Here is a 115,343-nt window from a genome sequence, read left to right on the forward strand (position 1 = left end):
GAAAATGTATATCGTTGGCAGAAGAAATTATTTAGACCAATTATCAAAAGCTTCATTGATGACTTTATTCTCGATAAAAATCATCTGCTACCACAGAGAATCTTTAAATAATAGTGCGTAAGTCCTATTAAGTAAGTTTGATTAAATTCTTAATTAAAAAAATACACTTGAAAAAATACACAACTTTTCAATCTGAAATAACAATCAATGTATTTATTTTTATTTAAAATAACATTTAATACGAAGGGCAAATTCTAACGCTTTTCACGCATTTGAAGCGATAAATTGCGGCTTTGACTGCCGAATTGTTGGGCAAAAACTGTTTATTTGCATAGTAAATGGACGTTTTTGTTTTAAATCTGAGGTCTAATTCACTTAAATGAATAGATCTCTTGCGAAAGTCATTATTGAAAATTTATCCGGTTTACCAGTGCAGCGATTAAGTTAATGCGTAAACCGAATCTTTTCCGTCTATTTCGATAGCGTTCACTTAATATTCTAAATGTCTTCAATTGACTATTGATGTGTTCGATCACAACTCGTATTTTTCCAATCATTTTATTGTACTTTTTCTCAACATCAAATAAGGGTATATTCTTCTTTTTCTTTATTGGCATCAATAATTTAAAGCCATCTTGCTCTAATCCGTAGTACCCTAAATCGGTCATAACATATTCACAATGTTTGAATTTCTTAACCGTTTTTCTTGCCAGTTTAATGTCATGCTGACTGCCATTCGATATATCTAGCCCTATGATTTGTTTGCTCTTCGGATGATAGATCACTTGTGCTTTTAGCGTATGTTTCTTCTTTTTACCACTGTAGAACTTACTCTGATTTTTTTTTCGGGCGTTCTATTGAACATTCTGTCGCATCGATAATGACCCAGTTAAAGTGTTCGTCTGCTGTGGTAATGCTTCGTTTTGGCAGAGTAAAACATCTTGATTTCATCAATGCATCTTCAACCTTTTTAATGGTTCGATTCACATTACTTTCAGCGATATGGTAGTGTGCCGCCAATTCCAGTTGAGTACTGTAATTGCGTAAGTAATTGAGCGTTAATAACAACTGATCCTCTATAGCTAAAGTATGAGGACGACCTGATTTCTTTTTGAGTGATTCTGCTTTTTCTAAAACCTCTACCATTTCGGTAAAAACTGGTCGAGGTACGCCAACCAAGCGTTTAAATTCAGAATCTGAAAAACGGTTTAAGTTCTGATATCTCATGAAACTTAGATTGATGTGGTTTTTACTTTCGCAAGAGATCTAATATCTTAGTGATAAATTTAATATCCTTGTGAAATACTTGGCTTTACATCAGGTTTTATTTGATTCATAATTTGCCAATCGAGTCGTCACACAGTTTAAAAGTGTGACTTTGACCCTGATTCTCCATCATTTGTTTTTTATTCGCCCAGCTTTCCCCAAGGTTGGGCTTTTTTTTTGTCTAAAAATGGAACTTTACCGCAAAGATTATAGATAAAACGGAGATGGAATAAAAATAAATGCCCTTTTATGGTGCATATATTATTGAATTTATCATCGAGTTCAGTAGGTCCAGACAAAAAAAATCCTGATTTTCATGGAAAATCAGGATTTTTTAGCCAAAATTTTCGGGAAACTAAAATATTCTGCTGAGGAAGAAATTTAGTGTGCCCTAATACGGTGCATTCTGCACCAATTTATTGCAATTGTAAATATTTATTTAAGCAAGTTCATAAAAAAATTTATTCCTTTCAAATATGTTGCTGTTTTTTTAGCGAATTATCTCGTTTTAAAATGATAAAAATGTGACAGATTCAACACATTTGTATAGAATTTAGCTGTATAAATGTTCATTTTATAAATTAATAAATTAATAAATTAATAAATTATTGATCATTAATTTAAATATTCCCGCGTTTAGTTGATAAGTGAGTTGGGGTATGCAACAAGTGTGGGGCATAAAATAGATGGAAACATTACGAACAGAGCATATTAGTAAGCGCTTGCAACTTGCGATGCTAGTAATCGTCTTGTCTATCGTATTTATTAGTGTTCCACTGATTGTGAGCAGTTATCAAAACTACCTCAAAAATGCTCAAGCGCTTAAAGAAATTCAGATGCTAAAAATGGTGGCAGATTTAACCAACCAAATTTCTCGTGAACGTGTACCAGCCAACAGCGCAATGTCGAGTCAAGGTGAGCAGCGCGAGCAAAAAATTATTGAGTTGGCTGAATATCGTCAGGGCGTCGATCAGCAATATCAAGACACACTGAAGGTTTTAAAAGAAGAGGGCTTTGCACCGATTGCCCAACAGTTAGAGTCCAATTTATATCCGTATTTGTTGCAGGGTCGCAAAACGGTCGATCAATATATTGCGCTGCCTCTACAACAGCGTGAAGCTAAAAAATTAGATCATGCCATCTTGGCGATGTTCCAAGCTTGGGATCAAAGCTATATTGCCTTGCAGAAATTGGTCAATCATTCACATGGTAAAGATACCCGTGTATCGAATTATTACACGCTGATTTTATTATTGGCAGAATTACGTGATCAGGCAGGACGAGTCGCGTCCAATATTATGGCTGCAGTATCGTTTCAACAGGAAATTCCTGAACAAAATTTAGCGCGCTCTTTACAAACCCAGCGTCAAACACGCTATTTGTGGGAGTTGATTAATGTCGTGCAGTCCGAACATGACAAAACACCCGAGTTTAAACAGTTACATCATGCAGTACGGACGGAATTTTTAGATAAAGGTTTACCGATTATCGACGGTCTGGCGCAAAAAAGTCTTCAACATCAGCGTTATCATATGGATGGCACTCAGCTCACTGATGCGATGGTCGATAAATTTGTCACAGTGGTGGAATTGCAAAGCTATATTTTAGATTACAGTCTCAAAGTGGCTGCGGACGAACGACGTGAAGCGCGAAATAAATTGATCTTTACGCTTTTTGTCTCGCTCGTGTCATTACTGACTGCATTATTAACGATGTTCTATGCCAAGAAATGGGTGTTTGAACCTTTAATTCGTGCTCGTAATCAGTTATTTAAACTGGCTCGGCACCGACAAATGGATCAAGGCGTGATTGAACCTGCCAAAGCAGGTTATCTCAGTTTATTTGATGCCATTTAGCATATTGAAAACATGCTGGAACAGCGTGATGCCTTTGAATTTCAGCTTAAACATATTGCCAATACTGACTCACTCACCAATGTCGCCAATCGTTTTGCCTTAGATGAATATATTAAATTTCGCGACAGCCAAAGTTCAGGTTTTTTACATACAGCACTGATCGTGATTGATATTGATCACTTTAAACAGGTGAATGACCGCTATGGGCATATTGTCGGTGATTTGGTGATTCAACATGTTGCCAATCAATTACGCCAACATATTCGTTCATCCGACTTGGTGGTGCGATATGGTGGAGATGAATTTTTAGTCCTGATCGAGGGGATTGATATGCTCAAAGCTCAGCACATTGCCGAAACCATACGGCATGATATTCAGCATGTGAATTTCAATTTGGTAGAAGACGATACAGATCTCATCGTAACGGTGAGTATTGGTGTTGCAGTGGGTGCCAAAAGCTGGATCGATTTATTAGAGCGCGCAGACCAAGCATTATTTAAAGCCAAAGCTGCGGGGCGTGATCGTGTTTCAGTCTAAACGCAGCTTGATATTCATAAATATCTTGGCAGATTCATAAAGTTAGCTAGAAAAATCAATTAATCTTCATCTTTATATAATTTATTGCAGGCTTGTTGGTTCATTTGACTACCATCTACATTCCAACACTGGGCTTGGGTAATTTTGCCCAAATCGTACTGAAGCACCGCTTCAGGTTGCCCATTGTTATACCAAATTTTATAACTGTTATGACGAACGCCATTACGATAATAACCTTGGCGTTCTAGTTTGCCGTTTTCAAACCACATTTTCAGCTCGCCAATCAATTTATTGTTTTGAAAATTGGCATAGGTCCACGGTTTACCATTACTGTACCAGCGTTGGCGCAGGCCATTTTCGATACCATTTTTATAATTTTGAGAAAAAGCCAGTTGCCCATTCGGATGCCAAATTTTGTAATCCCCCTGCGACTCGCCATTGATGATGCTACTTTCTTGCTCTTTTATCCCATTGGCAAACCAAAACTCAAGTTTGCCCTCGTACTCCCCATTTTTATAAGCAATGCGGCTACGGGGTTTGCCGTTGGGGAAGAAACTTTCAAATACGCCTGAGCCTTGAATACCATCTGGAAAGTGAATTAAATGTTCACATTCACCGTTTTTAATTTTGCTGTTGCTCAGAAAGATGGTGGTTAGGGCATTGCCATTGGCATAGACATATTGATTTTCATAGATCCCTTTGTGTGAAGTCGGGGTACTGAGGGCTTTACACTGCGGCTTATCTTTCCATGGGCTAAGACCGGGGTCTTCTTGTGAGACAAACAGCACCATGTATTCGTTTAGATAGCCATCGGCAAAGCTATATATTGGACATAATAAGAGGCTGAAACTTAAGATAAATTTATTCATTGTTAGTATGCTTTTATATTTTAAAAAGTTAAAAATTATTCGTTGTTGAGTCCACGATAGGCGTCATCATAAGGATGTTTTATTTAAAAATAAATAGTCGATACGTTGAGTTTGCAACAGATACAAGACTGTTGAAAAGTACACAATTCAGGTTTGAACTTCATCTTATACTATGGACTTTAAACACCATAAAAATAGTGCAATGAAAAAAATATATCTATCTTTGATGACTGTCCTCAGTTTGACAGCATGTACAACAAACGAAGGCATGTTGGATTCATCTCAACACTTAAAACAAACCACTCAAGCCAATTTAGAAAATTCACGGGTGAGTGAAATTCCGTGTCTATTTAATCAAGCACAGACACAGGCGGTATTTGTCACATTTGATGGTCAGCGTTTGAGCCATTATGGCAATGACTTACAGCGCGCCCAGACAGCATACATTCCTGCATCTACCTTTAAAATGTTAAATGCTTTAATTGGTTTGCAGCATCAGAAGGCGACAACCACTGAAGTTTTTAAATGGAAAGGTGAAAAACGTGCTTTTCCGTCATGGGAAAAAGACCTGACTTTGGGTGAAGCCATGCAAGCATCTGCAGTTCCTGTATATCAGGAACTGGCAAGGCGAATAGGTTTGGCGTTAATGCAACAAGAAGTCAAACGGGTCGGTTTTGGCAATGCCAATATTGGCAAACAGGTGGATAATTTTTGGTTGGTAGGGCCCTTAAAGATTACGCCTGAACAAGAAGTCAAATTTGCGTATCAGCTTGCGACAGAGAAATTACCGTTTGATGTCGCGGTACAAAAGCAAGTCAAAGACATGCTTTATATTGAAAGCCGTGGGGATGCGAAGTTATATGCCAAGAGTGGTTGGGGTATGGATGTAGAGCCGCAAGTTGGGTGGTATACCGGTTGGGTAGATGATGGTCATGGCAAGATTACAGCGTTTAGTTTGAATATGCAGATGGCAGCAGGGGATGATGTGGCGGAGCGTAAGCAGTTGACGTTGGATGTGTTAGATAAGTTAGGTGTATTTCATTATTTACGTTAATTTTTTGAATTTTGAATTTTGAATTTTGAATTTTGAATTTTGAATTTTGAATTTTGAATTTTGAATTTGCATGTCTTCACTGTAGATTGGGTTTGAGTTTCCATTACGTGGGAGATTCCTATTTTTGAAAGCACAGAAGTAAGCAAAATGCTTTTGTTTGACTGAGGGTACATCCGTGCTGCCCCAGTCAAACAGGCGACATCCATGTCGCCGTCATGTGATTGAATGTAGTGAAGTACAAGAATTTATTTAGAAATGGCTTTGTTTAAGCTCGTATAAAGTGATTTTCTAGCTTCTAAAATTTCAACTCTATATTGAGCAGTTGTTTCAACATTGATAGCTCCATTTTTACAAAGTGTATAAGCGTTAAATTTTCCGAGTAATTCGCCATAAATTCTTAGCTTTTCTTATTGTTCAATATATCCATGTAAAAGAATTAAACCTTCATTTTTGCTAAGCAAATTAAAGTCATTAAAAAGTGCGTGTCTTAGAGGTTTAAGTCTGTCTGAAATCTCATTAAGAGCTAGTTGAGATTGTTTTGTTTCAAATTCAAAAATTGCCCAAATTTTTAAAACGAGATGATTTATTTCCTCGAGATCTTTGGAAATATTGGTCAATAAATTACGATTATATAGAAGGTTATCTTTTGCTACTGATGCTGAAATATTTGCCTTTTGATTTAAGTAGGTAATTACGCCAGTTATCAGTGCTCCCAAACCAATTTTTACGGCTGTATCAATTATCTCTAATAAAGTCATATAAATATAAAACGGTGAATGAATCACCGTTTTATCATGCACTTAAAGGAAAGTGAATCTTATTTCAACATCGGCTTTAAGAACTTCGCTGTATGCGACACTTTATTCTTAGCCACTTGCTCTGGCGTACCTTCGGCAATAATCATACCGCCGCCAGCACCACCTTCAGGACCTAAATCCACAATCCAATCGGCAGTTTTAATCACATCCAAGTTATGCTCAATCACCACGATGGTATTACCCTTATTACGTAGCTCATGCAGGATGTCGAGCAATTTAGCAATATCATGGAAGTGTAGACCTGTTGTCGGTTCATCAAGCACGTACAAGGTTTTACCTGTATCACGTTTTGCCAACTCACGAGCCAATTTCACACGCTGCGCTTCACCACCTGAAAGTGTGGTTGCAGACTGACCCAAACGGATATAGCCCAAGCCCACTTGGTTCAAGGTTTCCAAACGACGGTGGATCACAGGAATGGCATCGAAGAAATGCATCGCATCTTCAACCGTCATTTCTAAGACATCAGAAATGTTACGACCTTTATAGCCAACTTCTAACGTTTCGCGGTTATAGCGCTTGCCGTGGCAGGCATCACAAGGCACATACATATCAGGTAAGAAGTGCATTGCAACCTTAATCATACCGTCGCCTTCACAGGCCTCACAGCGACCGCCTTTCACGTTAAACGAGAATCGACCTGCAGCATAGCCACGTGCTTTGGCTTCAGGGGTTTGCGCAAACAGTTCACGAATAGGGGTAAACAAACCGGTATATGTTGCAGGGTTTGAACGTGGTGTACGACCGATTGGGCTTTGGTCAATATCAACGACTTTATCGAGGAACTGTAAGCCATCAATCGAATCAAATTTCTCAGCCGTTAATGTGGTTGCACCATTCAATTGAGTCGCTGCAAGCGGCAATAATGTCCGGTTAATCAGCGTCGATTTACCTGAACCTGATACACCTGTCACACAGGTCATCACACCTAAAGGAATAGTCAAATCGACATTTTTCAGGTTATGACCCGCAGCGCCCATTAACTTAATTTGCTCTTCAGGTTTTGGCGGTTGTGTGCGTGTTTTCGGCACATCAATACTGAGCTTTCCTGATAGATATTGACCAGTTAATGAATCTGGATTTGCCAAAATTTCATCATACGTCCCTTCGGCGATCACATGACCGCCATGCACACCTGCACCGGGGCCAATATCAATAATATGGTCGGCGGCACGGATCGCATCTTCATCATGTTCTACAACTAATACGGTATTACCTAAGTCACGCAAACGTACTAGGGTTTCCAATAGGCGGTCATTATCACGCTGATGCAAACCAATAGAGGGTTCATCCAGCACGTACATTACGCCCATCAGGCCCGCGCCAATTTGCGAAGCCAAACGAATACGCTGAGCTTCACCACCCGACAGTGTTTCTGCCGAACGCGATAAACTTAAATAGTTCAAACCGACAGAGACTAGGAAGTGCAAACGTTCACGAATCTCTTTGAAAATCTTGTCAGCAATTTCGCCTTTGGCACCGCTTAAGTTGAGGTCTTGATAATAGCTTTCAGCATCGCCAATCGACATCTTGGTGATTTGCGCGATGGTTTTATCTTTAACTCGAACATGACGTGAAATTTCATTGAGACGTGAGCCACCGCAAGCATCACATGCAGCATTGGATAAATACTGTGCCAAATCTTCACGCACGTAGTTTGATTCGGTTTCACGGTAACGACGCTCTAGGTGCGGTAAAATCCCTTCAAAGGCTTGCACGCGCTTGTGCGAACGACCACGTTCATCGATATAACTGAGGTCAACTTTTTCTTTACCTGTCCCATATAGAAATTTCTTTTTGGTGTCGGCATCGAGTTCATTCCACGGTGTGTCTAGAGAATAACCAAAATGATCGGCAACTTTTTGGATCATGCTGTAGTAATACGGACGTTGACGGTCCCAACCACGGATTGCCCCTTGGCTAATCGAAACTTCATTATTGGGAATCAATTTGTCAGCACTAAAATGGCTGCGTGTGCCTAAACCATCACAAACAGGGCATGCACCGAATGGATTGTTGAAGGAAAATAGCCGTGGTTCAAGTTCACCAACGGCACGTTCACATTCAGGGCAAGAGTGTTTCGCAGAAAATACGCGATCTTCTTGTTCGCCTTTCATCCACGACAAAATGGCAATATCGCCACCCATACGTAGTGCAGTTTCAAAGCTTTCTGCAATACGGTTACCGAGGTCATCACGAACTTTAAAACGGTCAACAACGACTTCGATGGTGTGCTTTTTCTTTTTGTCGAGTTCAGGCGGAGTATCAATATCAATGACTTCACCGTCGACACGCGCACGGACAAAACCTTGACCTTGTAATTGTTCAAATAAGTTGGTGTATTCACCCTTACGGTCACGGACCACAGGGGCAAGCAACATAAGCGCCGTGCCTTCTTCTAGACCTTTGACGGTATCGACCATTTCAGACACAGTCTGAGCCACCATCGGGAGGTCATGTTCAGGACAATACGGCGTGCCGACACGGGCATAGAGTAGACGTAAATAGTCGTAAATTTCGGTGATTGTTCCCACTGTTGAGCGTGGGTTGTGGCTCGTTGATTTTTGTTCGATGGCAATCGCAGGACTCAAGCCTTCAATCGAGTCAACTTCGGGCTTTTCCATTTGCGAAAGGAATTGGCGTGCATAGGCAGATAAGGACTCAACATAGCGACGTTGACCTTCAGCATACAAGGTATCAAAAGCCAAAGAGGACTTCCCTGAACCAGAAAGACCCGTAATGACCACAAACTTGTCGCGTGGAATATCGAGTGACACATTTTTTAAGTTATGGGTACGTGCGCCTCGAATACGGATATGGCTTTGGCTCATGCAAGGGGTCCTAAAATATTCATCGAAAAACCTATATATGATAGCGCATGAAAAATGTTCAAGTGTAATTTAAACCTAGATTTATGCGTGACTTTGTGAGAAAAATGGCCGAATCAAAATATAGCTGTCTGTGCCGATGCCCTAAAACATCCGCAAATCAGCAATCTAGGACTTTTAACATGAAATGGCAACTTCATCTCAATCCAACATTAGGTGTGATGGGTTTATTGATGTGTAGTGTGTTTTTGAGTGCATGTACCCCGAACCAAACCCCGAAAGCGCAAAATTATGACAGCTTAGAACAAGCAACTTTGGCGCTGAATACCGAAAGTGAAAAAATTGATCTGTATATTGCAAAATTAGGTCAAGCCAAAACAGAAGCTGAAAAAAAGCATCTGGCTTGCGAAAAAATTCCTCAACAGTTTGATTTGGTTTTGGCAATTGTTGAAAACAATCAACATTTGATGAGTGCTGAAGATTTAAAAGTTCAAGCGCAGTTTAAGCAAATGGCTGAGCAACAAAAAGCGCGCTTTACATCTAGCCTATGGTGTAAAGGTGCATAAAGATCACGGCACTATGACTGTTTTAAGTTCATCGTTTAAATCTCCTGTGCTATGCGCATAAAAATGCATTAGAAAATCTCAGGACTATCGCAGAAAAGGCGTAAAATGCAGTTTTATCGAAACCATAGAATGCCATGTTGTCCTTATTTCTCAAAAGCTTAATGGGTGCCTTTGTTGTGGTATTAATTGCTTTGCTGTCTAAAAGTAAGGTGTTTTATATTGCAGGTTTGGTTCCATTGTTTCCGACTTTTGCGTTGATTGCTCATGTCATTGTGGCAAATGATCAGGGTGCAGCCGCATTACAAAAAACTGCGCTGTTTGGACTCTGGTCTCTCATCCCATATTTCATTTATTTATTGATGGTGTACCTGCTCGCAACACGTTTGAGCTTAACGGCATGTTTGAGTGTAGCAACTTTGAGTTGGGTGCTTGCTGCGGCTGTTTTGATTTATGCATGGCAGAGTTTTCAGTAAGCATCAAAAGCCTATATCGATGCTGTTTCAGATTAACTTTTTATCGGTTCTAGATCATTTATAAAACAATAGATTTGTATTAAATTATGATGAATTTCCAATCACTAAATGTGTGATTTAAAATGTAAGTATTTGAATAATTAATTATAATTCTGCCAGAACAGAAAATAATCATGATAAGAGCAAATAATGTTAAAACAATTTTGGGTGATCATCTGCCTCATGTTTTCAAGTCAAATCCTGTGGGCTGAAGACAGTCAAATCCTCGCGTTTGAACAGTTTATTGACCCGGTAGCCGAGCAGCGTTATAGCGTGAGCGTGCCTGCGGTCGGGCAAAATGAACAGCTATGGTCTGTGGTCTATATGGTACTGCAAACCAACCAAGTCCCTGACAATACTGTTCTGGACTTTAAAGTCGTTCCGCAAGGTTTATTGTTGAAAAATAATCCTGCACAAAAAATACAAGAGTATGCTTTTGATGGTGTACAGTTGGCACAGAAAAAAGACTATGTACTGTCCCAATTCTCAGATTTGAGTGAACAACTGGAAGATCAAACTGGCAAGAAAGTGCTGGATGCATCACTCTTTGATACCAGTCGTGCCCATGTATATGCCCGCGTAGAAGATTGGGTGCCTGACTATAATGCACAAGCTACTCAACTGAATATTGAACTGGGAAAACTGAATGAAATGCAAGTCAAAGGGCTTTATTTCATTTTAGGCAAAGGTGAAAAGCCCAAAGATTTATTGGCTATTGCTCAACTAGATCCGATGGTCAAATCACAATTTCATTCAGAAGAGATGCAGGAACGCAAAGCAGCACGCAGTGAGTTGCGTGAAGCACGTTTTGCGATTTTTTTGGTGATTATCGCGATGGGGATTTTTCTCGGATGGTATCGTTTTAAACGCTAATGCCTGAAATGATCGTGCATGGTCATTCTAAAAACCGAATCTAACCATATTAAAAAAGGATCTAAAAGCAATTTTAGATCCTTAATTTTTTATACAGTTTAAATCAAAGGTTTATTCTACAGGCCATGTCCGCTGTTGATACGCGCTGTCCCAGAACATCCATTCTAATTTTGCGCCGTTCGTGTAAGCCGCATGCATTTTTTCACGTGTATCTGCATCACAGCGAGCCGCCACTCGATCAATAGTTTGAATCACGTTTTGTACAGCGGTATTGAAGTCGTCACCTGAGTAGGTGTCGATCCATGCTTGGTAAGGGTTATTCGGTACAGATTGGCTGACAATGGCTTTGCCGACTTCAGCATAGATCCAAAAGCAAGGCAGGAGTGAGGCAAGGACCACAGGGTAACTTTCTGACCATGCTGTCGCTGTTAGAAACGAAGTGTAATGATGACAGGCAAGGGTCAGTGGAGTATTTTCAAACTGTTCTTTGCTAATGTTGAAACCTTGCATAAAGTCATTGTGCAGACTGCGTTCCACCACGATGGCAATTTTTGCCGCTTCAGAAAACTGAATCACATCGTCGGCATCAAATGCCTTGGCTGCACACACCGCAAGCGCACGACCATAAGCCAATAAATAATGGGCATCCTGAATGACATAGTGGCAAAAGGCATCGCGGCTTAAACTGCCCTGAGCCAATTCCTGATTAAACGGTAGATGGAGAATCTGCTGATATAACGCGGTATTACGTTGCCAAACTTCTTCAGAAAAACGCATTGAACATTCCTGTCGTTAAAAATGAAAGACGGGTCTACACCATGATGCGATGTAATTGAGAGCCTTCATCTTAGAGTGTTTATTCAAAATGTAACGAATAATTTTTGGTTTCAATTCTGAAAAGCGGCATAATTGCGCCATAAACTTAGCTTCAAACTGGGTATTCCCTCATTTTGAAATCTTATTGAATGAATAGGTCGATCTATCATGATGAAACATTTTGGTTTCTCAATCGTCTTTACGATCGTGTGTCTTGCTATTTCTGCATATTGGGGTCTGAATCATGGCCCAAATGCGGGCGTGCAAGCCATGCTGACAGCACTGACCATTACTGCCATTTTAGCTGTGATGGAAGTGTCTTTGTCTTTTGACAATGCCGTCGTCAATGCATCTGTACTCCGTGGTTGGGATCATTTTTGGAAAATGATTTTCTTAACCGTCGGGATCGTGATTGCTGTCTTTGGTATGCGTTTGATTTTCCCAATTGTGATCGTGGCTGTAACTGCAGACATGGGTGCAATGGAAGTGGTTCAAATGGCGTTGAATGATCCAATTCAGTATTCAGCTAAATTGATGGCACATCATGCAGAAATTGCGGCCTTTGGTGGTGCTTTCTTATTATTGGTGTTCCTGAACTTCTTCTTAGATGAAGGGAAAGATACCCATTGGTTCCGTTGGTTAGAGCGCCGTTTGGCCAATCTTGCAAACGTTCCTGCGATGTCCGTGTTTATTGCCCTAATTGCGTTATTGGTAATGGCAGCAAACGTGGCCGAAGTCTCTCGTCTAGCGGTAGTGATGGCGGGTATCTGGGGGATCGTGGTGTATATCGGTGTCCAAGTACTGAGTCATTTATTGGGTGGTGAACCTGAAGTTGATGAAAACGGTAATGCGGTTGGACATGACGCAAATGGCGTACCGACAGGCGTGATCAAAGCAGGTTTTGGTGGTTTCCTTTACCTTGAAGTACTCGATGCCTCATTCAGTTTTGATGGTGTGATTGGTGCATTTGCGATTACCTCTGATGTGGTAATCATTATGCTCGGTCTTGCTATTGGTGCTATGTTCGTGCGTTCGATGACCATATACTTGGTGGATAAAGGCACCTTAGATGCTTATATCTTCCTTGAACATGGTGCGCATTATGCGATTGGTGCTTTGGCCTTCATTATGTTGGCGAGTGGCACAGGTCTGCATGTCCCTGAAGTGGTAACGGGTCTGATTGGTGTGGCATTTATTGTTTGGGCGGTGATTGCCTCAATTCAATATAAAAAGCGCCAAGAAAGTCTAGGCTAATTTAAACTTGCCTCAAATCTCCCAAAAAGCGCAGCATCAGCTGCGCTTTTTATTTGTCCAATCATCAGGATATTTAAAATCAATAAAAATCCTGCTTCGCTTTAAGCTGAATGTCCTATAATCCCATTCCAAGATTAATGAATTTTTAACCAGCTATGATGAATGCTCTTGAACGACGCTCAACTTTTGCTTTGAGTAGTATTTTCGCCTTACGTATGCTGGGGCTGTTCATGATTATTCCTGTTTTCTCTGTGGCAGGTCAGCAATATGCAGGGGCAACACCGGCACTCATTGGTTTGGCGGTTGGTGTCTATGGGTTGACCCAAGCGATATTACAGATCCCGTTTAGTCTGATTGCAGACCGTTATAGCCGTAAACCGTTGGTGGTCATTGGGCTGCTGTTGTTTGCTTTAGGCGGTGCAATTGCAGCAATGTCCGATAGTATCTATGGCGTAATTATCGGGCGTGCGATAGCCGGTGGTGGCGCTGTGTCTGCGGTAGTGATGGCTTTGTTAGCCGATGTCACACGTGAAGAACAGCGCACTAAAGCCATGGCGATGATGGGGATGAGTATCGGTCTGTCCTTTGTGGTGGCATTTAGCCTTGGACCTTGGCTCACAGGTTTAGTCGGTATCTCGGGTTTATTTTGGGTGACCACCATCATGGGACTTGCTGCGATTGCGATGTTGCTGTTGGTGCCGAAAGTGACGCGTCATCACCGAAATTTCCAACAAGGTTATCTGACGCAATTGAAGCAAGTGCTGAAAATGCCTGATCTAAATCGGTTGCACGTTTCAGTCTTTGCATTGCATTTACTACTCACAGCGATGTTTATTTATGTGCCATCTCAGTTGATTGACTTCGCCAATATTCCCTTGCATTCGCATGGTCTGGTATATTTGCCGCTTTTGGTCGTGAGCCTGTTTTTTGCCTTTCCGAGCATTATTCTGGCGGAAAAATATCGCAAAATGCGTGGCATTTTCTTGACCGCCATTGGTGGCATTATTCTAGGATTGGGCATCTTAATTTTTGGTTTCGAATCTAAATATATTCTGCTTACTGGCTTAGGATTATTCTTTATTGCATTTAATGTGATGGAAGCATTATTACCGTCATGGTTATCGAAAGCGGCTCCAATTCAGTCTAAAGCGACAGCCATGGGCGTGAACGCCAGCAGTCAGTTTCTGGGGGCATTTTTTGGTGGTATGATTGGCGGGCAACTTTTGTTGCTAAATGATACGGCAATGGGATGGGGCATCCTGACAGGGCTAGCCATTTTATGGTTGATCATTAGTTTTGGGTTGGCTCAGCCGCGTTATTTATCGTCTATGGTTTTCAGTTTGCCTGAAGATAAAGAAACGGATGAATGGACTTCTCAGCTTTTAGCAATTCGTGGTATTGAAGAAGTTGTGGTGATGTCTGACCAGCAAGTGGCTTATGTAAAAGTGGATAAGCAGCAGATGGATGAATCTGCGCGACAACATTTAACGCACTTGTTAGGGAAAGAGGTAGCCATTTAACCATAACTCTTATAAAGTAAATAATAGAAACAAATAGGAAGAATACGTCTGATGCGTGGTGTAAATAAGGTTATTTTAGTTGGTACTTTGGGTCGTGACCCTGAAACAAAAACTTTCCCAAATGGTGGTTCTCTCACTCAGTTCTCAATTGCAACGAGTGATTCATGGACAGATAAAAATACAGGTGAACGTAAAGAGCAAACAGAATGGCACCGTATTGTGTTACATAACCGCTTAGGTGAAATTGCACAGCAATATTTGCGCAAAGGTTCTAAAGTTTATATTGAAGGTTCATTACGTACTCGTCAGTGGACAGATCAAGGCGGTCAAGAGCGTTACACGACTGAAATTCGTGGTGAACAAATGCAAATGCTTGACAATAATCGCCAACAAGGCGAACAAGGTCAAGGCGGTGATTTTGGTCAGCCTCGTTTTAATAACCAACAAGGTGGTTATAACAATAACCAAAACCAAGGTGGCTACGGTAATAACTCAAACCAAGGCGGTTATGGCAATAACCAACCGGCTCAAGGCAATAGCTATGGCAACAACAACCCAGGTGGTTTTGCGCCAAAACAACAGCCTGCACCGACACCGGCTCCTGCAGCAGCAGATTTAGATGATGACTTACCGTTTTGAGACACACTAGAGATATATTTTTGTAAAGTTTATAAAATTATTCTTTATATATAGTAAGTTAAAAGAAAGTTTACAGATATTAGAAATAATTCTGTAAACTTTTTTATTATTTTACAGTTCAAAAGTTTTATTTGATTATCAGTAACTACATGACAATATTTGTGACTTTTACCAGTGCCCCATTAGTTCCAAGTAGTGCAGCCTGATAATAAAATACAAATTACTGTTAAAAAATAGACCTCTTTCATAAATCATTTTTACTCAATTCCGAGTTATAGATTCCTGCGATTAAACGGAATCTCAAACCCAGCCTTTTACCTCTATTTCGGTAACGTTCAGCAAGAATTTTAAAGGTCTTCAGGCGACCAAATACATGCTCGATCCCGATTCTTCTTTTGTTGATTGCCTGATTATAGATTTTGAGTTCAGGTTCCAGTTTACAGCGTCTTTTGGCTTTTAACGGCAATAGGCTATTAGGGTACACAGCATAAATTCCCTGATAGCCTTTATCTGCAAGGATAAAAGCACCTGAAGGAATCTGCTTTAAATTGCGTTTTAATAGCTCGAAATCGTGCACCATACCGCGATCAGTGCATAAACTCAGAATTTGCTGAGTTTTATAATGAATGATGGCCTGTACTTTAAAGGTATGCGTCTTTTTCTTGCCACTATAGCTTTTCTTCTGTTTTTTTAGGCCTTTGAATTGGAATTTCTGTGGCATCCACGATCACCACATTCCAGTCGATCCCTTCGCCTTCAGGCAAATTCTTCGGTAAATTAAACAGATTGGATTGAATCAGGCAATCTTCAACATGACGTACAATTCTTGAGGCTGTTGACTCTGAAACCCCGTAACTCGTAGCAACGTGAAATAAAGTTCGGTATTCCCGCCAATAGCTCAGACAGAGTAGAACCTGATCCTCCACACTTAACTTGGGTGGTCTGCCTTTAGCTGGAACATGCTTCTGCAATTGCTCAACCATTAAATAAAAGGTTGACCATGAGATGCCGGTATATCGCTTAAACTGTGTTTCAGAAAGCTTCTTCTTTGAATCAATGTATTTCATCCGCAGATTATGCATGAATGCTAAGAAAGTTAGAGTACAAATATCAATCAAAAAGGTGCTCGTTTTTTGATTTATGCAAGATGTCTAATATAAATTATATTTATTCATTACATTCTCTTAGTACTTAATTTTTTATCAATATATCAATTAAATTTTACAAATTTTGATAAATATAATTTAAACGTATAGTTTAGAAATTAATAACACTAACATTATTTAATATTCGAGAGAAATACCAATGAAAACAATTGTTAAACTAGCTTTAATGACTTCAATGTTTATAAGTGCTAGTTACTCCCACGCAAACAATAATTCTAAGGTATTTAGTCCAATGGTTGACTTAAAAAACGCTAAAAGTTTTTGTGCTGGCAGATATACGATCCAATTGCCTAAAAATGTCGAGCAGATCGCTGGTGGTGATATATTCAACTCATTCCAAATCAAGAGTAAAACTGGATCATCCGTTGCTGAATTAAATGCTGAATATGCATCATTAAAAGATTACTTTACTAGTAAAGTATCTAAAATTACTTTGGACACAGAATTAAAAATATTTGGGTCTAAGTCAGCACGTATTTTCTCAGGGAAAGCTGGAACTATTGAAGGTGTTCCTTTACAGCTTCATTTTTGGGTCTTAGATCGGAATACATTGTTCAAGTTTGAGATCCCATACATGCCAGAGAAGAAAGGTCTAGTTTTTGATGAAATGAACAAGATCATTGCGAATATCAGTGCTCGCAACAACGATACAGTTCCTTCTGAGAAAGGTGTTTGTATCTTAAATGGATTTATTAAAGATTCTGATTCACAGTTCCGAAGAAGTACACATACGATTGCATTCAAAATGAGCGATATGCCATCTGTGAGAACAAGTATGCAAGTCGATGCTGTTGCTCATCAATTGCCAGATTTAATTACTCGCACAGAAAGCAATCTAAAACGTGATGGAATTCTTCATTTAACGTACACATCATTCAAAACAATCAGAAAAGGTACAAAAAACCAAACTAGTGGTGATCAACTCACTGGATCGGAATGGGTAAGCAAAGCTCCAATGAAAGGCAGAAATGGGATTATTGCAACTTGGGAACATGCAGGAACAGCTCAGAAGATTAATGATCCAGCGGTAAAGTATGAGTTTGATTCTGGATACGATGGAAGTAATGTTCGGACTTCAGACCTTTCAGAAAAAGAAGCCCTAAAAATATATGAATCAATTCTTGAAACAATAAAAAAATTCTAGGAATAATTATGACGATTGAAAAAACTCCTATTGATAGTACTGGGGGATTGCTTCAAGTCTGTTGTGACTCCAAGCACTAATAAAACTATTTGCAATGCCGTTATTGGGCCTAAATTGGTTGTGCCTATTATTTTTATACCGGGCATCATGGGCTCAAATGTTGAACCAATGGAATCTAAGAAAGTATGGTTCCCTGCAACGGAAAATTATTGTCGGGCATGGTTATCGCATAAAGTCAAAACGCCACCATCACACTATAAACAACAGTTTACACAGGCTGCTTGGCAGGCCCTCTGTATGGATATAAAGGCTTGCACCCATTGAACTTGATTGGTTTGCACGATGGAAAGGCAAAGATTGATTTAAATAACAAATCTAAAAATCCGATAGTTTTTATAAAAAAGTTCGGTTTTACCTATGGTTTGATATTTCGTATTCTAGCTTCAACAGATAAGCAATCCCTGAAATGAGTTAGAGGAATATCAAATGAGTTTAATTAATACTGAAGTAAAACCATTTAACGCTACCGCTTACCAAGACGGTCAATTTATTGAAGTTTCAGAAAAAGACTTCTACGGTAAATGGTCTGTGGTGTTTTTCTATCCTGCTGACTTTACTTTTGTATGTCCAACAGAATTAGGCGATCTTGCAGATCACTATGCTGAATTCAAAAAAATGGGCGTAGAAATTTATTCAGTATCTACTGATACACACTTCACGCATAAAGCTTGGCACGATTCTTCTGAAGAAATTAAGAAAATCGAATACCCAATGGTTGGCGATCCAACTTGGACACTTGCGAAAAACTTTGATGTTTTAATTGAAGCGGATGGTCTTGCTGACCGTGGTACTTTCGTAATTGACCCTGAAGGTAAAATCCAAATCGTTGAAATCAATGCAGGTGGTATTGGTCGTGATGCTTCTGAATTGATGCGTAAAGTAAAAGCTGCTCAATATGTACATGCACACCCAGGTGAAGTATGTCCTGCAAAATGGAAAGAAGGTGAAGCGACGCTTGCACCATCGATCGACCTAGTGGGTAAAATCTAATTTAGTGATCCAACCGTAGATTTAAAAAAGCCAGAACTCAGTTCTGGCTTTTTTTTGTGGTCTAGAACATTAAACTAAATAGCCATCATGCTCCGGAGCATAGTCACGAATTCCAGCGACTAAATAGTCAATTAATCTTTCCATGACTAGGCGCTGACCTTTTCGCGAAGCATATACCAATTGTACCGTACCGACATTTGAGCACCATTCGGGGAAGAGGTGAATTAAACGACCTGCCTCAATATCTGCTTGTACCGTTAAATACGGTAAGTCTGCGATGCCTAAACCATCGAGTACCGCATAATAAGCACCGGCTAAGTCATTGCTTTTAATCCGAGGTTGTAAGGCAATTTCAATCTGCTCTTGCTGTCCCGTATGATGCAAATGCCATTGATAGCGGTTTTTCTGTGTACCCAAAACGATACTCGGAAATTCTGTCAATTCGAAAATATGCTTTAACTCGCGTCCTTGTAAAAGTTCAGGACTAATCACTAAGCAATGCACGGTTTTAATCACGTCACGTACAATAATGCTCGAGTCTTCATTTTTACTAAAATTGGTACGAATCGCTAAATCAATGTCGTCATGCAAGACATCTACACGGCGGCTAGACAGCTCAAGTTCGACCTGAACTTTGGGATGATCTTTTAAAAATTGATTTAACAAGGGGCGAATTTGATGTTCCATCATGACCGGTGGACAACTAATTTTAACCAAGCCTTCAAGTTCACTTTTTTGCTTCAGGAGCACCTGATGCGCACATTCAACTTGTTCGATTACTTTTATGCATTCTTCATACAATTCTTGGCCTAATGTCGTGACCTTAAAGTGTCGGGTAGAACGCTGAATAAGGGTGACATTATATTTGGCTTCAAGATCTAAAATGCGTCGGCTTAATTTTGATTTTGTAATATTCGATGCTTCACTTGCAGCGCTAAAACCGCCATGTTTCACCACCAAGTAAAAGTAGTAATAATCATCAAATGAATGCATGGATCACCTTATGCAGTGAAAATTATTTCAATTCAAATCATCATACGTCAATTTATACATCAGGTATAAAAAAAGCGGCTCGAAGCCGCTTTTTACTACTGAAGGATTATTTCTTTTCAGTATTTTGCGTATAGCTGTTGATTAGGTTGCGGTAGTCCGGTATATGGTTGCCGAAAAGCGCACCTAAACCTTCAATATCATTACGCCAGTCGCGGTGTAATTCACACGCGGTACCAAACCACGTCATAAGCTGCGCACCCGCTTGCGTCATACGTTGCCAAGCTGAGTCACGGGTTAAATGGTTGAATGTACCTGAAGCATCGGTCACCACAAAGACGTCAAAGTCTTCTTCTAAAGCAGACAAGGTTGGAAATGCAACACAAACCTCAGTCACTACACCGGCAATAATTAATTGCTTTTTGCCTGTTGCTTTGACGGCTTTCACAAAGTCTTCATTGTCCCAAGCATTAATTTGACCTGGGCGTGCAATATAAGGTGCGTCAGGGAACATCTCTTTGAGTTCTGGAACCAATGGACCGTTTGGACCTTGTTCAAAACTGGTGGTGAGAATCGTTGGAAGATTAAAATATTTTGCGGCTGCAGCCAGTGCGAGCACATTATTTTTAAATTTATCTGGATCAATGTCGCGAACCAATGAAAGTAGACCTGTTTGATGGTCAACTAAAAGTACCGCGGCATTATCTTTGTCTAAACGAACGTAAGGTTTGCCCCATTTTATTGTCCTCTTTCCTGTTTGCAACTACGCAGGATCAGATGAAATCTGCGTGTTAACTAGATTTAGAATAGTTGTAAAAATGAGACAATGAAATGGGTTTAAATGAGAAGCTCAATCATAAAATTGGGATAATTCATCGTTGTATATGTCTTAAACCTTAGAATTTCGAAATTAATGCTTGGTTTTGAGTGAGGTGCAGATTTTATGTCTGAGTATTGTTCTAATTTTGAGATATAGAATGCTATCTGGAAGATGGTCAGTAAGTATTTCAAAGCTTAAAATAAGCGCTATGTTCATCCTATCGTATGAATATAGGAGCTAAGAAATGAAAAAAGTAATTGGTGTTTATCGTAATCAGCAAATGCACTGGGTGGGCGATGGTTTTCCAGTCAAAAGCTTATTTTCCTATGATCGTCTAGGTCAGGCGATTAGCCCATTTTTGCTTTTGGATTATGCGGCACCTTATCAGTTCGATCCCACCACTGCACGGCATGGTGTAGGTTCACATCCACATCGTGGTTTTGAAACGGTGACTATCGCCTACAGCGGTGAAGTGACTCATAAGGACTCAAGTGGTGGTGGCGGCACAATTCAAACAGGCGATGTGCAATGGATGACCGCAGGGTCGGGTCTGGTGCATGAAGAATTTCATTCGCCTGAATTTGCTCAAGCAGGTGGTCTTTTTGAAATGGTTCAATTGTGGGTGAATTTACCGGCAAAAGACAAAATGACCCAGCCTCGTTATCAAGCGATCACACGCCAAGATATTCCTCGCATAGACATGGATGAAGGTGCAGGGCATATTCGGGTGATTGCTGGTGAAATGGGTGGTCACCTTGGGCCTGCACAAACCTTTAGTCCAGTGAATGTCTGGGATGGTGAATTGAAAGCTCAATATGAAACCACCTTACATGTACCTGAAGGGCATAACACCATTTTGGTGGTCTTGAAGGGTGAGGTTGTGGTGAATGAAAGCCATAAAGTTCAAGACAGTTCGATGGTCATGTTTGCCAAAGATGATATCGCCATTCAGCTACAAGCGTTGCAGGACACACAATTTCTGTTACTTAGCGGTGAGCCACTAAATGAGCCGATTCAAGGTTATGGCCCATTTGTGATGAATAGCAAAGCTGAAATCATTCAAGCCTTTGATGATTTCAATAACGGAAAATTTGGTGAAATTGCGCTGGCGCATGAAGCTTAAGCGAAAATCATGTCGTTGAAATAGCCGAAAAAAAAGCCTCTGAATAGTCAGAGGCTTTTTTATTGAGCGCTGTAGTATTTATAGTTGTCATGATTTAAATATCATTTTACTTTTTATAAATTGTGATGAATTTATCACTTTCTTATGTGGCGCATCTTAGCGAGACTTGGCTTTAAAGTAAACCGAAAGTTATAAAAATGGTTAATTTAATTGTTTGGTTTTATAGAGTAATTAAAATTTTAAAGAAAAATATGTTTAAAAAACAAAGCTTAAATTGTGTGCTTTTTGACTGTAAATATTTGTAAATTTAACTTAAAAACGGCTGTACTGAAATCCATACAAAAAGTGCGAATCTGGTATTTTTTAATAGCTATTTTTAACTTCTGATCAGTCATACTTTTAAACTGTGTTTTATAGATGGAAAAGAAAATTGGAAATTGCAGTCATCGGTAGTGGCATGGCTGGGCTGGCTACCGCAAGAATTCTTAAAGACGCAGGGCATAACATTACAATTTTCGAAGCTCTGCCTGGTCGTGGTATGGATAGCCACAGCACTGAGTTTGAAGGCGGCTTGATCGATGCCCCTTTGCGTGTGATGAATCCACACCTCTGGAAAAATACCTTAAGTTTGGCGACCCATTTAGGGATTAAAACTTTCCCAGTCCGTACCTATATGGCATGCAGTTGGCTATTTGAAGATCGTACAGAAACGTGGTTGACCACCAGTCGTAGCCGTATTGGTAATTTCCCAATTATTAATAACCGTAAAGGCTTACAACAATATGGCTGGCGTTTAGTCAAAGGGATGTTGCAACTCAAAGCGGCGATCACTCGATTTTTTAAATCAAAAAATCAGGACATCACGCTTGCCGAGTTCATTAATAAAAATGAAATTGAAGAAGTATTTTGGCATGGTGCGGTCATGCCTGTGTTGTATACCATTTGCACCTGTAACCCGAAAACGATTGGGGAATGGCCTGCGAAACCGTTGTTGATTTTCTTGCGTCAATTGACCAATGGCGATGCCTTGCTGCGTATCCAAGGTGGTACACCTGCGTTGGTTGATAAACTGATTGAAGGTTTAAATATTCAAAGTGGTACGGCAATTACCAAAGTGCACGAGCAAGACGATAAAGTCTTGGTGGAAACTGAGGCCGGAGCACATCATCTATTCGATCGTGTGGTAGTCGCGACACCAACCACCAAAACGGAAGAATTTTTAGATTCAACCCAGTTTGCTGACGATATTGAGCTTTTAAAGAAATTTAAATTTGAGCAAGGTCAGTTGGTGATTCACACTGATCAAACCGTGATGCCACCGAAGCGTAAAGATTGGTCTGTACTAAGTTATATGATGGACCGTAAATTTACCCGTCAGCAATTTACCGTGTGGCTGAACTCAATCGAGCCGAGCTTGGTGGGTAAAACCCCTGTGTTCCAAACCTGGCAGCCAGTGACACCGATTGATCCTAAAAAAGTGATCTCTTCGGTCAGTTTGACACGTGCAGTGGTGGATTCACATACCGTGGCGCTGAATAAAGAGTTACAGCAACGACATTTATCCCCTGAACGTAAAGTCTTCTTCTGTGGTTCATGGTCTTGTGACGGTCTGCCGATTTTAGAGTCTGCGGTAACGTCTGCTATGCATATTGCAGAAATTTTTGGTGCACCATTGCCGTTTGTGGGTTTAAAACCTAAAGTGGAGGTTGCCCCTCAACTCGGTTACTAACATGAAATGGCTTCAAGCAATTCGTCAGCACATCCCTAGCCATAAATATGCGATTAACAGTCGACTACTCGGAGATGATGCGGAGCTTGCTTGGAGCAATTTGGGCTATTGGAATGATGCAAAATCATCCTATCCTGCAGCCTGTCAAAAACTCGCTTTCCATCTTGCCGAATCCATTCAATTAAAATCTACAGATCGTGTTTTAGACCTTGGTTGTGGGCAGGGCGCGAGCTTGGTTTTTTGGATGGAACATTTTCAAATTCAAAACTTATCCGCAGTCGAATTGCAAACCGAATGTGTGGAAAAAATCCAAAAAAATTTAAATTCAAAAATCAAAATACAACAAGATTCATTTTTGAATTTAAAAAATATTTATTCACAAAACTGTATGGATGCCGTACTGTGTATTGATGCTGCGTATCATAGTGATTTGAATTTATTGCTTTTATCAGTTGTTAATGTTTTGAATTCAAAGGGACGCTTTGCTTTTCACTATTTGATGTTGTCCGATGCGTTTTTGAATTTAAATTCAGTGCAACGATTGAAATATCAAAGTCTGTTGAAAGCAGCAGATGTGAATTTGAAAAATTTAAATTCAAAGCAAAATTTACAACACCAAGTGCAACAGGCAGGTTTCGAAAATATCCAGATTGAAGATATCAGCGAATTCGTATTTCAGGGTTTTGCCGATTATATTCAAGAACAAAAAAGTCAGATGAGCCTGAGTCATGTGGATCAATTCAAAATCAAGATGACGGCAAAATTGTGTGAGAAGTTGTATCGAGACGGGCTGATTCGTTATGTGCAGATTAGCGCGAGGAAGCCATAAAAAAGAGGCTTTAAAAACATCAAAGCCTCACTAAAAAGCGAGGCTAAGAAATGGTGCCGGCACACGGATTCGAACTGTGGACCTACTGATTACAAGTCAGTTGCTCTACCAACTGAGCTATGCCGGCGTTGTGGAATGCATTCTACAGATTTTTTGAAGTGGTGCAAGTTAAAAAAACAGCAAATCGAATGTAATTTATACGTTTGATTTATTCAGCATTCGACCGATGTTTGGCTCTAAAAACCAGAGAAATAAAAATAGGTAATGTTTCGCCCACAAGATGTGGGCGAAAAAATAGGATGGGTGAGCGTTGAGTGCTATTTCATTCTTAAAATTTGGTCTAGATCCTGTGCGCATTCTTCAAGTGTATATGCCATCTCCAGTTGCATTTGGGGGCGGAGTTCATTGGCGAGCTTTCGCCATTCGTCAATCAGACGCTGTGCTTTTTGAATTTTATGTTTATTGATGTCTTTGGCAAGGGTTGGGGTATAGCCACCACGTTTGGCGTTCTTGATCTGCTTAACATAATTCTGGCTGTTATTCATGTTCTCTCCCGAATAGCAGTGATATATGAAATGTGTTTTTTAAGTTTTTCGTTGATCAAGTTAAAAGTACCGCAATCGCGTTTCAGTTCTATGATGTTTAAATTAATGAATAATTTTTTGAATAGTACCTATATTGAGAGGATGATTTATTTTTAGCATAGGCTTAAGTAATTGTCTTTAGAATATAAAATTTGTATTTGTAAATATACGTGTACTTATTGCTGCCAATAAAAAATCCATAAGTCGTGCATTAGGAAAAAAACGTGTGATTGAAATCCGTCAATCAGGACTTAAATACTGTGAAGTTATTGAGCTAAACAAATAGAAGATCAATTAGGGGGATATTTAATATTGAGAACAATAAAATTAAAAAAGGCCTAAATTTTATCAATTTAGACCTTCATTCTGCTTGGCATTGCAGTTTATTCTGGCGGTGAAAGAGGAAGTCTGAATATTGGTGTAAGTTATTGAAAATAATAATTATAAAAATATAAAAAATTAAATATACCGACAAATATACCGACAAGTGAAAAAAGGAAAAATATCAGATCACGTATCGTGAATTCGATTCTTTAAATCTCGATACGTCAAATTTTATATATGGAATAAGTTTGATAGCAGAAAAAGATATAAATAGTTTTACGGCTTCTTTTGATTTTTATTCCAAATATTATCCTTTCAAATTAAATCTTATAGAAGGAGTTAGGAAAAAATTAACTCTTCAATAGAAATAAAGCCCTCATAAGAGGGCTTTATTTATTTCTTGATTTCTGGCGGTGTTGGATAGGAGGGTTTTGTTGGAATTAGCTTGTCACCCTTAATCACTCTTGTTGGTGGTGGCGGTGGTGGCGGTGGAATAGTTTGGCTTTGCGACATTATGTCTCCCTCGATTTTTTGGTATAGAAAAAACATACTAACAATAAAAGTTAGTATCAATAGTAAGTAAGAAGAAACAGCTAATCTGGCTAACCATTTCTGTCTATATACATTATTTTCATAAAAGATTGCTGAGCAGCTTGAATATTGCGATGTGAGATAAATTAAAAATTGATCATCAATATATGTATTAACTGCCTGTTCGGTGGCATCTGGAAAATGGCTAATATAATGTTGCCTTAAAGTATTTCTATAATTTTCCATTTCTGAGTTTGAGTTTACAAGCTCGTCAGATTTTAGATTAGTAATACAAAACAAAGCATATATTACAAAAGCTAGTACTAGTGCAGCGGCCACCCAGAGAATGATAACAATACTTAATTGCATACATCCGAGCTTCATCAATTCTTCTTGCATACTGAAATTTGCAGTAATACAAGCAGTGATAAATACTGAAAACAGAGCCATTCTTGTATAAATTTTTTCTTTAAAATCGATATGAAAAAAATAATCTGATCGATACATCTCTAATCTTTTTTCCAGATCCATAGCTTCCCTTTGCCCCCCATTCAAATTCAATAATCTTAGTTAGTTCATTTTCCTATGTAGATAGAGGAAAACATTTTATTAGTCATGCTAGATCTAACAGATCAAGATATTGTTCAATTTACGCTAGTGTAGTGCCTTCGCTGGATCTTTAATATAAGCATGTGATGGAACTCTTATTTATAGAAAAACCATCTGTGCTTTAAAAAACGCCTATTTCATGAATATGGCGTCTTTTATGCTTTTTGAATCAAAGATAAACTTTTATGCTTTCCGCATAAAAACACAGTTTTGATTGGATAATGATCTACTACACCACAACAAAAACAGATTGCCTTTTAAGCCTAATGCAGTGCGTTTCTAACGGGAGTGCTAAGTTTTGGTTCTCTGATTCTGTGAGCTTTTCAAAGTTTCATACTGTTATCCCAAAGTTGATCTTGGAGTATGGTCTCAATCTGGATGAATCTTTACGCAAGCGAAAATCAGATTATGGGGAACCAGTGTGGAGTTTAGTCATCAATTATGATCCGGCAAGGAATGATGTATTCCAGTTCTGGTTATTTACCACAGGCTATAGAGAAGCACGAAGAAGCAAGCTGACGCTAAAAGAAATACTCGCTAAAAATTCCAGCATGGTGCAAAAGCAAAAGCTCAACAGTATTTTGACTGTCAAAAAAGAGAAGCTGCTTCGCTATGGAGATTATGTACTTGGACAGTACATAGAGTTCAGCGATCTTAAACCTCAATTTGCTAAGACTTATTATCACCCGGAACAATTTGGAGTGATATTTAATACCAAGACAATCCGAACAAAGACAATTGATAGTAATAGGAATTCAACTTACCGAATATTTAAACCGTTCGATAATTTTGAATTAAAACGGCTTGCTGGCATTAATAAAAATTTTGGTTTTGCCTTTCTTGAAAATAAACATACTCGCTGGAATCAAACCTCTGTAAGTCAGTTTTTATTAAAGCAGTTTGGGATTAAGTTTGATACGCATACCGGTTATAACGACCGATTAAAAGAGCTGACTAAGGTATTACGTGGAGTTCGTAAAAAGCACTTGGAGTTTTTCCAGCGTTATTCTCAGAAGAAAATCCGCTACACCTGGTATCTATCAAAAGATTTTATGCAGTCGGCTGAAAGGGAGTTAGATAAGAAGATTGATTTAATCTCTACAGGTAAGGCAGATCGATTAAAAGAAGCTACATATCGATTAAGTGCACATGGTAATTTCCATGGTACCCGGCACCAAATTGGAAAGTTACAGGCCAAGACTAGATCAAAATTAAATAGTAGGGATCCAAACCATAAGAAACTAAATCAAATGTATTTCCCTCAAAATCTTCACTATGTACGGTTTACTGCTAAAAAGGCTCAGAATATGAAAGAGTTTGAATTGGTATGTCGAAATGCAGATAAGATTTATTTGAATAAACAGGGTAGACAGAATTCTAAAGACCAACATTTGAGACGGGATAAAAAGACATACTCATTCATTGCTTCTTAAATTTCTGCTTCAATCGTTAAAAGCGAACAGATAGCTTGAATAGCATCCTGATCTAATCAAGCTATTGGAGTTTTATTTATCTAATACGACATCAGCCAATTGATGAGCAATCTCTTCGATAGTGCTAAAAGAAGTATTCAAGGCAATTTTATCCGCTAGATTTGGACTATAGTTCATCACATCAGTTTTGGTGATCTTATGCCAAATTGGCAATATCATCTTATGACCGTTCATTTCTCTGGCCACTAATGCATCTAATTCATAGTTGGTCCATTCTTTCTTTATGAAATCTGCTGACAGAACTACAGTTCCATATCGTGAATTCCTTAGACCACTATCAATTTTCCGACGCAGACTATCTCCAACTCTCATAGAAAATTCATCATACCAAACCTTTAAACCTAGCCCTTGTAATGTCTCGGCTAGAGGGCGCACAAAGTCATCTTTATCTTCTGAAGCATGGGAGATGAATAAATCATATTCAGGTTCAAGTGTGACATCAAGATAAGGGGACGCCGTGGCACCAGTGATATGCTGGGTGGATGCTTTGATACTTTCAATTTCACGTTTCAGTTTTTTTTGATGTTCGATCTCTTCTTTTTGTTGCTTCTTGGCTAGAGCATCTAATTTTTTGCGTTCTAATGCTTCAGCTTTAGCCAAGTTCTGGTTTTCTTTTAATAACTTGTTTTGGATATCAGTTTTCTTTTTTTGCAGATCTGAAAGTTTTTTCTGGATCTGTGCATTTTCCTGTTCTTTTCTGCTGATTTCAGAAAGCTTAGTTTTTAGTGTGCTAGCTGTAGTGGTCTTTGTAATAGACGTTTGAAGTTGAATAATCTTAGCTGTGACACTACTTGCTTTTGTCTGCTCTAAACTCATCCTATGAGTTATATCGGATAGCTCTTTATTAAGCCTTGAAATAGTTGAGGATATGGATTGAATTGACATTGTAATCTAGTTCGAAAATATAAAGATCCAGATTATTGGCTGATCATATTAAATACAAGTCAGAAGGGTATGCTCATAAAGAAAAATTATCCGTGTGTGACTAGGTTTTATATCAGCTATTTAATCTACCCAATATTGGTATCATTCCGAAAACGGTAATATTCCCAATATTGGGGTTTTGAACGATCCCGTTTTTGGGATTTTGAATGTACCCGTTTTTGGGATGCAGAACCTATCAATGAATCAACCATAGAATCTATCACTCTCTGAGAGCTATCTGGATCTATTTCTTGCCGGCGAATTATCTTGATGATAGGTACAGGTAAAACACAATTTATGAATGGATTTGATTTCTAGCCCAAAGATTGATTATGGATATAGTCAAATTTCTTACTGGTTTAAGCACAGTGAGCTTTTCTTTAGAAAAACAACTAAAGGTACATTAAAAATTATTTCACGCTTAGAACGCAAATCTGAGCGATATGTGGAAGCTCAAAATTATGCAAATGATATACAAGCTGCCAGCTAAAAAAAGATTCAGTTTTAGTGAAATTAGTGGAGTAAAAGAGGTGTTTCGCACTCTCCCTCGCGCGCGCGCGCGTTTTGTTAGAAATACACCCATTTTTTAAGTGCTCAAATTACTTATTAATGGGATCAAACGCATAGGGGGGAATATGGGTATTTTTGTTGAACTTAATAATTTTGAAGCATCAAAAAGATTAATTTTTCTAAAAACAGCAATCCGGTACGGCGCACCAAATTATTTGGAGATGATCAGGGAGTTGAAAGAGCATTATGAAATGACGAATGAAAAAATTGCTTTTTTGCTTCCAGTTTCAGGTCCATCAACGGTAAATGATTGGGAGTTTGGCAGCACGCCAAATTATGAAGCAGGCGAAGCATTTATTGATTTGTGGAAAGCTTTTACTGAAAAAACAGATCAGGACATCCCTCGAATTAATCACTGGAGAATATGATTGATGACTAAGCAGCCAGCGTATAGACCTTTAGATTGTGATGATATGGAGCGATCGATTCAGCTCTGCAATGGAATTGAATATTTAATTGACGAATTCCAAAGAGCAATTAATGGTAAAGAGCCCAACCAGTTATATGAATCTAGCTATCAAATGCAATTACTGAAGATTGCTGATAATTTGGAGGAGTTGATTTATCGGCTAACATATTTGGCGGATAAAAATAATAAGGAATTCTATTTTCAACATTTGTTTTCAATCCTTAAAAGTTTAACTATTGCACCAAATGTATTAATTATCACGGCGTATTACTTAGATCCTAAGAATGAGTATAAGCGCATAGTCAATCGGAATACCTTCAACTTTGAAATAGAGAAAATTGTTAAAAAAATTCAGTTTATCAAACCTGTTTTGCAATCACTTTCTGTTGGGCGAAAGTCCGGAGTTAGAAGCATTGCACACTATGTTTAGCAATCTTTGATCGTACGGGAAAGGAGTAATTTGTGCTCCTTTTTTCATTCTAAATATACCCATTTTTTGAGGATTTACTCTGTTCTACATTAAATCTATTCAATAGTTTTGCGGAACAACGATAATGCGTATACCTGTATCTCAAGGCCGTGCAACATCACAGCCAACTTTACAGCAGCACACACCAATAACTGGACTATCTTCAATTGGTCAAGCTATCGGTAATGTTGTTGATGCACGTAAAGAAGAACAAGATAAAAAAGAGAAGGCTGATTTTGCATTACAGTCATCTAAAATTGGTGCTGATATTAATGTTGTAGATAATGATCTGCTTACTAGAATGCAAAGTGGAGAGTTGACCTACGACAATGCTGTAAAGCAAAGACAGGATAGTCTTGAGTCAATTAAAACGCAGTATAAGTCTGTCGTGCCTAAGCAGTTTGAGCAAAACTTTAATAACTATTTCGAGCAGCATTCATATGGTAGTGCCGCTAAATATTTACCGATCGCACAGAAATCAGAACAACAACAAGCAATTGTTCAGCTTAAGGACATGCGGGAAAATTATTTAAAAAATCCTAATGCTTCCGAGAAAGAGGTTTGGAATGGATTAGCTATATATGCACAGTCCAAAGGCTTGCCCGTAGCGCATGTTCAAGATGCTTTTAATGAATATAAAAATAATCGTGCTGGTAACGATGTAACGACTTTTTATTTAGGCAATAAGTCCGACAATGAAAAGCTGACTGAACTATCAACTCCTGAAGCTGTAATAAAAAAACATCCTAATTTGACTCAGGAACAAGCTGTCTACTGGAGTGGTCGTGCACTTAGCCAGATGGATCAGAATAACCGTGCAGCTGTCTTGCAGCAGAAGCAGTTAGAAGATGATGCTAAAGATGCTGTTAATGAGATGAAGGCAGATATTGAAACTGGATTAATTCCAAGTGAAGCAGTAATTAAGTCTCGTTTGGCACGTGTGCGGGGAACTCAAAAAGAGCCTGAATTTGTTCAGCTCAGTGGTGCTTTGGTGGAAGTCCAACAATTCATGCGTTTAGGTTCAGATGAACGCGAAGCATATCTCAGCAAAAAGCGCTCAGAAGCACAAAATACAGCGCAGGATAATGCTAAAGATGTGAGTTGGAAGTTAGGTCTTCTGTCTAAAACGCACGAGAATATGCTCGGCTATGAGAAAAATAATTCAACTTTGGCGTATTCGATTAAAACCGGTCAGGATCTGACAGTTGTACCTACTAATGCAATATTAAGTGGTAACCCAGATGCTATTTCAGCCATATCTAAAAATATTAAATCTATTCATGCAAACAATGTTCTAAATGGGACAGTGGGTTCATTAATTCCATTTTCTACCCAACAACAAGCTGAATTAAAGCAGTTTTGGGAAAAAGCTAAACCAGGTGACAAACTGAGTTTATTGACCACGCTTTCTAAATCTAGCGCAGGCAATGCTAATGCATCACGTGACATGATTAAAAGTATTGCTGGAGATAGTGGTTCATATCGCTTATCTGCATCATTAGGTCGCCGAGGGTTAAATGATATTGCTGGGCAAATTGTTACTGGCCAAGATTTGCTGGATAAGAACTTAGTCAAAGTTGATGACAATTCGCTAAGAGCTGAAACTGCAAGTTATTTATCCGGCGTAACCACACCAGGTAAACCAGATTTTGAAATCTATTTCGAATCAGTGAAGGCGAATTATGCATATTTGCTTCAGAAGTCAGGGCAAGTAGCTGACTCTAAAGGAAGCATTTTAAATAAGTCTATTGATGAGGATTTATTTAAAAAAGCAGTCATAAATGTGACGGGTGGGAAATTCACAACTGGTGGTTTCTTTGGGTCCAAGTCAGTTGTATTAAGACCTCACACTGTAGGTGAAAAGTCATTTCGTGAACAATTAGAGAGTTTTAACTCCAGAAATTCTAGAGCTTATGGCGGCTCTGATAAAGACTTCTTTTTAGATTTACCTCTGGAGCAGGATCCAAGTAATCCGTACAAATATTATTTTAAGAATGGTACCAAATACGTCATGGACGTAAACGATAAACAGCGCAAAACACGCTTAACTTTTACGGTTCGATGAGGTGATCCATGGATTTTTTAGCAGATGATGAATTAACGTTAAATCAGGATGATCCCCGCTTTAAACCTAAAAGTGAACGCGGTGGATTTAGTGATGGTGCTTTAGGTGTTGTATCTGGCGTTGCTATGGGGACCATTGAGGCCGCTACTGCACCAGATGCTCTAATACGTGGTGACAAAAAAGCAGCATCTTTGAGAGCGCAAAACCTTGAGATCTTTAAGCCTGATGATTTAGGGGGAGCTGGTGAGTTTACTTATGGTCTAACTAAAGATTTCACCCGTATAGGATGGAATGCCCTCACTACTTTAGGTACAGGTGGTGTGCCAGGCCTTGCATTAAATTCTGGGCTATTTGGATTTCAAACTTATGAGGCTGAAAAATCAGATTTAATCAATAAGGGTGCTGATATCCGCACCGCTAAAACGGCTGGTGCAATTAAAGGCGTAACGGATGCATTAGGCTTTGCAATTCCTACGCATGGCGTTGCCAAGTCTGCCGTTGCTGATGCTGTAGCAACAACTGCTATAGCAACTGCTGCCGGTTCAGCTGGTGATTATTTTGAGGGCTCATACCTTGAAGATCATCAAAATAAAAAGGTTGCCCAATACGGCGAAGCATTAAAGGAAAATGCAACCAGTCCAAGCACATTGGCATCAAATGGCGGAATGGCTTTACTTCTTAATCTATGGGCCAATAAGGGGAGATTGCGTCCAGATCAGATCAAAGATCATAGTAATGTAGATACTATGAATGATGCAGCTCATATCCAGGCCAATATAGAGCATGCAGAGGGCACGAATCCATTCAGTCCAACTAATGCAAAAGAAGCTAACTCACATTTTGATGCATTGGATAGTGCCATGGAAAGCGCATTGAATGATGAGCTAGTAAGCTTAAAAGCACCAGTGACCGGAACACCTAAAGCAGTCATGACCAGTACACCAGTGGTACCAATAACAGGAACACCGAAGGCCATTGTAAGACCAAGCACTATAAATACTGATGAGCATAAAGCACCAGTAATAGCGGATGTTTTAAATAATCCTGTACTGGATAAAAAACCGTGGGCAAAAACAATTGCTCAAGAGGCCACTAAGAGAGGTATCAATCCGGTAGATGCTTTAGTCATATCTCATATTGAAACTGGTGGGAGCTTTAGTACTTCGATTCAGCCAAAGAATAAAGATGGCGAGTTGCTTTCATCTGCAACAGGTTTATTCCAAACATTGGATGGTACCTTTGCACGTATGGGGGGCAAGGATAAGTTTGATGGTAATGATCAAATCAAGGCTGGTTTAAACTATTTCGAGCATAATGCTAAGGTTTTCCGCAGTCATTTTAATCGGGATCCGAATGGCCTAGAACTTTACTATTTACATTTCTTTGGTGAAGGTGGTGGACCAGTCTTTTTGAAAGCCAAAGATAATGAGCTTTTTGTAGATGTGGCCACACGTTGGAGTAAAGGTAATCAGAAAAAGACTGCAAGACAGATTGCAGAAGGTATTACCTCAAGCCATCAATTCAATGGCATGACCATTGGGCAGGTAAAGGCTAAATACGAAAAACGCTGGAACGATATAGCCACGCTTTATGATGATGTTCGTCTAAGTACTTCAGCAAGATCGACTGAAGTCCGAGGGAGTGAATCAGAATTCCCACAGTTTGAGTCTGATATAACTGCACCACCTGCTTACAAGTCACAATCTGATGCTGAAATTGAAGCACTGCCTTTTGTACTTAGTGCAGATGAGCATAGTATGAAATCTCTTCAGGAAGAGTTTGAAGCCCTATCTTCTCCATTGACCAAAGAGGATTTGGAATACCTCAAGGCTACAGCGCATTATCAGTATTCGGAAGGTGGAGCCTACCGAACGCCGTATGTTGAGCCTCAAGTCGATTTATCTGGGCCTGGTAATAGTGCCAACCGTAATTTGGATGCATTGGACTCTGATCTTTACCAGTTCGAGCCAGAGCAACAGCGAGTTATTGTTACTGATCCAGAATTGAATACTTTGGATATCAATACCAGAACATCAGGTTCAAATATTCAGCAAAACTCAATTATCGCGGGAGTAGATAATTGGACTCCAACTAGATCGCAAAATTACCTTAAACGAGAGCGGTCAATGGATGATGGAGGGATTATTCAAGAGCTGCACAATAGTACTTCTAATACGACATTCCAGCGCCAAGTTAATCAGGATGGCACCATTAGCCCAGTAAAGGCTACACGTAATGGAGATGATCTATTTGCCCGTCCAACTAATGGTAAGACGGATAGCCCTGAATTAACTTCGGTGCAGCATAAAGCAGCCCAGGCATTAGAGCGGGAGTTCTGGAAGCCTGGCAAATCAAAAGTTGATGGTGCACCAGATTTAACCAAGTCTAGTAAAGGGGAGTACGGCGCATTCACTGACACGGCAGACGGTCGGGAAGCAGTTTCAATTTTGGAAGCAGATCCTGATATGGAAGTGACCTTTACCCGTTTGGATGAAAATGGGGATGAAGAGATTGTAACGATGTCTTCCCGCGATTTGCTGGACTATGTCAAAGAGCAAGAAGAAATCGCAAAAGATGAAATTCAGGCAGTGAAGGCCTTAGCCAGCTGCGCATTAAGATATGGGAGTGAAGCAGCATGAGAGCAGAATGTAGAGAACAGGTCGCAAAGGCTTTAGGTAAAAAAAGACTCAATGCAGCAGACAGCAACCGTATTTCATCACTGTATATTCGGGCTCAAAATACATTGGCACGCACAGATCCTGATTGGATGTTTAAAAGTCCCGCTGAACGTGCTGAAGCAATTGCGCAGAAGACTGCTTCAGATCTCGCTGTGCAGATTGCTAAGAATAATCAGAATATTGCTCGAGATGCTGTTATTAAGGCTCAGCTGCAGACGGAAATTTATAACCACCCTAAACTAAATCCTGTTCAGGCATTAATGCGGAAGATTGCTTATTTTTCGGATCAGAGTGGTATTCAGTCTATAGAGAAGCAATCTCAAGCTTTGCATAGCCGTTGGATGTCTTTAGTCGCTGATGTATTTACTAAAACGCAAGAACGTTTCGGTATGTCCGTAAACAAAGCTATGACAGATGACATTATTCGGGTCATGTTTGGCGGTAAATCTGATAATCCTGAAATAACAGCAATGGCTAAAGAGGTGAGTGCTGCATTAGAAGAAATGCGTTTAGCCTTTAACCGTGCTGGTGGGAATATTAAAAAGTTAGATAACTTTGGCTTTATGACTTCCCATGATCAGAAAAAAGTTGCTTTAACCGACCAGGCCGAATGGGTAAATGATGCATTAGATGGCCTGGATCGAAATCAGTATGTTAAAGATACTGGTGAGCTTATGGATGAGCTAGAGCTTAAATCTATGCTTGAAGATATCTATAAAACTATTTCAACCAACGGTGCGAATAAAGACTTATTGGTATTGAATAAACAGGCTAAAGCAGTAGCATCGCCTGTAGGTGGTCGCTCCAAGATGGCAAACCGTCATCAAGAAGCGCGTGCTTTACATTTTAAAGACGGTGATGCATGGCTGGCGTATCAAAAAAAATATGGAACTTATGACGAAGCGGGGTTTCATGAGATTCTGAAAAACCATACTCAGCGTATGAGTACCGAAGTAGCAATGATGCAAAATCTAGGATCTAACCCGCGCCATACATTTGAATCATTATTAGATGAAGCCAAGATCAAGCTTAAGGCAGATCCTTTGAATGGTCTGAAACATGGTGAAATTGATAAGCAGGCCCATCGTGCTTTATCTATGTATAACACCTTAGATGCCAATACCCGGGCTATCGATTCAACTCTGGGAAATGTAATGGGTGGTCTTCGTGCGTTAATGGTTGCTTCTAAATTAGGTGGTACTACATTAACCACCTTTGGTGACCATGCCAGCATGAAGAAAGTGGCGAATATGCTAGGCCTATCCTATACCAAATCAATCCTCCCTGAATATATGAAGCAGCTAAAACAGGGTTCTACACGGGATGAAGCTTTACGGTTTGGCCTGGGGATTAATGAAATGGCCGGCTCTATGACTCGCTTTGGTGATGCTGATATTGTCAGTAGTGCTACAAAGTCAGGCCGTTTTAATGCCCGTATGCAAGCCTTTGCTGCAATGACAATGAAACTATCAGGATTGAACGCCGTAACCGCAGGAGCGAAACGGGCACTTAATCTAGTGCATATGAATAAGCTTGCTGAAATGACCCGTAAAACGGATTGGAAGGATCTTGGTGCTGATGATCTTAAAATTCTACAGGGGAACGGTATTACCGAACGTGATTGGCAGTTATGGCAGCAGCTGGAGCCGAGTAAGCGTGAAGATGGGACGGCAGTACTAACTCAGAATGACTTCTTTAATGCACCAGATGATGTGTTCATTGGTTTTGCATCACCAGAACTAAAAGCTCTTAAAGATGAGATCGATGGCCAAATATCTGAATTGAATCGCCGTAATGCTGAAGATGATATGCGTATTGCTAACAAAGCACAGCGGATCGAGGACATTAAAAAACAGCTCTCTGCAAAACTTCAAGATTATACCAATCGAAAAGACTCTAAGGCTCAAGCAGAGAAACAGTCGCTTCAAGATCGTATTGATTTAATTGACGCGCAGAAAGAAGCTGCGGCAGTCCAGTCTGACATTAATAAATATTTGCAAGTCGAAAAGCAATCAAATCGCATTCAGGACTTTTTGCAGCAAGTTGAAGAGGGCCGACATTCTGACAATGTATCTGAATCCGCGCGAAGTAATATTGAGAGTAATGCACGGCAATATGGTAATAAGGCAGAATCACTAGGGCACCGCCTTGGTAATGCAGAACGCCGTATAGTTGAATTACGTGCAAAAATGCGCGGTGCTGATAGTGCTGCAAACAAAGCTATTGCTCAAAAATACAAAGAGCTGGATAAGCGCGTAAATGACCTTGATGCCGAATTTTCTGAATATTTAAGCCGTGTTGGTGAGCGTCAGGAAAAGCGTAGCCAAGTCGCTGACCGTCTAAGTAATTCAATCTCACCACGTCAGCAAGAATTATTGGCAGATGCTCGTTATAAAGCAGCCATGAAGTACCAGACTCATATCTTTAATGAAGAGTCGGTGGCTATCATTGAAGCTGGTGTGCGAGAGCGTAGCATTATCAATCTTGGTGAGGCTGGCACCATTCAAGGAGAATTAGGCCGCACCTTATTCCAGTTTAAAGGCTTTCCCTTGGCCTATATGTTCCGCATGGGGCATCGAGCTTTCGCTCAGGGAGATATTAAGAGCCGAGTGACGTTCCTAGCTTCGCTACTTGCTTATCAAACTTTAGCAGGGGCATTGATAGTCCAAACTCAAAACTTGGCTAATGGTAAGAATCCAGAGCCAGTATTCACGGTTGATTTCTTCGGGAAGTCGATTCTTAAAGGTGGTGGGCTTTCCTTCTTGGGTGACATCATGTCTGCGCTTTCAGATCCAACCGGTCGAAGTGCATCAGACTTTATCAGTGGCCCATTATTAGGCCAAAGCATGAAGTTGGGTATGCTGCTAACAGGTATGGGCAACAACATCATTGAGGGGAAAGAATCTACCCGGATGATGGAGGTGGCCAATACCCTGAAGAGTAATATTCCATTGCAGAATCTTTGGTACAGTAAGCTGGTCGTAGATCGAATGCTGTATTCCAAAATGCAGAATATGATTGATCCTGATTATTTACCGAGAACACAGCAGCGGCTTGAGAACTTGGGTAATAGCTATTGGTGGGATTTATCAGAATAAAATTAGGAGCTTCGGCTCCTTTTTTGTATTATCAAAATAGTACTTAAGAAAGCTATATAGTAAGAATGAAAAGAATTATCACGGGTTTCACTTTATTTGTTTTGGGACTAGCTGCGAATGCAGGGCAGACAAATCATGGTATTGAATTACCTGAGGGATACCAAAAGCAATATGTTGATCCAATTAAAAAACAAGCTTATTTCATCGATGAAGATCAAGTAAAAGGCAAGCCCAGCATAATCTTCAGCTTTGTGCCAGATACAACCAAGAAAGAGGACATTTGGTTTACAACTTGTCAGCATACTTTTGACAAAGGGCTTCAGATATTTACTTGCTTTACTCAACAAGGTCAGTTTGGCATAGGTAGTAGTGCTGATGGGCATGATGTTGTTTTTAGATTCGAGAAGCCTAAGGAAATAGCTGTTACCCAAATCAATTATAAGATCGATAATAAAAAAATTATGACTTTGCCTGTAAGTGCAATCCCTCAGGGTATGTCTGCAGAGACTTTTATTAGGCAATTAAAGGAAGCCAGCGTATTGAGTTTTTCTTGGAAAGAAGGTTCTCAGTACAAAGCAGAAAAAATTAATCTGAATGGTTTGGAAGAATCATTGTTATTCGCTAAGAAAATGATCGAATTGAATAATTAGGAGCTGATCCAATGAAACGACTACTTTTGGGGATAATAATATCTATATGCAGCTCATTTATTATGGCTACACCTATCACTCTCCAGCATTCAAAAACCAGCTATGTAAACTCAGGAATTTGTTCCGCCGTAGTGGATGTGACGATCCATGATTTTCTTGGGACCTATGACAAACTGTATTTAGACCTGGTGGCAAAAGATAAATCTGGCAGAGTGCAGGGGACTTCTGAGAATGTAATAACCTACGGCGATATACAAAACCTTCAAGGTAAAGCATTTGGAAATGTTTTTCTTGAATCTGAAACGATGTGCGGAGCAGATCGCACCTGGACAGTTCAGGTTAAGCGCGCCGTCTTGGTCGTAGATGGTAAAAGAGAAGATCTACTGAAGGCCAAGAAAGTCCATATTGATGACTTTCAGCCAATGAAATTTAAAGTAAGTAAATAAGTTAAATTCTAGTTCAAGAAGTCGTTATCCTAGTGCGACTAGTTAGAGATAATTGGGGGTAAGTATTTTTATGAGAGCATTAGGGATAAGGGTTAAACCCAAGAAACTAATTTATAATAATTTATTTATATTTCTTATAAGAAAATGGGAACAATGAGAGCCATTTTTAAATAGAAATACATCATCGCTATAGATAGTAGATCGCCATATAAAATATATCTTGGTGATTCAATATACCGCGCTAAATTCAGAGCTATAAAAAATCCCACTCATAATTAAGTGGGATTTTATTAATAAAATAATTATCCTACAAGTCTCGGACCTGGCTTATAAAGCCCATAGGATTCACGTATTTCACTTGAAAACAAATGGAATACCTGCTCCAATTCTGACTCCGAATAACTCATTCCATCAATAAGGTTTTCAATTAATGCCGTGATAACCGATGGTTTCTCATTAGGAAAATCTAGCTCATAAGGCTCCCTAGTTCTATAACCTAATTTTGACATTCTCCGCCATAAATAATCAGATTTATAGTGATCGATTTTATTCAAAGTTTTGGCTCTATAAATCAAAGCTGCCATCGAAACTTTCCAAACTGGTTTCATATATGCAGCTTTTTCAATAGTTAGATCTGATAAAGAGGCACTAATATCTTCTCTCGGCATAAGTAAAGAAGAAGCAAACTGATCAGCTTCAGCTTCCATTTCAATCGAAGGATATTTATGCATTACCAAATGTCCAATTTCATGAGCTAAAGTAAATCTCATTCGATCTGCAGGTTGATATTTATTGAGAAAAATAACTGGCGGCATTCCAGCAACTCTATAACTTGCACCATCAATTTTAACAGCTTCCATATCTACATGAAAAACAATACAACCAGCCCTTTCAACATATTCAGTAAGGTTTTTTATAGGGCCCTTGGGCGTATACCATGCTCTTCTAACCATTGCTGCAATGTTTTCGGGAGAATATTCATCTGAATCATATTGAGGTAATGGTAACTCAGGTTCCAAATCTGCAAATCGTAAAAGAGTGCGTACCTGAGATAACTTAACATTAAAATCAGCAATTACTTTATCAAGTGAGCGCTGCCCCACACTAGCTTGTTTTCTAAAACTAGGATGTGCACTCATTGGTGGCCCATATTCTCTGTCTGATTGATAGAAAAAAGAAACAGGACACTTTAATGCATTAGCTAATTTACTTAACTGCTCTTCATTGGGCTCTTTAATACCTTGCTCAATTTTAGAAATATGAGCTTGAGAAATATGAGAGGATGCAGATAACTCAGTTTGATTCATCCCTAACATTCTTCTACGTAATGAGATCAAATCACCACGAGGGCTTAAAATGTTATGAACCTGATTTCGGTTCACTTTCCTTACTCCTATCTTTCGCAATTTTACTTTTCACAATAGATTTCGCAGCCGAACTATAGCTAGAGTTCTTCTTAGGATCTTCAGGAATAAACTCAATAAGATTGGAGACATCTTGTTCGCGCTCAATTTCTAAAGACCATAAAATCTCTTGCATATGTCTATTTACTAAAGCTAATCGCTCTAAACCTGTTTCAGCCTTATTTAATACATAGACAAGTTCTAAACGTGCTTCCTCTCCGAAAAGTGAAAGCTGAGAATTATGAAAATCTAAGGTTGCCTGAGTTTTGATATTACTAGACAATAAACTTCTTTTAGATTTCTTAATCCTCAAAAATAATCTGTAATCAAATACAAGACCAATAACATTTCCTGTAGTAGAAGCAGTTACTCCAGGAATTTCATCAAGTAGTTGTTTTAAATGTGCATTGAATTGGTTCCAGACACAATTCGCTCTAACACGTTTATGTTGCAGGTTTGCAGCAAATGGAGAGTTGATCCAATCCTTCCATGCTAAATCCCATGCTTCATAAATTTTACTAAAATAAGGGCTAAATATCTCTTTAGCTTCTTCCCTAGTAACTCCAACCATTTATCACCTCTGGATTAATTTTAATTTTTTAATTCTTTCATAAATTACCAGCAAACAGCGAAAACAACAACATTTTAAGCAACAAATTATTCCAAAAAATATTCCGAGAAATAAAATATCTTTAAAATTTTATAAATTTACCTCTATTTTAGAATTTAAAAAATTAATTATATTATTGATATATAAAATCTTATTAAATATAAACACAATTAATATTCATAGCTACTTACATTTACGCATGAAAATGTTATTTTATGCGTGAAATGGATTAAAAATACGGAGAATACTCAATGGCATTTCGCGCTGATGAAGAAATCAAAGAAGGTCGAGAACACGCAGAGCAGTATTTATTATCTCACCTTACAAATTTGAGCCCTGATGAATTTGAAAAAAGTAAGTCAGTTCTCAGCGATCTTATGGATCAATTGGGGCCAGTAATTTATACATATCCTACCTGGCATCCTCTAGTTAGTGACAAGCGTCAGAATTATGATTGTATAAATCCAAATACAGATTGTGGTTACAGAGGGCTTGACCATACAATATTATTTGCTAATGGTTTCATAACTTGCCCATATGGTAATGGGCAAGAAATATTAGATTCAGTAAATGAACTTAGATACAATCCAGCGGCAGAAATTACAGCTGAGCGTTTAGATGTCAAATTATATTCATCTCAGGCGACCCCAATTTTAGTTCGCTGTAATTGGACGAAACGACTCGCTGCAGATGGCACTGTACCATTATCAATTGCTATTCCCCTGATATTAGAGAATGAATTACCAATGTGGAGAACAGCTGAGGTTGCAGAAACTTGGGATTCTATGCGTTCCAACTTTCTAGGAAAACCTCATGGAAAGCGCTCATCATTATTTGTAAACCAAGAAACTGGTCAAGGAATAAAAAGAATCTGGGAATCTTTGATTAATACAGGTATGTTCGGACCATTATTAATTAGACAATAACTAAAAGGCCCTCAAGTGAGGGCTTTCTCAATTATCTACAAGGCTAAACTCTGGACATTTCCATCAAAGAAGATCCAACTGTCCAATTTTATATTGATAAGTTCCCCATTCTCCTTCACGAGGTTCACGGCTAATACCCGTTTCAGATCGCCATAGTTCAATAAATGCTTCGCCATGTTCGAAGTTTGGAATACCACCACGCGCCCACTCACTTACTGTTGATGCTCCAGATACAGGTAAGACGAATGCAATCTTTTCATGCGTCCATTTTAAGCGGCCTAAGTCTAAGATCATTCTGTTGAAGTCTGGTCGCTTATATCCACGACGCTTAATCAAAAACTCCTTTACCTTCTTTTTTGTTTTTAAGTTAATAAAACGAGCATCTTTTGGTTTTTTAAATACGGTAGAGTCCACGTGATTGCCATCTGTAAACATCATAATTTTACTCCCTGAATTTGATTAAGTGCATCATTGTCTAGATTAGTAAATTGACAGTATTTTAACTGAGCATGCATATAAGCGGTGCCGGCTTCGCCGTGTCGGTTCTTTCCGATAATGGCCTCGGCAATACCCCTGTATTGAGACTCCTTGTTATAAATTTCATCTCGGTACAAGAAAACAATTTGGTCAGCATCTTGCTCAATTGCACCTGATTCACGTAGATCCGACATCATTGGTCTTTTGTTTGGCCGTTTCTCTAATTCACGATTGAGCTGAGATAAAAGAACAATGACGCACTCAAACTCTTTGGCCATAGCCTTAAGTTCACCTGTGAAATAGGCAATCTTTAAGTCTTCCCGGGCGAACTGCTTTGTTGTTTTCATGATCTGAAGGTAATCGACAAGTACGACACCAATAGAACCATATTGATGTTTTACTTTACGGATAGATTCCCTGATATTTGCAATAGATGGTCGGGAAGTATCATTGATCTGCATTGGCACTTCTTTCAGCATCACCACAGCATCTGTATACGCCGTAAATTCATTTTTAGGTAACAGATGAGGGGAATTGCGTACTACCCCAATATCTGCCGGTGCAATCGCGCAACAGAGACGCATGGCGATCTGCTCTTTAGGCATTTCGCCAGACATGATCAGGGCAGGCTTTTTCTGTATGACTGCTACATTGTTTGCAATGAGCTGGAGCATCGTAGTTTTACCCATCGCGGGCCGTGCAGCCACTACCATTAGACATCCAGGTTCGACATCACCTAACTTTTTGTCTAAGTCATATATACCGGTCTGGATTCCTTTAATCATCGAATTGCCAGCAAGTGCGGCTTCAATCTTGCGGTGCATCTCAAGAAATGTATTGGATGCAGCATCATGAATATGAACCAGTGACTCACCCCCCGACTCTGTGTTTAGATCTGCGAAAGCAGCTTGAGCATTTTGGACTAGCTCACCACGGCTAATTGTTAAATGTTTGGCCTGGTGAATTACCTTCATAGCTTCATCTATGACTTGTCGGCAAGTTGTTAAATCCTTCAATTTTTCTGCATACGATTGCAGATTGTAAAAACTGGAAGGGGCGTCACTCATTAACTGCATAAGATATTTTTCACCGCCCGAAGCCTCGCCATGATTATGCGTTTCAAGCCATTGTTTGACGAGTACTGCGTCATATGGTGAGTTCTTTGCATCAAGGTCTACAATTGCGTTAAAAATCAGTTTATGGCGTGTTGCGTGAAAATCTTGTTCAGTCAGTAGGTTTTCAATTTGAGCATAAGAGCCAGAAACCGTCATCAAAGCTGCAAGGACAGCTTGTTCAATTTGTAGGTTATGAATTGGGGTAGTATTGGTATTCACTGCATGCTCCCTAGTAAACTTTTAGGCTTACTATCGGCCAAATTAATAGCTGGTTGCTCAGCTGCTTCAGTAAAGAGTTCAGCTTGATTCACATAATGTGGATTCACTTTTTTATAACGTTCAAATTTATCTATGATCCATGCCGTGAATTTATGCAATTTCTTGGCATCAGACATGACCTGTCCATCGAAATGAGAATTGAATGCACTCAGTTCAAATTCAAAGCTTGGTAACCCCAAAATCAAAGCAGTATTTTTTTCGTGACCTGCAATTTTGAGTTTAATTTCCAGTGATTGTAGATCAGGCATCCAATCGTGCTCGCAAGAGAGATTTATTGATAGATTCCCTGATAGATTCTGCACCCCAATTTTGGGGTCATTCAAAATACCGTTTTGGGGATTGTTCTCAAAATTGGAATAATCCCGATTTTGGGGTTGTTTAATATTCCCGTTATTGGGTTGATTAACCTTAGATTTAATATCTTTCTTGGAGTTTAAATCATCCCGATTTTGGGTGTATTCTTCACGACCTTTAACACCATTGAGTTTTAGAATTTTTACCCGTTTAGTTGGCCCTGTTCGTTCACCGGTATCGATTATTAATTGAAGTTTCATAAGCTCTATAAGAACTTTTTGGACAGTTTTTTTATCCAGCACGGTATCTTTGGCAAGCCGTTCAATGCTTGGCCATGCCGTATGATCTTCGCCGGCTCGGTCTGCTAATGAAAGCAGAACGAGGCGCTGTGAGGAGTTATTTACTGAAACTGCCCAGGCCCACCGAGTTGCATCAATACTCACTTGAGCCCCCTTGCCGGTAATTTTTTTTCACGGCTTTAAAGAGGCGTTCAGATGTCATTCGAACTGACTCAGCATATGCTGATGACAAAGAGGGGGGATTAGGCTCTTTATTGAGTTGAATTATACTTTTCTCAGTAGCAATAGGAGGCTTATGCATTTTTAGTAGCCTCCCATTGAGCTTCATATTTTTCAAATTCAATTTTGAAAGTATTTCTATGACTGTCAGATAAATAGTCTGCAATGTTGATAAGATTTTCTAAGCCTGCAAAAACTGCATCACAAAGCGTTGTAGATGATTTTTTTACAGTAATTAGTTCATCTTTCATTTGATAAATTAAAGTTGAAAGCCATGTGGATACTTCGTAAGCCAAACCATATGGCTCTAGCAAATCTCCAGCATCACATTCAGTTTCAGTAACTGAGTTTTTGTATTCTTCGAGTCCAATATCAAATGTATTACTGAAATCGTCAGAAAGGTGACGTGCAATTGAGAGAAGACTTTCTAATTCTGTAAATGCACTCGCGTGGAGTTCATTTACATGTGCAGATTTTAGAAAAACTATACTTTTACCGATTCGGTCGATAAGTGTTTGAACTTGAGATGTTGTTTCAAGAGCTATAACGTAAGCATCTAAGAGTTTTTTAGAGCTATAAAATGGGACTAATTGTTCTGAAATTTTAACTTTAGCGTTCATGATGAATACGCTCCTTGTGTTTGTTTAGGAGCTTTACCAGTCACGACCAAGTGAGGGTGGCAAAGCTGAAAAGGGTTGGTCGACAGGAACACAAGAGACCTGCACATCCGAAGATGTCCCTCTCCAGCTTCACCATAGAGATGCAGAAGCATAGAGATTTTACGCATAAAAAAAGCCCGTAGCGGACTGTATGCGCTTGTGTATTCATAGCCGACCAAAGCTAATTCGATGATTTTGCACCGAACACGATCAATATAGCCGATCATTTTTGATTTGAGAAGCCTTAAACATAAAATATTTTGAAAATTCATGGCCGCTCTCCAAACCTTTTAGCTAGGATCTGCATGCCTTTTGGCAATATGAAGAATTCAGTCTGTGTATAGCTGTATGATTGACCGGAAGGTTTTACACCTTCTTTGAGTGAATACTTAGTTTCACAGTACCCGCGGTTTTCACTGTAATAAGTTGAAGCTCTGGCATTGTTTAGATACCGATCCCAATTATGTTTCCGAAGCCATTCAGCTAGTTCTTGCTGCTTCACATTCAAAATTTTGCAGGCTTGCTGAAACTTAACGCCGTGCTCTGTATGTGTAATTGTTTCGATGGCTTTTGAGAGTACTTGGTTTTCAGCACTTAACTGGAGATTCTGTTTAGCTTGGACTTCAATCGCCTGCAGGAGATGCTGAGGATTGCTGATATCGAATGCTGGAGTCTGCTGCTCAAGCTCATACCAGCGTTTTACAATTGCTGCGGTAAACTCAGGGCAGAGCTGCGCAACCACAGTAATTGAATCAAGCTTTCCTTGTTCACCAGAAAACACATATTCAGTACTTGTACGGCCATTTGTAGGCTTTTCCACCGTTGGTGGTAAAGTAATAACACGGCGTTCAGCTAAACGTTCGATAGTTCTTTTGACAGAATCTAAGCGGATGTTAGTTAGGCTAGCGATATCTGAACTCAGCATTTGTTGCGATGGAAAAAGTACATTAATAGAAGCATTCATTATTAAGCCTCCAATCCTTTTGAAGCCATCCACGCTTCAATATCTTCTATGCGCCAAGCTGTAATTCGTTCGGTTAGCTTGATTGGTGCAGGGAACTCACCAGCACGCACTTTATCCCAGATGGTTGTTTCACCCATTGGTAGCAGACCTTGACGTTCAGGGCGAGCTTTAATAATTCGAGTTGTTCCATCTTTTGCGGTGTAAGTACGTTCCTTGCGTGGTGCAGTAGTCGCAAGTTGGGACATGCGATAAAAGCCTTTTGGTGCTGTAGTTTGTTGATGAGTAGACATAAAAAACCTCTAACGTTTGTTTCGTACTGCAACGGCGTTAGAGGTAGTATGTTGTTGGTTCTTATGTGTTAATAGATGGAAAGTTCCACTTGATCTATATTAAGTTTCACTTGATATAGGTTTTTCTTTGGTCCTTCCAGGCTCTCTAGCATATTCAGGAGCTACTTCTTTAATCCAATCTTTTATTGATATTGGATGATCTGGTAATTGAGTGTGGTGTTCAGTCTGGTTTAACTCAGCATAGACCATGAAAGTCATTTCTTTAATTTTGATTTTTCTATCCGTATCTTGATTCCATAGATAAGTAGCTAAAGTTTTTGCTGCTAATTGAGCACGCTCTTTGGCGGGGCTTTTTCCTCGGGGCTTTAGATCTATTCTCTTGGCCAAAGTTTCACGAGTTTCAACTGGTGTGTCTTTTTGAATTAAAGAGCCTTCAATAATTCTGGATAGTTGATAGTGAGTTATTAGAATATCTGTTCTAGATAGGGCTTGGGATACAGCTAGTCGTCCTTCCTTTTCAATTGCACTCTCGATCACAGGAATGGGCGTGACAGTATTATGGCTGAACAGAGTATTTTCCTCCCAGAGTTCTATCCAAGCAATATTGATGTTTTCTACAGAAGCCATAACATCTGCAGTAAGGGTGCATTTACCGAGCTCTTGTATCAACTCAGGATGAAGAGGTGGTTTAAAGGCTTCTAAAAAAAGGTTCTTGGGATTTCCTGTAAAGGAATCTTGGATATCTAAAATATTGCTGAAAAAGATACCTAAGCTACCATCGGCAACAGTATTTTTTCTTAAAATTAATTCGTTAATTAGTTCTCGCGTTACCTCAAGCAGACACCCTTCACGTAAAGCTATATTAAGTCTTGCCGTAATAATGGCCTCTAATGTGGCATCCATATCGAAATGTAGCTTTGTATATCCGCCATGTTTATTAACATCGGCATACTCCTCCCATTCTTCTGACATTTCTTCGCCGTAGGCTGCATAACCTTCCCAGCCTCTTACAAAAATATAGAGTTTCAGGTCATATACCAAGGCCATATTTAATAGCTTCTTGGCATCATAGTAATCAATTTCCAAGGCTCGGTTTAACTCTTTCGCTGCATCCTTCAATGTATAGAAAGGAGCTGGATTTTTAATATCTTTAATATTACTCATGACCATTTATCCTTTTAGAAAACGCAGCAGAGTTATGCCATCTTGGTATTAGGTTTAAAGTGAATTAAATTTTCACTGTCATTATTTGGCTTGAATTTCGATACATCACCACCTTGACGAAGTGTGTCGAGGTAATCAGCCCAGAGCTGCATCATTTCACGTCGACGGCGTAAAAACTTGGTTCGGTTATAAGCTGTGCCATTAGGGTCTTTAACCTTATGAGCGAGCTGGTGCTCTACAATATCGGTTCTATATTCGATTTCTTCATCCAGGAGTGTTCGCGCCGTTGCGCGGAATCCATGAGCTGTATGTTTCCCTTTAAAACCCAATCGTTTTAATACCTGGGTAAGGGTGTCTGTGCTCATGCATTCAGATGAAGTTTTGACACTTGGAAAAACGTATTTTGAAGTGGTCCGCAATTCTTCAAGTTCTTTGAGAATGTCATACGCTTGAATTGATAACGGTACGATGTGGTCTTGATTGGTTTTACTTGCTGCAAAGGACAGGCATCTATTTTCAAAGTCTACCGATTCCCAAAGTAGGGTTCTGATTTCCCCAGGGCGCTGGTAGATATATGCTGATAGCTTTATTGCTAACTCAGTTCTAATTCTCGTACGTGGAAAGTCTTTGGTTAAACGCCATGTTTTACGCAACAGATCTGCCAGCTCTTTTTCATCCGTCACAGCGTTATGATTGCCTTTAGTCGGCTGGGGAAGAATGATGTCTGGAGCAGGGTTGTAGGTAATGATTCTTCGCTTCAATGGAAGCTTGAGTACCATGTTTATAATGGACTTAATACGTCTCGCTGATTCAAGTGCACCACGTTCAATAATCGCATCAGTCACATCACGTTCCAGCTGTTCAGTGGTCAGATCTGCAACCGGTAACTTTCCAATAAACGGCAATATATCTTTATTCAGTTTGCGAATTGTTTCGTGGTCTACCTTTCCCTCGTGTCTACGGATCTCTAGCCATTCTGCAGCAAATTTACCGAAAGTATTCTCTAAGGTTTGAAGTCGCTCACGTTTCTTATTATTACGTTGCTCAGCTGGATCGATGCCATCTAACAACATCTTCTTAAATTCATCACGTTTAGATCTTGCTTGCTCAAGGCTAACCATTGGATAGGTGCCGATTGCCAGGGTGTTATATTTTTGAGTTACTGGTCGACGGTAATCCATTCGCCAGTATTTCGCTTCTGTTTCATCAATCAATAAATACAGTCCACCGCCGTCCGGGTGTCTCTGTTTCTTTGCGCCATTCACATCAAAGCTAAGATTTTTAACCTCTTTAGCAGTTAGTTTATTAGACTGTTTTGCCATTCTGATTTCTCCTAGTTGTCGGTATAAAATCAGCGCTTTTGGAGAGTTTTCGGTCAAAACTTAGCTGATTTGGATTTATACCGACAAATATACCGACAAAGTTGTCGGTATACTACCGTTATTCCCCGTAGTGCATCGGGTATAAAAAAAGGCTTAACCCCTTTAGGATCAAGCCTTTTGCACTACGGTAAACTACCGTAAAAGTCGAATTTGGCGGTGAAAGAGGGATTCGAACCCTCGAAACGCTATAAACGTTTACACACTTTCCAGGCGTGCTCCTTCAGCCACTCGGACACTTCACCTTTTGCGCGGTGGATAATAGCGAAAAAAATATATTCTGCCAAGAGAAACAATTGAATTAGACAAAAACATCTTGAGCGGTGCTATGATTCGCAAAAATCCTGTCTAAATTGAAGACAATTATATGCAAAGTACTGCACAAAAAGCCGCATTGCCTGCCATCACCTTGGCAGCTTTGGGCGTAGTATTCGGAGACATTGGGACGAGCCCATTATATGCGCTGCGCCAATGTTTCCTCACAGCACACTTGGCGATTAGCGAAGCGTCTGTGCTGGGTATTCTGTCCCTGATTTTCTGGTGCATCATGCTGACGATTAGTTTTAAATACGTCAGCATCATCATGCGCGCAGATAACAATGGCGAGGGCGGTATTATGTCGCTGTTGGCCTTGAATCTACGAACCACACGAATTGCCGAAAACAAAAAAATCTACCTGATTGCCCTTGGCTTTATTGGGGCATCTTTGTTCTTTGGTGATGGGATCATTACCCCCGCAATCTCTGTGTTATCCGCGATTGAAGGCTTAAGTATTGCGACGCCGATGTTTAACCAATGGCTGCAACCCTTATCGATCGGTATTTTAGCGGGGCTATTTTTAGTGCAACGCCATGGCACAGGCACGATGGGTAAATTCTTTGGGCCTTTAACGCTCATGTGGTTTTTATCCATTGGTGGTTTTGGACTATGGAGTATTTCGCAAACGCCATTTGTATTGACCATGATCAGTCCACATTGGGCCTTCAATTTTGTGGTTCAGCAGCCTTATGTTGCATTTTTGACTATGGGTGCGGTTATCTTGACGATGACGGGTGGTGAGGCAATCTATGCCGATATGGGGCATTTTGGCCGACTCCCAATCCGCTTGGCATGGTTTATTGTGGTGATGCCGTGCTTGCTGTTGAACTATGCGGGTCAAGGTGCTTTGCTACTGCGTAATCCTGAAGCTTTAGCCAATCCATTCTATATGCTGATTCCTGAATGGGCATTGTATCCAATGATTGCTTTGGCAACTGCGGCCGCGGTGATTGCCTCTCAAGCGGTGATCACAGGGGTATTCTCCATGGTCAATCAGGCGATTCAATTGCGTTACTTGCCGCGTTTGACAGTGAAACATACCTCTGAAGTTGAACGTGGTCAGATTTATTTACCATTTATTAACTGGGCATTGTTTATCTCGGTGCTGATCTTGATCTTGCTGTTTGAAAACAGTGCGAATTTGGCCAGTGCGTATGGCGTAGCTGTGACCATGACCATGCTCTGCGGTACGATTTTGATCTCAGTTTTGGCTTATGGTTTATGGCGTTGGCCCGTTTGGAAAGTGGCAATATTTGCAGTGCCATTTTTATTGATTGATTTGATCTTTGTTGCATCGACATCATTAAAAATTGCAGCGGGCGGTTGGGTTCCAATCCTGATTGGTGCTGTATTGTTTACGATTTTAATGACGTGGAAAGATGGTCGGGCATTGGTGCTCAATCGACTCGGTAAAGATGCCTTGCCTATTGACCTGTTTATTCGCAGTGTCAGCATGGGTAGTGAAACCAAGTTTGTTCCAGGTGATGCCGTATTCTTGACAGGAACGCCTGAGATCGTGCCTCATGCCATGTTGCATAATATTAAGCACAACAAAGTTCTGCATGAACGCAATATTATGGTTACGGTCAACACCCGAGATGTGCCATTTGTACCCGAAAATGAGCGGGTGATCACGGAAAAACTAGATGATCGATTCTATCGAATCACAATGTTTTATGGGTTTAAAGATCAGCCGAATATTCCTGCCGCTTTGGAGCATGCGTATCGTGAATTGGGCTTTGAATTTGATCTAATGCAAATCAGTTTCTTTATTTCCAGAGACCGTATTATTCATACATTGGGTGAAGGAATGGCACCTTGGCGAGAAAAGCTGTTTATCTCTATGCAGCGAAATACCAGTCCAGTCAGCGATTTTTATCAAATTCCAACCAACCGTGTGGTTGAGTTGGGCAGCCAGATTGAAATTTAAGACGTAGATTTAACTTTTAGGCATAGATTTAAAAGTTAAACACGAAAAAGCCAGATCAATTCTGGCTTTTTTATTTGGGATAATTGAACTTATTTAGTCCAAAGACATAGAGATCATTCTGTTGCTTTTTCCTGGGAGGAGTATGCGAGCAAAACAACAGAATGAACATGTTGCGTTATTTCATCCTTGAAAATACGCTGATTAGTTGATTGTCGCGTCTACATCTGCAGAGGCTTCAGGCGCAGCTTGGATGGCTTCGTCAGCAACAGGTGCTTCTGGGTTGGCTTGAATTGATGCATCTGCAGGATTTGCACTTTGAGTTTCAGGTGCTGCCATAAAAGCATCCTGTTGTGCTTGAGGGGCTTCAGGTAATGCAGCCGATGCGCTATCGGCATTCACTGGCGCTTCTGCAGAAGAGGCAATGACGGGTGCAGCGTTGTTATCCGCTGATACGGCTTCAGGTACTTGCTGTGCTGTTTCCACAGGTGCTTCAGTTACCGCGGCTTCAGGTGTATTGGCCACTGCCGTTTGTTCAGTTGGCACAGACTGCTCTGTAGGTGCAGCAGCTACACTTTGCTGTTCATTTGCGAGTGCATTTTCCGCTTCAGTCGCTGCTTGTTCAGCATTTGCAGGGACTGCAGGGGCATTCGGATCGATTTGGTTTGCCTGAGCCTGTTCAGGGTTTAAGGGCTGTTCTGTTGCAGCGGGATTGACTTGTCCGGCAGGAGCTTCAACCAATTGAACTTGGCCACTTGAAACTAAGTCCTGAATGGAACCAGGTTGACCATTCAAGGTGGTCACAATTTTGACTTTAGATAAGCTTTCTAATGTATCACCGGGTTGAATCGGCGGCTCTGCAAATGCTGCTGCGCTCATTAAACCTGAAATTAAACCTAAACCTAAAATTTTAGAATGCATAATCACTCCGTATATTTTTATCGCAATTTTTCGTATTTTTACCTTGTCATAATTCTTGAGGCGAATTCAATGAAACATACGCAACTGCTTCATGACCTCCTATAAAGAACTGCACAACTGCGACATAAAGTTACATCAACTGCTGCTTTGTTAAACAATATTTGTGTGATTGTTAAGCAAATTAAAAAAGAAAAGTGTACTAAAATATGCACCCTTGCTAAGCTGCGGAAAAATAGTCCTTTTAGAAGTCATTGTTGTAAGTCATGGTCAAAAAGAAACGCAATTCAGCAAATCCACTTTCACAGTTATTTGGGCAAAATGGCATAAAAGTGCTGTTGGGTCTGGTGGCAACAGGAAGCTTTGCTATTGCTTTCGGGCAAGAAAAAATTCAACAACTTGTTTCTATGAGCAGCACTTCAAATAGCGCCTGTTTGGACCAATTTTATCGTGAAGTGCCACCTTATTTGGTCCGTGAAAGCCTACATAAAAACAGTTTTCCACTGTGTTTTAATGGCTTTAATGTCATGTATTCAGGGATATCCAAGACACCGCTTTGGGTTGCAGAAGCATTAACCCCCGCACGCCTGAGTCAAAAAATTCCGCGTGAAGATAACTTTCATGAAGAGACTCGCGTGCCGTCTGAATATCGGGCTTTGCTGTCAGACTATAAATCTTCAGGCTATGACCGTGGACACATGGCGCCAAATGCCGATATGCCCAATAAAGCTGCGCAGTTAGATAGTTTTTCTTTGGCCAATATGGTGCCGCAAGCTCCAAAAAATAATCAGCAAGTGTGGCGTGAGTTAGAAGAAGCCACACGGGCGATAGTGACCAAACAAAAGCAAGATGTCTATGTGGTAACGGGGCCGGTATATAGTGCGAAAAAATTAAAAACCATCGGGCAAGGGGTCATCGTGCCGACCGCTACTTATAAGGCGATCTATTTGCCGAAAAAAGGTGTTGCAGGCGTGTACTATGCGGACAATACCTTGCGTGATACGGCACCGACAGTCAAAGTCATGAGTATTTGTGCGCTAGAAGAACTGACTGGAATTAATTTCTTTCCAGAATTAACTGAAGACCAAAAGCGTAATACCTACCGTTTGCCACTCAAAGCCACCCAAGTAAAAGCAAATCAAGATATCGCTTATTTGCATTGGGATGCTGAAAGCCAGTGTGCTGCAGATGTCGCAGAAGACAAGATTTTAAGTTTGCAAAAAGAGTTTAAATCGAGTGGTGGTTCTGTGGGAGAGACATCCATGGCAAGCAGTGAAAATGACAACAATCAAGATGCCTTGGTCAAACAATTGATTGAAGAAATTCTGCAATATCTGCTACAGATTTTGAAATAATTGAGTAGATAATAGCGCTGAACTGCGAGCGATGAAGAGGATCATTGCTTGCAGTTGAAATCTTTTTCACGTATTTCTATTGCTGCATCACTACAACAAAAAAGAAGGATATCCATCATGTTCAAAGCATTTGAAAATGACACTGCGTCGCATGCAATTCATGACTTAACACTAGAAAATGGCCAAGATCGAATTAATATTTATGGCAATTTACAGGTGACGAAAGACCAAGCAGGTTTAGCTGCAGCGAAAGCTTTACAGGCATTTTTCAATGATGTGGTGACCACGCTTGAGGCAGAAACCAACTTAGCTGAAAAAATAGCGCAGGGCGGTGAAGAAAACGAAGTAGAAAATCCATTTCTTTAAAGCTGTGTCATCGGCCGTCGAAGGAAGCAAAGCTCAATTCGGGATGAATGAAAAAAAGCTCACAGATTGTGAGCTTTTTTATGGTGTCTTCTTCTATTTATTCGTCTTTTGCCATCAGTTTATAGATGACCGCACCAATCACCGCACCAATGATTGGGGCTACCCAAAATAGCCAAACTTGTGATAGCGCAGCAGTTTCAGCAAAGAATGCCACACCCATACTACGCGCTGGGTTGACCGAAGTATTAGTGACGGGAATGCTGATCAGATGGATCAATGTAAGCGCAAGACCGATCGCAGTTGGGGCAAATCCAGTAGGGGCACGTTTATCCGTTGCTCCCATGATCACAATCAGGAAGCCAGCCGTCAGCACAATTTCAATGACTAACGCTGAGAGCATAGAGTATTTACCTGGAGATAATTCACCATAGCCATTGGTGGCAAAACCGCCGACTCCTGTAAATCCGGCCTGACCTTGTACAATGATGAATAGAATAAATGCGGCGAGGGTTGCACCCAGCAATTGAGAAATAATATAGGGTGCTAGTTCTTTCGCTTCAAAACGACCACCGGCCCACAAGCCGATACTCACGGCAGGGTTAAAATGTCCCCCTGAGATATGACCCAGCGCATAAGCAGCCGTTAACACCGTTAAACCGAAGGCCAGTGCCACGCCTGCGAAGCCAATGCCAAGTTCAGGAAAGGCCGCAGCCAAGACCGCACTACCACAACCACCAAAGACCAGCCAAAACGTACCGATCAGTTCTGCTAAATATTTATTCATTTAAAATTCCATTTGTTTTTGTCATTTGGAATAGATTTTCAATCTTTCACTCAGCATGAGTGCAATATAGTTGTGAAGTGTTGTTTTATTCATTTATTGAATATGCATAGCTTTAATGGATTTTGCTGAAAATCACAATATATAAAATGATAACTGCGTCACATTTTAACTTACTGCTTCAATTTGCGATAAGCGCCATTGCTGTGGGGTTAAATTTCGCCATTGTTTAAACGCACGTTGAAATGCACTCTGTTCTGAATAACCCAGCAGTAGCGCAATTTCTTGCAAACTTAAATGTGGGTCTCTTAAAAATTCTTCAGCCATCATACAGCGGACCTCCTGCATGCGTTGCTGATAGGTGCTGCCTTGTTGTTGTAAATGGCGTTGTAATTGTCGGACGGACAGATTCAGTTGAGTAGCGACATGTTCAATTTGGAACTGATTTTTTTGTAAACCCATTAAGATGGCTTGCTGTAAGCGTTGGTCGATTTGCGTGGTATTCGGCAGCTTTTCCAATAAAGACTGTGCCTGTTGCATTAACAGTTTTTGTAAGGTCTGATCGCCTTGGGAAAAGGGGCGAGACAGTTCTTGAATGGGAATAATAACCTTCGACTTTTCTTGGGAAAATCGAACTTTACAGCGAAAATATTGTTCATACTGAGCGACATTTTTCGGTGCAGGATTATGAAAATGCACTTCGTGTAAATTAATATCTTCAAAACGCATGAATAATTTTAGAAACTGCAGCATTAAGGCAATCGCAATTTCATCGGTCAATTGATTGGCCATATTCATGGGTAAATCATTCCAACCGATCGAGAAAAAATCATTTTGAATATCAATCAGCAATGGACTACCATCGAAGATTAAGCGATGAAAATCATGGTAGCGGAGCAGCGCTTCGCCTAAGTTTTCACAGGACAGGGCAATATACGCAATGATGCCAATATGTTTGGGTTGCACATGTTCTGCAATTTCTAAACCCAGCGCTGGCTTTTGGATCTTTTGATCTAAATCCATCAATAAATCACGCCAAACGGCATAATCAAAACGTTCTAAGTTTTGAACTTTATTCAGTTTTTCAGGAATGGCAATGCCTTGAGCTTGGTGATAAGCATAGAGCAAATGGCCCAGTCCTCCATAGACCGATCCTGTATAGTCCTTGAGTTGTTGCATATTTTTTTAATTCTAAATTTTGTCGTGTTTTGTCAATAATATTAAAAAAAACGGTCAATATCTAGCCCTCTTCATTACCTATAGTGGAGCTAAGAAAAGGAGATATTGGTCATGTTAAAAGGTTTTATTGCAGGGTTGGTCGTCGCCAATGCCTTTGAATGGGTCGCGCATAAATATGTTTTGCATGGGACACATCGGTCAGGCAAGCCACGTTTTAGTCCAGTACCGAAAAGCATGAAATCACATTGGGAACATCATCGTGAAGTTCGAAAAACAGATTTTCATGATCATGGCTATGTTGAAGGTGTACAGAACTGGCGCACGAAAAATGAAATATTGTCTCTGGTGGCAGTTTCAGCTGTATTTGTCCCGCTGTTTTATCCCATTTCCAAAGGAATAAGTTTGTCGGTGCTGTATTGCGCAGGGAATTATTATTATATCCATCGTCGCGCACATCTTGAGCCAGAGTGGGCGATGAAAAAGATTCCATGGCACTATGACCACCATATGAACTCAAATCAGGATGCCAATTGGTGTGTGACTAAGCCGTGGTTTGATTATATTTTAGGGACTCGAGTGATCTCCTCGGCAAAATTACAGGAACAGAACCCATTGGGTGTGTTACTACCGACAGCGATTGCGAAACCATTGTCACACTGGGTCAATCGGGTATTTCCTGCAAAGTGGGTCGCTGAGCGTGAAAAGCCAGTTGCACTTCTTGAAACGGTCTAATGTGAAAGCGTTGTACGTTGTGACAACAAGCTTTTCTACCCAATTGAGTTGTCGCAATTTGTCAACAAATTATGAATCTACTGTCAATCAAATGCAGTGCAAATGCCCTATATTTAAATCATCAAAAGGCTTGTACACGACGAGTTGATTGATGAAGTTGCTATGTATATTTTTTCATTTGTTTTAAGTATCAGACCAAGTGCTGTAGTTTTTCTTGGTTTATAGGAGCCGACAAGGCTCCTTTTTTTATGTCTATAGTGGATGAATTAAATTGACGATTCGCTGCTACAACTCCATGGCGTTGCATCAAAAACACCAAAGCAAAAAAAGAGCGAATCATCGCTCTTTTTCAATCCTCATTGAAAACGAATCAATTAAAGACGCATTTCAATGCCTTGTTCTGCAAGATATTTTTTCGCTTCAGGAATGGTGTGTTGACCAAAGTGGAAAATAGAGGCTGCAAGCACCGCATCTGCGCCACCTTTTAAAATGCCATCGGCCAAATGTTGGAGATTACCGACACCACCAGAAGCAATGGTTGGAATGGTCACACGGTCATTGATGTTACGCATCAGTTCAAGGTCATAACCGGCTTTGGTTCCGTCAGCATCCATCGAGGTGATGAGTAATTCACCTGCACCGAAGTCCGCCATTTTTACTGCCCATTCGATGGCATCGATACCGGTTTCTTTACGACCACCGTGGGTGAAAATTTCCCATTTATTGTCGCCAGTTTTTTTTGCATCAATCGCAACCACAATACACTGTGCGCCAAAACGCTGAGAGGCTTCTTGTACAAATTCAGGGTTATAAATAGCCGCAGAGTTAATCGAAACTTTGTCCGCACCCGCATTTAATAACAGGCGGATATCTTCTACTTTACGCACGCCACCACCGACTGTTAATGGCACAAATACAGACTCAGCCATACGCTCTACCGTACGGTAAGTGGTATCACGACCATTTGAGGTTGCGGTAATGTCTAAGAAGGTAATTTCGTCCGCACCTTGTTCGTTATAACGGCGTGCAACTTCAACTGGATCGCCTGCATCACGAATATCAAGAAATTGAACACCTTTCACTACACGACCGTTGTCCACGTCGAGGCAAGGAATAATACGTTTAGCAAGCATAATTTTTTCCAAAAATAACAGCCGATTATGAAACTTCGCGACTTAGATGCTACACCTTAGTAGTCGGAGCGGTTATTCTATCAAAAATATGTAAGTTTTTTCGCAGGTTTTCTATGTCGGTTTATACCACTTTGACTTTAAAGGAAGTTCAGGATTTTGCAGCACCTTATGGACTGGAGGTGATTGACCTGATTCCGATTCAAGGCGGTATTCAAAATACCAACTATTTTATTGTTTGCGAAAATGGCACGCAGTATGTATTAACTGTTTTTGAAGAGATGGACGAGCAAGGTGCAGGGGAACTGGTCCCTGTACTTGAACATTTGGGGCAGGCTGGTCTAGCTGTGCCTGTACCGCTGAATCATTCGGGTAAAGCGATTCATAGCTTAAAGGATAAACCTGCACAGATTGCGCCACGCATGCAAGGTCAACATCCCATGCCTGCGAGCTTAGCGCAAGCAGAAGCGATTGCTGTAGCCCAAGCGAAAATGCATGTGGCTTTACAAGATTTCCCTTTGGAACGTGCAGAATATCGTGATCATGCTTATTGGTTACAAGTTTCACGTGATATTCGTCCAACATTAAATGAAGCAGATACCACGTTACTTAACAATCTGTTGGGCTTATATGACATCTTAACGGCGATGTATCCAGACCGTCCTACCGGTTTTATTCATTCTGATCTGTTCCGTGACAATACTCTATTTGAAGGCGATCAACTCAACGGCATTTTAGACTTTTATGAGTTAAATAAAGACGAACTCTTGTTTGATATTGCTATTACTTTAAATGACTTTTGTACTGAATATCCGGATGTACATTTGAATGAAGACAAAGCCATTGCCTTTTTAAATGCCTATGAAAGCGTGCGTCCATTAACCGCAGATGAAAAATCATGCCTAGAGTTATATTTGGCGATGGCGGCAGGTCGTTTCTGGATGATGCGTTTACAGGTGGCACAGAAAAATGCGGCAGAAGGCCGTACAGGGGATGATATTTTGCAGAAAAACCCTGCTGAAATGCGTAATATGCTGATTGAACGATTAAAATTCGTCACTGCATAAATTTTAAAAACAACGAGGGGGAAAAGCATGCGTGATCAAGGACGCTTAGTAGAATGGTTTGATGACAAGGGCTACGGCTTCATTCAACCGAACGATAGCACCAAAGATCGCGTATTTTTGCACATTAAAGATTTTTCCCGTCCCGGCCCACGACCAATCGTGGGCTGCGCGTTGGATTATGCTGTGATCTTAGACGAACGCGGACGCTTTCGTGCACAGCAAGTGCATTATTTAAAAGCCTCACAAACCAAAGCTACACAACGCCCTAATAAAAAAAATGTGGTGCAGATGCCGCGTCAGGCAGAGCCGATGCAAATCTTGTGCATCATTTATATCCTCGCCTTGGCGGGTTTGTCTGTGGCGGGTTTACTCAGTGGCATGGTGCTGCTTTTTGTGAGTATTATCAATGTCCTGACCTATTGGTTCTACGCTCAAGATAAAGAAGCTGCGCAAATGGGGAACCGACGCGTGCCAGAAAATACACTGCATCTTTTGTCTTTTTTAGGTGGGTGGCCGGCGGCATGGCTGGCTCAGCAACGTTTGCGGCATAAAACACAAAAACAACCATTTCGAAAAATATATTTCTGTACTATAGCCTTTAACATATTACTGATTTTATGGCTGATTTCACCATTTAATATCCTGCATATCTAGGGTGGAATGATCCGCAAAATCATCATGACGGAGAGCGAAATGAATTATTCCATTGATAAAGATCCAAACCGCCTGCTCACGATTATTTTGTATATTCTTTATATTGTGGCGATTTTTTCTGCCGGCTTGCTTGCGGTCCTCGCGTTGATTATTAATTACGTCAAACGCAGTGATGTGCGCGGCACGATTTTTGAAAGCCATTTCACTTGGCAGATTCGCACGTTTTGGTGGTATCTCATTTGGAACATCATTGCTTTCGTGCCTTTTATTTTTCTGTTCTTTACCGGCAATAATGCCAATGCTTTTGCAGGTGTAGCACTGGGAGCGAGTACCTTCTGCGTCACGGTAATCGGACTGTCTTGGTTATGGATTGTGTACCGCGCGATTAAAGGTTTAATTCGTGTCAATGACAACAGACCGATGTATGACTAATGCGAGTTCAGAACTTTTTGGCATAAAAATCTTGGCATTAAAAAGCGACCGTATGAGTCGCTTTTTTGATCTAATAGAGGATGCAGAAATTAGCGTTTCTTTAACCATTTCGGCCGCCATTCACTCACAATCACACCAAGAACTACACACAGTCCGCCAATGAGAGCGAGCGGTGTTAAGCGTTCACCGGCAAGCCGCCCAATGATCGCGGCCCAAACCGGTTCACCTGCATAGATGATTGCCGCCTGTGCAGGATCAACCATACGCTGCGCCCAGTTCATCACCAATTGAATTACGGCGCTGGCCAGCCCCAATCCGCAGAGTACAGCGATTAATGGCCATTCAAATTTTGGCAAAGTGGTTTCATCCACCAGTGGGGCAAAGCAAAAACAGAACAGAGAGGCAAATGCCAACTGTAGAACCGTCACTCTGCGCAGATTGACGCGGGGTGCAAAATAGCTGATCAAGATAATTTCAAAGGCAATGGCAATCGAACCGAGCAGCGTAATGATTTGTCCAAAATTGAGCTGAATAGCGCCAAAACCATTACCCGTTAAAAAGACCAAACCGACAAAAGCCAAACTTACACCTAGCCATGTCATCACATGTGGTTTATGCCGAAAACAGAGCCACATAAAAATCGGAACCAGCGGTACATACAGCGCAGTTAAAAAAGCCGATTCGCTGCTGCTGATACTTTGCAAGCCGACTGTTTGCGTCGCATAGCCGATCGCAATTACCGCGCCAATACTTGCGCCCGCAATGACATCGTATTGAGAAAAATGTCTAAGATATTTGAGCGATAACAGACTCACAGCCAGTGTAGCTGCGGCAAAACGTAGACCGACAAACAGCACTGGACTGCTAAAATTTAAACCGTATTGCACGGTGATAAAACTGGCGCCCCAAATCATGGTAATCAGGATGAGTGCGAGCTGCGGAAACTTGGCTTTCCAAGCAGATTGGACGGTTGACATGTGTATTTGATTGTTTGAAGAGGAGAAATAAAAAAAGAGGCCCGAAGACCTCTTTTCTGCTCGGGAAAATTACAAGCTTTGTTGATCAAGCAGTAATTGAGCTTCACGAAGGTTCAATGTGCCTTCATAAATTGCACGACCGGTAATCGCACCTAAAATACCCGGTTGGCCTTTTAAGTTACGCACGTCGTCAAGGTTGGTCACGCCACCCGATGCAATAACAGGTAAGCCTGAATACGTTGCAAGGTTAACGGTTTGTTCAACGTTCACACCTTGCATCATGCCATCACGTGCGATGTCGGTGTAGACAATGCTTGATACGCCAGCATCTGCAAAGCGTTTTGCCAAATCAGTAGCTTTCACGTCTGTGACATTTGCCCAACCATCTGTTGCCACCATGCCGTTCATGGCATCGATACCAACAATGATATGGCCTGCAAATTTTTTGCACGCTTCTTCAACAAATTCAGGCTCTTTTACCGCTTTTGTACCAATGATGACAAACGATACGCCTGCATCAAGGTAGTGTTCAATGGTTTCAAGAGAGCGGATACCACCACCAATTTGAATTGGCAATTCAGGCTGTGCTTTAGCAATCGCTTCAACCACAGGCTTATGAATCGGTGTACCAGCGAAAGCACCGTTTAAATCTACCAAATGTAAGCGACGCGCGCCTTCATTTACCCAATGCTGTGCAGTTGCCACTGGATCGTCAGAAAATACGGTATCGTCTTCCATACGACCTTGTTTTAAACGGACACATTTGCCATCTTTCAGGTCAATTGCAGGGATGATCAGCATGCTTTCGCTCCTTGCTCAATCAAATTAAGAATGAATTTGTGCCTAATCTTATCAAATAAACGGCTATTCACTAAATGCTAATATCAGAATTGATGAATTAAAAAAGCCTGACATAGGTCAGGCTAGTGCGAATAAAGGATTGGATTTTATTCTTGGTCTAAAAAAATGCGCTGTGTATTCGCGTTTTTAGTCATTAAACATAAGCGGTTGTTTGTAATAAATCGCTGTTTACGGATTGAAGTAAGGTGCCGACATCGTACAAGCCTTGATTGAGAGCTGTGGTACTTTCACCGACCACTTGAACAAGATCACCGACCACAGGAAGTTCAGTGGCAATCGATGTAATCGGTGCAATGTCATCCAGTAAGGCATCTAAAGTGCCTGAAACATCTTGCACGACACCACCTACACTTGTTAAAGGAGCATTCAGGACAGCTGTTAATAATTCGGTAGGATCAATACTGGCTACATAGCCGCCCGTTTCAGCCAACAAGCCTGTTAAATTGCCTGTAGTTTCGCCTACTGCATCCAATAGACCGCCCAGCAATGGCAGGTCAGAAAGTGCGTCTGTGATTGGTGCAGCCCCCCACTGAGATGATCAACCAAACCTGCAACTTCAGTCACAGTTTGACCGACCACACCAGTTATGCCATTGAGAGCGGTCTGTACACCGCCGAGAAGATCACCTGTCGCGAGTTGATCGGCTACCGCATGTAAGCCATCGCCTAAAGTGCCGATCAACTGATTTTCAACTGCCAGTACTTTTTCGATGGTCCCCCCAATGAGTGGAAGCTCAGTCAGTGCATCCGTTAAGGGGGCTGTTAAGCTACTCACGGTCTCTAAAACGCTGTCTACAGTATCCAAAACAGTATTTAAAACCAGTCCAATCGCTTTACTGATTCCTTGTAAAGTCAGGCTGAGTACACCGCTGATTTTTCCTGTAAATAAGTTCAACATGTCAGGTTCTCCAAGCTTTTAAATTATGATGTGTTATGTATTTTGCAGACTTGTTTTAGCAAAAGGAGATTGATGAAAACAAATTATGAAAGTATAGAAAGAATGAGATAAATCATGTAATTCTGCTAGAAAACCAAGAGAGATCAAAACCTTAGTTGAATAAAAATACAAATGTATATTAATGTAATTAAAATGAGTTAAATCAAAGATATAAATGTACTTAAAAGGTGCAATTTTATTGTTTTTAGGCTGTGCTGTGACTATTTTTAAAGCAATAACGTACTGTTCAAATCTTTAGCGCAAATAAACTGCAAATTCATTGGCACTCTTCAGCCGATCTTTGCACTTGGTCATGCCATAGATTGGGGCAATATCCAGTTACAGAGTGGTTACATCGCTGAATATAAATTAAATCATTAAAATAATTAAGGGTTTATAATTTCATGTGCGGACGAATTCTTAGTTTGAGGGAGGTATTGGGAATGGTTTTAGGTAATAAGCCACGTTGTAATAATTCTTCAAAGACCAAAACAGGGGCATAAGCATCGGCAGCGGCATAACGAATTTGTTCTGGATTTAAGCGCTTTTTGGCCCAATTCGAGGTGCTGACCGATTTAGATTTTGGAAAATTTACAAGAAAAAGCAGTGCCATGGCATTTTTTAAACCGACGGGTTGGGTTAAGCCAAAAGAAGCAAAGCACTTGGAGAGTTCCAAGACACTATTCAGTTCGATGCCTTTTTTACGAAATAAATGCGCATCATTTTTTAAGCCAAAACCTACTTTAATTTGATCCCGATTACTCAAGATTGGTCTTAAAAAATCCCAAGTGCATTCGTTCATTTGAAACAACCACGCCTGTTGCGCCGTCGCAAGTTGGATTAAATGTGGACCGGTAGAGACCTCACCTTTACGAAAAGTCGGCTTAGATTCAGAGTCGAAACCGAATAAGGCAGTCGTCTGCAATTCATCGGCCCAGTGTTGGCATTGTTCTGCATTGTGAATGACATGGATCTGCTCTGGCACTAAATTTTGGAACAATGGAAAATCTTTAATCTGTTCTTTTGTTGGCAAAATAGGTGTCAGTAGAGCATCAGTCATTGTGATTCAATTCAAAGGCTTGTTGTTGCAGCCTAGAGCGTTTAGGTCGGAAATGCAAATACCGAGATGTGGCGTTGAGCATGAGCGATTGACTCATCGGCCTGTCATAGCGCGTTGCTATGACAGTGACGAGGGTACTTAAACACAGTGACCAAGAGACTTAAAGTCAGTGACGACTTAAAATAGAAAACGCGCAGTAAATAATACATTTACCAAGATCAGTAAGAATAAACCGATAAAGAGAAAGGCGAGAACCACCTCCCATGTTTTGGATGCACGTGGCTCACCATATTGATTGGCATTTGCAGACCCGGGGATGAGCATCAGCGCAATGCACATGACGATATTGAGCAACGGAATCAGCTCTAAGAGTGCAAACCAGCCTGAGAGATTAAAGTCATGCAAACGACGCACTGAAAAAATCATCAAAGGGATCAGCATTAAAACATTTAGGATAAATCCAATCACTTGCGTCATTGGATTTTCAGCGTGAGCTATTAGGGCATTGAGGGTATTGGGCATCATGCTGACGATCAGTAGCATCAATATGCTCAGCATGAGGCCATAAAAGACATTCCAACCGATAAAAGACATGCGATTAAAACGACCGTCACGGTTCCAACCAGAGTTTATATTGGGTGAATTATTCATATTAAATGATCTTAAATTATCGTAAAAAGTATTGTTATCATTCATTTTTAACCGCAAAAATTGAGCTAAAAACGACATAAAAATGTGAAAAAGTACAGGATTTGATCCTGAACATAAAAAGCGCGTTGATTATAAAGGTAAAGTACAAAAAAAGCCCACTTGTGTGAGCTTGTTTGAATAGGTGTATTGCTGTTTAGAGCGATCTAGGCGGCATCTAATGATTTATCATTATTGTTGTTGAATCGTGGCTTGTTGAGAGCGGATCACTTAGTTTTGGTAAGACGGAATCATGATCGCAGCAAGTATCCCGACTATAAACACCACGATATACAAAACAGCCAGCACTGTTTCCCAGCCTTTGGTCGGGCGTGGTTGTCCAAAGCTATTACTACCGCTATTACCCGGTGCAAATAACACATAGAGCGCAAACAATATATTCACTACAGGAACTAAGATCAGCAGTGCAAGCCATCCTGAATGGTCTCGGTCATGTAAACGACGGATTAAGAAAATGACGCTGTAATAAATGACGATGGCATACATGATAAAGAAAATAATCATGAGTGGCGTTGACATAGCACCCTCAGTCAGCGCATTTTGCGCACCGGGTATGAGCAGGCCGACCACAACAGCAATTAGCGTAAAAATAATGCCGAGAAGTAGATTCCATGCAAGATATGCGCGACGGCTAAAGCGACCACTGGCTTGGGTCGGTGAGTCAGATGTGAAGGTATTCATTATTATTCCTAGGCGTTGGTATTTTTATAAGTAGGCAAATTCTAAAATGAATATGTAGAAAATAAAAGGATGAAAAATAAACTGTACAAAAAAGCCCACAAGGAGCGGGCTTTTTTGCGGTGAAGGAATTTTAAATATCCCATTCCACAAAGTTTTTCAGCAATTGCAGACCGGCTGTATGACTTTTTTCTGGGTGAAATTGTGTCGCAAACAAGTTTTCCTTGTGAATTGCGGTACAAAATTTCAAACCATAGTCACAGGTTGCAGCGACTATGCTTGAATCTTGCGGCTCTACATAGAAGCTATGTACGAAATAGAAACGAGCATCTTGCTCAATGTTTTTCCACATCGGGTGGCTAGGGTCTGCCTGATGCACTTGGTTCCAGCCCATGTGCGGCACTTTTAATCCCTCTATGTCAGGGAAGCGTTTAACCGAACCTTCAAAAATACCCAATGCATCTGCACCGCCATTTTCTTCGGAATGCTGCATTAAAGCTTGCATGCCGACACAGATCGCAAGCACAGGTTTATTAAATGCCGCTTTACGGACCACATCATCAATGCCTGCATCATGCATGCCTTGCATACAGTCACGCATTGCTCCCACACCGGGGAACACAATTTTATCTGCTTGTGCAATCAGCTTAGGATCATTGGTGACATCAACAGTTGCACCCACGTGTTCGAGGGCTTTTGCTGCTGAGTGAAGATTTCCCATGCCATAGTCAAGAAGGGCAATACGGGTCATTACAATGTTCCTTTGGTAGACGCAACAGTATTTTCGGCACGCGGGTCAACTTCACACGCCATACGTAATGCACGGGCAAAGGCTTTAAATACGCTTTCAATTTGGTGGTGGCTGTTTTTACCTTTTAGGTTGTCGATGTGCAGCGTCATTAACGCATGGTTCACAAAACCTTGGAAAAATTCAGAGAAAAGATCCACATCAAAAGTCCCGATGCGCGCGCGAGTGAATGGAATATCCATCCAAAGACCCGGACGGCCAGATAAATCCACCACAACACGACTCAGTGATTCATCGAGCGGCGCATAGAAGTGACCGTAGCGACGTAAACCTTTTTTATTGCCCAGTGCTTGAGCAAAAGCTTGACCCAGTGTAATCCCACAGTCTTCTACAGTATGATGATCGTCAATTTCAAGATCGCCATCACAATGAATATCAATATCAAACAGACCATGTCGCTTGATTTGATCAATCATATGATCTAAAAATGGAACACCAGTGTTTAAAGTGCCTTGACCAGTACCATCAAGATTCACACGAACTCGAATTTTGGTTTCGTTGGTGTTTCTTACCACTTCACTGATACGATCTGTCATAGACACGTTCCTCAAATACGTCAAAATGATTGATGTAAAAATATTTTCGCTGTGACGAAAAGTCACTGCATATTAGATTGCTCAGGAGGGTTTATCAATGCCTATTACCGTACATGCCTATACTTCTTTAGAAAATGATGAAGTGCGCAGCCAGCTTGAGCGACTGTATGACACCAGCCCTGAGTTTAGCGACGGTTCCGATGCGATTGAACAACTTGAGCAGAACTTAGCTCAGTATACCTTAGTTTATACTGCAGAATTTAATACAAAATTGATTGGTGCGATTTGGTGTACAGGCCAAGGTGAAAGCAAAACCCTTGAATATATTGTGGTACACCCTGCAAATCGTGGGCGTGGTGTTGCAGAGCGCTTGGTCAGTGAGACCACCCGTATGGAAGAAGAAAAAGGGGTGAAGACTTTTGAGCCGGGTTGTGGCGCGATACATCGCTGTTTGGCGCACATTGGTAAAATTACTGCGGCTGAATAACTGGTCCCCCAATTGAAAGCAGCCATTGAGCTGCTTTTTTGTTGGATAAATACAGTTTCGTCACTGTAATTTCAGCTGTGGAAATTTGAAATCACTCAAAAAATAAGCAAATAGTGTGAAATATTGATTTAAAAATAAACATTTGCACAAAAAAGCGCAACGGATGCTTGACGCCATGAGACTGAAATTGTTTAATACGCCCCATCGGCGTGATAGCTCAGTAGGTAGAGCAACGGATTGAAAATCCGTGTGTCCCCAGTTCGATCCTGGGTCTCGCCACCATATTCAAAACTGATTTTTCAGTTTATCAATCCCTGATCCCATCAGGGATTTTTTTTGCCTAAAAAATATGCATACGAAAAATATTTTTATAAATATGATTGACTAATTAACTGAGATGCGGCTTAATACACCGCATCGGCGTGATAGCTCAGTAGGTAGAGCAACGGATTGAAAATCCGTGTGTCCCCAGTTCGATCCTGGGTCTCGCCACCATATTCGAAAAACCTCAAACGATTGTTTGAGGTTTTTTTTCGTCTGCTGTTTTTCAGGTGTTGATATTTCGCACAGTTTAACTGCTACAATCGATGCCAGATGATGGGCCCAATTGCTATAAGAAAATTATTAAAAAATAAGGGTTAAGGTTATGAAAAAAATATTATTTCCTGTTTTGATCTGCATGATTGCCTTGCTGAGCGCATGTGGTGGCGGGGGCGGTAGTAATGTCGATTCTTCCTATTCTAAAACCATTATTCAAAATGGTGTGACCTATGAATGTAAAAGTGAAAATGCAGCAGCGCTTTGTGATAATGGCAATTGTTCTTCTTGTGAATCATCGCTCGATAAAATAATCACAGCATCATGCAGCACCAGTATTTCCGCAGGGCAAACAATTTTTGCCGTGACCAAAACGGGCTGTGTATCCAATATGAAATCGGGCAGCAGAATAACTGCAGCATGTGATAATGGTCTGCTTAAATTAAAAGTTGGATCTAACTTTAGCTTAAATCAGGTGATTAACACGGGTACGACGATGAGCTCTGGTGAATATATTGTCGGCACAGAAGTGCTCCGCTGCAGGCTTTAATCAAATGAACATAGTTTCGTGGAGTGACAGTTGAAGCGACTTCAATATGCGGCGCTTGGACTGCTCTGTTTTGCACTGGGCTATATTGCGGCATCGTGGAATGACCAACCAAGCTTGACGTCGCCGCCACCTGAGCACTCGCTTGTCTCTTTGGCGACGAGTAATCCTGTGGCACTCTTGGCTTTAGATCAAGATGCCTCGGATCAGCCTCATTCTAAAGATATACAGCAACAACTCAAAGGCCAACATCTTCAGCTAAAGAGCATTATTCAGCAGACTTCAGATCAACAATTGGGGCAATATTTACAGCAGGCATTTCCCAATTACAGTTTTGCAGGGATTCAAAATAAGCAGCAGTTTGCGCAGCAGATGTTAGACGAATTTCTACAAGCCAAAAATGATCCGCAGCAGCGATTGGCAGGGCAAGCGTATGTGACTGATCAATCACAGACAGATGTAGATCAAGTTTTACCTCGTGAAATCTATGTCACACAGCCGTTGTATGCACATTTTGATACCATGGGTAAAGTTCCAAACAATACGCAAGTTATGGTGCGTTGGACGCATCGTGATAGCGGTGAAGTGCTGCTCTTTACGCCACGCAAAGTTAGTGAGCAACAGCAACAAAACTGGGTGAGTTTCTATCCCATGACTGGATGGAAAACTGGTCATTATGATGTGAAATATTATCAAATGAATGATCAATTAAGCCCGATTGCACAGACCAGTTTTTATATACAGCACGTGATTGAGTAAATATTTGAAGCTCAAATTTTATCGCTGAAGCAATGACTTAAGTGCTAGTTTCCAACCCTAAAAATTCGATTAAACTGATAAAAAAATAAATAATGAATTTTTACAATGAAAGACCTTTTCTCTACAGGGAGTGCGCTGTATCAACAATCACGTCCAAGTTATTCTGCTGAAGTTGTCGATAGCATCTTGCAGCATGTTGCCGTGCGTGAATTGGCATGGGACTGTGGTGCAGGTTCAGGTCAATTTACCAAAGGTTTGGCACCCTATTTTCAACAGGTTTTAGCGACAGATCTGAGTGCTGAGCAATTGGCACAAGCACCCAATTTAGATAATGTGCGTTATGAGCAAGCTAGCGCCGAACATTGTCCGCTTGCCGACCATTCAGCGGATTTAATCACAGTCGCGCAAGCGATTCATTGGTTCGATTTTGCTGCATTTTATGCAGAAGTACGACGCGTATTGAAACCCCAAGGTCATATCGCCATTGTGGGTTATGGTCTGATTCAATTTGAACACGCGGAATTGAACCAGCTTTTACAGGATCTGTATTTTGTCACGTTAAAAGGCTATTGGGATGCTGAACGTTGTTACATCGACGAAGAATATCGCAGTATTCCGTTTCCATTTCAGGAGTTAGCGACACCTCAGCTGTTTTTAAATTACAGGTGGAGTTCACAGCAAATTTTGGACTATTTGCAAACATGGTCTGGGTTAAAACATTATCAACAGCAACATCCGATACTTCAACCATGTGCAGCTTTGCACGACTTCTTTAGCCGTCATCCGCAGCAAGAGTTTGCTTTGTCATTTCCTGTGCTGTTAAGAATTGGAACAGTATAAAAAAGAAAAAGCAGTGGTAATGCAGATAGGTAAAGGATGATATCTCAAGTCCAGAATGAGCAACGTGAGGTTTAAACTAGCTGTGCTATCCTGCCGTTTGTCGGGGTTAAATCTGGTAAATTGATTAATTGTTGTACAATAATAGCAGTGTAAATTTTTTCAATTTTCTATTTTTAAATCTCTTGGAATGAACATGATGAATCTCCCTAAATCTGTTTCCGTTTTGGTTTTTGTTAGTGCAGCAATGACGGCTATGAGTACATTGGCTGCGGAAAAAGCCACTACAAAAGCTGATGAAACCGAACAACAAGCTATTCAGATGCCTGCTTTAACCATTATGGCAGAGCGTGAAATGCGTGCAGAGACGGGCATTGTTGAGTATCAAGAGCAGGTGGATCGCCGTAAAGCCTTACAGCAACGGGTGATGCAACTTGAGCGTGATACTCAAAACAAAGGTGTCGATGCAACAATCGTGTCAAATATTGATATCTTACCTGCCACAGCAGTGCCAGATATGTCGAATTTATCGCCTTTGATGCAACAGCATGTTTTAAATATTGCCGCAGGTTTGCAGTCTTCTGACCCACGCAATGGTTTATATATTATGTTGCAACCCTTTGGGATTGACCGTAATGCGACCAATGTGCAAATCAGTCGTGAGCAAATCAATCTCGGAAACATCGACCGTCAGTTAAATACCAATCCGATTAAGACCCCATAATCGAATACATCTCTACAGTACATTGAAGGCGAAAATTCATGTTTTATCCATGAATTTTCGTTTTGATGGCATGCGCAATTTAAGTCTATTTACATTGATGTTTTCAAATAGCCTTCTTAAAAAGCATGGCTATTTTATCGTCAATCTTCAAACTTTTGGTTAAACTGAATAAAAGGGCATTCGGAGCTCATTATGCCGCGTATCTTTGTTGTCTTGGCCAGTGCTACGGTATTGGTCTTTGGATGGATGTTTTATCAATATTCAGTACAGCAAAAAGAAGCTGTGCAACTCTCGACCTATGAAACGGTTTTGCGTGAAAAAACCGAGCAAATTTTTCAGCAAGCTCAGCACTGGGAAGAGCCGATACAACTCAATGTGACAGATGCACGGCTAACGGGGGATTATAAAATCATGTCGGATTTTATTTTGAGCCAAATGCTGCAGCGTGCAGAAGCGCGGAATCAATATATTCGTGATCTTAAAGCACTGAATTGGGATAAATTTCTCGATATCGATCGCTTATTAAAAGATAAAAAAAACCAATATCAAGAGACTGAGCAAATGCTGCAGCAGGTGCATGCAGTGGTCGATGCTTATGAACAAAAAACCACACAGCAAGAGGAAAATGGTTTAGCGCAGGCCAAACAGTTGGCGGTCAAACAGGTGTTTCGTCAGCAAATTGCGCAGAGTTTAAGAGACAGTCGTGATAGTGATGAGTCGCATGCTTTATTTGAGTTAGAAAAGCAAAGCTTGGCGAAGGCTGATGAGCTCTTTGCTGTGCTGAAAGCCAATAAATGGGAAAAGAAAAATAAATTATTTATGTTCTATGAAGATGCGCCTTTAAAGCAGTTTAATCAGCTTTATACAGAGATGTTAGCGCTCAATGCACAAATGGATGAGATCCGCCAAAAGAACCGTTCAGAGTTGAAACAAAAGCTTTAACTGACTGTCATCTCTCTTTCAAAATTGCGCGATAAAGTGGCTTATAGCAAGGTTTTACATCATATAGAGGTCCATGCTCATGCGAGCTATTCAGATTTTTGATGATATTCAGCAGGTCTATATCGACTTTATCGCGAACCGCCAATATCCACGTTTGGAAAGTTTAAACAATTGGGGCAAGAACCGTTTTTTCTTCAGTCAGTATTTTCGCATGATTGAAGATTGGCATCTGACTGAACAGATTGTGATTGAATTTAATCAACAATTTTATAGTTTGGATACAAGGACGGCGCCTGACTTTATGGATCAAGATAAATACATGGCTTGGTTGATGGAACAATTACAAATATTAAAATAAGTCCTTTTCATTCAAATTATTCAGCACAACTTCGAGACATGTTATGCAATTCAAAGCCATCCTTTAGCGGATGGCTTTTTTGTTGTTATCGAGCATCATTTTGGGAACTGAGTTCCGAACTAGCACGAATGGCGCAAAAAACATTGGCTTTAAAACAGTCTTTGATTGTTTAAATTGCAAATTTAATACAACTATCAACCAATAGTGTGACTTAAATCACTTAAAATACGCCGAAAATTTAAACATAACTTTTTAGCCAGCAGCCCATAACTCATAAGAAGCTGAGCTGTATTGAACTTGCAAAAATTCTAACCTTAGACCGATTGGCTTTGAATGAAAGGTTTATCGCCATTTTTAGAGACGATTTTTTTAGCGTATGAAAAAATTAATACTGCTATGGCTTGCCATATGTGCGGTTTCATTGGTGTCGATAGGCTATACCTATGAATTATTCATTAGCCCTGTTTGGGTGGTAAATGCATTCGCTGCCTATGGCATGGTTTTAATGCGAAAGCATTTAAGTCACGATTTACTGATCGTGCTTTATGCTTTTAGTGCGATCTTTGTGGCTTCGCTGATGGTCGATCCTGCCAAAATCTTAGAAGATAAATTTCTCCTGTGTGCGATTTCGGCATTTCAGATTTGGGTATTTATTAAAGCCTATTTAGCGCTGAGCCATTTAAAAAAACGCCGCTTTAAGCGAACCCTAATGTTAGCTGTTCCGAGTATCGTGAGTGCTTTTGCAGGCAGTCTCTTGTTTGTGGCGTGCTTTCAGATGGACAACCAATACTTTGCCTTTGTTGATTATTTTCTAGAGCAATTTGCAACAAGTTTGGCTGTGGTGTGTTTACTGTTTGGTGTTCAGCGCTGGATGAATGTGCCGTGGGTGGATTATGGCTATCTGATCGTGGCACTGGCCGTCCAATATGTGATCTCAAATGATCAGATCTTCTATGCTTGCATGGTCTTGCCTTTATTGATGTGTTACTACGCGATCAAATATGACTTCAAAACCTTTTGCTGGCTGATTGGCTTAATGACGCTGATCTGTGGCTGGTATGGTGCCATGCCATTGGCTGGGGAATATTGGTCGGATGCACAGGTACATATGCTCTCGCGGATCAGTTCTTATCGTTTGGCATTGGGTATTTATTTGATCATTTTTCTGTTTATTTGTGAGCTGTATGCACGAAATAAACGTCTATATTTGGCTTTGCAACGTGTAAGTTTTTGCGATGAGTTGACGGGACTGAAAAATCGCCATGCCTTTAAAGAACAAATATTTATAGAGGGTGCGGTTGATAAAGGCTGTGTCATTTTGCTCGATGTCGATAATTTTAAAAAAATTAATGACCAATATGGGCACCAAATGGGGGACAGTGTTTTGGTGCATTTGGCAAAAATCTTAAAAAATTGTAGTCCACGCGCGAGTTTTATCAGTCGCTGGGGCGGTGAAGAATTTTTAATTTTGCTCGAAGGTGCCGATTTGGAGCAGGGTAAAATGTTGTGTGAAACAATTTTGGAACGCTGCGAACATGTACCGTTTCGAAAAGATCAATTAAGGCTAGATGTCAGCTTTAGTATGGGCTTGGCCGAGTTTCAACAGTTGAGTTTGTCTAATTACTCCACGACTCTACAGCATGTCGATGCCTGCCTATATCAGGCGAAATCACAAGGGAAAAATCAGTTTGTTTATCAAAAGATTATTCCGTTAGCAGAAAGCAGTATTGCAGTCTAAATAGGCAAAAAAGATGCCGTGAAGGCATCTTTTTTAGCATTTAATCAATGATTAAGCTGCTTTTTTGAACCAAGAAAAGAAACCTTTTTTCTCAGCTTTCGCTGCTTCAGCTTTTTTCTCTGCACATTTTTTAGCGCAGTCTTTTTTCGCTTCAGCTTTTACTTCTTCAGTTTTAGTTTCAACAGCTTCTTTTGCATCAGTTGCTTTTTCTACAGCTGCATCTTTTGCTTCAACAGTTTTTGCAACGACAGCATCTTTAGTTGCTACAGTTTTTGCTACAGTCGCGTCTTTTGCTGCAACAGTGTTTGCAACAACAGCGTCTTTAGCCGCTACAGTTTTTTCTACAGTTGCATCTTTTGCTGCAACTGCAGTTTCTTTAGTTGCTGCTGCTTTTTCTACAACTGCTTTTTTCATGTCAGCAGTTTTTGCTTTAGTGGTTTCTTTCACTGTTAAAGTTTTAGTTTGAGTCGCTTTTTCTGCAACAGCCACTTGAGTTTTAGCAGCATCTTTAGTTGCTTGAGCAGCAGCTACAGTTGCAGTTTTCGCTTGTGCAGCTTGAGCTTTTACAGCTTCAACAGCAGTCGCAGGTTTTTGTTCTACAGCAGTAGTTGCCATAGCAGAAGTTGTAGCAGCAACTAAAGCAACAGCTAAAGTAGTTTTGATCGCGTTCATAGTCATCACTCTATAAAACTTAGTTAAAATAAGGCATTGTAAATTTTATGCCTTATCAACAGCTCTTAGGTTACACGGCACAGAGTGAGGGATTCGATTGTGTGAATATTCCACCAATGTTACAAACGGATAACATGGTGTAACGCAGAAAAACAAACAAAAACAGCGTGCATTGCACAGCATTCGAAATTTTCAATTCAAAGCTGATTTAAAATCACTGTTAAAGCCGTTATTGTGAATATATATTTCTGCCATTGGTATGGCATAAAAATAAAGTCGCATGAGGGATAACATCAGATGCAGCAGCTTATTTGTTATAAACAGCTCCCTGTGTGGACGCAGCAGTCGATTCCACAAGGTTTTAAACAACAGCACAATACCAAAGCAGGCACTTGGGCAAAACTCACCGTACTGCAAGGTGAAGTGAACTTTGCCATGCTGGATGCGTCAGGAAATATCCTCTCGACGCATGTATTTAGCCCAGATCAGCCACCGCCGTTTATTGAGCCGCAGGCGTGGCACAAAATTGTGTCTGCGAGTGACGATGTGCAATGTCAGTTGAGTTTTTATTGCTTAGTACAGGACTATTTTTATAAGAAGTATCAACTCAGCCCAACACATTCAGAAATTTTGGCAGCAACACCATATTTGCAAGGTGGTCGAGCTTTGGATGTCGGCTGTGGGCAGGGGCGTAATTCGCTGTACTTAAGTCAGCTGTCTGAGCAGCATTTTGAGGTGGATGCTTGGGATGTGAACCCACACAGTTTGCATAAGCTGCAAGAGGTGATCGCTGCGGAAGGCATTGAAAATATTCATGTACAGCAGCGTGATCTAAACGCTGACCCAAGCATTACAGGTACATATGATTTTATTTGCTGTACCGTGGTGATGATGTTTTTAGAAGCCAAGACAGTGAAGCCTCTGATTCAACATATGCAGCAAGCCACCAATATCAATGGTTATAACCTGATTGTCTGTGCGATGGATACGCCTGATATTCCTGCGCAGTCTGACTTTCCATTCAGCTTTAAAGCAGGGGAATTAAGTGCCTTGTATGAGGGCTGGAACATTGTGAAATACAATGAAAATGTCGGGGAGCTGCATCGGGTGGATTCAGAAGGGCAGCGGATTAAACAGCATTTTGCGACTTTGTTGGCGCAGAAAATTTAAGCTTAGAATTGTAGGATGTTGAGTTGAAGGGATGGGGATCAACTCAACACTTACTTAATACTGGAAAAATGGGAACCATTTTGAGCTAGTCAGGCTGTATGTGTACTTAGAAAATTCAACCAATTGAATATGATCCTACTCTGATTTAAGGCTGATAAATAAAGCCCAAAGCTTTTAGAGGCAATTGAATGATGTCGATAGTGAGTGTTAAAGGCAATAGTGGTAATTCTGCCAATTTTTCCTGCCCTGACTTTTTGACATAGCCACTTTGGTCTTCGTAATGCTGGATACGGATCTTATAGGGATGGCTTAAGGGCTTTAAATCTGCGGCATTCGCAACTTTTGGGTAAACCGTACCTGCAATTTCTAAGTTAAACAGGTGATCTTGTTGTTCTGCCTTTGAACAATCACATGGTGCTACACCATATTGGTTGAATAATGCCCTTTCCGTAGGACTTAGTGTTCCATTGGGAGGCGCATAATAAAATTTAAAGCTTCCGCTAAATTTAGTGCTGTTCGGGCTCGGAGAATTAAAGTCAAGTTCTCGATGGAGACGAATATATTGTGGATTGAGTTGGCTTATCAGTTGAATAAAATCAGCACCGCCTTTATTGATCAAATAGCTGTATTTATTGCCTGCGACTACGATGCTATCGATTGGTTCATTGGGTATTGCTTTAGCAGGTTTGCCAAATGCGATCACATCATCTTCAAGGATTGTTCTCCATGCATATTTTGTTTCGTATTTTTGAAACAGATCACGGGAGAGTTCACCGATTTGATTATTTGTAACGCAAGCTGTAAGAAAAATAAAAGTGCTTAGGTAGCTCATCTTTATGAGGTAGTGAAGTCGTTTATTTATCATTGTTATGCATATTTAAGTTTTGGTTCAGGCCTTACCATAATTCAAAAATCGCTGAAAATCGAGAATTAACGTTTTAAATTTTAAATATGCTAAGACGTTTTTTAAGGGTTGTTTAGCACGGTTTATTGCTGAAGATTTTTGAACAAAATTTACTTCACAATGGACATTCCCTCTCCTTTTAAGGAGACTTGCGCAGAATACCGCTCAGGGAGAGGATTTATATGAAAAATTTCCCTCATCCTCTTGTGGCGCATGCTGCTCATCCCAGAGGGAGAAGGGGCTTCCAGTATGTATTCATGAGAGTTTAGTTAACAAATAAAAAACCCCGCACTAAGCGGGGTTTCTTTTATCTCAGTATTTAACTAAATATTAAACACGTTCGATAATGGTCGCGATACCTTGACCAAGACCGATACACATAGTCGCAAGACCGATTTGTGTATCTTGCTGTTCCATAACGTTCAGCAAAGTCGTTGTGATACGCGCACCAGAACAACCCAATGGGTGACCCAATGCAATCGCACCACCGTTCAAGTTCACACGGTCTTGTTGGTCATAAATGCCTAAGCCTTTAAGAACAGACAAACCTTGCGCAGCGAACGCTTCGTTCAATTCAAACGTTTGGATGTCTGCGATAGACAAGCCAGCACGTTTAAGCGCTTTTTGAGTTGCTGGTACAGGACCATAACCCATGATCGCAGCATCACAGCCTGCAACTGCCATAGAGCGAATCACAGCACGTGGCTTAAGACCTAAAGCTTGAGCACGTTCAGCAGACATCAGCAACATTGCAGAAGCACCGTCAGACAAAGCTGAAGATGTTGCAGCAGTTACCGTACCGCCTTTCGGATCGAATACTGGACGTAACGATTGGAATGCTTCAAGGTTTGCATCAGGACGAATCACTTCATCGATATCGCACAGGATTTTGAAACCATTTGCATCGTGACCTTCAACGCCCACGATTTCATTTTTGAAACGGCCTTCTTGTGTTGCAGCCCAAGCACGGCGGTGTGATTCAACACCAAACGCATCTTGTTCTTCACGCGAAATACCGTTCATACGACCTAACATTTCAGCCGTTAAGCCCATCATGTTAGACGCTTTTGCATAGTGCTTAGACGCTTCAGGGTTGATGTCGATGCCGTGCATCATGCCAACGTGACCCATGTGTTCTACACCACCAATGATGAAGATATCACCTTGGTTGGTTGCAATTTGCGCAGCCGCTGTGTGGATTGCTTGCATAGAAGAACCACAAAGACGGTTCACTGTTTGACCTGCAACAGTACGTGGTAGGTCTGCTAACAATGCAATATTACGACCAATGTTCATACCTTGCTCTAGGGTTTGGTTTACACAGCCCCAGATTACGTCTTCAACTTCATTGGTATCAAACTGGTTACGAGCAACAAGCGCGCGTACTAATTCAGCAGATAAGCTGTCAGCACGGACGTTACGGAACATACCATTTTTGGTTTTACCCATTGCTGAACGTACGCCATCAACGATGACAACGTCACGTGGATTTAAAGTAGCCATTCACGTTGCTCCTTAACCGTAGAATTTTTTGTTGTTAGCAGCCATGTCACGCAACATTTGTGGCGCTTCATAAGCCTTACCTAAATACGCATATTTGTCGCAAAGCGCTACGTATTCAGCGACACCTGTTTGGTCGATGTAACGGCATGGACCACCACGGAATGGAGGGAAACCTACACCCATGATCATCGCCATATCTGCTTCAGCAGCAGTCGCTACGATGTTGTCTTCTAGGCAACGAACAGTTTCGTTACAGAACGTCAGCATCATACGGTCAATGATTTCTTGAGCATCAAATTCACGTTTTTCCGCAGTTGCAACAGAAGCCACAAGTTCGTAAGCCACTGGATCAACCACTTTGGCTTTCTTACCTTTACGGTCAAGTTCGTATTTGTAGAAACCAACGTCGTTCTTTTGACCAAGACGTTTGTTTTCGTACATGGTTAAAGTTGCGCCTTTGTAGTCTGGCTTCATGCGGTCAGGGAAACCTTCCGCCATTACTTCCGCACCGTGTACGCCTGTGTCGATACCCACAACGTCGATGAGGTAAGCAGGACCCATTGGCCAGCCGAATTTTTCCATCACTTTATCAACTTGCTGGAAGTCAGCACCGTCTTTCAGTAGAAGGTCAAATGCACCGAAGTAAGGGAATAGTACGCGGTTTACCAAGAAGCCTGGGCAGTCGTTAACCACGATTGGTGTTTTACCCATTTTCTGAGCAAGAACCACAGTTGTCGCGATTGCTTCAGCAGATGTTTTCTCACCGCGGATCACTTCTACCAATGGCATCATGTGAACAGGGTTAAAGAAGTGCATACCTACGAAGTTTTCAGGACGTTGTAGGTTTTCAGCCAAACGTGTGATTGAAATTGTTGAAGTATTTGAAGCAATGATCGTATTGTCACGAACATTTTTCTCAGTTTCAGCAAGTACGATACCCTTAACTTTCGGGTTCTCTGTTACTGCCTCAATCACGATGTCCACTTCTTTGAATTCGTCATAGCTTAATGTAGGACGGATGCGAGCAAGAGTTTCACCCATTTGAGCAGGTTTCATCTTCTTACGTTCAACTTGTTTGGTCAGTAAGCCATTTGCTTCTTTCATACCTAAAGCAAGTTGTGGGTTACCAATGTCTTTCATGATGATTGGTGTGCCTTTGCTTGCCGCTTGGTAAGCAATACCACCACCCATGATACCCGCGCCTAATACAGCGGCTTGGTTGACAGGGTGCGCACCTTTTTCATATTTCTTCGAAGTTTTCTTCACAATTTGGTCGTTAAGGAATAAACCAATTAACGCACCTGCTTGTGGAGTTACAGCCGCTTTAGCAAAACCTTGCGCTTCGATTTTCAATGCTTCATCACGTGGAAGGCTTGCACCTGCTTGTAATGAGTCTAAAAGAAGTTTTGGCGCTGGGTATTGAGCAGGATTTGCTTTTGCAAGAACTGCACCTTTCGCTGTATTGAATGCCATCATTTGTTCAAGCATGTTCAATTTAACAGGATCTAATTTTTCTTGGCGTTTTGCTTTCCAGTCTACACGGCCAGCAATCGCTTGTTTCACAAGGTCAATTGCAGCGTCTTGTAGTTTGTCTGCAGCAACAACTGCATCAACAGCACCGTCTTTGAGCGCAGCAGCAGGCTTTTTCGGCGCAGCCATTGCCATCCATTCAACCGCATTGTCGATACCAATCACACGGCTTAAACGAACCGTACCACCAAAACCAGGGTAGATACCAAGTTTGATTTCTGGAAGGCCAACTTGTGCAGCTTCTGACATCACACGATAGTCACACACTAAGCACATTTCAAAACCGCCGCCCAATGCCATACCATTGATTGCAGCAACTTTAGGAACGTTTAGATCTTCAAACGCATTGAAGATGTCGTGAACAGGCAATGCCCAATCCACAATCGCTTGTTCGCCTTGAGCGAAGTTTTCACCGAATTCAGTGATATCTGCACCCACGATAAATGTAGATTTACCTGAAGTAACGATTAAACCTTTGATGTCACCGTTTGCTTTAACAGCGTCAATTGCAGCTTTAAAATCTTCAATTGTTGCGCGGTTAAATTTGTTGACCGACTCACCTTGTAAGTCAAAGCGGAATTCTGCAATTCCGTCCGAAAGCATTTGGACGGTAATGGCATTGCCAGCGTGGATCATGCCTGATCTCCTTTATTTTGGAGGACTTCTAAGTTGATGTTGTGAAGCGAGTACGCGGTTCCTGCGTACACTTTATGCCTCGCTAATCTTACGATAACTATATCTAAAAAGAACATAACAAGTTGTATCAAGCCGTGACGCTAGGGTCATCAAAATTTCTTTTGGAAATAGCCTTCGGATCTGCCTTTAAACGCTATCGCTCTGATTAAATATGTTGAAGCTTATGTTTCAGTTCACATTTTTTTATAAATGTAAGCTATAGATTGAGATGCGAAAGAAAAAATCAAGAAAAAAGCAAGTGTATTTTTCGGCAGAATGGTCAATTCACTTTTACTATTGTCATCCATCTTTGCTGAGACACAGTGTTCTATGCTGCTTATTTAAGCGTCACTGAGCACTATGCTATACTCGCCGCGTTCTCAAAAGTTAATTTTTTATTAAGCACAATGCTTATTAGCACCAGGTCCTCATATGATTAAGTGGATTATCCTGGCGGTCTTTGTCATTTCTGCGTTTTATATCCAGCAACGCGGTAAAGTCCGTCATTCATTTTATCGTCAGTTTTTTGATCATTCGACATTGCTCGCACCGATCAATTTTCTCATGTACATGTTTTCAAAAGTGCCGAGCCAACCCTATATTGACACGCAGCATTTTAAAGATTTAAAAGTCTTAGATGAAAACTGGGAAATGATTCGTGATGAAGCCAAGGCCTTATATGAAAAAGGGGGCATCAAAGCATCGAGTACTTATGATGACCTTGGATTTAACTCGTTCTTTAAAACAGGTTGGAAACGCTTTTATTTAAAATGGTATGACTCAGCCCATCCTTCGGCTGCTGAACTTTGCCCAAAAACTACGGCCTTGTTAAAAAATCTACCCACTATTAAAGCCGCGATGTTTACTGAGTTGGCGCCTGACAGTCGTTTAGTCCGTCATCGTGATCCCTATGCTGGTTCATTGCGTTATCACTTGGGCTTACTAACGCCGAATGATGACCGTTGTTTTATTGATGTCGATGGTCAGCGGTACTCATGGCGTGACGGCGAGAGTGTGGTGTTTGATGAAACCTATATTCACTATGCTGAAAATAAAACGGATCAGAACCGGATTATTTTCTTTGCAGACGTTGAACGGCCATTAAAGTCAAAGTGGATGGAAGCTTTTAACCATTGGTTTGGTAAAAATGTCATGACTGCTGCGAGTTCACCGAATGAAAGCGGTGATAAAACGGGTGGTTTAAATAAAGTATTTGGCTATGTCTATCAAATTCGTATAAAAGCCAAAGCCTTGAAAAAAACCAATCGTTCACTGTATTACTTTTTAAAGTGGTTCCTAATGTTGGGGCTGTTCTTCCTGATTTTTGTACGCCCATATTTATTTTAAAAGTAGAATAAATATTGAAAAAATGCGCCCTTAGGGGCGTTTTTTTATGCTGACAGTCAGCAAAATATCAGTTATCGTGCAAGCAGAATAAAAATAATTATGCAGAGCAAATCTGCAAAAAGCAGAAATAGTGTTAGCCAGAATAAGCTAGAACCAGAATAAGCCAGAAAAAGTGAGCCAATAGACGAGGAATATGATGTTGACGTCCGAACTTAAGCCCATGCAAAACCGTTGAGCTGAAAGAAAAGCGTCATCATCAATGATAGCCAAAACCCAAAGGTGAACGGTTGAAGCTTTGCATGCAGGCATGAAGACCTACTGCATAGAAACCCTGTTTAAACGCCTGAAGGGATTGATTTGGCGGGAAGGGGATCCGATTCATGAAAGCAACCAACCAAACATTGATGCATCAAATGCATATTTCGATGCAAGATATAGAACGACGTAAACAGTTGCTTGGCTTGACTGATTTAGAGCTGGCGGAATTGGCTTCGATTGGTGGGATTGTGGCGCCGATACTCGACAGTATGGTTGATGAATTTTATGAAAATCAGACCTCAATTCCAGAAATTGCCACTTTGATTGGTGATCTTGATACCTTGAAGCGTTTGCAACGCGCGCAGCACCAGTATTTATTGGACTTATTTTCCGGGCGCTATGACAGCGCTTATGTGAATAACCGTTTACGGATTGGTTTGGTTCATAAGCGCATAGGTGTAGAGCCGAAGTTGTATCTCTCTGCGGTGCATACCCTAAAGACCATGTTGTTTCGCTTAATTCAGCGAACCTTTAATGATACGGAACAATATCAGCGGATTATTAACACCTTGGAAAAGCTCTTTATGTTCGACACCACATTGGTGGTGGAAACTTATGTGTGGAGTTTGATTAATGAGGTGAAGATCTCCCGTGAAAAAATGGAACAGTATGCGCATGCGCTAGAGTTTCGTGCACAAGAAATGGAAGAACTTTCACAGCGCGATCCATTAACAGGACTCTTAAATGTCCGGCATTTATCGACCTTATTGACCAGTATTTTATATACAGCACAGCGTAATCATGAACCTGTGACAGTAGTGTTTATTGATATCAATGATTTTAAAAAGATCAATGATGAACAAGGTCATCCACGTGGAGATCAGGTACTACAAACGGTTGCTGCGGCCATAAAGTCGGTTGCACGTTTAGATGATCATTGCTTCCGTTATGGCGGAGACGAATTTTGTTTGGTCTTGCCGGGATGTAGTGAAAAGCATGTGGAAGGGAGTTTTATCCCGCGTTTATTAGAAGCGGTGGCTGAAATGGAAGCTGGCTTAAGTTTAAGTATTGGGCTGTGTCAAACAGACCATCAGCAAGGCTATATAGATGCCATGAGTTTGGTACAACAAGCCGATGCTAAAATGTATCAAGAGAAAAAGAATTATAAACGTTTGCAGGAACAACCCTTGCCGAAAGAAGCGTGATCCGAGCGTAAATAACGCCAAAAATAACAATAGATGACTAGCGACACTTGAGCGAAATGGATCTCCATATTCTTGAAAATAATGTGATAAATACGCTTATTTCCTGCAAAAATAAAAGCTGAAATAGCAGATGCATCCTGCAAAATCTTGTATAGAATAAAAGCAGTTGATGGGGGATAAGATGCAAGTTTTTCGTTCAAAAAAAGATTGGTGGGTGGTGGCATTTATTGTTTGTATGAGCGGTTTACTCATTCAATTATTACTCACCATGCAAGCCAAAGGTACGATGCAGCAATATCCTCTTCATACCGCGGTGTATATTTTAACGGTATTACTGCTGTGGTGGCCAATATTCAATACACGTTATCAAATTTCCGCTACAGAATTAAACGTCCGTAGCATGTTTCTACGTTGGCAAATTCCTTTGCAGGATATCCAACGCATCAGTGCAAGTCAGGATTTGTCTGCGGCACCTGCGCTTTCCATTAAACGTTTAAAAATTGAATATCTTCGAGATGGCAAAACCAAATTTGTCATGGTTTCACCGAAAGATCCGCAAGCTTTTGCTAAAGCGATTGGTGTTCCAATCCAATAAATATAAGAATGCTGAATAAAGGTATGTGAGCATGCCTTTTAAAGACCAGTGAATTATTTAATAATAACCAATTGTCCAAGTTGTGCATCTAGGTGTATTTTAGTTTGTTCGGGATGATTCAAAAAATACACCGCCACAATAGGTTCAAGTTCAACCCGTATTTTTCGTGCTAAATGTCGTGCGCCATAACGAATATCATGGTTCTGATAAAAATGTGCTTTGGCTGCATCTGTGAGTTTGATACTGCGTTTTTGATGTTGTAGGCGTTGATTAAGTTTTTCCAGTTCAATCTCCACCAAACGGGGCAAGGCATCATCTTGAACGGGTTGATATTGCAGTACACGGTCAATACGGTTAATAAATTCAGGGTCGAATTTACGTTGCATGACTTTTTCAATAATGCTGCTGACCGGCACGCGTTTGAGACAAACCTTCTGTATTTTTTCGGGTAAAAAATTTAACTTATCTAGATATTGCTGTGCCGCTTGTGCACCGACATTGCTGGTCATAAAGATCATACAATTACGAAAGTCGATGGTTTTTGTACCTGAGGTTAGGGTTAATTTTCCGCTATCCAGCACATTCATTAAGCCGCGAAGCACTTCGGTTGACGCTTTTTCCAGTTCATCAAAAAGCACGATGCCCGGTCGGGTATGACTACCTGCAATGGCAACTTCATCAAATAAACTATGGCCTTCTTTAGAACCGACATAGCCCGGAGGCGCGCCAGTAATGGCAGCCGCATAATGTTCCTGTGCGAGCGTGTTCATATCAATACGGCAAAAGGCATCAGGTCGGCCATAAATCACTTCACTGATTAAACGCACAGTTTCGGTTTTACCAACACCTGTCGGTCCAAGCATTAAGGTTACGGAGAGCGGTCGTTCAGGACTGGAAAAATCAGCCTTGACCACATGCAGCATTTTTTCAATTTCGTCTAATGCTGCTTCTTGTCCAATGATCCGTTGCTTTAGGTGTTGCATAACGTCATGCGGTTCAAAATGAAAACGCGGCTTACCCATCAAACGGTTTTTTTCAGCAGTGCTATGCGTCGAAGTTGTCGGGTGTACGACATGGATGGCGGGATTGGCGTTCGTCATGCATCATGTTCCTAAAGCGGGATGTTTTGAGCATAGCAAATTTAGAATTTTGCATTAATAGCTTTTAACAATCAGATCATTGCTATGAGCAACAATAAATTTGCGGGATTGCTTGAAAATGCAGATAAAAGCATCACATCATGTCAAAGAGCAATATCGAAGACGGAACAAGGCAAAAGTGAACGAAAACGCACGCGAACATATTGAAAAAATTCTGGCTAATATGACGACTCTACCCGGTGTTTACCGCATGCTGGGTAAAGACGGTGAGTTGCTGTATGTGGGTAAAGCAAAGAATTTAAAAAATCGTGTGTCGAGCTATTTTGTTAAAACCATTGAACATCCGAAAACACAGGCCTTAGTGGCACGAATCTACGACATTGAAACCTTGGTGGTGCGTTCTGAAACCGAAGCTTTATTGCTCGAACAAAACCTGATTAAGCTGCATCGTCCGCCCTATAACATCATGCTGCGTGACGACAAATCCTATGTCTATATTTTTATTTCAGCCGATAAACCCTATCCACGAATTGCCGCAGGGCGAGGCAAAGCGAAGCATCAGGCCGGTAAGTTTTTCGGGCCTTATCCGAGTGCTTATAACGCGCGTGATACTTTGGTGGTGCTGCAAAAACTGTTTAATGTGCGTCAGTGTGAAAATAGCTATTTTTCACAGCGCAAACGACCATGCCTGCAATACCAAATTAAACGTTGTTCCGCGCCTTGTGTGGGGTTGATCTCACCCGAAGATTATAAAGAAGATGTCAATAACTCGATTCGTTTCTTACAAGGCGACACCAAAGAGCTCAATCAAGAGTTAATTGGAAAAATGGAAGCTGCTGCCGAAGCTTTGGAGTTTGAAAAGGCGGTGTTTTATCGTGATCGTATGGCACTGCTGCGTGATGTACAAACCCAGCAAGCGATTTATAAAGTCAAAGGTGAGGCCGATATCATTGCCATTGCTTATCAAGCCGGTGTGACCTGTGTGCAGATTATGCATGTGCGCAATGGTAAAATGCTCGGCGGAAAGAGTTATTTTCCTGACATGTTGGGCGATGATTTGGGGCAAATGCTCTCAGATTTTATTGCCAATTTTTACTTTCAGGTGGCAGACGAAATCCCTGCGGAACTCATCATTAATGTCGATATTCCAGATCGTAAAGACATGGAAGATGCGTTGTACCAACACTTTGAAAAGCGGATTCAAATCAAACATAAAGTGCGTGAAACCCGTGCAGAGTGGCAAGAATTGGCACAGATGAATGTACAACATGCGATTAAAGGTAAATTGGCTGATCATTTTGAATTGAATGAGCGCTTTCATCAGTTAGAGCAAGTCGTTGGGCGGCCGATTGACAGTATTGAGTGTTTTGATATTTCTCATACCATGGGGGAGGCAACCATCGCGTCTTGTGTGGTCTTTGATGCGGGCGGCGCAAGAAAGCGTGACTATCGCCAATTTTCCATCAATGATATTACCGAAGGCGATGATTATGCTGCCATGCGTCAAGCGCTGACCCGCCGCTATAAAAAGCATATGCTGCCCGATTTGCTATTAATTGACGGGGGTAAAGGTCAATTACACATGGCGATGGAAGTCATGCAAGAACTTGAGCTCGATGCCTTTATGGTCGGGGTGTCCAAAGGTGAGGGGCGTAAACCGGGTCTGGAAACCTTGCACTTTACCGATGGTGAAAAAATCCAATTGCCCGAAGACCATAAAGCCCTGCATTTGATTCAACAGGTTCGTGATGAAGCCCACCGCTTTGCCATTACCAAACACCGAGCGAAAAGAGATAAAAAGCGCGGCTCATCGGTACTTGAGGTGATTCCGGGCTTAGGGCCAAAACGTCGTCGGGATCTGTTGACCCATTTTGGTGGCATTCAGGGGGTACTCAAAGCTTCGGAAAATGATTTAAAACTTGTACCGGGATTAGGCGATGTGATGGCGCGCACCATTTATAAAATCCTGCATGAATAGAGCGAACTAGCCCCAATCGATGACGCATCAAGTCTGAATTTGCCAAAATGCTCATTGACGCATGAGTCACTGATCATTCACATTATTTGATTTTTATACAATGATATAAAAATCAAAAATATGATCAGGGATGATGATGTCACTCGCACAGTTGTATCAACATATTGAACACAATGAATGGGTTGAGATTCCAGAAGGATGGTTGCAAGGAAGAACGATCTATGGCGGCTTAGTGGCTGGCATGATGATGCACAAAGCCGTTGCCACCATTGCCGATCCGCAGCGACGTTTACTCAGTTGTAATGTGACCTTTGTTGGGCCAGTACAATTGGCGCCCGTGCGTTTAAGTACTGAAATTTTAAGACAGGGCAAATCCGTCACCACCATCGAAGTTCGACTTTGGCAAGATGATGCCGTACAAAGCATTTTATTGGCGAGTTTTGGTGTTCCACGTGAATCAAGCATTGCCGTCAATCAGGAACGTCAAGCACCCGATTTCCCTGAAGTGAGCAGCTTAAAGATTGCCGAACATCATCCACTTGCACCCCAGTGCTTTCAGCAAATGGATTTGGCCTGGGTAGATGGGCAGTATCCGTTTACAGCAAGCAAAAAGCCTGACTTTAGTGGTTGGATGCGTTTTAATCCAGAACGCCATGATAACCGTAAGATGACCGTAGCCGATTTACTGGTCTCGATGGATATGTGGCCGCCCGGCGTGCTGCCTATGTACAAAACCATGGCACCTGCGAGTTCTTTAACATGGACATTAACCTATGTGCATCCCTTGCAATCAAGCTTGCATAATTGGTTTAAATATAAAGTATTTACCGATTATGCAGCGGATGGATACGCTACAGAATATGCTCATTTATGGGATGAAAATAACCAGTTGATAGCGATTGCGCGACAGACTGTTACGGTGTTTGCCTAGTGACACTGAGGGGCATTTCGTATAAAGTGAGTGCAACTAACGATGGATAAATCCTCAAATTATTTTGCATTTTCATCGTGCATGAGGGGAAAACTGGGGTGTCTATGACAACAGGTCGAATCCTGAATATTCCTAATATTTTAACATTGGCACGAATTGCTTTAATTCCTGTGTTTTTGTTGGTGGCGTACTGGCCACCTGCAATGGGCGTGGGTGAGCATGCTGCAAGCATGTCACGTCATATATTGCTGACTGCTATTTTTGTGATCGCAGCTGTCACTGACTGGTTTGATGGCTACCTTGCAAGAAGTTTAAATCAGACTTCAGCATTTGGACGTTTTCTCGATCCTGTTGCAGATAAACTGATGGTCGCAACTGCGTTGATCGTCTTGGTGCAATGGCAACCGACCATTTCGATGGCCTTTGCAGCGATTGTAATTATTTCACGTGAAATCACGGTGTCTGCCCTACGTGAGTGGATGGCTGAATTAGGCGCGCGTACCAGTGTTGCGGTTTCAACCGTTGGTAAATATAAAACAGCATTCCAGATGATTGCGATTTCAGTATTTTTGTTGAATTGGCCACCCCTAGAAATGTTGGCGTATGGATTGCTCTATACAGCCGTAGTTTTAACGTTATGGTCGATGTTTATTTATTTGAAAGCTGCATGGCCGTATTTAAAACAACCTTGATTTAAAAGTAAGTTACTAAAAGCTCCGTTATCGGGGCTTTTTTATTGCCGAGCTTTTAGAAAAAATTGAGGGTTTGTCTAGTTTGAACAGCGCTTCATTTGATTAGAGCTTGAAGTTAAATGTGAGATGTTAGTGCAAATTTTGGATAAAAAAATTCCCAGATTTTGGGGGAAATCTGGGAAGGAAAATCGGGGTTACTTATCGCTATTATGGAAGATGTTTCCATCTTCTTGATTGCTATTATAGGAAAGCAGATTTAGAAATACATGGAGTTTATTGTAGTGTAATGTTGTATTTTATTGAGAAATGTATCACAAATTTACATTAAGAATTTTTGATACAAATTGGCCGATAACTTTGGTAGGTTTTGTTTGGATTTAAACAATGAAAATCGATATATGTGATGATAAAAATACATTTAACATTATTTAAATAATAAATTCATTTATTTAAGTTTAAATAAAATTGATCAATGGATAAAAGATTTCCAGTAATGAAGGGGCACTTCCCAATTAAAGCTTACATAGACTTGATCTTTGTTTTGCAAAATAACAGCAGTGTTTCTATGTACGAAAAAGGGGCCTTTTTAGACTCCTTTTTGAAATTTGAAGCTACGCGCTTCGCTTGTCTTGCGTAATTTTTAGAGCAATAAAAAAGAATCCCCAAGATTAGAGATTCTTTTCAATTAAAGCCTACGAGCAGCATAGCTGCTTGTCTTGCGGCGTGGCAGTACTCCTAAGCACAAAAAAGGGGCCCCTTTGGACTCCTTCATGACATTTGAAGCTACGCGCTTCGCTTGTGTTGCGTAATTTTTAGAGCAATAAAAAAGAATCCCCAAGATTGGAGATTCTTTTCAATTAAAGCCTACGCACAGCATAGCTGCTTGTTTTGCGGCGTGGCGGAGCAGTGCTCCTAAGCACAAAAAAAAGGAGCCTTTTTAGACTCCTTTTTGAGATTTGAAGCTACGCGCTTCGCTTGTCTTGCGTAATTTTTAGAGCAGCGCTCTAAAAATTACTCAGGCTTTAGGCCTTCGGCTTTTTCTAAAGATTCATCATTGCTGAAGAATTTTTCACGTTGCTCTTCAAGGAACTTTTTCGCGTCAGCTTCAAACACGTTTAAACGTTTTTCATTGATCAACGTCGTTTGGTGTTTTAGCCATTCTTGCCAAGCTTGTTTAGATACCGTATCAAACAATTCTTGTCCCTTCGCACCCGGGAATGGTGCAAAGTCTAAACCTTCCATTTCAGCCTGATATTTACGGCAAAACACTTGTCGAGACATATCAATACTCCATTTAACTTGAAAAAGTTATGCGTAAAGTTTTTCTAAACGTGCGTGTGCGCGTTCAATTGCTGCTTCAACTTGAGCAGGTGCAGTACCACCAATGTGGTTACGTGCATTGACAGATGCTTCAAGTGTTAATGCTTTTTCGAAGACATCGGCCTGAATCAAGTCAGAGAACTGTTGAAGTTGCTCAAGGGTTAATTCTGAAAGATCTTTGCCTTCTTGAACACCGAGAGCAACTGCTTTACCCACAATCTCATGTGCATCACGGAATGCCACGCCATTTTTAACGAGGTAGTCGGCAAGGTCAGTTGCAGTTGAGAAGCCACGTAGCGCTGCTTCACGCATGATGTCAATGTTTGGCACTAGTGCAGGGATCATGTCGGCAAATGCCATGAGTGAGCCACGAACAGTATCGATTGCATCGAATAGTGGTTCTTTATCTTCTTGGTTGTCTTTGTTGTATGCCAATGGTTGACCTTTCATCAGGGTCAATAGGCTCATCAAGTCACCATATACACGGCCAGTTTTACCACGGATCAACTCAGGAACGTCTGGGTTTTTCTTTTGCGGCATGATTGAAGAGCCAGTGCAGAAACGGTCAGGGATGTTCACAAATTTGAACTGAGCCGATGTCCAAAGAATCATTTCTTCTGACATACGTGATAAATGCATCATGATCAGCGATGCTGCAGCATTGAATTCAATACCAAAATCACGATCAGACACGGCGTCCAATGAATTTTCACAGACAGCTTCGAAACCTAAGAGTTCTGCTGTATACGCACGTTCGATTGGATAGGTTGTACCTGCAAGTGCAGCAGAGCCTAAAGGTAGGCGATTTACACGTTTACGGCAGTCAATTAAACGTTCTGAGTCACGTACCAGCATTTCAAACCATGCCATTAAATGGTGACCAAAAGTCACTGGCTGTGCAGTTTGTAAATGCGTGAAGCCCGGCATGATGGTATTGGTATTTTTCGCCGCTAAGCCTAGGATGCCTTTTTGTAATTTTTTCAATAATTCTAAAATCGCATCGATTTCGTCGCGAACATACAGACGGATATCGGTTGCAACTTGGTCATTACGGCTACGACCGGTGTGTAGTTTTTTACCTGTAATACCGATACGTTGAGTCAAGCGTGACTCAATATTCATGTGCACATCTTCTAGGTCAATGCGCCATTCGAAGTTACCCGCTTCAATTTCTGCTTTAATGGTGTTTAAGCCATTAATAATATCGTCACGCTCTTGTTCAGTTAGAACGCCAACTTTTGCAAGCATGGTTGCATGTGCAATTGAACCTGCAATATCTTGTTTATAAAAGCGTTGGTCAAACTGTACAGATGCTGTAAATTCAGCAACAAAAGCGTCAGTAGCTTCGGAAAAACGACCGCCCCACATGCCTGAAGTTTGGGCTTGTGACGGATTTGAGGAATTAGAAGATGTGGTCATGTCGGCTCAATAAGATAAAAAGCATAGAACTGAGCAAGAGTATAGCAAATTCGAACCCAGTTGCCGAAGGGCAAGTTGATCAAACTTTTAGACAGGGTTTAGGTCTATGACAATTTCTGTATTTTCAGGAAAAATGGGCCGTTGGCACTATCTGTGGGAGCTGTTTCTTGCGGGCAATATTGTGGCTTTGGTTTTGGTCTTGGCCCAAGCTCAATCGTGGCAAGCCTTAAGTGTTTCCAGTGTCATGCAGCATGTGTTGTTTATTAACTGGATATTATTGGCATTTGCAGCATTTTCAGAGCTTTTGCAGAGCAAGACGCGTGGTTTAAGCATGAAAATGCTCATGTTTAGCGGGTTTGTTTTATTGCAAGCTTTGGTGTTATTCACCACCATAACTTTAAATGTTTTGATCTATTTTGGTGAAAATTTCAGTTTAGCTGGTTTGAGTGCAGACGTTTTAACTGCTGGTGTGGTTTTAAATCTGAGCTATGGGGTATTACTTGGGGCATTTTGTTTTCGATATTTATATTTAAGAGAACAGTGGGGTCGACAACATCATAGTGAATTAAACTCACGCATTCAGGCTATGCAAGCTCGGATTCATCCACATTTTTTATTTAATAGCTTAAACAATGTGATTAGCTTGATTGCGATTGACCCAGATAAAGCGGAGCAAATGCTACTGAATTTATCTCGATTATTCCGTGCAAGTTTTCAAGAATTGAAGTTGGTAAGTCTCAAAGATGAGATCGATCTGTGTCAGCGTTATTTGGCCATTGAACAAATGCGTTTAGGTGATCGGCTTAAGGTGGAGTGGAAACTAGAAGGTACTGAACAATACGCTCAAGTACAAATTCCACTATTAACTTTACAACCTTTATTAGAAAATAGTATTTTTCATGGAGTTGAAAAGATTTTGACAAAGAGTACGATAAATATATTGATTGAAATATTACAAAATCAAATTAATATCGTTATTACAAATCCCTATACACAGGATACAATTAAATTACGTCAGGGGAATGGTATTGCCATCGAAAACGTGAAACAGAGACTTGAGGCATATTATGGTCAGCATGTCACTTTTCAAACCTACGCAGGCGAGGGGATGTATACGACTGTGGTGCAATATCAATATAAATAGAAATCTCAGTTGACCAATAAAAATAAATGACGTTAACGAGATAAGGAGGAGAAATGGACATCCTAATCTGTGATGATGAGCCTCTAGCAGTAGAGCGATTGTCACGTTTAGTCACTCAACTTGGACATCAAGTGGTTGCGAAAGCTTCACATGGTCAACAAGCGATTGACTTGGCTCAAAGCCTCGAGCCTGATGTCATCTTACTAGATATACAAATGCCTGAAATGGATGGGTTGACTTGCGCGAAATTGTTGCGTGAATTAGACCCCATGCCCGCTATTATTTTTTGCACTGCATATGATCATCATGCACTTGATGCATTTAAATCGAATGCAGAGGGATATTTACTAAAACCAGTTATGCAACAGGAATTGCAGCAGGTTTTAGATCATTTAACTAAATTAACCCAAGCTCAATTGAGCACGATAAAACAAAAAGAAAATATGGACGAAATTAAAATCAGCCGCCATCAAATCGCGGCAAAGACTTATCGTGGTGTAGAACTGGTCCCTGTGGAAAATATTTATTATTTTCTTGCAGATCAGAAATATGTCACTGTTCGGCATAAAAATGGCAATGTACTTATTGATGAAACGCTGAAGGATTTAGAGCATGAATTTGGTGATCGCTTTATACGCATTCATCGCAATGCCTTGGTGTCTGTGAGCTTTTTAGATGGTTTGGAAGTCGTAAGCTCAGGGCAATATCAGGTGCGTTGTCGAGATTTAGAAGAGCGTTTGGCGGTCAGCCGTCGACATTTACCAAATTTACGTGAGCGAATACAAAAATTATAGGGCAAGGGTCAAAGCACATTGCGAATTAAGCTTGCATTTTCAACTGAGCAAGTTAAGTTTAGAATAATAGCCCTATAGACTGTATTTTAAAATTTATGAATATCCTTAAGATCGCAACTCGACAAAGCCCGCTTGCACTTTGGCAGGCGGAACATATTCGTGCACGCTTAGAAGCACTTCATGCAAATTTGAAAGTTGAGTTGGTGACCTTTGTGACCCAAGGTGACAAGATTCTAGATACCCCTTTAGCCAAAATTGGGGGAAAAGGATTATTTGTAAAAGAATTAGAAGCGGCGTTGTTGGATGGTCGTGCAGACTTGGCAGTTCATTCGATGAAAGATGTGCCAATGGCTTTGCCTGAAGGTTTAAGCTTGGCCGTGATTTGTGAGCGTGAAGACCCATTAGATGCTTTCGTTTCAAATACTTATAACAGTTTTGATGATTTACCCCAGGGTGCGAAGGTGGGGACGTCGAGCTTGCGCCGCAAATGCCAAATTTTAAAACAACGTCCAGACCTTGAAATTATTGATCTGCGTGGCAATGTGGGTACGCGTTTATCTAAACTCGATGCGGGTAACTATGATGCGATTATTTTGGCGAGTGCAGGGCTGAAGCGTTTGGGCTTAGCAGAGCGTATTCGTCATACTCTTGAGCCTGTTGTGAGTTTACCTGCAGTTGGACAAGGTGCATTGGGCCTAGAATGTCGTAGCCAAGATCAAGCTGTATTGGATTTAATTTTGCCCTTAATGCATGCAGAGACCAATTCTTGTGTACGTGCAGAACGTGCTTTTAATGCATATCTAGAAGGTGGCTGCCAAGTACCGATTGCAGGTTATGCAACCTTAGAAAATGGTCAGATTCATTTGGAAGGTCGAGTCGGTAGTGTTGACGGTCAAACCTTGTTGAAAGCACAGCAAGTAGGTCTTCCCGAACAGGCTGAACAGCTCGGTGTCAAATTGGCCCAAGACTTGTTAGCCCAAGGTGCCGGTGAAATTTTAAAGGCACTGTATTAATACATGCTTTTTATCAATACACGTCCGACAGATCGTGCAGCGCAGCTTAGCTTGACGCTGCGCTCTGCGGGTGTTGCTGTGGCTGAGCTTCCATTACTTGAGCTTAAGCCGCGGGCATGGTCAGAAGCATTGGCAGTGTGCTATGCCCAGTTGAGTGCTGCGGATGTATTGGTTGTGGTGAGCCCCTCTGCGGTCACCTTTGGTATGCAAGGTTTGCGTAAGGCAGGCATTTCACTTGAGCAGCTCGAACATATTCAATGGGTTGCAGTTGGTGACGCAACCGCAGCAAAACTGGCTGATTATGGCATTCACAGTGTCGTACCGCAGGTGGAAACCTCGGAGGGAATGCTCACTTTAAGCCATTTAGAACAATTGGAGGCCGGGGCTTGCGTTGCATTTTGGCGCGGTGAAGGTGGTCGTCAATTTATGATGCAGCAGTTGCTAGCACGTGGCATTCAGATTCTTAATTTTGTGCTATACGAACGCCATCTACCGGAAGAGACCACTCAAAAAGTAAAAACACTCATTTCTGAACATCAGTTGTCATCTCCGTATTGTATGTTGATCACCAGTGAGGCCAGTTGGCTCAATTGGCTTGACCTGATTCAGTCGCATTTATCAGTACTGCGCCATGCACATTTTTTAGTTTTAGGTGTAAGGTTGTTCGAGCTACTTGAGCAAAGTCGTATAACACTGAACAAAGATTTTAAAATTATTCAACTCGAAGATTTAAACGCGACACACATATTGCAGCATGTGCAAGTCGTGCAGGGAAATACATGAAGAAGTTGTTTGTCGTTGTGGTCATTGTCGCCGTACTTTGGTTGGCTAAACTCAGTTTTGACCTATTTCAAGTCAATGCTCAACAAACCGAACTGATGCAACAGCAAACTTTATTGCAACAGCGCAATGCAGGTTTGAATGATCAGGTCGTGGCTTTGAAACGTCAGTTGAGCGGCACAACGACCGAGATGGCGGCTGCAACGACATCGAATACTTCGATTGCTGCTGAGGCAACCCATAGCATTGAGCCAATGATGGTTGTGGGCCAGCAACTTGATTTGGTTGAATTTGCCATGCAGCAACAACAATTTGCTGTCGCTTTGGAAAAATTAAACCAATTAGACCAACAATTAGATCAGTTGAGCTTGGCACCTGCACTTCGCATGAGTTTGCATCAGGTGATTCAAAAAGATCGTGAGACCTTAAAGCAATATGTGACAGAGCGTCAGTTGCAATCTGATAAAGTGAAAAATACCCTGCAATCGATCGATCAATTGTTAGAAAAAGAAATATTAAAGCCCTATAGTTCTAAAGAGCAGCAAAAGGGTCTTTCTTTTTGGCAAAAATGGATTCAAGTCGAATCGGTCGAGCAACCGAGTCCCGTATTAATGCAGCGTAGCTTGGTATTAAAAGAAATGCAGTTACGTTTAATTTTGGCTCAGCAAGTTTTAAATCAAGGACAATATCCTCAATTTCAACAAGAAATCACTGAAATTATGCAAATTATGCAGCAATTGCCAGATGCTTCATTAAAACCGATACGCCAACGTCTAGAACAATTAAAGGACATTCCGGTTATTTCTGTACCGCTATTAAATACTCGGGCACTCATAGGATAATCGACTATGAAACATATTTTATTGGCCTATTTATTTATTAGCTTATTGGTTGTTGCCATTATTAGTTTGCTGAGTTTTGGACATGGTGCAGGCTATGTCTATTTATACTGGCGTGAATGGCAAGTTCAATCCAATATTTGGTTTTTAGCATTATTGCTGGCACTACTGAGTTTGTTCGTGCAAATGCTTTGGTATGCGGTTAAACGCTATTTAAGTCGAGAGCAGCGTAAATCTGAAACAGTCTTTAGTTTTAATAAACTGCATCCCTATGAACAATTGGCTGTCATTTGGCTTTTAAATGCTGCGCAAGATCAAAAAAACTTTATTCAGCAAGCTTTTACTGAGTCTGGATTATTAAAAGGGGTGATTGATGCGCGTTTATATTGGATTCAGCAACAATATGAAACAGCATTAAATGCATTAACTCAGACCAATCCAATGGCTTTTGAACTCGCAGAATTGCAACGGATTGAAATTTATTTATCCCAACAAGAGGGTGAAAAGGCTTTAACGCATCTCGAATTTTTGAATCAACATGAATTATCGCCATGGTTGCAAAAAGTCAGCACTGCCTATGAGCAGCGTTTAACCACGCTATGGGGCATGTTTGCGTTGCAGTTTCCTTGGTTGTATTTGCGTTCGACACGTTATGGACATTTAGATGAGCTGACAAAACAAGCTTGGTTGGAGCAATTATTATCTGCATTTGATCAAGCTGATGTCGATGACTTACAGCATTTAAAGCAGCGTTATTTGGATTTGCAAGATCAAATAACAGAGCGTAAATATGCGGTCAAAGTGTTGTGGTTAAAAGTCTTGTCTCGTATGCCAGAGATGAGTCAGGAACATGAGCAATTGGCTATTCATTTACTGGAACAGCAATTTAACAAAGAAGTGTTCTTTTTGTGGTTCCAGCAAAAAATGCTGAAGCAAAACCCTGACTATGTGGCTGTAGAACAGCAGATTCAACGTTGGGAAGAAAAGTATCCTGCGCTGCCTGTTTTTAGTTTTGCAAAATGGAATATTTACCAAGCGACAGCACGCCAAGCTGAAGCAGATGCATTGTTAGAATTATATCCAGATGATGTATTAATGAGTTATTTACGCATCAAGTCAGCTTTAAATCAGCAGGATGAATTGATCAAACAATTAAATTTAGTATTTGAAAATAATGCCAATTTTATGGAAATTCGAATATAAGGATATTATATGCAAGAAGATTTAGCTCAATATTCATTGATTCATACTCAACACGTAGCTTGGGGGGGCGAATTCAAACATGAGGTGCGACAGTTTCAAAAGCCTTATGATAATCAACAAGCTGAGCAAATTTCTCTAATGGTGTAAGCCAATCTAACGCTTTTCTAGGGCGAGTATTCAGTGACATGGCAACTTGATTTAAATAATGCTGATCTACCTGGTTTAAATCAATCCCTTTAGGTAAATATTGCCTAATTAAACCATTCATATTTTCGCATGTGCCTTTCTGCCATGGCGAATGTGGGTCACAGAAATATACATCTATGCCTAAATCTTCTTCGAGGATTTTATGTTCTGACATCTCACGTCCACGGTCATAGGTCAATGTTTTACGCAGTTCTGCGGGTAAATATTTCAGAGCTTCAGTTAAAGCCTTGCGCACTGATTCTGCCTTTGCATCAGGTAATGTTGCCAAGATACAGAGCCGTGTATTTCGTTCAATAAGTGTTGCTATCGAACTTTTATTGTCTTTACCTTTAATTAAATCGGCTTCCCAATGACCCGGTATTTTTCTTTCTTGAACTTCGGTTGGGCGCTCATGAATAGTTTTAATATCCTGTAATATAGAATCTTTTTTAGGTTCACCGTTAGCTTTTCGCTTTTTATTTTCATGACGCAGACAGGATAGTAAGTCTTTTTTCAGCTCACCCTTTGGTAATGCTCGTATCGTTGAATAAATCGTTGTATGGCTTACATTCATTGTTTGATCCAAATCAGGAAATCTCTTTAAACGCTTTGCTATTTGCTGAGGAGACCATAAACAACGGATCGCTTCAACAATAAATTTCCAGAGGATTGAATCGATTTTGAGTTTTCTGTGACCACGTCTACGTCTAGCGAAGGTGTTATCAGAAGCATATTGAGCTTGATAAACGTCATTGATGCTATTTCTTTTAAGCTCACGATAGATCGTACTAGGATGTCTTTTAATGAGTTCAGCAAATTTTCTGGGTGAAAAGCCTTCTTTTCTTGACTCAAGCATTAATGCAGTACGATCTTCAAAGTTAAGATGATGGTATGACAATTTTATATACTCCATAAACCCTTTAAATTAATTAGGTGGTTTATGTCGCACTTCAAGTTTTACTCTGCCAGTTATATATTATGGAGTGAACAGCAACAAAAAATCGTTGCAACAGGCGATGCGGTTATTGTGTGCGTGGATAAAATGACCCTGCAAAAAACCTCTATTCCAGAAAATATTAAAACCAAAATAAAAGCCTTAGAAAATTCAGTGGGAAATAATATTTAAATACAATTTAACTTTATATATTTTAAGGAGTCGTGTTAAAATATTGTAGTAAAATGAAAATTATTTATTGAATAAAAATTTTATTATAATATTATGAGCGAGTTTTCATAAGCATTATTAAAATGAAATTTCGGAGTTAAAGATTATGCCTGATATTAGTAATTTATCAGTTGAAGAGTTAAAGAAGCTTCAAGTAGAAGCTGAAGCACTGATTGCATCTAAAAAAGATCAAGCGATTGAAGATGCGTATAACCGTATTGTTGAAATTGCAGAAAATTTAGATTTAAGCGTTGAACAAATTCTTGAATTTGGTTTAAGCAAACGTAAAAAATCAACGCGTAAAGCGGTTGAGCCACGTTACCGTAGCAAAACCAATGCAGATGACACGTGGACTGGTCGTGGTAAACAACCACGTTGGTTAGTGGCTGAGTTAGAAAAAGGCGCGAAACTAGAAGACTTCTTAATTTAAGAACAATTCATGAAATCGTCATATCCTGAGTTCAGGATAATTAAACCAGGCAAATGCCTGGTTTTTTTATCTCTTTGAATTGGCTATGCAGAAAAAGTATGCATAATGTGTCTATAAAGAAAAATGTTTAAATGATGGAAAAAAATTGATGGATCGGTTGTGGTGGGATGATCAATAAAACTAATAATATTCGGTGGCTCATTTTTGCTGCGATCAGTTTTTTAATTTTCGTTATGCTGCAAGTGCCAGCAGCGTGGCTCATTACAAAGTTTTATAAAAATAACCAAATGCTACATAACGTCAGTGGCAATATTTGGCATGGGCAAGCAGATTGGACACGAGGAAATTTGAAAGGCTCGTTAAACTGGAACACACGCCCGTGGGACTTGATTTTATTACGCTTGGGTGCAAATGTTGAAATTCATAGTGGCAATACCAAACTGCAAGGTGTTATGGGGTATGGTTTTGGCAAAAGTATCAGCATCAAAAACTTAGAGGGTCAAATTGCCCCTGAAACTTTAAAAAGTTTTGCCGATTGGCAATGGCCAACGAATGCCATTCAATTAAAAGATGTGCAGTTTAAATATAAGCCACAACAGGGATTTAGTCAGTCATTAGGCGAGATGCAGTGGGCAGGTGGGGATTTATCCTTTAGCTTTGCACAGCGTCAAGAGTCAATGAATGTGCCTGCCATGTTAGCTCAATTAAAAGATGATAATGGCAAATTGTCGATTGATGTTCGAGATCAACGCGAACAAAAGATGATGAATTTATCACTTGAGCCAGACCTCATGTTGGATGTGCAATTAACCCAGCGCTTTTTGATGAATGTTGCTTCCTATGAAGGTAAGGCAGGATTAGATACGTATGTGATTAGTTCGCGTCAACCTCTATTGAGTGGGGTGAACTGATGGCTGACTATTTCGAAAAAATCCGCGAGATCAATTGGAAGCAAACAGATCGACTTGCACCTGTGGTCTTGGCTTTAATAATTTTGTACCTGTGCTGGAAGTTAGCCGCTTTATTTTGGTTATTGATTGCACCGCCACAAGCCATGCAGTTAGACCGAGTTGAATTGGGTTCACAGCAAACGCAAGTTCCTAATATTAGCTCTTTTGCCTTGTTTCAGGAAAACCGCAGTTCAGCAGCTGACGCGCAGTTAAATATGGTGTTACAAGGTGTGGTGGTTGGACAGCCAAGTCGCTACTCGTCGGCAGTGATTAAGGTCAATGAGAGTTCAGATCGCTACTTGGTTGGAGAAACCATTCAAGGTTCATCATATCAACTGGCTGAAGTTTATTGGGATAAGGTGATTTTAACGCAGGGTAATGGTGCACGGCGTGAATTAGCGTTCCAAGGTATTGAAAACGGATTAGATCAACCGATTGTCCCTACAGCCAATGCAACATCAGGCGGATCTTTGCAAAATAACAGCATGCAAAATGCAGCTAATCCTGCAAATTCAGGGCAAGGCACGACGCAGTCCGCGATTGGTCAGGCCGTACAACGCATGACAGAAAATCGTGAGCAATATCTGCAGGAAATGGGGGTGAATCCATCAGGTAATGGTGGGTTTGAGATTTCAAATCGAACACCTGCTGCCTTGAGAAATAAATTGGGTTTGCAACCGGGTGACCGCATTATGTCTTTAAATGGGCAGGCAGTCGGTGCAGGACAATCTGAGGCGCAATTATTAGAACAAGCCCGCCGTGAAGGGCAGGTGAAACTTGAAGTCAAACGTGGTGATCAAGTGATGACCATACAACAGGATTTTTAGTGATGTTTCATCACTTTATAGGGTTAGGAAACACAGGCGTATATGGCTTTATTTAATAATAACCGTTCAACTTTAGCTGCCTATGCCATGGTGCCCTTGGTTGCTATGGTCAGCACAGCAAGTTATGCACAAACATGGAAAATCAATTTACGTGATGCAGATCTTACGGCATTCATTAATGAAGTCGCAGATATCACGGGGAAAAATTTTGCAGTTGACCCACGGGTACGAGGAAATGTAACGGTTATTTCCAATAAGCCTTTAAATAAAAATGAAGTCTATGACCTGTTTCTCGGTGTATTGAATGTCAATGGCGTGGTGGCGATTCCATCGGGCAACACCATTAAACTGGTTCCAGACAGTAATGTAAAAAGCTCGGGCATTCCTTATGATGCGCGCCACCGTGCGTCTGGAGACCAAATTGTCACCCGAGTAATTTGGCTTGATAACACCAATGCCAACGACTTAATTCCAGCCCTACGTCCACTGATGCCGCAATTTGCACATTTGTCAGCAGTGGCGGGGACCAATGCGCTGATCGTCTCAGACCGTGCTAGTAATATTTACCAGCTCGAAACGATTATTCGTAATTTAGATGGAACGGGTCAAAATGATATCGAAGCCGTGACGCTGCAATCGAGTCAGGCCGAAGAAATGATTGGGCTGTTAGAGTCGATGAGTTCGACCGGCGCATCAAAAGACCCGAAAGGTTCACGAATTCGTATTATTGCGGACAATCGAACCAATCGTATTATCATTAAAGGTGATACAGCGACACGTAAGCGTATTCGTAAGATTATTGAGACCTTAGATGTGCCTGCTGCAGATCGATTGGGTGGATTGAAAGTTTTTCGTCTAAAGTATGCAAGTGCCAAAAACTTGTCAGAAATCTTACAAGGCTTGGTCACAGGGCAGGCCGTTTCGAGTACAAATTCATCGAATAGCTCAAATAGCAGCACGATGAACAGTTTAATGAATGATAGTAACAGTTCGAATTCACAGTCATTCAGTTCACAAAATAACACCAGTTCAGGTATTAACCTCAACAGTAATAACTCTTCCAATAATACGCAAAACGGTATCTCAAGCTTTAATGCCAATGGCGTGAGTATTATTGCTGATGCCACACAAAATGCACTGATTGTGAAAGCAGATCCGCAGCTCATGCGTGAAATTGAATCTGCGATTCAGCAGCTCGATATTCGTCGTCAGCAAGTGCTGATTGAAGCGGCGATTATTGAAGTCGAAGGCACGGATACCGATCAGCTCGGTGTGCAATGGGCGTTGGGTGATATCAGTAGTGGTATCGGCTTAATTAACTTTGATAACTTTGGTTCTAGTTTAAAGAATATTGCCGCAGGTTATTTAACTGGTGGCGCTGCGGGTGCAGGTAGCGCGGTGAGTGCGGGTACTTCTTTGGTCCTTGGTGACTATCGTGAAGGTAGTGATGGTTCACGCAAACTCTATGGTGCGATGGTTCAGGCCCTAAAAGAAAAAACCAAATCCAATTTATTATCTACACCGTCTATTGTGACGATGGATAACGAAGAAGCCTATATTGTGGTGGGTGAGAACGTTCCATTTGTGACAGGCTCGGTCACCACCAATGGTGGTACAGCCAATCCATATACATCGATTGAGCGTAAAGATGTCGGTGTTACTTTGAAAGTTGTGCCGCATATTGGCGACGGCGGTTCGGTGCGTTTAGAGGTCGAGCAAGAAGTTTCTGATGTAAAAGACAATAAAGGCCAAGCGTCGGATTTGGTTACGACTAAACGCGCGATCAAAACCTCGATCTTGGCAGAGCATGGTCAAACAATTGTGTTGGGTGGTTTGATCTCGGACAATACATTGCATGGACGTCAATCGGTTCCGGGGTTGGGGGCTATTCCTGTACTCGGCAAACTCTTTAGCTCGGAAGGAAAATCCAACAGTAAACGTAATTTGCTGATCTTTATTCATCCGACTATTGTTGGAAATTCTGCTGATGTGAAGAAAATGTCTCAGCAGCGCTACAGTCAGCTCTATAGTCTGCAACTGGCACTGGATAATGACGGTAATTTTGCGAAATTACCTGAAAATGTTGATGATGTGTATCAGCAGCGCATACCTGTTTCAAAGGGTATAGCACCAGCCCCTGTGTATAAGACGGTACCCACAGCACCACAAACGACACAGCCAGCGGCAGTGGTCTCCACGCCAGTCGCTATTGAGCCTGCAGTAAAGCGCCAAACCATTACTGTACCAAATGGCAAAGTAGCGGGCACGCCTTAGGTGAGACAGCAGGGTGGTTTAGCTTTAAAACCACAGCATGCTATGATGAAAAAAACGAGCAATAGAGAATTAACTTCATGACTTGGAAAATTCAAGCAATTTCTGGTGATTTAACAGGACAAGAAATTAGTATTGAGCGAGATATGTTGGTGGGGCGTCATCAACAAGCAGATATTGTTTTACAAGAATCTGATGTATCGCGTAAACATGCTGCCTTTGTACTGAAAGATCAGGCACTCTGGTTGCAAGATCTCAATTCATCTAATGGGACGTTTATTAATGATGTCCGTTTGACTGGTGAATCACTTTTAAAAGAAGGTGATATTGTACAGTTTGCCAGTGTGAAGTTTAGTTTATTGGCTCCAGCTAAAGCTGTTCAGATTCCAGCGGATATCGAACAAAGCGTTGAAGCATTGCAAACAGAAGAAATTACACCTGTTCAGCAGCCGTCTGAAGCTGTTGCAGTTTCTGAAAATGTGGCACAAGAGCCTGTAGTAAATGCGTCTGAGACTGTGACACAAGAGCCTATCGTTAAAACTGCAGCACAACAAATGAATGATCAAGGTATGCCAGAGTTGAAAGAGCGTGATGGTTCAGTTCAATTGACTCGTGATGGTATGCCGACCAATGTGGGTGTGCCTAAACCTGCGCCAATTCCTGAGGGAATTGACATTACTGCTGCTCCGAAAAATGAGGCATGTGATGTAGAAATTCCAGCGACATGTGTAGAGCAAGAACGTGAAGCACAAAAAAATGCCTCTGTGGGCTTAATCTCAGTCATTGTTTTAATCATTCTTGCAATTATTGCATGGGTGTTGTTTAAATAAACCGAGACATTCCTCGAAAGGCATGCATGGGCATGCCTTTTTTATGGGGAAAATTTACAAAAAAATAGAGGGACATTATGTTTGAAGTTCGTTTAGCAGAACGCCAAATGATTTTATTTGATCTGGATGGAACGCTAGTCGATTCAGCATCTGACTTACATCGTGCGATGAATATGAGTCTAAATACGTTGCAATTACCTTTGGTCACAGAAGAGCAAGTACGAAACTGGATTGGGAAAGGGACTTCATTATTTTGTCATAGCGTACTTGAATATTTGACCGGGAAAGTGGATGCCGCACAGCACCACCTTTTATTGGAAACTTTTCTAAAGATTTACAATGCAGATCCTTGTGTCTTGACGCAGCCCTTTGACGGCATTCTAGCGTTCTTGGATTGGGCAAAAGCAGAAGAGAAAATTCTGATTTGTGTGACCAATAAACCAGAGCAACCTGCACGCAGTATTGTGCAGGCACTAGGTATGCATGAATACTTTGATGATGTGATTGGCGGAGATCGTTTTGAAGAGCGTAAACCACATCCCAAGCAGCTAGAGTATTGTGCGGAGCATTATGCCTTGCCGAAACAGCAAATTTTGATGGTGGGTGATTCTGTCAATGATGTAGAGGCAGCACGTCGTGCGGGTATTGATTGTATTGTGGTTAGCTATGGCTATAATCATGGTGAAAATATTCGAGATTGTCAGCCGCAGCATGTGGTCGATAACTTAAAAGAATTATTGGGTTGAAATAAGTAGGGTTAAGGAAGTGAAAATGAGCAAGTGTGTAGGTTTTCGATGGCGTCACTCAATCAGCATGAGAAGAAATTAACTGAAATTGACCACGCGAAATATAGAGAAACCGAGATGACTACACAAACTCAATTTGAACAACTCAAAGCTGCTGGATATAACTTGATTCCAGTCTATCGTCAGCGCTTGGCAGATACAGAAACTCCGCTGTCTGTCTTTGCGCGATTAAAACAACATAAACAAGCCTATTTATTTGAATCTGTAGAGGGTGGCGAAAACTGGGCGCGTTACTCAATAATTGGTTTGGGTGAGTCAACCGTATTTTCGTGTAATGAAGGGCAGTTGACCGTTCAGCATGTTGATGGCTCGATTGAAAAACAACAATGCACTGACCCATTTCAATACATCCGTGACTTCCAAGCACAATATAAGGTGCCTACACAGCAAGATTTGCCTGCATTACCAAGCTTTACCGGCGGATTGGTTGGATACTTTGGTTATGACGCTGTGCGTTATATCGAACCGAAGCTCAATAATGTGCCAGAAGCTGACCCAGTCGGGATTCCAGATATTTGGATGATGCTGTCTAAAACCGTCATCGTCTTTGATAACCTCAAAGATACCTTATTCTTAATTGTGCATGCCGATGTAAATGATGCTGAGGCCTATACCCAAGCGCAGCAACAATTGGATGAGCTAGAAGAACTTTTGGCAACCCCAATTGCACTCAAAGCAAATAAGCATACTGCACCACAGTTTGAATCCATCACTGGGCACGACAACTTTATTGACTCTATTGCAAAAGTAAAAGAGTACATTAAAGCCGGTGATGTGATGCAGGTTGTGCCGGGCCATCGTATGGTATCCGATTTTGATGGTGAGCCTTTGCAGGTCTATCGTGCACTACGTCACCTCAATCCATCTCCATATTTGTTCTTGGTGCAAGGGCAAACACTTGAGAATGACATTCCCTTTCATATCGTCGGTTCATCACCTGAAATTTTGTCCCGCCTAGAAAATGGTGTAGCAACAGTTCGTCCTTTGGCGGGCACGCGACCACGGGGTAAAACCAAAGAAGAAGATTTAGCACTTGAAAAAGATTTGCTATCTGATGAAAAAGAAATTGCAGAGCATTTGATGTTGATCGATTTGGGTCGAAATGATGTTGGACGTGTTTCTAAAATCGGTAAAGTTCACGTGACTGATCAAATGGTGATCGAACGTTATTCGCATGTCATGCACATTGTGTCAAATGTACAAGGTGAAGTACGTGATGATGTCGATGCTTTGGATGTTTTTAAGGCAACATTCCCTGCGGGTACGCTTTCAGGCGCACCAAAAATCCGCGCTATGGAAATTATTGACGAAGTTGAACCAGTAAAACGTGGAATTTTTGGTGGTGCTGTTGGTTATTTAGGCTGGCATGGGGAAATGGACATGTCGATTGCGATTCGTACCTGTGTAATTCGAGAAAATAAGGTCTATGTTCAAGCTGGAGCAGGGGTAGTTTATGACTCAAATCCTGAATCAGAGTGGAATGAAACCCAAATAAAAGCTCGCGCAGTGATCAAAGCGGTTGAATTATCATCAAATGGATTGATTTTATGAGTTTTTCACGTTTTTTTTAGAAAAAACACTTGCAAGGATTTCAAGATTTGCTAAACTGCACACCGTTCCGATACGAAACGTACGAAACACTAAGAAACGCCGGCATAGCTCAGTTGGTAGAGCAACTGACTTGTAATCAGTAGGTCCACAGTTCGAATCCGTGTGCCGGCACCATCTTAGAAAGTTTGAGAGTGAGTAGAAAGAACGACACTGAAGTAAGTGTAAAATGGTGAGGTTCCCGAGCGGTCAAAGGGGGCGGACTGTAACTCCGCTACGAAAGTTTCGAAGGTTCGAATCCTTCCCTCACCACCAATTTTAAGACTTCAATAAGTGGTTTGTACCAACATCGTGCGGGAGTAGCTCAGTTGGTAGAGCGGTAGCCTTCCAAGCTACATGTCGCGAGTTCGACCCTCGTCTCCCGCTCCATATCTATTGAAGTGCTTATATTTGCTCTTATAGCTCAGTGGTAGAGCACTCCCTTGGTAAGGGAGAGGTCTCGAGTTCAAATCTCGATAAGAGCTCCAGATTTTACAGTTTAGCAACTTTAAATGTTGCACAAGATTCCAGAAGCAGGCTTTTTAGTCTGCTTTTCAAGTATTGGGTGTTTATTTTTTTAGGCGATATGTCGGAGCTGGGTTTTACTCAGAATTGTGTTCGACGTAAACGAGGAAGAAAAGCATGGCTAAGGCTAAGTTTGAACGTAATAAGCCACACGTTAACGTGGGCACAATCGGTCACGTTGACCATGGTAAAACGACTTTAACAGCTGCAATTGCAACTGTATGTGCAAAAAAATTCGGCGGTGAAGCGAAAGATTACGCTGCAATCGACTCTGCACCAGAAGAAAAAGCACGTGGTATTACAATTAATACTTCACACGTAGAATACGATTCTCCAATCCGTCACTACGCTCACGTAGACTGCCCAGGTCACGCCGATTATGTTAAAAACATGATTACTGGTGCTGCGCAAATGGATGGTGCGATCCTTGTATGTGCTGCGACTGATGGTCCAATGCCACAAACTCGTGAACACATCCTTCTTTCTCGTCAGGTAGGTGTACCTTACATCGTTGTATTCTTAAACAAATGCGACCTTGTGGATGATGAAGAACTTCTTGAATTAGTAGAAATGGAAGTTCGTGAACTTCTTTCTACTTATGACTTCCCAGGCGACGACACTCCAGTAATCCGTGGTTCTGCTCTTGCGGCGCTTAACGGTGAAGCTGGTCAATACGGCGAAGACGCTGTAGTTGCTCTTGTTGAAGCTCTTGACTCTTACATTCCAGAGCCAGAACGTGCTATCGACCTTGCATTCCTTATGCCAATCGAAGATGTATTCTCAATTTCAGGTCGTGGTACAGTAGTAACTGGCCGTGTTGAAACTGGTATCGTGAAAGTAGGCGAAGAAGTTGAAATCGTTGGTATTAAAGATACAGTTAAAACAACTGTAACTGGCGTAGAAATGTTCCGTAAACTTCTTGACGAAGGTCGTGCGGGCGAGAACTGTGGTGTTCTTCTACGTGGTACTAAACGTGAAGACGTTCAACGTGGTCAAGTACTTGCTAAACCAGGTACAATCAAACCGCATACTAAATTCGACGCAGAAGTATACGTACTTTCTAAAGACGAAGGTGGTCGTCATACTCCATTCCTTAACGGTTACCGTCCACAGTTCTACTTCCGTACAACTGACGTAACTGGTGCGATCGCGCTTAAAGAAGGCGTAGAAATGGTTATGCCTGGTGACAATGTAGAAATGTCAGTAGAATTAATCCACCCAATCGCAATGGACGCTGGCTTACGCTTCGCGATCCGTGAAGGTGGTCGTACAGTTGGTGCGGGTGTTGTTTCTAAAGTAACTGCATAATATAATACAGTTATCTTTGTACAGATCGAGAGTTTCGACTCTCGATTTGCTCTGCAGGTCAGTAGTTCAATTGGTAGAGCGTCGGTCTCCAAAACCGAATGTTGGGGGTTCGAGTCCCTCCTGGCCTGCCAAATTTTTTTAAAAAGAAGCTTGATGCTGGCTCAACTGGTCATATAATAAGTCGCGAATCCTACGACGAGTACAAAAATGTCGAATGATAAATCGCGTGACGCATTAAGCGACGCGCCAATTCCTCAAAGAAATAATCCTGCTGAAGTTGTTAATTCTGGTTCCCCTTTAGACTATGTTCTGTGGGTTATCGCGTTGATTTTACTCGGTAGTTCTATGATGGTGAATCAACATTTGCCAGCATACTGGGCACCAGCGAATGATGTCTGGGTCCGTGTTGGGGTAATTTTGGCTTGTATCATCGTGGCTTTAGGTTTATTATACGCCACCCATCAAGGCAAAGGCTTTGTTCGATTGTTGAAAGATGCTCGAATTGAGTTACGTCGAGTGACTTGGCCAACCAAGCAAGAGACCATGACCACATCTTGGCAGGTACTTGCGGTAGTCTTAGTGGCATCTATTTTATTATGGTGCTTTGACTATGCTTTGAGCTGGTTAATGAAGTTTATTATCGGGTAAGAGAGCTATGAAACGTTGGTACATTATTCATGCCTATTCAGGCTATGAAAAACAAGTGTTACGCTCACTTAATGATCGAATCCAGCGTAGCGCTGTAGCCGATAGCTTTGGTGAAGTCCTTGTCCCTACTGAAGAAGTAGTGGAAATGAAGGATGGTAAGAAACGTAAATCTGAGCGTAAATTCTTTCCAGGCTATGTATTAGTCGAGATGGAAATGAATGATGAAACTTGGCACATTGTTAAAGAATGTCCAAAAGTATTAGGTTTCATTGGTGGTACTGCAGAAAAACCTGCACCAATTACGCAAAAAGAAGCTGATGCGATTCTTGCACGTGTACGCAATACTGGCGAAGCACCTCGTCCTAAGACGATGTTTGAACCAGGTGAAGAATTACTCGTAATTGACGGTCCATTCACCGATTTTAAAGGCGTGGTGGAAGAAGTTCTATACGATAAGTCACGTTTAACGTTGACGATTAATGTATTTAATCGACCAACTCAGGTTGAGCTGGAATTTCGCCAAGTCGAAAAATCGGTTTAATTTAACTTGGTTGATAAACGCCCGATTTGTTATGAGTCGGGCATTGTTGTTGTAACGGTATCGTTACTTATATGTATGGGGAGCCTAGCGGCGTTAGTACCCAGAGGTAATTGAAATGGCTAAGAAGATTGACGGCTATATCAAGCTGCAAGTTCCAGCTGGTAAAGCAAATCCATCTCCACCGATTGGTCCTGCACTAGGTCAACGTGGTGTTAACATCATGGCATTCTGTAAAGAATTCAATGCTGCGACACAAAAAGTTGAAGCTGGTCTTCCAATTCCAGTAGTGATCACTGTGTACAACGACAAGTCGTTCACATTCATCATGAAAACTCCTCCTGCTGCGATTCTTCTTAAGAAAGCTGCGGGCATCCAAAAGGGTTCAGCTGTACCTAACAAAACTAAAGTTGGTAAGTTGACTCGCGCTCAATTAGAAGAAATTGCGACTACTAAAGAACCAGATCTTACTGGTGCTGATTTAGACGCACGTGTACGTACCATTGCTGGTTCTGCGCGTTCTATGGGCTTGGAAGTGGAGCTATAAGACATGGCTAAATTAACTAAACGTCAAAAAGCCATTGTTGCTGCTGTTGAAGCTAACAAAGTTTACACTTTGGAAGAAGCAGTTGCAGTTCTTAACGGCCTTCCAGCAGTAAAATTCAAAGAATCTTTGGATGTTGCTGTAAACCTAGGTGTTGATCCTCGTAAATCTGACCAAGTTGTTCGTGGCGCGACTACACTTCCTGCAGGTACTGGTAAAACTGTACGTGTAGCTGTGTTTGCTCAAGGCGCTGCTGCTGAAGCTGCTAAAGCTGAAGGCGCGGACGTTGTTGGTTTTGATGACCTTGCTGAAAGCATCCAAGCGGGTAACCTTGACTTTGATGTAGTAATTGCAGCTCCGGATGCAATGCGCGTTGTTGGTAAGTTAGGTACGATTCTTGGTCCACGTGGCTTAATGCCAAACCCTAAAGTGGGTACTGTAACTCCTGACGTAGCTTCTGCTGTTAAAAACGCGAAAGCTGGTCAAGCACGTTACCGTGTAGACAAAGCGGGTATTATCCACGCTGCGATCGGTCAAGTAGGTTTCACTGCTGAAGCTGTTCGTTCAAACGTTGAAGCTCTTGTAGCTGACCTTAAGAAAGCAAAACCTGCTACTTCTAAAGGTGTTTACATCCAAAAGATCACTTTAAGCTCAACTATGGGTCCTGGTCTTGTTGTTGATGTAGCAAACGTTTCTAAATAAGTTTCGACTTATTACAGAATTTTAAAGCCCTGAGTAAAAATCAAAGCGCTGCTTTGATTTTTACGCAAGAAAAGATATTTGCTTCACTCGAAGCATAGTTTCTCGTCTTGCGGGTCGGCAAAGCGGTACTTTGCTGATCGCCCCTCAGGCAAACTTTGAATTGATAAATTTAGATTTATCAGCGTCAAAGACCTCAGGCGAGGGGAGTTTTATGCTTTCTTCTTAATAGCCCAGCCTGAGTAGACGCGGTGGTGTGATTTGTTCCTCCTCCGCGTGTTGGTTCAGTGATGAGCTAACGAATTGGGAGTGCATCTGTATAGGTGCATAAATCACCGTTAGGAGGTTTTACAATGGCTCTTCTTATCGAAGGCAAAAAACAGATCGTAGCTGAAGTAACTGAAGTTGCTTCTACTGCGTATGCTGCTGTTGTTGCTGACTACCAAGGTTTAACTGTTGAGCAATTAACTGCTCTACGTGTTGAAGCTCGTAAACTAGGTGTTGCTACTCGTGTAGTTCGTAACACTTTGGCTAAACGTGCTCTTCAAGATACTCAATTCAATATCTTGAGCGACAACCTTGTTGGCCCAACAATCTTAGCTTTCTCAACTTCTGAAGACGACATGGGCGCAGCTGCTCGTTTGTTCGAAGAATTTGCTAAAACTAATAAAGCATTTGAACTTAAAGCTGCTGCATTTGACGGTAAAGTTTATCAAGGTGCTGAAGTTAGCGTTATCGCGAACCTTCCAAACCAAGAAAAAGCGCTTACTATGCTTGCAAACGTTCTTCAAGCTCCTATTTCGAAATTGGGTCGCCTTATTACTGCGCTCAAAGAGAAAAACGAGTCAGAAGCTGCTTAAGCTTAAATCAATTTACACACCATTCAATACCCATTTGGAGTTACTCTCATGGCTTTAACAAACGAAGAAATCTTAAACGCAGTTGCTGAAAAAACTGTTCTTGAACTTGTTGAACTTATTTCTGCTTTCGAAGAAAAATTCAACGTATCTGCTGCTGCTGTAGCAGTTGCTGCTGCTCCTGGCGCTGCTGGTGCTGCTGCTGAAGAACAATCAGAATTCAACGTTGAGTTGACTTCTTTCGGTGCTAACAAAGTTGCTGTAATTAAAGCAGTTCGTGAAGCTACTGGCCTTGGTCTTAAAGAAGCTAAAGATCTTGTTGAAAGCGCTCCTTCAGTTCTTAAAGAAGGCGTTTCTAAAGAAGAAGGCGAAGAACTTAAGAAAAAACTTGAAGAAGCTGGTGCTACAGTTACACTTAAGTAATCTTAAGGGGGGTCGATTTTTTTATAATCGGCTCCAAAAAATGGCTGATGGCCCTTGGGTCATCAGCCTTTTTGCGTTACAATAATCGGCTCGATTTTTGTTTGCATGATATAAAAATCATACAAATTAAAAATAATTTATAAAACCAAACGCTTACCAATATTTTTCAGTAAAAAAATATTGTTAAGCGTTTTAATACCACTAAAAATTGCAGCATTTGTGAAAGTGGTGGCCATATCGGCCTGCGTAATTCCTTCTAAGTTCGTTCTGCAGGCGGACTTAGTTTACTTTCCGAGGACTCCAGATGGCATACTCATATACCGAAAAGAAACGGATCCGTAAGAATTTTGGTAAATTGCCCAAGGTAATGGATGTTCCGTACTTGCTCGCGATTCAAGTCGACTCGTACCGAACTTTCCTTCAAGACGGCAAAACTCCAAAAAACCGCGAAGATATCGGTCTCCAAGCCGCATTTCGTTCAGTTTTTCCTATTGAAAGTTATTCTGGCAATGCTGCTTTAGAATTTGTTGAGTATAGTCTTGGTAAGCCTGAATTTGATGTGCGCGAATGTATTCTTCGTGGCTCAACTTATGCGGCGCCAATGCGTGTAAAAATTCGTCTGATCATTAAAGATCGCGAAACTAAAACAATCAAAGATGTGCGTGAGCAAGAAGTCTACATGGGTGAAATGCCACTTATGACAGACAATGGTACCTTTGTAATCAATGGTACTGAGCGTGTAATCGTATCTCAATTACACCGTTCACCAGGTGTATTCTTTGACCACGATAAAGGCAAAACTCACTCTAGCGGTAAAGTTCTTTATTCTGCTCGTATCATTCCTTACCGTGGTTCATGGCTAGACTTTGAATTCGATGCAAAAGATCTTGTATATGTTCGTATTGACCGTCGTCGTAAATTACTTGCGACTGTTGTGCTTCGTGCCTTGGGTTATAACAACGAACAAATCCTAGACATGTTCTACGAAAAAGTACCTGTATATCTTGATATGGGTAGCTATCAAATTGACTTGGTTCCAGAACGTCTACGTGGCGAAATGGCACAGTTTGATATCGTGGGTACAGACGGTAAAACAATTGTTGAACAAGGTAAACGTATTAACGCGCGCCATGTTCGTCAAATGGAAGCAGCAGGTCTTGAAAAACTTTCTGTTCCTGATGAATACCTATATGAACGTATTGTTGCTGAAGATGTAACGTTACGTGATGGCGAAGTTGTTGCGGCAAATACCGTGCTTAGCCATGAAATTATGGTGAAATTGGCTGAAGGCGGCGTTAAACAATTCAACGTACTTTATACCAATGATATCGACCGTGGTCCATTCATTGCGGATTCTTTACGTGCAGATACTACAACTGGTCGTGAAGAAGCACTTGTAGAAATCTACAAAGTGATGCGTCCAGGTGAGCCACCAACAAAAGAAGCTGCTGAAAACTTATTCAACAACTTGTTCTTCTCTTCTGAACGTTATGATTTATCACCAGTAGGTCGTATGAAGTTCAACCGTCGTTTGGGTCGTCCTTACGAAGTGGGTACGGATCAGAAGTCTCGTGAAGTTGAAGGCATTCTTTCGAACGAAGACATCACTGATGTATTGAAAACATTAGTTGAAATCCGTAACGGTAAAGGTGAAGTCGACGATATCGATCACTTGGGTAACCGTCGTGTTCGTTCTGTTGGTGAAATGACAGAAAACCAATTCCGTGTTGGTCTAGTTCGTGTTGAACGTGCTGTTAAAGAACGTTTATCTCAAGCTGAAACTGATAACTTGTCTCCGCAAGATTTAATCAATGCGAAACCAGTTGCTGCTGCAATCAAAGAATTCTTTGGTTCAAGCCAGTTGTCTCAGTTCATGGACCAAAACAACCCGTTGTCTGAAATTACACACAAACGTCGTGTATCAGCATTGGGCCCAGGTGGTTTGACTCGTGAACGTGCGGGCTTCGAAGTACGTGACGTACATCAAACTCACTACGGTCGTGTATGTCCAATCGAGACTCCTGAAGGTCCAAACATTGGTTTGATCAACTCACTTTCTGTTTATGCGAAATGTAATAACTTCGGTTTCTTGGAAACTCCATACCGTAAAGTTGTTGATGGTCGTGTAACGGATGACGTTGAATACCTTTCTGCGATTGAAGAAGTAGGTACTGTGATTGCACAGGCCGATTCTGGTATCGATAAAGACGGTAACTTAACTGAAGAATTCGTATCTGTACGTCACCAAGGTGAATTCGTACGTATTCCACCAGAAAAAGTAACGCATATGGATGTATCTGCTCAGCAGGTTGTATCTGTAGCGGCATCACTTATTCCGTTCCTTGAACACGATGATGCCAACCGTGCATTGATGGGTTCAAACATGCAGCGTCAGGCTGTTCCTACATTACGTGCTGACAAACCGCTTGTTGGTACAGGTATGGAAGCAAACGTAGCGCATGACTCGGGTGTGTGTGTACTTGCGAAACGTGGTGGTCGTATTGAATTCGTTGATGCTTCTCGTGTCGTTATTCGTGTAAACGAAGAAGAGATGGTGGCAGGCGAAGCAGGTGTAGATATCTACAACCTGATCAAATACACACGTTCGAACCAAAATACATGTATCAACCAAAACGTTGTTGTACGTTTAGGTGATAAAGTTGCACGTGGTGACGTTCTTGCTGATGGTCCATCAACAGATGGCGGTGAATTGGCATTGGGTCAAAACATGCGTGTAGCGTTCATGACTTGGAACGGTTACAACTACGAAGACTCGATCTTACTATCAGAGCGTGTACTTCAAGAAGATCGTTTAACGTCTATCCACATCCAAGAGCTTTCATGTGTTGCACGTGATACCAAATTGGGTGCTGAAGAAATTACAGCGGATATCCCGAACGTGGGTGAAGCTGCACTTTCTAAATTGGATGAATCAGGTATCGTTTATATCGGTGCTGAAGTAACTGCTGGTGACATTCTTGTAGGTAAAGTAACGCCTAAAGGTGAAACTCAGTTAACTCCGGAAGAAAAATTGCTTCGCGCAATCTTCGGTGAAAAAGCGGCTGACGTAAAAGACTCTTCATTACGTGTATCTTCATCTGTGAAAGGTACTGTAATTGACGTTCAAGTATTTACACGTGACGGTCTTGAAAAAGACGAACGTGCTCAAGCAATTGAGAAAGCACAACTTGATGCTTACCGTAAAGACTTGAAAGAAGAATACAAAATCTTCGAAGAAGCGGCTCGTGAACGTATTGTTCGTCTATTGAAAGGTCAAGAATCTAACGGTGGCGGTACAACTAAACGCGGTGACAAATTAACTGAAGAGTTATTGTCTGGTCTTGAGTTGGTTGATCTTATTGAAATCCAACCAGTCGACGAAGCGATTGCTGAACGTTTAACTCAAATTCAAGTGTTCTTGAAAGAGAAGAGCCTTGAAATTGACGAGAAATTTGCAGAGAAAAAACGCAAACTTTCTACAGGCGATGAACTGACAACTGGCGTATTGAAAGTTGTTAAAGTTTACTTGGCTGTAAAACGTCGCATCCAACCGGGTGATAAAATGGCGGGTCGTCACGGTAACAAAGGTGTTGTATCTAACATCTTACCTGTAGAAGACATGCCACACGATGCAAACGGTGTTCCAGTTGATGTTGTACTTAACCCACTGGGTGTACCATCACGTATGAACGTGGGTCAGATTCTTGAAACTCACTTAGGTATGGCAGCTAAAGGTCTTGGCGATCAAATCGACAAGATGATGAAAGAGCAACGTACTGTACTTGAGCTTCGTGATTTCTTAGACAAGATTTACAACAAAGTTGGTGGCGAACAAGAAGATCTTGATAGCTTGACTGATGAAGAAATCTTGGTGCTTTCAGGTAACTTGCGTAAAGGTGTTCCTTTAGCAACACCAGTATTTGATGGTGCTGAAGAATCACAAATTAAAGAATTGTTAGAACTTGGTGGCATTTCACGTACTGGTCAAACAGTATTGTATGATGGTCGTACAGGTGAACGTTTTGACCGTCCAGTAACTGTAGGTTACATGTACATGTTGAAACTGAACCACTTGGTTGACGACAAGATGCATGCGCGTTCTACTGGTTCTTACTCTCTAGTAACTCAACAGCCGCTT

The 115,343-nt window shown here is 41.0% G+C and carries 109 protein-coding genes, 9 tRNA genes and 4 pseudogenes (1 of these 122 running past the window's edge); 75 read left to right on the forward strand and 47 right to left on the reverse strand.

Annotated features, from left to right (window positions below; all coding sequences use genetic code 11):
• Positions 1-111 (forward strand): annotated as a pseudogene (locus FTT98_RS02030) (IS701 family transposase); the annotation flags it as partial.
• A gap of 293 nt (positions 112-404) precedes the next feature.
• Here the strand turns inward: FTT98_RS02030 and FTT98_RS02035 are convergent.
• Positions 405-1,227, reverse strand: a protein-coding gene (locus FTT98_RS02035) for an IS5 family transposase (RefSeq protein WP_107010335.1) whose coding sequence is annotated in 2 segments (ribosomal slippage) — positions 405-845 and positions 847-1,227 — 822 coding nt in all. Because the reading frame shifts where the segments join, the coding sequence is not laid out codon by codon here.
• Positions 1,228-1,952: 725 nt separating this feature from the next.
• Here FTT98_RS02035 and FTT98_RS02040 point away from each other — a divergent pair.
• Positions 1,953-3,659 (forward strand): annotated as a pseudogene (locus FTT98_RS02040) (diguanylate cyclase).
• A 59-nt stretch (positions 3,660-3,718) separates the two neighbouring features.
• Here FTT98_RS02040 and FTT98_RS02045 read toward each other — a convergent pair.
• Positions 3,719-4,528 carry a toxin-antitoxin system YwqK family antitoxin gene (locus tag FTT98_RS02045; RefSeq protein ID WP_180176936.1) on the reverse strand — a complete coding sequence of 270 codons (810 nt, stop codon included), beginning with the start codon at positions 4,526-4,528 and terminating at the stop codon, positions 3,719-3,721.
• A 202-nt stretch (positions 4,529-4,730) separates the two neighbouring features.
• On the opposite strand from FTT98_RS02045, the gene blaOXA reads away from it, so the two are divergent.
• Positions 4,731-5,582 (forward strand): class D beta-lactamase, encoded by an 852-nt coding sequence (gene blaOXA, locus FTT98_RS02050; protein WP_373683022.1) that lies wholly within the window; start codon positions 4,731-4,733, stop codon positions 5,580-5,582.
• 407 nt (positions 5,583-5,989) lie between these two features.
• On the opposite strand, the gene FTT98_RS02055 is transcribed toward blaOXA, so the two are convergent.
• Together FTT98_RS02055 and uvrA are read right to left on the reverse strand one after the other, a co-directional pair.
• Positions 5,990-6,340: a hypothetical protein gene (locus tag FTT98_RS02055; RefSeq protein WP_180041376.1), complete on the reverse strand. Its 351-nt coding sequence runs from the start codon at positions 6,338-6,340 to the stop codon at positions 5,990-5,992.
• A gap of 59 nt (positions 6,341-6,399) precedes the next feature.
• Positions 6,400-9,231 carry an excinuclease ABC subunit UvrA gene (gene uvrA, locus FTT98_RS02060; protein ID WP_078193183.1) on the reverse strand — a complete coding sequence of 944 codons (2,832 nt, stop codon included), beginning with the start codon at positions 9,229-9,231 and terminating at the stop codon, positions 6,400-6,402.
• 179 nt (positions 9,232-9,410) lie between these two features.
• Here uvrA and FTT98_RS02065 point away from each other — a divergent pair, with 179 nt between their 5' ends.
• From FTT98_RS02065 to FTT98_RS02075, 3 genes are all read left to right on the forward strand, one after another.
• Complete coding sequence (locus FTT98_RS02065; RefSeq protein WP_180002741.1) at positions 9,411-9,794, forward strand: hypothetical protein; 384 nt, start codon at positions 9,411-9,413, stop codon at positions 9,792-9,794.
• Between the two features lie 134 nt (positions 9,795-9,928).
• The gene (locus FTT98_RS02070) at positions 9,929-10,267 is read left to right on the forward strand and encodes a GlpM family protein (protein ID WP_180002743.1); all 339 of its coding nucleotides are present in this window, start codon (positions 9,929-9,931) and stop codon (positions 10,265-10,267) included.
• A gap of 189 nt (positions 10,268-10,456) precedes the next feature.
• Complete coding sequence (locus FTT98_RS02075) at positions 10,457-11,179, forward strand: hypothetical protein (RefSeq protein WP_180010619.1); 723 nt, start codon at positions 10,457-10,459, stop codon at positions 11,177-11,179.
• Positions 11,180-11,290: 111 nt separating this feature from the next.
• On the opposite strand, the gene tenA is transcribed toward FTT98_RS02075, so the two are convergent.
• A complete protein-coding gene (tenA, locus tag FTT98_RS02080) occupies positions 11,291-11,956 on the reverse strand; it encodes a thiaminase II (RefSeq protein WP_180041375.1) in 666 nt (221 codons plus the stop codon).
• A gap of 207 nt (positions 11,957-12,163) precedes the next feature.
• Here tenA and FTT98_RS02085 point away from each other — a divergent pair, with 207 nt between their 5' ends.
• From FTT98_RS02085 to ssb, 3 genes are all read left to right on the forward strand, one after another.
• On the forward strand, positions 12,164-13,249 hold the full coding sequence (locus tag FTT98_RS02085; protein WP_180002749.1) for a DUF475 domain-containing protein: 1,086 nt from the start codon (positions 12,164-12,166) through the stop codon (positions 13,247-13,249).
• Between the two features lie 155 nt (positions 13,250-13,404).
• Positions 13,405-14,769: an MFS transporter gene (locus tag FTT98_RS02090; RefSeq protein WP_180002751.1), complete on the forward strand. Its 1,365-nt coding sequence runs from the start codon at positions 13,405-13,407 to the stop codon at positions 14,767-14,769.
• Positions 14,770-14,820: 51 nt separating this feature from the next.
• A complete protein-coding gene (gene ssb / locus FTT98_RS02095; protein WP_078190523.1) occupies positions 14,821-15,408 on the forward strand; it encodes a single-stranded DNA-binding protein in 588 nt (195 codons plus the stop codon).
• A 244-nt stretch (positions 15,409-15,652) separates the two neighbouring features.
• On the opposite strand, the gene FTT98_RS17960 is transcribed toward ssb, so the two are convergent.
• Positions 15,653-16,129, reverse strand: a complete 477-nt coding sequence (locus tag FTT98_RS17960) for a transposase family protein (protein ID WP_218946159.1) — start codon at positions 16,127-16,129, stop codon at positions 15,653-15,655.
• Positions 16,077-16,490 carry a transposase family protein gene (locus FTT98_RS02105; protein WP_180002753.1) on the reverse strand — a complete coding sequence of 138 codons (414 nt, stop codon included), beginning with the start codon at positions 16,488-16,490 and terminating at the stop codon, positions 16,077-16,079. Before FTT98_RS02105 ends, FTT98_RS17960 begins: the two co-directional genes overlap by 53 nt.
• A gap of 223 nt (positions 16,491-16,713) precedes the next feature.
• Between FTT98_RS02105 and FTT98_RS02110 the strand changes: the two genes are divergently transcribed.
• Together FTT98_RS02110 and ahpC are read left to right on the forward strand one after the other, a co-directional pair.
• Complete coding sequence (locus FTT98_RS02110) at positions 16,714-17,718, forward strand: T6SS immunity protein Tli4 family protein (RefSeq protein ID WP_180041365.1); 1,005 nt, start codon at positions 16,714-16,716, stop codon at positions 17,716-17,718.
• 486 nt (positions 17,719-18,204) lie between these two features.
• Entirely contained in the window at positions 18,205-18,768 is a 564-nt protein-coding gene (gene ahpC / locus FTT98_RS02115; RefSeq protein ID WP_078190520.1) for an alkyl hydroperoxide reductase subunit C, read from the forward strand.
• A gap of 69 nt (positions 18,769-18,837) precedes the next feature.
• Here the strand turns inward: ahpC and FTT98_RS02120 are convergent, their stop codons facing one another.
• Together FTT98_RS02120 and ycaC are read right to left on the reverse strand one after the other, a co-directional pair.
• Positions 18,838-19,761 carry a LysR substrate-binding domain-containing protein gene (locus FTT98_RS02120; protein ID WP_168378962.1) on the reverse strand — a complete coding sequence of 308 codons (924 nt, stop codon included), beginning with the start codon at positions 19,759-19,761 and terminating at the stop codon, positions 18,838-18,840.
• A gap of 106 nt (positions 19,762-19,867) precedes the next feature.
• The gene (gene ycaC / locus FTT98_RS02125) at positions 19,868-20,500 is read right to left on the reverse strand and encodes an isochorismate family cysteine hydrolase YcaC (RefSeq protein ID WP_180025950.1); all 633 of its coding nucleotides are present in this window, start codon (positions 20,498-20,500) and stop codon (positions 19,868-19,870) included.
• Between the two features lie 322 nt (positions 20,501-20,822).
• On the opposite strand from ycaC, the gene FTT98_RS02130 reads away from it, so the two are divergent.
• From FTT98_RS02130 to FTT98_RS02140, 3 genes are all read left to right on the forward strand, one after another.
• Complete coding sequence (locus FTT98_RS02130; RefSeq protein ID WP_180025915.1) at positions 20,823-21,701, forward strand: pirin family protein; 879 nt, start codon at positions 20,823-20,825, stop codon at positions 21,699-21,701.
• 430 nt (positions 21,702-22,131) lie between these two features.
• Positions 22,132-23,430: an FAD-dependent oxidoreductase gene (locus tag FTT98_RS02135; RefSeq protein ID WP_143221600.1), complete on the forward strand. Its 1,299-nt coding sequence runs from the start codon at positions 22,132-22,134 to the stop codon at positions 23,428-23,430.
• A 1-nt stretch (position 23,431) separates the two neighbouring features.
• A complete protein-coding gene (locus tag FTT98_RS02140) occupies positions 23,432-24,259 on the forward strand; it encodes a cyclopropane-fatty-acyl-phospholipid synthase family protein (RefSeq protein ID WP_180041364.1) in 828 nt (275 codons plus the stop codon).
• A 51-nt stretch (positions 24,260-24,310) separates the two neighbouring features.
• Here FTT98_RS02140 and FTT98_RS02145 read toward each other — a convergent pair.
• The 3 genes from FTT98_RS02145 to FTT98_RS02155 form a co-directional block, all read right to left on the reverse strand.
• A tRNA-Thr gene (locus FTT98_RS02145) sits at positions 24,311-24,386 on the reverse strand.
• 190 nt (positions 24,387-24,576) lie between these two features.
• Positions 24,577-24,804 carry a hypothetical protein gene (locus FTT98_RS02150; protein WP_078190515.1) on the reverse strand — a complete coding sequence of 76 codons (228 nt, stop codon included), beginning with the start codon at positions 24,802-24,804 and terminating at the stop codon, positions 24,577-24,579.
• A gap of 756 nt (positions 24,805-25,560) precedes the next feature.
• Positions 25,561-26,229, reverse strand: coding sequence for a hypothetical protein (locus tag FTT98_RS02155; RefSeq protein WP_126131831.1), 669 nt, complete (start codon positions 26,227-26,229; stop codon positions 25,561-25,563).
• A 344-nt stretch (positions 26,230-26,573) separates the two neighbouring features.
• Here FTT98_RS02155 and FTT98_RS02160 point away from each other — a divergent pair, with 344 nt between their 5' ends.
• Positions 26,574-27,740 carry a hypothetical protein gene (locus FTT98_RS02160; protein ID WP_180176952.1) on the forward strand — a complete coding sequence of 389 codons (1,167 nt, stop codon included), beginning with the start codon at positions 26,574-26,576 and terminating at the stop codon, positions 27,738-27,740.
• A 72-nt stretch (positions 27,741-27,812) separates the two neighbouring features.
• Here FTT98_RS02160 and FTT98_RS02165 read toward each other — a convergent pair whose 3' ends face one another.
• Positions 27,813-28,685 (reverse strand): toll/interleukin-1 receptor domain-containing protein, encoded by an 873-nt coding sequence (locus tag FTT98_RS02165; protein ID WP_180176937.1) that lies wholly within the window; start codon positions 28,683-28,685, stop codon positions 27,813-27,815.
• A 340-nt stretch (positions 28,686-29,025) separates the two neighbouring features.
• On the opposite strand from FTT98_RS02165, the gene FTT98_RS02170 reads away from it, so the two are divergent.
• The 8 genes from FTT98_RS02170 to FTT98_RS02205 all read left to right on the forward strand — a co-directional run bounded on the left by FTT98_RS02170 (position 29,026) and on the right by FTT98_RS02205 (position 39,109).
• Complete coding sequence (locus tag FTT98_RS02170; protein WP_000364294.1) at positions 29,026-29,214, forward strand: hypothetical protein; 189 nt, start codon at positions 29,026-29,028, stop codon at positions 29,212-29,214.
• 145 nt (positions 29,215-29,359) lie between these two features.
• Positions 29,360-29,662 (forward strand): hypothetical protein, encoded by a 303-nt coding sequence (locus FTT98_RS02175; RefSeq protein WP_180176938.1) that lies wholly within the window; start codon positions 29,360-29,362, stop codon positions 29,660-29,662.
• Positions 29,663-29,665: 3 nt separating this feature from the next.
• Entirely contained in the window at positions 29,666-30,133 is a 468-nt protein-coding gene (locus tag FTT98_RS02180; RefSeq protein WP_180176939.1) for a hypothetical protein, read from the forward strand.
• Positions 30,134-30,257: 124 nt separating this feature from the next.
• On the forward strand, positions 30,258-32,237 hold the full coding sequence (locus FTT98_RS02185; RefSeq protein WP_180176940.1) for a hypothetical protein: 1,980 nt from the start codon (positions 30,258-30,260) through the stop codon (positions 32,235-32,237).
• A gap of 8 nt (positions 32,238-32,245) precedes the next feature.
• Positions 32,246-34,876, forward strand: a complete 2,631-nt coding sequence (locus tag FTT98_RS02190) for a hypothetical protein (RefSeq protein WP_180176941.1) — start codon at positions 32,246-32,248, stop codon at positions 34,874-34,876.
• A complete protein-coding gene (locus FTT98_RS02195) occupies positions 34,873-38,013 on the forward strand; it encodes a hypothetical protein (RefSeq protein ID WP_180176942.1) in 3,141 nt (1,046 codons plus the stop codon). The genes FTT98_RS02190 and FTT98_RS02195 overlap by 4 nt, the downstream gene beginning before the upstream one ends.
• A gap of 65 nt (positions 38,014-38,078) precedes the next feature.
• Positions 38,079-38,663: a hypothetical protein gene (locus FTT98_RS02200; protein WP_005402167.1), complete on the forward strand. Its 585-nt coding sequence runs from the start codon at positions 38,079-38,081 to the stop codon at positions 38,661-38,663.
• 11 nt (positions 38,664-38,674) lie between these two features.
• Entirely contained in the window at positions 38,675-39,109 is a 435-nt protein-coding gene (locus FTT98_RS02205) for a hypothetical protein (RefSeq protein ID WP_180176943.1), read from the forward strand.
• A 302-nt stretch (positions 39,110-39,411) separates the two neighbouring features.
• Here the strand turns inward: FTT98_RS02205 and FTT98_RS02210 are convergent, their stop codons facing one another.
• Both FTT98_RS02210 and FTT98_RS02215 read right to left on the reverse strand, forming a co-directional pair.
• Positions 39,412-40,491, reverse strand: a complete 1,080-nt coding sequence (locus FTT98_RS02210) for an ImmA/IrrE family metallo-endopeptidase (protein WP_218954590.1) — start codon at positions 40,489-40,491, stop codon at positions 39,412-39,414.
• The gene (locus FTT98_RS02215; protein ID WP_180176944.1) at positions 40,469-41,083 is read right to left on the reverse strand and encodes a hypothetical protein; all 615 of its coding nucleotides are present in this window, start codon (positions 41,081-41,083) and stop codon (positions 40,469-40,471) included. The genes FTT98_RS02210 and FTT98_RS02215 overlap by 23 nt, the downstream gene beginning before the upstream one ends.
• 290 nt (positions 41,084-41,373) lie before the next feature.
• Here FTT98_RS02215 and FTT98_RS02220 point away from each other — a divergent pair, with 290 nt between their 5' ends.
• Entirely contained in the window at positions 41,374-42,048 is a 675-nt protein-coding gene (locus FTT98_RS02220) for a hypothetical protein (protein WP_125278587.1), read from the forward strand.
• A gap of 63 nt (positions 42,049-42,111) precedes the next feature.
• Here FTT98_RS02220 and FTT98_RS02225 read toward each other — a convergent pair whose 3' ends face one another.
• The 10 genes and pseudogenes from FTT98_RS02225 to FTT98_RS02270 all read right to left on the reverse strand — a co-directional run bounded on the left by FTT98_RS02225 (position 42,112) and on the right by FTT98_RS02270 (position 49,432).
• The gene (locus FTT98_RS02225) at positions 42,112-42,486 is read right to left on the reverse strand and encodes a hypothetical protein (RefSeq protein WP_180176945.1); all 375 of its coding nucleotides are present in this window, start codon (positions 42,484-42,486) and stop codon (positions 42,112-42,114) included.
• Positions 42,483-43,859 (reverse strand): replicative DNA helicase, encoded by a 1,377-nt coding sequence (gene dnaB / locus FTT98_RS02230; RefSeq protein ID WP_180176946.1) that lies wholly within the window; start codon positions 43,857-43,859, stop codon positions 42,483-42,485. Before dnaB ends, FTT98_RS02225 begins: the two co-directional genes overlap by 4 nt.
• Positions 43,856-44,656: a helix-turn-helix domain-containing protein gene (locus tag FTT98_RS02235; protein ID WP_180066415.1), complete on the reverse strand. Its 801-nt coding sequence runs from the start codon at positions 44,654-44,656 to the stop codon at positions 43,856-43,858. The genes dnaB and FTT98_RS02235 overlap by 4 nt, the downstream gene beginning before the upstream one ends.
• A 149-nt stretch (positions 44,657-44,805) precedes the next feature.
• On the reverse strand, positions 44,806-45,351 hold the full coding sequence (locus FTT98_RS02240; RefSeq protein WP_180059350.1) for a hypothetical protein: 546 nt from the start codon (positions 45,349-45,351) through the stop codon (positions 44,806-44,808).
• A pseudogene (locus tag FTT98_RS18320) lies at positions 45,348-45,662 on the reverse strand (hypothetical protein). The gene FTT98_RS02240 and the pseudogene FTT98_RS18320 overlap by 4 nt, the downstream one beginning before the upstream one ends.
• The gene (locus FTT98_RS02250) at positions 45,659-46,354 is read right to left on the reverse strand and encodes a phage antirepressor KilAC domain-containing protein (protein ID WP_180059351.1); all 696 of its coding nucleotides are present in this window, start codon (positions 46,352-46,354) and stop codon (positions 45,659-45,661) included. The pseudogene FTT98_RS18320 and the gene FTT98_RS02250 overlap by 4 nt, the downstream one beginning before the upstream one ends.
• 2 nt (positions 46,355-46,356) lie before the next feature.
• Positions 46,357-46,644: an AlpA family transcriptional regulator gene (locus FTT98_RS02255; RefSeq protein ID WP_068535178.1), complete on the reverse strand. Its 288-nt coding sequence runs from the start codon at positions 46,642-46,644 to the stop codon at positions 46,357-46,359.
• Between the two features lie 99 nt (positions 46,645-46,743).
• Positions 46,744-47,808, reverse strand: a complete 1,065-nt coding sequence (locus FTT98_RS02260; protein ID WP_180176947.1) for a hypothetical protein — start codon at positions 47,806-47,808, stop codon at positions 46,744-46,746.
• Positions 47,809-47,840: 32 nt separating this feature from the next.
• On the reverse strand, positions 47,841-49,130 hold the full coding sequence (locus FTT98_RS02265; protein WP_180176948.1) for an integrase arm-type DNA-binding domain-containing protein: 1,290 nt from the start codon (positions 49,128-49,130) through the stop codon (positions 47,841-47,843).
• A 211-nt stretch (positions 49,131-49,341) separates the two neighbouring features.
• Positions 49,342-49,432 (reverse strand) — tRNA-Ser (locus tag FTT98_RS02270).
• Between the two features lie 122 nt (positions 49,433-49,554).
• On the opposite strand from FTT98_RS02270, the gene FTT98_RS02275 reads away from it, so the two are divergent.
• On the forward strand, positions 49,555-51,435 hold the full coding sequence (locus FTT98_RS02275; protein ID WP_078193161.1) for a potassium transporter Kup: 1,881 nt from the start codon (positions 49,555-49,557) through the stop codon (positions 51,433-51,435).
• A gap of 201 nt (positions 51,436-51,636) precedes the next feature.
• Here FTT98_RS02275 and FTT98_RS02280 read toward each other — a convergent pair whose 3' ends face one another.
• Positions 51,637-52,353: a hypothetical protein gene (locus FTT98_RS02280; RefSeq protein WP_180041560.1), complete on the reverse strand. Its 717-nt coding sequence runs from the start codon at positions 52,351-52,353 to the stop codon at positions 51,637-51,639.
• Positions 52,354-52,616: 263 nt separating this feature from the next.
• Between FTT98_RS02280 and FTT98_RS02285 the strand changes: the two genes are divergently transcribed.
• Positions 52,617-53,705 (forward strand): DNA/RNA non-specific endonuclease, encoded by a 1,089-nt coding sequence (locus FTT98_RS02285; RefSeq protein ID WP_078193159.1) that lies wholly within the window; start codon positions 52,617-52,619, stop codon positions 53,703-53,705.
• 117 nt (positions 53,706-53,822) lie between these two features.
• On the forward strand, positions 53,823-54,071 hold the full coding sequence (locus FTT98_RS02290) for a hypothetical protein (RefSeq protein WP_180002780.1): 249 nt from the start codon (positions 53,823-53,825) through the stop codon (positions 54,069-54,071).
• Positions 54,072-54,168: 97 nt separating this feature from the next.
• Here the strand turns inward: FTT98_RS02290 and aqpZ are convergent, their stop codons facing one another.
• On the reverse strand, positions 54,169-54,855 hold the full coding sequence (gene aqpZ / locus FTT98_RS02295; protein ID WP_180041559.1) for an aquaporin Z: 687 nt from the start codon (positions 54,853-54,855) through the stop codon (positions 54,169-54,171).
• A gap of 165 nt (positions 54,856-55,020) precedes the next feature.
• Positions 55,021-56,031: an AraC family transcriptional regulator gene (locus FTT98_RS02300; protein WP_168378986.1), complete on the reverse strand. Its 1,011-nt coding sequence runs from the start codon at positions 56,029-56,031 to the stop codon at positions 55,021-55,023.
• 111 nt (positions 56,032-56,142) lie between these two features.
• Between FTT98_RS02300 and FTT98_RS02305 the strand changes: the two genes are divergently transcribed.
• Positions 56,143-56,763 (forward strand): hypothetical protein, encoded by a 621-nt coding sequence (locus FTT98_RS02305; RefSeq protein ID WP_180041558.1) that lies wholly within the window; start codon positions 56,143-56,145, stop codon positions 56,761-56,763.
• A gap of 374 nt (positions 56,764-57,137) precedes the next feature.
• On the opposite strand, the gene hisF is transcribed toward FTT98_RS02305, so the two are convergent.
• Positions 57,138-57,899, reverse strand: a complete 762-nt coding sequence (gene hisF / locus FTT98_RS02310; RefSeq protein WP_306674445.1) for an imidazole glycerol phosphate synthase subunit HisF — start codon at positions 57,897-57,899, stop codon at positions 57,138-57,140.
• A 110-nt stretch (positions 57,900-58,009) separates the two neighbouring features.
• Between hisF and FTT98_RS02315 the strand changes: the two genes are divergently transcribed.
• From FTT98_RS02315 to FTT98_RS02325, 3 genes are read left to right on the forward strand one after another with little or no spacing between them, the layout of a single operon-like run.
• Positions 58,010-58,960, forward strand: coding sequence for a homoserine kinase (locus tag FTT98_RS02315; protein ID WP_111884520.1), 951 nt, complete (start codon positions 58,010-58,012; stop codon positions 58,958-58,960).
• Between the two features lie 27 nt (positions 58,961-58,987).
• Positions 58,988-59,614 carry a DUF1294 domain-containing protein gene (locus tag FTT98_RS02320; protein WP_180022370.1) on the forward strand — a complete coding sequence of 209 codons (627 nt, stop codon included), beginning with the start codon at positions 58,988-58,990 and terminating at the stop codon, positions 59,612-59,614.
• A gap of 39 nt (positions 59,615-59,653) precedes the next feature.
• The gene (locus tag FTT98_RS02325; protein ID WP_078190495.1) at positions 59,654-60,046 is read left to right on the forward strand and encodes a hypothetical protein; all 393 of its coding nucleotides are present in this window, start codon (positions 59,654-59,656) and stop codon (positions 60,044-60,046) included.
• 89 nt (positions 60,047-60,135) lie between these two features.
• Here the strand turns inward: FTT98_RS02325 and FTT98_RS02330 are convergent, their stop codons facing one another.
• The 9 genes from FTT98_RS02330 to hisB form a co-directional block, all read right to left on the reverse strand.
• The gene (locus FTT98_RS02330; RefSeq protein WP_180041557.1) at positions 60,136-61,023 is read right to left on the reverse strand and encodes a DMT family transporter; all 888 of its coding nucleotides are present in this window, start codon (positions 61,021-61,023) and stop codon (positions 60,136-60,138) included.
• 69 nt (positions 61,024-61,092) lie between these two features.
• Entirely contained in the window at positions 61,093-61,824 is a 732-nt protein-coding gene (hisA, locus tag FTT98_RS02335; protein WP_078190493.1) for a 1-(5-phosphoribosyl)-5-[(5-phosphoribosylamino)methylideneamino]imidazole-4-carboxamide isomerase, read from the reverse strand.
• A 193-nt stretch (positions 61,825-62,017) separates the two neighbouring features.
• Complete coding sequence (locus tag FTT98_RS18040) at positions 62,018-62,356, reverse strand: hypothetical protein (RefSeq protein ID WP_257220776.1); 339 nt, start codon at positions 62,354-62,356, stop codon at positions 62,018-62,020.
• The gene (locus FTT98_RS18045) at positions 62,344-62,781 is read right to left on the reverse strand and encodes a hypothetical protein (protein WP_257220775.1); all 438 of its coding nucleotides are present in this window, start codon (positions 62,779-62,781) and stop codon (positions 62,344-62,346) included. The genes FTT98_RS18040 and FTT98_RS18045 overlap by 13 nt, the downstream gene beginning before the upstream one ends.
• Before the next feature lie 433 nt (positions 62,782-63,214).
• Positions 63,215-63,880: a 3'-5' exonuclease gene (locus FTT98_RS02345; RefSeq protein ID WP_180041556.1), complete on the reverse strand. Its 666-nt coding sequence runs from the start codon at positions 63,878-63,880 to the stop codon at positions 63,215-63,217.
• A 177-nt stretch (positions 63,881-64,057) separates the two neighbouring features.
• Positions 64,058-64,531 (reverse strand): DUF805 domain-containing protein, encoded by a 474-nt coding sequence (locus FTT98_RS02350; RefSeq protein WP_180009274.1) that lies wholly within the window; start codon positions 64,529-64,531, stop codon positions 64,058-64,060.
• 267 nt (positions 64,532-64,798) lie between these two features.
• A complete protein-coding gene (locus FTT98_RS02355) occupies positions 64,799-65,269 on the reverse strand; it encodes a DUF805 domain-containing protein (RefSeq protein WP_168378999.1) in 471 nt (156 codons plus the stop codon).
• A gap of 130 nt (positions 65,270-65,399) precedes the next feature.
• Positions 65,400-66,017, reverse strand: coding sequence for an imidazole glycerol phosphate synthase subunit HisH (gene hisH, locus FTT98_RS02360; RefSeq protein ID WP_180041555.1), 618 nt, complete (start codon positions 66,015-66,017; stop codon positions 65,400-65,402).
• Positions 66,017-66,610 (reverse strand): imidazoleglycerol-phosphate dehydratase HisB, encoded by a 594-nt coding sequence (hisB, locus tag FTT98_RS02365; RefSeq protein ID WP_078190487.1) that lies wholly within the window; start codon positions 66,608-66,610, stop codon positions 66,017-66,019. The genes hisH and hisB overlap by 1 nt, the downstream gene beginning before the upstream one ends.
• Positions 66,611-66,707: 97 nt before the next feature.
• On the opposite strand from hisB, the gene FTT98_RS02370 reads away from it, so the two are divergent.
• The 10 genes from FTT98_RS02370 (at position 66,708) to FTT98_RS02415 (ending at position 73,539) form a co-directional block, all read left to right on the forward strand.
• Positions 66,708-67,097 carry a GNAT family N-acetyltransferase gene (locus FTT98_RS02370; RefSeq protein ID WP_180002798.1) on the forward strand — a complete coding sequence of 130 codons (390 nt, stop codon included), beginning with the start codon at positions 66,708-66,710 and terminating at the stop codon, positions 67,095-67,097.
• Positions 67,098-67,303: 206 nt separating this feature from the next.
• Positions 67,304-67,379 (forward strand) — tRNA-Phe (locus FTT98_RS02375).
• A 137-nt stretch (positions 67,380-67,516) separates the two neighbouring features.
• Positions 67,517-67,592: transfer RNA gene (locus FTT98_RS02380), tRNA-Phe, on the forward strand.
• 151 nt (positions 67,593-67,743) lie between these two features.
• Entirely contained in the window at positions 67,744-68,184 is a 441-nt protein-coding gene (locus FTT98_RS02385) for a hypothetical protein (protein WP_180041554.1), read from the forward strand.
• A 30-nt stretch (positions 68,185-68,214) separates the two neighbouring features.
• Positions 68,215-68,940 (forward strand): hypothetical protein, encoded by a 726-nt coding sequence (locus FTT98_RS02390; protein ID WP_180041553.1) that lies wholly within the window; start codon positions 68,215-68,217, stop codon positions 68,938-68,940.
• A gap of 105 nt (positions 68,941-69,045) precedes the next feature.
• Positions 69,046-69,780: a class I SAM-dependent methyltransferase gene (locus FTT98_RS02395; protein WP_180041552.1), complete on the forward strand. Its 735-nt coding sequence runs from the start codon at positions 69,046-69,048 to the stop codon at positions 69,778-69,780.
• A 193-nt stretch (positions 69,781-69,973) separates the two neighbouring features.
• Positions 69,974-70,501, forward strand: a complete 528-nt coding sequence (locus tag FTT98_RS02400) for a hypothetical protein (RefSeq protein ID WP_373683023.1) — start codon at positions 69,974-69,976, stop codon at positions 70,499-70,501.
• 192 nt (positions 70,502-70,693) lie between these two features.
• Positions 70,694-71,443, forward strand: coding sequence for a hypothetical protein (locus tag FTT98_RS02405; protein ID WP_111885958.1), 750 nt, complete (start codon positions 70,694-70,696; stop codon positions 71,441-71,443).
• A gap of 79 nt (positions 71,444-71,522) precedes the next feature.
• On the forward strand, positions 71,523-71,801 hold the full coding sequence (locus FTT98_RS02410) for a hypothetical protein (RefSeq protein WP_180041551.1): 279 nt from the start codon (positions 71,523-71,525) through the stop codon (positions 71,799-71,801).
• Positions 71,802-72,177: 376 nt separating this feature from the next.
• A complete protein-coding gene (locus tag FTT98_RS02415; protein WP_180041550.1) occupies positions 72,178-73,539 on the forward strand; it encodes a GGDEF domain-containing protein in 1,362 nt (453 codons plus the stop codon).
• A 51-nt stretch (positions 73,540-73,590) separates the two neighbouring features.
• Here FTT98_RS02415 and FTT98_RS02420 read toward each other — a convergent pair whose 3' ends face one another.
• Positions 73,591-74,211 (reverse strand): hypothetical protein, encoded by a 621-nt coding sequence (locus FTT98_RS02420; RefSeq protein ID WP_180041549.1) that lies wholly within the window; start codon positions 74,209-74,211, stop codon positions 73,591-73,593.
• A gap of 297 nt (positions 74,212-74,508) precedes the next feature.
• Here FTT98_RS02420 and tehB point away from each other — a divergent pair, with 297 nt between their 5' ends.
• Positions 74,509-75,381 carry an SAM-dependent methyltransferase TehB gene (gene tehB, locus FTT98_RS02425; protein ID WP_180041548.1) on the forward strand — a complete coding sequence of 291 codons (873 nt, stop codon included), beginning with the start codon at positions 74,509-74,511 and terminating at the stop codon, positions 75,379-75,381.
• Positions 75,382-75,526: 145 nt separating this feature from the next.
• On the opposite strand, the gene FTT98_RS02430 is transcribed toward tehB, so the two are convergent.
• The 3 genes from FTT98_RS02430 to fadB form a co-directional block, all read right to left on the reverse strand.
• On the reverse strand, positions 75,527-76,213 hold the full coding sequence (locus FTT98_RS02430) for a hypothetical protein (protein WP_373685115.1): 687 nt from the start codon (positions 76,211-76,213) through the stop codon (positions 75,527-75,529).
• A 402-nt stretch (positions 76,214-76,615) separates the two neighbouring features.
• On the reverse strand, positions 76,616-77,788 hold the full coding sequence (gene fadA, locus FTT98_RS02435) for an acetyl-CoA C-acyltransferase FadA (protein ID WP_168379008.1): 1,173 nt from the start codon (positions 77,786-77,788) through the stop codon (positions 76,616-76,618).
• Positions 77,789-77,800: 12 nt separating this feature from the next.
• Positions 77,801-79,954 (reverse strand): fatty acid oxidation complex subunit alpha FadB, encoded by a 2,154-nt coding sequence (gene fadB / locus FTT98_RS02440; protein ID WP_078190473.1) that lies wholly within the window; start codon positions 79,952-79,954, stop codon positions 77,801-77,803.
• A gap of 471 nt (positions 79,955-80,425) precedes the next feature.
• Here fadB and lpxO point away from each other — a divergent pair, with 471 nt between their 5' ends.
• The gene (gene lpxO / locus FTT98_RS02445; protein WP_078190472.1) at positions 80,426-81,340 is read left to right on the forward strand and encodes a lipid A hydroxylase LpxO; all 915 of its coding nucleotides are present in this window, start codon (positions 80,426-80,428) and stop codon (positions 81,338-81,340) included.
• Between the two features lie 256 nt (positions 81,341-81,596).
• On the opposite strand, the gene FTT98_RS18050 is transcribed toward lpxO, so the two are convergent.
• Positions 81,597-81,722, reverse strand: a complete 126-nt coding sequence (locus FTT98_RS18050) for a hypothetical protein (protein WP_257220820.1) — start codon at positions 81,720-81,722, stop codon at positions 81,597-81,599.
• Between FTT98_RS18050 and FTT98_RS02450 the strand changes: the two genes are divergently transcribed.
• On the forward strand, positions 81,721-82,803 hold the full coding sequence (locus FTT98_RS02450) for a diguanylate cyclase domain-containing protein (protein WP_180042074.1): 1,083 nt from the start codon (positions 81,721-81,723) through the stop codon (positions 82,801-82,803). The genes FTT98_RS18050 and FTT98_RS02450 overlap by 2 nt on opposite strands.
• Positions 82,804-82,984: 181 nt before the next feature.
• On the forward strand, positions 82,985-83,398 hold the full coding sequence (locus tag FTT98_RS02455) for a PH domain-containing protein (protein ID WP_180042072.1): 414 nt from the start codon (positions 82,985-82,987) through the stop codon (positions 83,396-83,398).
• A 53-nt stretch (positions 83,399-83,451) separates the two neighbouring features.
• On the opposite strand, the gene FTT98_RS02460 is transcribed toward FTT98_RS02455, so the two are convergent.
• Complete coding sequence (locus FTT98_RS02460) at positions 83,452-84,498, reverse strand: AAA family ATPase (protein WP_180042070.1); 1,047 nt, start codon at positions 84,496-84,498, stop codon at positions 83,452-83,454.
• Positions 84,499-84,676: 178 nt separating this feature from the next.
• On the opposite strand from FTT98_RS02460, the gene uvrC reads away from it, so the two are divergent.
• The 3 genes from uvrC (at position 84,677) to pgsA (ending at position 88,099) form a co-directional block, all read left to right on the forward strand.
• Positions 84,677-86,476, forward strand: a complete 1,800-nt coding sequence (gene uvrC / locus FTT98_RS02465; protein WP_180042078.1) for an excinuclease ABC subunit UvrC — start codon at positions 84,677-84,679, stop codon at positions 86,474-86,476.
• Between the two features lie 136 nt (positions 86,477-86,612).
• Positions 86,613-87,407: a thioesterase family protein gene (locus FTT98_RS02470; RefSeq protein ID WP_180176954.1), complete on the forward strand. Its 795-nt coding sequence runs from the start codon at positions 86,613-86,615 to the stop codon at positions 87,405-87,407.
• Between the two features lie 104 nt (positions 87,408-87,511).
• Positions 87,512-88,099, forward strand: coding sequence for a CDP-diacylglycerol--glycerol-3-phosphate 3-phosphatidyltransferase (gene pgsA / locus FTT98_RS02475; RefSeq protein WP_180054240.1), 588 nt, complete (start codon positions 87,512-87,514; stop codon positions 88,097-88,099).
• 1,011 nt (positions 88,100-89,110) lie between these two features.
• On the opposite strand, the gene FTT98_RS02480 is transcribed toward pgsA, so the two are convergent.
• Positions 89,111-89,380: an oxidative damage protection protein gene (locus FTT98_RS02480; protein WP_078190466.1), complete on the reverse strand. Its 270-nt coding sequence runs from the start codon at positions 89,378-89,380 to the stop codon at positions 89,111-89,113.
• 27 nt (positions 89,381-89,407) lie between these two features.
• Entirely contained in the window at positions 89,408-90,838 is a 1,431-nt protein-coding gene (argH, locus tag FTT98_RS02485) for an argininosuccinate lyase (RefSeq protein WP_171263765.1), read from the reverse strand.
• Here argH and FTT98_RS02490 point away from each other — a divergent pair.
• The 6 genes and pseudogenes from FTT98_RS02490 (at position 90,829) to FTT98_RS02515 (ending at position 96,611) form a co-directional block, all read left to right on the forward strand.
• Positions 90,829-91,982 (forward strand): annotated as a pseudogene (locus tag FTT98_RS02490) (sensor histidine kinase). The gene argH and the pseudogene FTT98_RS02490 overlap by 10 nt on opposite strands.
• Before the next feature lie 53 nt (positions 91,983-92,035).
• Positions 92,036-92,776 (forward strand): LytTR family DNA-binding domain-containing protein, encoded by a 741-nt coding sequence (locus FTT98_RS02495; RefSeq protein WP_180012128.1) that lies wholly within the window; start codon positions 92,036-92,038, stop codon positions 92,774-92,776.
• Between the two features lie 95 nt (positions 92,777-92,871).
• The gene (gene hemC, locus FTT98_RS02500) at positions 92,872-93,789 is read left to right on the forward strand and encodes a hydroxymethylbilane synthase (protein ID WP_218950642.1); all 918 of its coding nucleotides are present in this window, start codon (positions 92,872-92,874) and stop codon (positions 93,787-93,789) included.
• A 3-nt stretch (positions 93,790-93,792) separates the two neighbouring features.
• On the forward strand, positions 93,793-94,572 hold the full coding sequence (locus FTT98_RS02505; RefSeq protein WP_180041304.1) for a uroporphyrinogen-III synthase: 780 nt from the start codon (positions 93,793-93,795) through the stop codon (positions 94,570-94,572).
• Positions 94,569-95,411, forward strand: coding sequence for a hypothetical protein (locus FTT98_RS02510; protein ID WP_180041302.1), 843 nt, complete (start codon positions 94,569-94,571; stop codon positions 95,409-95,411). Before FTT98_RS02505 ends, FTT98_RS02510 begins: the two co-directional genes overlap by 4 nt.
• Before the next feature lie 6 nt (positions 95,412-95,417).
• Complete coding sequence (locus tag FTT98_RS02515; protein WP_180041300.1) at positions 95,418-96,611, forward strand: heme biosynthesis protein HemY; 1,194 nt, start codon at positions 95,418-95,420, stop codon at positions 96,609-96,611.
• Between the two features lie 73 nt (positions 96,612-96,684).
• Here the strand turns inward: FTT98_RS02515 and FTT98_RS02520 are convergent, their stop codons facing one another.
• The gene (locus FTT98_RS02520) at positions 96,685-97,653 is read right to left on the reverse strand and encodes an IS30 family transposase (RefSeq protein ID WP_180171125.1); all 969 of its coding nucleotides are present in this window, start codon (positions 97,651-97,653) and stop codon (positions 96,685-96,687) included.
• 84 nt (positions 97,654-97,737) lie between these two features.
• On the opposite strand from FTT98_RS02520, the gene FTT98_RS02525 reads away from it, so the two are divergent.
• From FTT98_RS02525 to rpoB, 21 genes are all read left to right on the forward strand, one after another.
• Positions 97,738-97,923: a hypothetical protein gene (locus tag FTT98_RS02525; protein ID WP_373685116.1), complete on the forward strand. Its 186-nt coding sequence runs from the start codon at positions 97,738-97,740 to the stop codon at positions 97,921-97,923.
• A gap of 142 nt (positions 97,924-98,065) precedes the next feature.
• A complete protein-coding gene (locus FTT98_RS02530) occupies positions 98,066-98,392 on the forward strand; it encodes an H-NS family nucleoid-associated regulatory protein (RefSeq protein WP_180007248.1) in 327 nt (108 codons plus the stop codon).
• Between the two features lie 167 nt (positions 98,393-98,559).
• Complete coding sequence (gspN, locus tag FTT98_RS02535) at positions 98,560-99,303, forward strand: type II secretion system protein N (protein WP_180012120.1); 744 nt, start codon at positions 98,560-98,562, stop codon at positions 99,301-99,303.
• Complete coding sequence (locus FTT98_RS02540) at positions 99,303-100,169, forward strand: type II secretion system protein N (protein ID WP_180012118.1); 867 nt, start codon at positions 99,303-99,305, stop codon at positions 100,167-100,169. Before gspN ends, FTT98_RS02540 begins: the two co-directional genes overlap by 1 nt.
• Positions 100,170-100,211: 42 nt before the next feature.
• A complete protein-coding gene (gspD, locus tag FTT98_RS02545; RefSeq protein WP_180041297.1) occupies positions 100,212-102,443 on the forward strand; it encodes a type II secretion system secretin GspD in 2,232 nt (743 codons plus the stop codon).
• Positions 102,444-102,520: 77 nt separating this feature from the next.
• Complete coding sequence (locus FTT98_RS02550) at positions 102,521-103,270, forward strand: FHA domain-containing protein (RefSeq protein ID WP_180041295.1); 750 nt, start codon at positions 102,521-102,523, stop codon at positions 103,268-103,270.
• Positions 103,271-103,347: 77 nt separating this feature from the next.
• On the forward strand, positions 103,348-104,016 hold the full coding sequence (gene gph, locus FTT98_RS02555) for a phosphoglycolate phosphatase (protein ID WP_180041293.1): 669 nt from the start codon (positions 103,348-103,350) through the stop codon (positions 104,014-104,016).
• Positions 104,017-104,133: 117 nt separating this feature from the next.
• Positions 104,134-105,627, forward strand: a complete 1,494-nt coding sequence (gene trpE, locus FTT98_RS02560; RefSeq protein ID WP_180041308.1) for an anthranilate synthase component I — start codon at positions 104,134-104,136, stop codon at positions 105,625-105,627.
• A gap of 98 nt (positions 105,628-105,725) precedes the next feature.
• Positions 105,726-105,801 (forward strand) — tRNA-Thr (locus FTT98_RS02565).
• Between the two features lie 54 nt (positions 105,802-105,855).
• Positions 105,856-105,939: transfer RNA gene (locus FTT98_RS02570), tRNA-Tyr, on the forward strand.
• 38 nt (positions 105,940-105,977) lie between these two features.
• Positions 105,978-106,053 (forward strand) — tRNA-Gly (locus FTT98_RS02575).
• A 23-nt stretch (positions 106,054-106,076) separates the two neighbouring features.
• Positions 106,077-106,151: transfer RNA gene (locus FTT98_RS02580), tRNA-Thr, on the forward strand.
• Between the two features lie 154 nt (positions 106,152-106,305).
• A complete protein-coding gene (tuf, locus tag FTT98_RS02585; RefSeq protein ID WP_078190047.1) occupies positions 106,306-107,496 on the forward strand; it encodes an elongation factor Tu in 1,191 nt (396 codons plus the stop codon).
• A gap of 55 nt (positions 107,497-107,551) precedes the next feature.
• Positions 107,552-107,627 (forward strand) — tRNA-Trp (locus FTT98_RS02590).
• Positions 107,628-107,703: 76 nt separating this feature from the next.
• On the forward strand, positions 107,704-108,144 hold the full coding sequence (gene secE, locus FTT98_RS02595; protein ID WP_078189832.1) for a preprotein translocase subunit SecE: 441 nt from the start codon (positions 107,704-107,706) through the stop codon (positions 108,142-108,144).
• A 7-nt stretch (positions 108,145-108,151) separates the two neighbouring features.
• Positions 108,152-108,685, forward strand: coding sequence for a transcription termination/antitermination protein NusG (gene nusG / locus FTT98_RS02600; protein WP_078189831.1), 534 nt, complete (start codon positions 108,152-108,154; stop codon positions 108,683-108,685).
• Positions 108,686-108,800: 115 nt separating this feature from the next.
• Positions 108,801-109,229 carry a 50S ribosomal protein L11 gene (gene rplK, locus FTT98_RS02605; RefSeq protein WP_004868049.1) on the forward strand — a complete coding sequence of 143 codons (429 nt, stop codon included), beginning with the start codon at positions 108,801-108,803 and terminating at the stop codon, positions 109,227-109,229.
• A 3-nt stretch (positions 109,230-109,232) separates the two neighbouring features.
• Positions 109,233-109,928 (forward strand): 50S ribosomal protein L1, encoded by a 696-nt coding sequence (gene rplA, locus FTT98_RS02610; protein ID WP_078189830.1) that lies wholly within the window; start codon positions 109,233-109,235, stop codon positions 109,926-109,928.
• Between the two features lie 350 nt (positions 109,929-110,278).
• Positions 110,279-110,785 carry a 50S ribosomal protein L10 gene (gene rplJ, locus FTT98_RS02615; RefSeq protein ID WP_111885844.1) on the forward strand — a complete coding sequence of 169 codons (507 nt, stop codon included), beginning with the start codon at positions 110,279-110,281 and terminating at the stop codon, positions 110,783-110,785.
• 48 nt (positions 110,786-110,833) lie between these two features.
• Complete coding sequence (gene rplL, locus FTT98_RS02620; protein ID WP_078189828.1) at positions 110,834-111,205, forward strand: 50S ribosomal protein L7/L12; 372 nt, start codon at positions 110,834-110,836, stop codon at positions 111,203-111,205.
• A 304-nt stretch (positions 111,206-111,509) separates the two neighbouring features.
• A protein-coding gene (rpoB, locus tag FTT98_RS02625; RefSeq protein WP_180002850.1) for a DNA-directed RNA polymerase subunit beta crosses the window boundary here: on the forward strand, positions 111,510-115,343 show its 5' portion. 255 nt of this gene lie beyond the right edge of the window; 3,834 of the gene's 4,089 nt are visible here — the first part of the coding sequence; it begins with the start codon at positions 111,510-111,512; its stop codon lies off the right edge, out of view.

The sequence above is a fragment of the Acinetobacter sp. YH12039 genome, from assembly GCF_013420015.1.
Taxonomy (GTDB): Bacteria; Pseudomonadota; Gammaproteobacteria; order Pseudomonadales; family Moraxellaceae; genus Acinetobacter; species Acinetobacter amyesii.

Bases quoted from the DNA above. Each gene is read 5' to 3' on its own strand.
- FTT98_RS02045 (WP_180176936.1), bottom strand. From the start codon at position 4,528: ATGAATAAATTTATCTTAAGTTTCAGCCTCTTATTATGTCCAATATAT.
- blaOXA (WP_373683022.1), top strand. From the start codon at position 4,731: ATGAAAAAAATATATCTATCTTTGATGACTGTCCTCAGTTTGACAGCA.
- FTT98_RS02055 (WP_180041376.1), bottom strand. From the start codon at position 6,340: ATGACTTTATTAGAGATAATTGATACAGCCGTAAAAATTGGTTTGGGA.
- uvrA (WP_078193183.1), bottom strand. From the start codon at position 9,231: ATGAGCCAAAGCCATATCCGTATTCGAGGCGCACGTACCCATAACTTA.
- FTT98_RS02065 (WP_180002741.1), top strand. From the start codon at position 9,411: ATGAAATGGCAACTTCATCTCAATCCAACATTAGGTGTGATGGGTTTA.
- FTT98_RS02070 (WP_180002743.1), top strand. From the start codon at position 9,929: ATGTTGTCCTTATTTCTCAAAAGCTTAATGGGTGCCTTTGTTGTGGTA.
- FTT98_RS02075 (WP_180010619.1), top strand. From the start codon at position 10,457: ATGTTAAAACAATTTTGGGTGATCATCTGCCTCATGTTTTCAAGTCAA.
- tenA (WP_180041375.1), bottom strand. From the start codon at position 11,956: ATGCGTTTTTCTGAAGAAGTTTGGCAACGTAATACCGCGTTATATCAG.
- FTT98_RS02085 (WP_180002749.1), top strand. From the start codon at position 12,164: ATGATGAAACATTTTGGTTTCTCAATCGTCTTTACGATCGTGTGTCTT.
- FTT98_RS02090 (WP_180002751.1), top strand. From the start codon at position 13,405: ATGATGAATGCTCTTGAACGACGCTCAACTTTTGCTTTGAGTAGTATT.
- ssb (WP_078190523.1), top strand. From the start codon at position 14,821: ATGCGTGGTGTAAATAAGGTTATTTTAGTTGGTACTTTGGGTCGTGAC.
- FTT98_RS17960 (WP_218946159.1), bottom strand. From the start codon at position 16,129: ATGCCACAGAAATTCCAATTCAAAGGCCTAAAAAAACAGAAGAAAAGC.
- FTT98_RS02105 (WP_180002753.1), bottom strand. From the start codon at position 16,490: ATGCATAATCTGCGGATGAAATACATTGATTCAAAGAAGAAGCTTTCT.
- FTT98_RS02110 (WP_180041365.1), top strand. From the start codon at position 16,714: ATGAAAACAATTGTTAAACTAGCTTTAATGACTTCAATGTTTATAAGT.
- ahpC (WP_078190520.1), top strand. From the start codon at position 18,205: ATGAGTTTAATTAATACTGAAGTAAAACCATTTAACGCTACCGCTTAC.
- FTT98_RS02120 (WP_168378962.1), bottom strand. From the start codon at position 19,761: ATGCATTCATTTGATGATTATTACTACTTTTACTTGGTGGTGAAACAT.
- FTT98_RS02130 (WP_180025915.1), top strand. From the start codon at position 20,823: ATGAAAAAAGTAATTGGTGTTTATCGTAATCAGCAAATGCACTGGGTG.
- FTT98_RS02140 (WP_180041364.1), top strand. From the start codon at position 23,432: ATGAAATGGCTTCAAGCAATTCGTCAGCACATCCCTAGCCATAAATAT.
- FTT98_RS02150 (WP_078190515.1), bottom strand. From the start codon at position 24,804: ATGAATAACAGCCAGAATTATGTTAAGCAGATCAAGAACGCCAAACGT.
- FTT98_RS02155 (WP_126131831.1), bottom strand. From the start codon at position 26,229: ATGGATCTGGAAAAAAGATTAGAGATGTATCGATCAGATTATTTTTTT.
- FTT98_RS02160 (WP_180176952.1), top strand. From the start codon at position 26,574: ATGCAGTGCGTTTCTAACGGGAGTGCTAAGTTTTGGTTCTCTGATTCT.
- FTT98_RS02165 (WP_180176937.1), bottom strand. From the start codon at position 28,685: ATGTCAATTCAATCCATATCCTCAACTATTTCAAGGCTTAATAAAGAG.
- FTT98_RS02170 (WP_000364294.1), top strand. From the start codon at position 29,026: ATGGATTTGATTTCTAGCCCAAAGATTGATTATGGATATAGTCAAATT.
- FTT98_RS02175 (WP_180176938.1), top strand. From the start codon at position 29,360: ATGGGTATTTTTGTTGAACTTAATAATTTTGAAGCATCAAAAAGATTA.
- FTT98_RS02180 (WP_180176939.1), top strand. From the start codon at position 29,666: ATGACTAAGCAGCCAGCGTATAGACCTTTAGATTGTGATGATATGGAG.
- FTT98_RS02185 (WP_180176940.1), top strand. From the start codon at position 30,258: ATGCGTATACCTGTATCTCAAGGCCGTGCAACATCACAGCCAACTTTA.
- FTT98_RS02190 (WP_180176941.1), top strand. From the start codon at position 32,246: ATGGATTTTTTAGCAGATGATGAATTAACGTTAAATCAGGATGATCCC.
- FTT98_RS02195 (WP_180176942.1), top strand. From the start codon at position 34,873: ATGAGAGCAGAATGTAGAGAACAGGTCGCAAAGGCTTTAGGTAAAAAA.
- FTT98_RS02200 (WP_005402167.1), top strand. From the start codon at position 38,079: ATGAAAAGAATTATCACGGGTTTCACTTTATTTGTTTTGGGACTAGCT.
- FTT98_RS02205 (WP_180176943.1), top strand. From the start codon at position 38,675: ATGAAACGACTACTTTTGGGGATAATAATATCTATATGCAGCTCATTT.
- FTT98_RS02215 (WP_180176944.1), bottom strand. From the start codon at position 41,083: ATGGTTGGAGTTACTAGGGAAGAAGCTAAAGAGATATTTAGCCCTTAT.
- FTT98_RS02220 (WP_125278587.1), top strand. From the start codon at position 41,374: ATGGCATTTCGCGCTGATGAAGAAATCAAAGAAGGTCGAGAACACGCA.
- FTT98_RS02225 (WP_180176945.1), bottom strand. From the start codon at position 42,486: ATGATGTTTACAGATGGCAATCACGTGGACTCTACCGTATTTAAAAAA.
- FTT98_RS02240 (WP_180059350.1), bottom strand. From the start codon at position 45,351: ATGAACGCTAAAGTTAAAATTTCAGAACAATTAGTCCCATTTTATAGC.
- FTT98_RS02250 (WP_180059351.1), bottom strand. From the start codon at position 46,354: ATGAATGCTTCTATTAATGTACTTTTTCCATCGCAACAAATGCTGAGT.
- FTT98_RS02255 (WP_068535178.1), bottom strand. From the start codon at position 46,644: ATGTCTACTCATCAACAAACTACAGCACCAAAAGGCTTTTATCGCATG.
- FTT98_RS02260 (WP_180176947.1), bottom strand. From the start codon at position 47,808: ATGAGTAATATTAAAGATATTAAAAATCCAGCTCCTTTCTATACATTG.
- FTT98_RS02265 (WP_180176948.1), bottom strand. From the start codon at position 49,130: ATGGCAAAACAGTCTAATAAACTAACTGCTAAAGAGGTTAAAAATCTT.
- FTT98_RS02275 (WP_078193161.1), top strand. From the start codon at position 49,555: ATGCAAAGTACTGCACAAAAAGCCGCATTGCCTGCCATCACCTTGGCA.
- FTT98_RS02280 (WP_180041560.1), bottom strand. From the start codon at position 52,353: ATGCATTCTAAAATTTTAGGTTTAGGTTTAATTTCAGGTTTAATGAGC.
- FTT98_RS02285 (WP_078193159.1), top strand. From the start codon at position 52,617: ATGGTCAAAAAGAAACGCAATTCAGCAAATCCACTTTCACAGTTATTT.
- FTT98_RS02290 (WP_180002780.1), top strand. From the start codon at position 53,823: ATGTTCAAAGCATTTGAAAATGACACTGCGTCGCATGCAATTCATGAC.
- aqpZ (WP_180041559.1), bottom strand. From the start codon at position 54,855: ATGAATAAATATTTAGCAGAACTGATCGGTACGTTTTGGCTGGTCTTT.
- FTT98_RS02300 (WP_168378986.1), bottom strand. From the start codon at position 56,031: ATGCAACAACTCAAGGACTATACAGGATCGGTCTATGGAGGACTGGGC.
- FTT98_RS02305 (WP_180041558.1), top strand. From the start codon at position 56,143: ATGTTAAAAGGTTTTATTGCAGGGTTGGTCGTCGCCAATGCCTTTGAA.
- FTT98_RS02315 (WP_111884520.1), top strand. From the start codon at position 58,010: ATGTCGGTTTATACCACTTTGACTTTAAAGGAAGTTCAGGATTTTGCA.
- FTT98_RS02320 (WP_180022370.1), top strand. From the start codon at position 58,988: ATGCGTGATCAAGGACGCTTAGTAGAATGGTTTGATGACAAGGGCTAC.
- FTT98_RS02325 (WP_078190495.1), top strand. From the start codon at position 59,654: ATGAATTATTCCATTGATAAAGATCCAAACCGCCTGCTCACGATTATT.
- FTT98_RS02330 (WP_180041557.1), bottom strand. From the start codon at position 61,023: ATGTCAACCGTCCAATCTGCTTGGAAAGCCAAGTTTCCGCAGCTCGCA.
- hisA (WP_078190493.1), bottom strand. From the start codon at position 61,824: ATGCTGATCATCCCTGCAATTGACCTGAAAGATGGCAAATGTGTCCGT.
- FTT98_RS18045 (WP_257220775.1), bottom strand. From the start codon at position 62,781: ATGTTGAACTTATTTACAGGAAAAATCAGCGGTGTACTCAGCCTGACT.
- FTT98_RS02345 (WP_180041556.1), bottom strand. From the start codon at position 63,880: ATGACTGATGCTCTACTGACACCTATTTTGCCAACAAAAGAACAGATT.
- FTT98_RS02350 (WP_180009274.1), bottom strand. From the start codon at position 64,531: ATGAATAATTCACCCAATATAAACTCTGGTTGGAACCGTGACGGTCGT.
- FTT98_RS02355 (WP_168378999.1), bottom strand. From the start codon at position 65,269: ATGAATACCTTCACATCTGACTCACCGACCCAAGCCAGTGGTCGCTTT.
- hisH (WP_180041555.1), bottom strand. From the start codon at position 66,017: ATGACCCGTATTGCCCTTCTTGACTATGGCATGGGAAATCTTCACTCA.
- hisB (WP_078190487.1), bottom strand. From the start codon at position 66,610: ATGACAGATCGTATCAGTGAAGTGGTAAGAAACACCAACGAAACCAAA.
- FTT98_RS02370 (WP_180002798.1), top strand. From the start codon at position 66,708: ATGCCTATTACCGTACATGCCTATACTTCTTTAGAAAATGATGAAGTG.
- FTT98_RS02385 (WP_180041554.1), top strand. From the start codon at position 67,744: ATGAAAAAAATATTATTTCCTGTTTTGATCTGCATGATTGCCTTGCTG.
- FTT98_RS02395 (WP_180041552.1), top strand. From the start codon at position 69,046: ATGAAAGACCTTTTCTCTACAGGGAGTGCGCTGTATCAACAATCACGT.
- FTT98_RS02400 (WP_373683023.1), top strand. From the start codon at position 69,974: ATGATGAATCTCCCTAAATCTGTTTCCGTTTTGGTTTTTGTTAGTGCA.
- FTT98_RS02405 (WP_111885958.1), top strand. From the start codon at position 70,694: ATGCCGCGTATCTTTGTTGTCTTGGCCAGTGCTACGGTATTGGTCTTT.
- FTT98_RS02410 (WP_180041551.1), top strand. From the start codon at position 71,523: ATGCGAGCTATTCAGATTTTTGATGATATTCAGCAGGTCTATATCGAC.
- FTT98_RS02415 (WP_180041550.1), top strand. From the start codon at position 72,178: ATGAAAAAATTAATACTGCTATGGCTTGCCATATGTGCGGTTTCATTG.
- FTT98_RS02420 (WP_180041549.1), bottom strand. From the start codon at position 74,211: ATGAACGCGATCAAAACTACTTTAGCTGTTGCTTTAGTTGCTGCTACA.
- tehB (WP_180041548.1), top strand. From the start codon at position 74,509: ATGCAGCAGCTTATTTGTTATAAACAGCTCCCTGTGTGGACGCAGCAG.
- FTT98_RS02430 (WP_373685115.1), bottom strand. From the start codon at position 76,213: ATGAGCTACCTAAGCACTTTTATTTTTCTTACAGCTTGCGTTACAAAT.
- fadA (WP_168379008.1), bottom strand. From the start codon at position 77,788: ATGGCTACTTTAAATCCACGTGACGTTGTCATCGTTGATGGCGTACGT.
- fadB (WP_078190473.1), bottom strand. From the start codon at position 79,954: ATGATCCACGCTGGCAATGCCATTACCGTCCAAATGCTTTCGGACGGA.
- lpxO (WP_078190472.1), top strand. From the start codon at position 80,426: ATGATTAAGTGGATTATCCTGGCGGTCTTTGTCATTTCTGCGTTTTAT.
- FTT98_RS02450 (WP_180042074.1), top strand. From the start codon at position 81,721: ATGAAAGCAACCAACCAAACATTGATGCATCAAATGCATATTTCGATG.
- FTT98_RS18050 (WP_257220820.1), bottom strand. From the start codon at position 81,722: ATGAATCGGATCCCCTTCCCGCCAAATCAATCCCTTCAGGCGTTTAAA.
- FTT98_RS02455 (WP_180042072.1), top strand. From the start codon at position 82,985: ATGCAAGTTTTTCGTTCAAAAAAAGATTGGTGGGTGGTGGCATTTATT.
- FTT98_RS02460 (WP_180042070.1), bottom strand. From the start codon at position 84,498: ATGACGAACGCCAATCCCGCCATCCATGTCGTACACCCGACAACTTCG.
- FTT98_RS02470 (WP_180176954.1), top strand. From the start codon at position 86,613: ATGTCACTCGCACAGTTGTATCAACATATTGAACACAATGAATGGGTT.
- pgsA (WP_180054240.1), top strand. From the start codon at position 87,512: ATGACAACAGGTCGAATCCTGAATATTCCTAATATTTTAACATTGGCA.
- FTT98_RS02480 (WP_078190466.1), bottom strand. From the start codon at position 89,380: ATGTCTCGACAAGTGTTTTGCCGTAAATATCAGGCTGAAATGGAAGGT.
- argH (WP_171263765.1), bottom strand. From the start codon at position 90,838: ATGACCACATCTTCTAATTCCTCAAATCCGTCACAAGCCCAAACTTCA.
- FTT98_RS02495 (WP_180012128.1), top strand. From the start codon at position 92,036: ATGGACATCCTAATCTGTGATGATGAGCCTCTAGCAGTAGAGCGATTG.
- hemC (WP_218950642.1), top strand. From the start codon at position 92,872: ATGAATATCCTTAAGATCGCAACTCGACAAAGCCCGCTTGCACTTTGG.
- FTT98_RS02505 (WP_180041304.1), top strand. From the start codon at position 93,793: ATGCTTTTTATCAATACACGTCCGACAGATCGTGCAGCGCAGCTTAGC.
- FTT98_RS02510 (WP_180041302.1), top strand. From the start codon at position 94,569: ATGAAGAAGTTGTTTGTCGTTGTGGTCATTGTCGCCGTACTTTGGTTG.
- FTT98_RS02515 (WP_180041300.1), top strand. From the start codon at position 95,418: ATGAAACATATTTTATTGGCCTATTTATTTATTAGCTTATTGGTTGTT.
- FTT98_RS02520 (WP_180171125.1), bottom strand. From the start codon at position 97,653: ATGCTTGAGTCAAGAAAAGAAGGCTTTTCACCCAGAAAATTTGCTGAA.
- FTT98_RS02525 (WP_373685116.1), top strand. From the start codon at position 97,738: ATGTCGCACTTCAAGTTTTACTCTGCCAGTTATATATTATGGAGTGAA.
- gspN (WP_180012120.1), top strand. From the start codon at position 98,560: ATGATCAATAAAACTAATAATATTCGGTGGCTCATTTTTGCTGCGATC.
- FTT98_RS02540 (WP_180012118.1), top strand. From the start codon at position 99,303: ATGGCTGACTATTTCGAAAAAATCCGCGAGATCAATTGGAAGCAAACA.
- gspD (WP_180041297.1), top strand. From the start codon at position 100,212: ATGGCTTTATTTAATAATAACCGTTCAACTTTAGCTGCCTATGCCATG.
- FTT98_RS02550 (WP_180041295.1), top strand. From the start codon at position 102,521: ATGACTTGGAAAATTCAAGCAATTTCTGGTGATTTAACAGGACAAGAA.
- gph (WP_180041293.1), top strand. From the start codon at position 103,348: ATGTTTGAAGTTCGTTTAGCAGAACGCCAAATGATTTTATTTGATCTG.
- trpE (WP_180041308.1), top strand. From the start codon at position 104,134: ATGACTACACAAACTCAATTTGAACAACTCAAAGCTGCTGGATATAAC.
- tuf (WP_078190047.1), top strand. From the start codon at position 106,306: ATGGCTAAGGCTAAGTTTGAACGTAATAAGCCACACGTTAACGTGGGC.
- secE (WP_078189832.1), top strand. From the start codon at position 107,704: ATGTCGAATGATAAATCGCGTGACGCATTAAGCGACGCGCCAATTCCT.
- nusG (WP_078189831.1), top strand. From the start codon at position 108,152: ATGAAACGTTGGTACATTATTCATGCCTATTCAGGCTATGAAAAACAA.
- rplK (WP_004868049.1), top strand. From the start codon at position 108,801: ATGGCTAAGAAGATTGACGGCTATATCAAGCTGCAAGTTCCAGCTGGT.
- rplA (WP_078189830.1), top strand. From the start codon at position 109,233: ATGGCTAAATTAACTAAACGTCAAAAAGCCATTGTTGCTGCTGTTGAA.
- rplJ (WP_111885844.1), top strand. From the start codon at position 110,279: ATGGCTCTTCTTATCGAAGGCAAAAAACAGATCGTAGCTGAAGTAACT.
- rplL (WP_078189828.1), top strand. From the start codon at position 110,834: ATGGCTTTAACAAACGAAGAAATCTTAAACGCAGTTGCTGAAAAAACT.